This is a genomic window from Marinomonas sp. MED121 (assembly GCF_000153025.1).
GTDB lineage: Bacteria > Pseudomonadota > Gammaproteobacteria > Pseudomonadales > Marinomonadaceae > Marinomonas.
In genome coordinates this window covers 107,456-222,798 of the sequence record NZ_CH672433.1, presented here as the reverse complement: position 1 = coordinate 222,798, position 115,343 = coordinate 107,456, and the positions used below count along the sequence as shown (strand labels likewise).

Annotated in this window: 116 protein-coding genes and 1 riboswitch (1 of these 117 cut by a window edge); of the genes, 89 read left to right on the top strand and 27 right to left on the bottom strand. The window is 39.6% G+C overall.

The window, feature by feature from the left end:
- On the top strand, positions 1-1,111 hold the 3' portion of the coding sequence (locus MED121_RS19485) for a nucleotide sugar dehydrogenase (protein WP_009835490.1). 59 nt of this gene lie to the left of the window's left edge; only the last 1,111 of its 1,170 coding nucleotides appear in the window; the start codon falls outside the window, past its left edge; the stop codon is at positions 1,109-1,111.
- Positions 1,112-1,125: 14 nt separating this feature from the next.
- Positions 1,126-2,070: a glycosyl transferase family 90 gene (locus MED121_RS19480; RefSeq protein ID WP_009835489.1), complete on the top strand. Its 945-nt coding sequence runs from the start codon at positions 1,126-1,128 to the stop codon at positions 2,068-2,070.
- On the opposite strand, the gene MED121_RS19475 is transcribed toward MED121_RS19480, so the two are convergent.
- From MED121_RS19475 to MED121_RS19450, 6 genes are read right to left on the bottom strand one after another with little or no spacing between them, the layout of a single operon-like run.
- The gene (locus MED121_RS19475) at positions 2,060-3,094 is read right to left on the bottom strand and encodes a glycosyltransferase family 4 protein (RefSeq protein ID WP_036181258.1); all 1,035 of its coding nucleotides are present in this window, start codon (positions 3,092-3,094) and stop codon (positions 2,060-2,062) included. The genes MED121_RS19480 and MED121_RS19475 overlap by 11 nt on opposite strands.
- Entirely contained in the window at positions 3,066-4,091 is a 1,026-nt protein-coding gene (locus MED121_RS19470) for a glycosyltransferase family 9 protein (protein ID WP_131471008.1), read from the bottom strand. Before MED121_RS19470 ends, MED121_RS19475 begins: the two co-directional genes overlap by 29 nt.
- Entirely contained in the window at positions 4,054-4,839 is a 786-nt protein-coding gene (locus tag MED121_RS19465; RefSeq protein WP_009835486.1) for a glycosyltransferase family 2 protein, read from the bottom strand. The genes MED121_RS19470 and MED121_RS19465 overlap by 38 nt, the downstream gene beginning before the upstream one ends.
- A gap of 7 nt (positions 4,840-4,846) precedes the next feature.
- Complete coding sequence (gene waaF, locus MED121_RS19460) at positions 4,847-5,863, bottom strand: lipopolysaccharide heptosyltransferase II (protein ID WP_009835485.1); 1,017 nt, start codon at positions 5,861-5,863, stop codon at positions 4,847-4,849.
- A complete protein-coding gene (gene rfaD, locus MED121_RS19455) occupies positions 5,856-6,803 on the bottom strand; it encodes an ADP-glyceromanno-heptose 6-epimerase (RefSeq protein ID WP_009835484.1) in 948 nt (315 codons plus the stop codon). Before rfaD ends, waaF begins: the two co-directional genes overlap by 8 nt.
- Before the next feature lie 5 nt (positions 6,804-6,808).
- Complete coding sequence (locus MED121_RS19450) at positions 6,809-7,987, bottom strand: AGE family epimerase/isomerase (RefSeq protein ID WP_116371677.1); 1,179 nt, start codon at positions 7,985-7,987, stop codon at positions 6,809-6,811.
- Between the two features lie 104 nt (positions 7,988-8,091).
- On the opposite strand from MED121_RS19450, the gene hldE reads away from it, so the two are divergent.
- The 3 genes from hldE to MED121_RS19435 all read left to right on the top strand — a co-directional run bounded on the left by hldE (position 8,092) and on the right by MED121_RS19435 (position 12,606).
- A complete protein-coding gene (gene hldE, locus MED121_RS19445; protein WP_009835482.1) occupies positions 8,092-9,519 on the top strand; it encodes a bifunctional D-glycero-beta-D-manno-heptose-7-phosphate kinase/D-glycero-beta-D-manno-heptose 1-phosphate adenylyltransferase HldE in 1,428 nt (475 codons plus the stop codon).
- A 66-nt stretch (positions 9,520-9,585) separates the two neighbouring features.
- Entirely contained in the window at positions 9,586-11,370 is a 1,785-nt protein-coding gene (msbA, locus tag MED121_RS19440) for a lipid A export permease/ATP-binding protein MsbA (RefSeq protein WP_036181257.1), read from the top strand.
- A 3-nt stretch (positions 11,371-11,373) separates the two neighbouring features.
- Positions 11,374-12,606 carry a 3-deoxy-D-manno-octulosonic acid transferase gene (locus MED121_RS19435; protein ID WP_009835480.1) on the top strand — a complete coding sequence of 411 codons (1,233 nt, stop codon included), beginning with the start codon at positions 11,374-11,376 and terminating at the stop codon, positions 12,604-12,606.
- A gap of 153 nt (positions 12,607-12,759) precedes the next feature.
- Here MED121_RS19435 and MED121_RS19430 read toward each other — a convergent pair whose 3' ends face one another.
- The gene (locus MED121_RS19430) at positions 12,760-13,425 is read right to left on the bottom strand and encodes an HAD family phosphatase (protein WP_036181255.1); all 666 of its coding nucleotides are present in this window, start codon (positions 13,423-13,425) and stop codon (positions 12,760-12,762) included.
- A gap of 107 nt (positions 13,426-13,532) precedes the next feature.
- A riboswitch (TPP riboswitch) is annotated at positions 13,533-13,645 on the top strand.
- 82 nt (positions 13,646-13,727) lie between these two features.
- On the opposite strand from MED121_RS19430, the gene thiB reads away from it, so the two are divergent.
- Genes thiB through MED121_RS19410 form a run of 4 tightly spaced genes read left to right on the top strand, consistent with a single transcriptional unit; the run spans position 13,728 to position 17,958 of the window.
- Positions 13,728-14,741, top strand: a complete 1,014-nt coding sequence (gene thiB / locus MED121_RS19425) for a thiamine ABC transporter substrate binding subunit (protein ID WP_009835478.1) — start codon at positions 13,728-13,730, stop codon at positions 14,739-14,741.
- Positions 14,738-16,339: a thiamine/thiamine pyrophosphate ABC transporter permease gene (gene thiP / locus MED121_RS19420; RefSeq protein WP_009835477.1), complete on the top strand. Its 1,602-nt coding sequence runs from the start codon at positions 14,738-14,740 to the stop codon at positions 16,337-16,339. Before thiB ends, thiP begins: the two co-directional genes overlap by 4 nt.
- The gene (locus tag MED121_RS19415; protein ID WP_009835476.1) at positions 16,332-17,060 is read left to right on the top strand and encodes an ATP-binding cassette domain-containing protein; all 729 of its coding nucleotides are present in this window, start codon (positions 16,332-16,334) and stop codon (positions 17,058-17,060) included. Before thiP ends, MED121_RS19415 begins: the two co-directional genes overlap by 8 nt.
- Before the next feature lie 40 nt (positions 17,061-17,100).
- A complete protein-coding gene (locus MED121_RS19410) occupies positions 17,101-17,958 on the top strand; it encodes a DMT family transporter (RefSeq protein ID WP_009835475.1) in 858 nt (285 codons plus the stop codon).
- 14 nt (positions 17,959-17,972) lie between these two features.
- Here MED121_RS19410 and MED121_RS19405 read toward each other — a convergent pair whose 3' ends face one another.
- Positions 17,973-18,866: a DMT family transporter gene (locus MED121_RS19405; protein WP_009835474.1), complete on the bottom strand. Its 894-nt coding sequence runs from the start codon at positions 18,864-18,866 to the stop codon at positions 17,973-17,975.
- A gap of 42 nt (positions 18,867-18,908) precedes the next feature.
- On the bottom strand, positions 18,909-19,649 hold the full coding sequence (locus MED121_RS19400; RefSeq protein WP_009835473.1) for a MipA/OmpV family protein: 741 nt from the start codon (positions 19,647-19,649) through the stop codon (positions 18,909-18,911).
- A gap of 595 nt (positions 19,650-20,244) precedes the next feature.
- Between MED121_RS19400 and rpsF the strand changes: the two genes are divergently transcribed.
- The 6 genes from rpsF (at position 20,245) to MED121_RS19370 (ending at position 25,490) form a co-directional block, all read left to right on the top strand.
- Positions 20,245-20,652 carry a 30S ribosomal protein S6 gene (rpsF, locus tag MED121_RS19395; protein ID WP_009835472.1) on the top strand — a complete coding sequence of 136 codons (408 nt, stop codon included), beginning with the start codon at positions 20,245-20,247 and terminating at the stop codon, positions 20,650-20,652.
- Between the two features lie 22 nt (positions 20,653-20,674).
- Positions 20,675-20,905 carry a 30S ribosomal protein S18 gene (gene rpsR, locus MED121_RS19390; RefSeq protein ID WP_009835471.1) on the top strand — a complete coding sequence of 77 codons (231 nt, stop codon included), beginning with the start codon at positions 20,675-20,677 and terminating at the stop codon, positions 20,903-20,905.
- Positions 20,906-20,925: 20 nt separating this feature from the next.
- Positions 20,926-21,780: a hypothetical protein gene (locus MED121_RS19385; protein WP_009835470.1), complete on the top strand. Its 855-nt coding sequence runs from the start codon at positions 20,926-20,928 to the stop codon at positions 21,778-21,780.
- 28 nt (positions 21,781-21,808) lie between these two features.
- Complete coding sequence (rplI, locus tag MED121_RS19380) at positions 21,809-22,252, top strand: 50S ribosomal protein L9 (protein ID WP_036181253.1); 444 nt, start codon at positions 21,809-21,811, stop codon at positions 22,250-22,252.
- 152 nt (positions 22,253-22,404) lie between these two features.
- Positions 22,405-23,781 (top strand): replicative DNA helicase, encoded by a 1,377-nt coding sequence (dnaB, locus tag MED121_RS19375; protein ID WP_009835468.1) that lies wholly within the window; start codon positions 22,405-22,407, stop codon positions 23,779-23,781.
- Between the two features lie 146 nt (positions 23,782-23,927).
- A complete protein-coding gene (locus MED121_RS19370; protein ID WP_009835467.1) occupies positions 23,928-25,490 on the top strand; it encodes a PAS domain-containing methyl-accepting chemotaxis protein in 1,563 nt (520 codons plus the stop codon).
- A gap of 79 nt (positions 25,491-25,569) precedes the next feature.
- On the opposite strand, the gene bioA is transcribed toward MED121_RS19370, so the two are convergent.
- Complete coding sequence (gene bioA / locus MED121_RS19365) at positions 25,570-26,889, bottom strand: adenosylmethionine--8-amino-7-oxononanoate transaminase (RefSeq protein WP_083789428.1); 1,320 nt, start codon at positions 26,887-26,889, stop codon at positions 25,570-25,572.
- Between the two features lie 58 nt (positions 26,890-26,947).
- Positions 26,948-27,265: a ComF family protein gene (locus MED121_RS24355; RefSeq protein ID WP_131471007.1), complete on the bottom strand. Its 318-nt coding sequence runs from the start codon at positions 27,263-27,265 to the stop codon at positions 26,948-26,950.
- A gap of 477 nt (positions 27,266-27,742) precedes the next feature.
- Between MED121_RS24355 and bioB the strand changes: the two genes are divergently transcribed.
- From bioB to MED121_RS19145, 43 genes are all read left to right on the top strand, one after another.
- Complete coding sequence (gene bioB / locus MED121_RS19355; RefSeq protein WP_009835463.1) at positions 27,743-28,801, top strand: biotin synthase BioB; 1,059 nt, start codon at positions 27,743-27,745, stop codon at positions 28,799-28,801.
- A gap of 9 nt (positions 28,802-28,810) precedes the next feature.
- Positions 28,811-29,998 (top strand): 8-amino-7-oxononanoate synthase, encoded by a 1,188-nt coding sequence (gene bioF / locus MED121_RS19350; protein ID WP_009835462.1) that lies wholly within the window; start codon positions 28,811-28,813, stop codon positions 29,996-29,998.
- Positions 29,999-30,004: 6 nt separating this feature from the next.
- Positions 30,005-30,802 (top strand): alpha/beta fold hydrolase, encoded by a 798-nt coding sequence (locus MED121_RS19345; protein WP_009835461.1) that lies wholly within the window; start codon positions 30,005-30,007, stop codon positions 30,800-30,802.
- On the top strand, positions 30,792-31,583 hold the full coding sequence (gene bioC, locus MED121_RS19340) for a malonyl-ACP O-methyltransferase BioC (protein ID WP_009835460.1): 792 nt from the start codon (positions 30,792-30,794) through the stop codon (positions 31,581-31,583). Before MED121_RS19345 ends, bioC begins: the two co-directional genes overlap by 11 nt.
- A gap of 5 nt (positions 31,584-31,588) precedes the next feature.
- On the top strand, positions 31,589-32,269 hold the full coding sequence (bioD, locus tag MED121_RS19335; protein WP_009835459.1) for a dethiobiotin synthase: 681 nt from the start codon (positions 31,589-31,591) through the stop codon (positions 32,267-32,269).
- Positions 32,270-32,463: 194 nt separating this feature from the next.
- Entirely contained in the window at positions 32,464-35,196 is a 2,733-nt protein-coding gene (locus tag MED121_RS23905; protein WP_009835458.1) for a response regulator, read from the top strand.
- A 2-nt stretch (positions 35,197-35,198) separates the two neighbouring features.
- Positions 35,199-35,558 carry a response regulator gene (locus tag MED121_RS19325; protein ID WP_009835457.1) on the top strand — a complete coding sequence of 120 codons (360 nt, stop codon included), beginning with the start codon at positions 35,199-35,201 and terminating at the stop codon, positions 35,556-35,558.
- Positions 35,559-35,565: 7 nt separating this feature from the next.
- Positions 35,566-37,248 (top strand): EAL domain-containing protein, encoded by a 1,683-nt coding sequence (locus tag MED121_RS19320; protein WP_009835456.1) that lies wholly within the window; start codon positions 35,566-35,568, stop codon positions 37,246-37,248.
- A 19-nt stretch (positions 37,249-37,267) separates the two neighbouring features.
- Positions 37,268-37,738, top strand: coding sequence for a helix-turn-helix domain-containing protein (locus MED121_RS19315; protein ID WP_036181248.1), 471 nt, complete (start codon positions 37,268-37,270; stop codon positions 37,736-37,738).
- Positions 37,738-38,889, top strand: a complete 1,152-nt coding sequence (locus MED121_RS19310) for an ATP-binding protein (protein WP_009835454.1) — start codon at positions 37,738-37,740, stop codon at positions 38,887-38,889. The genes MED121_RS19315 and MED121_RS19310 overlap by 1 nt, the downstream gene beginning before the upstream one ends.
- Position 38,890: 1 nt before the next feature.
- Complete coding sequence (locus tag MED121_RS19305) at positions 38,891-40,237, top strand: sigma-54 dependent transcriptional regulator (protein ID WP_009835453.1); 1,347 nt, start codon at positions 38,891-38,893, stop codon at positions 40,235-40,237.
- A 68-nt stretch (positions 40,238-40,305) separates the two neighbouring features.
- Positions 40,306-40,665 (top strand): flagellar hook-basal body complex protein FliE, encoded by a 360-nt coding sequence (fliE, locus tag MED121_RS19300; RefSeq protein WP_036181245.1) that lies wholly within the window; start codon positions 40,306-40,308, stop codon positions 40,663-40,665.
- Between the two features lie 30 nt (positions 40,666-40,695).
- A complete protein-coding gene (fliF, locus tag MED121_RS19295; protein ID WP_009835451.1) occupies positions 40,696-42,351 on the top strand; it encodes a flagellar basal-body MS-ring/collar protein FliF in 1,656 nt (551 codons plus the stop codon).
- Positions 42,352-43,365 (top strand): flagellar motor switch protein FliG, encoded by a 1,014-nt coding sequence (gene fliG / locus MED121_RS19290; protein WP_009835450.1) that lies wholly within the window; start codon positions 42,352-42,354, stop codon positions 43,363-43,365.
- A gap of 3 nt (positions 43,366-43,368) precedes the next feature.
- Entirely contained in the window at positions 43,369-44,187 is an 819-nt protein-coding gene (locus MED121_RS19285) for a FliH/SctL family protein (protein WP_009835449.1), read from the top strand.
- On the top strand, positions 44,177-45,502 hold the full coding sequence (gene fliI / locus MED121_RS19280) for a flagellar protein export ATPase FliI (RefSeq protein WP_009835448.1): 1,326 nt from the start codon (positions 44,177-44,179) through the stop codon (positions 45,500-45,502). Before MED121_RS19285 ends, fliI begins: the two co-directional genes overlap by 11 nt.
- Before the next feature lie 55 nt (positions 45,503-45,557).
- Entirely contained in the window at positions 45,558-45,992 is a 435-nt protein-coding gene (gene fliJ / locus MED121_RS19275) for a flagellar export protein FliJ (RefSeq protein ID WP_009835447.1), read from the top strand.
- A gap of 32 nt (positions 45,993-46,024) precedes the next feature.
- Positions 46,025-47,932, top strand: coding sequence for a hypothetical protein (locus MED121_RS19270; RefSeq protein ID WP_131471006.1), 1,908 nt, complete (start codon positions 46,025-46,027; stop codon positions 47,930-47,932).
- Positions 47,933-47,995: 63 nt separating this feature from the next.
- Entirely contained in the window at positions 47,996-49,963 is a 1,968-nt protein-coding gene (locus MED121_RS19265; RefSeq protein WP_009835445.1) for a hypothetical protein, read from the top strand.
- Positions 49,964-50,151: 188 nt separating this feature from the next.
- Positions 50,152-50,454, top strand: a complete 303-nt coding sequence (locus MED121_RS19260) for an STAS domain-containing protein (protein WP_009835444.1) — start codon at positions 50,152-50,154, stop codon at positions 50,452-50,454.
- A 3-nt stretch (positions 50,455-50,457) separates the two neighbouring features.
- On the top strand, positions 50,458-52,158 hold the full coding sequence (locus MED121_RS19255) for a fused response regulator/phosphatase (protein WP_009835443.1): 1,701 nt from the start codon (positions 50,458-50,460) through the stop codon (positions 52,156-52,158).
- A gap of 56 nt (positions 52,159-52,214) precedes the next feature.
- The gene (locus MED121_RS19250) at positions 52,215-54,206 is read left to right on the top strand and encodes a flagellar hook-length control protein FliK (RefSeq protein ID WP_009835442.1); all 1,992 of its coding nucleotides are present in this window, start codon (positions 52,215-52,217) and stop codon (positions 54,204-54,206) included.
- 135 nt (positions 54,207-54,341) lie between these two features.
- On the top strand, positions 54,342-54,866 hold the full coding sequence (locus MED121_RS19245; RefSeq protein ID WP_009835441.1) for a flagellar basal body-associated FliL family protein: 525 nt from the start codon (positions 54,342-54,344) through the stop codon (positions 54,864-54,866).
- A gap of 6 nt (positions 54,867-54,872) precedes the next feature.
- A complete protein-coding gene (fliM, locus tag MED121_RS19240) occupies positions 54,873-55,841 on the top strand; it encodes a flagellar motor switch protein FliM (protein ID WP_009835440.1) in 969 nt (322 codons plus the stop codon).
- 13 nt (positions 55,842-55,854) lie between these two features.
- Positions 55,855-56,307: a flagellar motor switch protein FliN gene (gene fliN / locus MED121_RS19235; RefSeq protein ID WP_009835439.1), complete on the top strand. Its 453-nt coding sequence runs from the start codon at positions 55,855-55,857 to the stop codon at positions 56,305-56,307.
- Positions 56,304-56,711 carry a flagellar biosynthetic protein FliO gene (gene fliO, locus MED121_RS19230; protein WP_009835438.1) on the top strand — a complete coding sequence of 136 codons (408 nt, stop codon included), beginning with the start codon at positions 56,304-56,306 and terminating at the stop codon, positions 56,709-56,711. The genes fliN and fliO overlap by 4 nt, the downstream gene beginning before the upstream one ends.
- Complete coding sequence (gene fliP, locus MED121_RS19225) at positions 56,708-57,457, top strand: flagellar type III secretion system pore protein FliP (protein WP_009835437.1); 750 nt, start codon at positions 56,708-56,710, stop codon at positions 57,455-57,457. Before fliO ends, fliP begins: the two co-directional genes overlap by 4 nt.
- A gap of 1 nt (position 57,458) precedes the next feature.
- Positions 57,459-57,728, top strand: a complete 270-nt coding sequence (gene fliQ, locus MED121_RS19220) for a flagellar biosynthesis protein FliQ (protein WP_036181242.1) — start codon at positions 57,459-57,461, stop codon at positions 57,726-57,728.
- A complete protein-coding gene (fliR, locus tag MED121_RS19215; protein WP_009835435.1) occupies positions 57,728-58,510 on the top strand; it encodes a flagellar biosynthetic protein FliR in 783 nt (260 codons plus the stop codon). The genes fliQ and fliR overlap by 1 nt, the downstream gene beginning before the upstream one ends.
- A complete protein-coding gene (gene flhB / locus MED121_RS19210) occupies positions 58,503-59,645 on the top strand; it encodes a flagellar biosynthesis protein FlhB (protein ID WP_009835434.1) in 1,143 nt (380 codons plus the stop codon). Before fliR ends, flhB begins: the two co-directional genes overlap by 8 nt.
- 60 nt (positions 59,646-59,705) lie before the next feature.
- The gene (gene flhA / locus MED121_RS19205) at positions 59,706-61,823 is read left to right on the top strand and encodes a flagellar biosynthesis protein FlhA (protein ID WP_009835433.1); all 2,118 of its coding nucleotides are present in this window, start codon (positions 59,706-59,708) and stop codon (positions 61,821-61,823) included.
- Positions 61,824-61,922: 99 nt separating this feature from the next.
- Positions 61,923-63,236: a flagellar biosynthesis protein FlhF gene (gene flhF, locus MED121_RS19200; RefSeq protein WP_036181240.1), complete on the top strand. Its 1,314-nt coding sequence runs from the start codon at positions 61,923-61,925 to the stop codon at positions 63,234-63,236.
- Between the two features lie 100 nt (positions 63,237-63,336).
- Positions 63,337-64,071: an RNA polymerase sigma factor FliA gene (locus MED121_RS19195; protein ID WP_009835431.1), complete on the top strand. Its 735-nt coding sequence runs from the start codon at positions 63,337-63,339 to the stop codon at positions 64,069-64,071.
- Between the two features lie 42 nt (positions 64,072-64,113).
- Positions 64,114-64,506, top strand: coding sequence for a chemotaxis response regulator CheY (gene cheY, locus MED121_RS19190; protein ID WP_009835430.1), 393 nt, complete (start codon positions 64,114-64,116; stop codon positions 64,504-64,506).
- 9 nt (positions 64,507-64,515) lie between these two features.
- Complete coding sequence (locus MED121_RS19185; protein WP_009835429.1) at positions 64,516-65,298, top strand: protein phosphatase CheZ; 783 nt, start codon at positions 64,516-64,518, stop codon at positions 65,296-65,298.
- Between the two features lie 11 nt (positions 65,299-65,309).
- Positions 65,310-67,622, top strand: a complete 2,313-nt coding sequence (locus tag MED121_RS19180) for a chemotaxis protein CheA (protein WP_009835428.1) — start codon at positions 65,310-65,312, stop codon at positions 67,620-67,622.
- Between the two features lie 27 nt (positions 67,623-67,649).
- Entirely contained in the window at positions 67,650-68,714 is a 1,065-nt protein-coding gene (locus MED121_RS19175) for a chemotaxis response regulator protein-glutamate methylesterase (protein ID WP_009835427.1), read from the top strand.
- A complete protein-coding gene (locus MED121_RS19170; RefSeq protein WP_009835426.1) occupies positions 68,714-69,454 on the top strand; it encodes a flagellar motor protein in 741 nt (246 codons plus the stop codon). Before MED121_RS19175 ends, MED121_RS19170 begins: the two co-directional genes overlap by 1 nt.
- Positions 69,444-70,289 carry an OmpA family protein gene (locus MED121_RS19165; RefSeq protein WP_009835425.1) on the top strand — a complete coding sequence of 282 codons (846 nt, stop codon included), beginning with the start codon at positions 69,444-69,446 and terminating at the stop codon, positions 70,287-70,289. Before MED121_RS19170 ends, MED121_RS19165 begins: the two co-directional genes overlap by 11 nt.
- 74 nt (positions 70,290-70,363) lie before the next feature.
- Positions 70,364-71,137: a ParA family protein gene (locus MED121_RS19160; protein WP_009835424.1), complete on the top strand. Its 774-nt coding sequence runs from the start codon at positions 70,364-70,366 to the stop codon at positions 71,135-71,137.
- The gene (locus tag MED121_RS24135; RefSeq protein WP_009835423.1) at positions 71,138-72,211 is read left to right on the top strand and encodes a chemotaxis protein CheW; all 1,074 of its coding nucleotides are present in this window, start codon (positions 71,138-71,140) and stop codon (positions 72,209-72,211) included.
- Between the two features lie 40 nt (positions 72,212-72,251).
- Positions 72,252-72,734, top strand: a complete 483-nt coding sequence (locus MED121_RS19150; RefSeq protein WP_009835422.1) for a chemotaxis protein CheW — start codon at positions 72,252-72,254, stop codon at positions 72,732-72,734.
- A gap of 18 nt (positions 72,735-72,752) precedes the next feature.
- The gene (locus MED121_RS19145; RefSeq protein ID WP_009835421.1) at positions 72,753-73,163 is read left to right on the top strand and encodes a DUF2802 domain-containing protein; all 411 of its coding nucleotides are present in this window, start codon (positions 72,753-72,755) and stop codon (positions 73,161-73,163) included.
- A gap of 21 nt (positions 73,164-73,184) precedes the next feature.
- On the opposite strand, the gene MED121_RS19140 is transcribed toward MED121_RS19145, so the two are convergent.
- Both MED121_RS19140 and MED121_RS19135 read right to left on the bottom strand, forming a co-directional pair.
- Positions 73,185-73,427, bottom strand: coding sequence for an EscU/YscU/HrcU family type III secretion system export apparatus switch protein (locus MED121_RS19140; protein WP_009835420.1), 243 nt, complete (start codon positions 73,425-73,427; stop codon positions 73,185-73,187).
- On the bottom strand, positions 73,427-75,430 hold the full coding sequence (locus tag MED121_RS19135) for a flagellar hook-length control protein FliK (protein ID WP_009835419.1): 2,004 nt from the start codon (positions 75,428-75,430) through the stop codon (positions 73,427-73,429). Before MED121_RS19135 ends, MED121_RS19140 begins: the two co-directional genes overlap by 1 nt.
- A gap of 164 nt (positions 75,431-75,594) precedes the next feature.
- On the opposite strand from MED121_RS19135, the gene ccmA reads away from it, so the two are divergent.
- From ccmA to MED121_RS19080, 12 genes are all read left to right on the top strand, one after another.
- Positions 75,595-76,212 (top strand): cytochrome c biogenesis heme-transporting ATPase CcmA, encoded by a 618-nt coding sequence (gene ccmA / locus MED121_RS19130; protein WP_036181237.1) that lies wholly within the window; start codon positions 75,595-75,597, stop codon positions 76,210-76,212.
- Positions 76,209-76,871 (top strand): heme exporter protein CcmB, encoded by a 663-nt coding sequence (gene ccmB, locus MED121_RS19125; RefSeq protein WP_009835417.1) that lies wholly within the window; start codon positions 76,209-76,211, stop codon positions 76,869-76,871. The genes ccmA and ccmB overlap by 4 nt, the downstream gene beginning before the upstream one ends.
- Positions 76,871-77,617 carry a heme ABC transporter permease gene (locus MED121_RS19120; RefSeq protein WP_009835416.1) on the top strand — a complete coding sequence of 249 codons (747 nt, stop codon included), beginning with the start codon at positions 76,871-76,873 and terminating at the stop codon, positions 77,615-77,617. The genes ccmB and MED121_RS19120 overlap by 1 nt, the downstream gene beginning before the upstream one ends.
- A complete protein-coding gene (ccmD, locus tag MED121_RS24130) occupies positions 77,607-77,783 on the top strand; it encodes a heme exporter protein CcmD (RefSeq protein ID WP_009835415.1) in 177 nt (58 codons plus the stop codon). The genes MED121_RS19120 and ccmD overlap by 11 nt, the downstream gene beginning before the upstream one ends.
- Positions 77,783-78,226 (top strand): cytochrome c maturation protein CcmE, encoded by a 444-nt coding sequence (gene ccmE / locus MED121_RS19115; RefSeq protein ID WP_009835414.1) that lies wholly within the window; start codon positions 77,783-77,785, stop codon positions 78,224-78,226. The genes ccmD and ccmE overlap by 1 nt, the downstream gene beginning before the upstream one ends.
- A gap of 49 nt (positions 78,227-78,275) precedes the next feature.
- The gene (locus MED121_RS19110) at positions 78,276-80,219 is read left to right on the top strand and encodes a heme lyase CcmF/NrfE family subunit (RefSeq protein ID WP_009835413.1); all 1,944 of its coding nucleotides are present in this window, start codon (positions 78,276-78,278) and stop codon (positions 80,217-80,219) included.
- Positions 80,216-80,737: a DsbE family thiol:disulfide interchange protein gene (locus tag MED121_RS19105; RefSeq protein ID WP_009835412.1), complete on the top strand. Its 522-nt coding sequence runs from the start codon at positions 80,216-80,218 to the stop codon at positions 80,735-80,737. Before MED121_RS19110 ends, MED121_RS19105 begins: the two co-directional genes overlap by 4 nt.
- Positions 80,734-81,156 (top strand): cytochrome c-type biogenesis protein, encoded by a 423-nt coding sequence (locus tag MED121_RS19100; protein ID WP_116371672.1) that lies wholly within the window; start codon positions 80,734-80,736, stop codon positions 81,154-81,156. The genes MED121_RS19105 and MED121_RS19100 overlap by 4 nt, the downstream gene beginning before the upstream one ends.
- Positions 81,157-81,215: 59 nt before the next feature.
- Positions 81,216-82,337 carry a cytochrome c-type biogenesis protein gene (locus MED121_RS19095; protein WP_009835410.1) on the top strand — a complete coding sequence of 374 codons (1,122 nt, stop codon included), beginning with the start codon at positions 81,216-81,218 and terminating at the stop codon, positions 82,335-82,337.
- A gap of 64 nt (positions 82,338-82,401) precedes the next feature.
- The gene (zipA, locus tag MED121_RS19090; RefSeq protein ID WP_009835409.1) at positions 82,402-83,376 is read left to right on the top strand and encodes a cell division protein ZipA; all 975 of its coding nucleotides are present in this window, start codon (positions 82,402-82,404) and stop codon (positions 83,374-83,376) included.
- An 87-nt stretch (positions 83,377-83,463) separates the two neighbouring features.
- Positions 83,464-85,494, top strand: coding sequence for an NAD-dependent DNA ligase LigA (ligA, locus tag MED121_RS19085; RefSeq protein WP_009835408.1), 2,031 nt, complete (start codon positions 83,464-83,466; stop codon positions 85,492-85,494).
- Entirely contained in the window at positions 85,494-85,730 is a 237-nt protein-coding gene (locus MED121_RS19080) for a YheU family protein (RefSeq protein WP_009835407.1), read from the top strand. Before ligA ends, MED121_RS19080 begins: the two co-directional genes overlap by 1 nt.
- A gap of 46 nt (positions 85,731-85,776) precedes the next feature.
- On the opposite strand, the gene cysE is transcribed toward MED121_RS19080, so the two are convergent.
- A complete protein-coding gene (gene cysE, locus MED121_RS19075; protein ID WP_242603227.1) occupies positions 85,777-86,613 on the bottom strand; it encodes a serine O-acetyltransferase in 837 nt (278 codons plus the stop codon).
- Between the two features lie 110 nt (positions 86,614-86,723).
- On the opposite strand from cysE, the gene MED121_RS19070 reads away from it, so the two are divergent.
- A complete protein-coding gene (locus tag MED121_RS19070; RefSeq protein ID WP_009835405.1) occupies positions 86,724-87,062 on the top strand; it encodes a hypothetical protein in 339 nt (112 codons plus the stop codon).
- A gap of 61 nt (positions 87,063-87,123) precedes the next feature.
- Here MED121_RS19070 and mnmC read toward each other — a convergent pair whose 3' ends face one another.
- Complete coding sequence (gene mnmC, locus MED121_RS19065) at positions 87,124-89,112, bottom strand: bifunctional tRNA (5-methylaminomethyl-2-thiouridine)(34)-methyltransferase MnmD/FAD-dependent 5-carboxymethylaminomethyl-2-thiouridine(34) oxidoreductase MnmC (RefSeq protein ID WP_009835404.1); 1,989 nt, start codon at positions 89,110-89,112, stop codon at positions 87,124-87,126.
- Positions 89,113-89,133: 21 nt separating this feature from the next.
- Positions 89,134-89,676, bottom strand: coding sequence for a peptidylprolyl isomerase (locus MED121_RS19060; protein ID WP_036181234.1), 543 nt, complete (start codon positions 89,674-89,676; stop codon positions 89,134-89,136).
- Between the two features lie 114 nt (positions 89,677-89,790).
- On the opposite strand from MED121_RS19060, the gene MED121_RS19055 reads away from it, so the two are divergent.
- Complete coding sequence (locus tag MED121_RS19055; protein WP_009835402.1) at positions 89,791-90,084, top strand: SelT/SelW/SelH family protein; 294 nt, start codon at positions 89,791-89,793, stop codon at positions 90,082-90,084.
- A gap of 54 nt (positions 90,085-90,138) precedes the next feature.
- Here MED121_RS19055 and MED121_RS19050 read toward each other — a convergent pair whose 3' ends face one another.
- Together MED121_RS19050 and MED121_RS19045 are read right to left on the bottom strand one after the other, a co-directional pair.
- Positions 90,139-90,435, bottom strand: coding sequence for a YciI family protein (locus MED121_RS19050; protein WP_009835401.1), 297 nt, complete (start codon positions 90,433-90,435; stop codon positions 90,139-90,141).
- 2 nt (positions 90,436-90,437) lie between these two features.
- The gene (locus MED121_RS19045) at positions 90,438-90,974 is read right to left on the bottom strand and encodes a septation protein A (protein WP_009835400.1); all 537 of its coding nucleotides are present in this window, start codon (positions 90,972-90,974) and stop codon (positions 90,438-90,440) included.
- A 66-nt stretch (positions 90,975-91,040) separates the two neighbouring features.
- On the opposite strand from MED121_RS19045, the gene MED121_RS19040 reads away from it, so the two are divergent.
- The 6 genes from MED121_RS19040 to MED121_RS19015 all read left to right on the top strand — a co-directional run bounded on the left by MED121_RS19040 (position 91,041) and on the right by MED121_RS19015 (position 96,419).
- Complete coding sequence (locus MED121_RS19040) at positions 91,041-91,892, top strand: PHP domain-containing protein (RefSeq protein ID WP_036181232.1); 852 nt, start codon at positions 91,041-91,043, stop codon at positions 91,890-91,892.
- Between the two features lie 103 nt (positions 91,893-91,995).
- Positions 91,996-92,616, top strand: a complete 621-nt coding sequence (locus MED121_RS19035; protein ID WP_009835398.1) for an L-threonylcarbamoyladenylate synthase — start codon at positions 91,996-91,998, stop codon at positions 92,614-92,616.
- 132 nt (positions 92,617-92,748) lie between these two features.
- Positions 92,749-93,639, top strand: a complete 891-nt coding sequence (rluB, locus tag MED121_RS19030) for a 23S rRNA pseudouridine(2605) synthase RluB (protein WP_009835397.1) — start codon at positions 92,749-92,751, stop codon at positions 93,637-93,639.
- Positions 93,640-93,654: 15 nt separating this feature from the next.
- Positions 93,655-94,110 (top strand): DUF1499 domain-containing protein, encoded by a 456-nt coding sequence (locus MED121_RS19025; RefSeq protein WP_009835396.1) that lies wholly within the window; start codon positions 93,655-93,657, stop codon positions 94,108-94,110.
- Positions 94,111-94,177: 67 nt separating this feature from the next.
- The gene (locus MED121_RS19020; RefSeq protein WP_009835395.1) at positions 94,178-94,897 is read left to right on the top strand and encodes a response regulator transcription factor; all 720 of its coding nucleotides are present in this window, start codon (positions 94,178-94,180) and stop codon (positions 94,895-94,897) included.
- A 7-nt stretch (positions 94,898-94,904) separates the two neighbouring features.
- Positions 94,905-96,419 carry an ATP-binding protein gene (locus tag MED121_RS19015; RefSeq protein ID WP_009835394.1) on the top strand — a complete coding sequence of 505 codons (1,515 nt, stop codon included), beginning with the start codon at positions 94,905-94,907 and terminating at the stop codon, positions 96,417-96,419.
- A 59-nt stretch (positions 96,420-96,478) separates the two neighbouring features.
- Here MED121_RS19015 and MED121_RS19010 read toward each other — a convergent pair whose 3' ends face one another.
- A complete protein-coding gene (locus MED121_RS19010) occupies positions 96,479-97,405 on the bottom strand; it encodes a LysR family transcriptional regulator (RefSeq protein WP_009835393.1) in 927 nt (308 codons plus the stop codon).
- Between the two features lie 68 nt (positions 97,406-97,473).
- Entirely contained in the window at positions 97,474-98,379 is a 906-nt protein-coding gene (argF, locus tag MED121_RS19005) for an ornithine carbamoyltransferase (RefSeq protein WP_009835392.1), read from the bottom strand.
- A 214-nt stretch (positions 98,380-98,593) separates the two neighbouring features.
- Here argF and grxD point away from each other — a divergent pair, with 214 nt between their 5' ends.
- Together grxD and MED121_RS18995 are read left to right on the top strand one after the other, a co-directional pair.
- Entirely contained in the window at positions 98,594-98,932 is a 339-nt protein-coding gene (grxD, locus tag MED121_RS19000) for a Grx4 family monothiol glutaredoxin (RefSeq protein WP_036181230.1), read from the top strand.
- Positions 98,933-99,095: 163 nt separating this feature from the next.
- Positions 99,096-99,719, top strand: a complete 624-nt coding sequence (locus tag MED121_RS18995) for a peroxiredoxin (protein ID WP_009835390.1) — start codon at positions 99,096-99,098, stop codon at positions 99,717-99,719.
- Positions 99,720-99,809: 90 nt separating this feature from the next.
- Here MED121_RS18995 and MED121_RS18990 read toward each other — a convergent pair whose 3' ends face one another.
- Positions 99,810-100,763, bottom strand: coding sequence for a LysR family transcriptional regulator (locus MED121_RS18990; protein ID WP_009835389.1), 954 nt, complete (start codon positions 100,761-100,763; stop codon positions 99,810-99,812).
- 299 nt (positions 100,764-101,062) lie between these two features.
- Between MED121_RS18990 and MED121_RS18985 the strand changes: the two genes are divergently transcribed.
- Positions 101,063-101,455 carry a GFA family protein gene (locus tag MED121_RS18985; RefSeq protein WP_009835387.1) on the top strand — a complete coding sequence of 131 codons (393 nt, stop codon included), beginning with the start codon at positions 101,063-101,065 and terminating at the stop codon, positions 101,453-101,455.
- Here MED121_RS18985 and MED121_RS18980 read toward each other — a convergent pair.
- Both MED121_RS18980 and MED121_RS18975 read right to left on the bottom strand, forming a co-directional pair.
- Positions 101,452-102,339, bottom strand: a complete 888-nt coding sequence (locus MED121_RS18980; protein ID WP_009835386.1) for a LysR substrate-binding domain-containing protein — start codon at positions 102,337-102,339, stop codon at positions 101,452-101,454. The genes MED121_RS18985 and MED121_RS18980 overlap by 4 nt on opposite strands.
- Positions 102,340-102,383: 44 nt before the next feature.
- Positions 102,384-103,376 carry a 2-hydroxyacid dehydrogenase gene (locus MED121_RS18975; RefSeq protein WP_009835385.1) on the bottom strand — a complete coding sequence of 331 codons (993 nt, stop codon included), beginning with the start codon at positions 103,374-103,376 and terminating at the stop codon, positions 102,384-102,386.
- Between the two features lie 521 nt (positions 103,377-103,897).
- On the opposite strand from MED121_RS18975, the gene MED121_RS18970 reads away from it, so the two are divergent.
- Positions 103,898-104,107: a cold-shock protein gene (locus tag MED121_RS18970; protein WP_009835384.1), complete on the top strand. Its 210-nt coding sequence runs from the start codon at positions 103,898-103,900 to the stop codon at positions 104,105-104,107.
- A gap of 224 nt (positions 104,108-104,331) precedes the next feature.
- On the opposite strand, the gene MED121_RS18965 is transcribed toward MED121_RS18970, so the two are convergent.
- Positions 104,332-105,090, bottom strand: coding sequence for a sulfite exporter TauE/SafE family protein (locus tag MED121_RS18965; protein ID WP_009835383.1), 759 nt, complete (start codon positions 105,088-105,090; stop codon positions 104,332-104,334).
- A 114-nt stretch (positions 105,091-105,204) separates the two neighbouring features.
- Here MED121_RS18965 and MED121_RS18960 point away from each other — a divergent pair, with 114 nt between their 5' ends.
- A complete protein-coding gene (locus tag MED121_RS18960; protein WP_009835382.1) occupies positions 105,205-105,756 on the top strand; it encodes a DUF2058 domain-containing protein in 552 nt (183 codons plus the stop codon).
- A 382-nt stretch (positions 105,757-106,138) separates the two neighbouring features.
- Positions 106,139-107,044 (top strand): porin, encoded by a 906-nt coding sequence (locus tag MED121_RS18955; RefSeq protein WP_009835380.1) that lies wholly within the window; start codon positions 106,139-106,141, stop codon positions 107,042-107,044.
- 272 nt (positions 107,045-107,316) lie between these two features.
- On the opposite strand, the gene MED121_RS23895 is transcribed toward MED121_RS18955, so the two are convergent.
- Positions 107,317-110,205, bottom strand: coding sequence for an EAL domain-containing protein (locus tag MED121_RS23895; RefSeq protein WP_050764623.1), 2,889 nt, complete (start codon positions 110,203-110,205; stop codon positions 107,317-107,319).
- Between the two features lie 84 nt (positions 110,206-110,289).
- Here MED121_RS23895 and MED121_RS24480 point away from each other — a divergent pair, with 84 nt between their 5' ends.
- Positions 110,290-110,442 (top strand): hypothetical protein, encoded by a 153-nt coding sequence (locus MED121_RS24480; RefSeq protein WP_009835378.1) that lies wholly within the window; start codon positions 110,290-110,292, stop codon positions 110,440-110,442.
- Positions 110,443-110,522: 80 nt separating this feature from the next.
- Positions 110,523-111,167 (top strand): cupin domain-containing protein, encoded by a 645-nt coding sequence (locus MED121_RS18945; protein WP_009835377.1) that lies wholly within the window; start codon positions 110,523-110,525, stop codon positions 111,165-111,167.
- Between the two features lie 52 nt (positions 111,168-111,219).
- Here the strand turns inward: MED121_RS18945 and MED121_RS18940 are convergent, their stop codons facing one another.
- Positions 111,220-111,717, bottom strand: a complete 498-nt coding sequence (locus MED121_RS18940; RefSeq protein ID WP_009835376.1) for a tRNA-uridine aminocarboxypropyltransferase — start codon at positions 111,715-111,717, stop codon at positions 111,220-111,222.
- Between the two features lie 622 nt (positions 111,718-112,339).
- Between MED121_RS18940 and MED121_RS18935 the strand changes: the two genes are divergently transcribed.
- Positions 112,340-112,552, top strand: a complete 213-nt coding sequence (locus MED121_RS18935; protein WP_036181343.1) for a cold-shock protein — start codon at positions 112,340-112,342, stop codon at positions 112,550-112,552.
- 107 nt (positions 112,553-112,659) lie between these two features.
- On the top strand, positions 112,660-113,304 hold the full coding sequence (locus tag MED121_RS18930; protein WP_036181229.1) for a glutathione S-transferase: 645 nt from the start codon (positions 112,660-112,662) through the stop codon (positions 113,302-113,304).
- A gap of 67 nt (positions 113,305-113,371) precedes the next feature.
- On the opposite strand, the gene MED121_RS18925 is transcribed toward MED121_RS18930, so the two are convergent.
- Positions 113,372-114,214, bottom strand: coding sequence for an outer membrane protein assembly factor BamD (locus MED121_RS18925; protein WP_009835372.1), 843 nt, complete (start codon positions 114,212-114,214; stop codon positions 113,372-113,374).
- 164 nt (positions 114,215-114,378) lie between these two features.
- Between MED121_RS18925 and rluD the strand changes: the two genes are divergently transcribed.
- On the top strand, positions 114,379-115,343 hold a 965-nt coding region (gene rluD, locus MED121_RS24475), incomplete at its 3' end, for a 23S rRNA pseudouridine(1911/1915/1917) synthase RluD (protein ID WP_009835371.1).

The window sequence follows — 115,343 nt, the reverse complement described above, 5'->3', positions numbered from 1 at the left end:
TCAAAATAATGAGGTGGTAGCTTTAGACATTATTCCAGAAAAAGTGGACATGCTAAACAGCAAGATATCACCTATCTCAGATCAAGATATTGAGCGCTTTTTGAAAGAAGAAAAACTGAACTTTGTGGCGACATTAGATAAAAAGCAAGCCTTTCAAAATGCAGATTTTATCATTATTGCGACACCAACCGATTACGACCCTGATACCAATTACTTTAATACCTCACATGTTGAGTCAGTTATTCAAGATGTGTTGGAAATAAGCCCAGACGCTTGTATGGTAATTAAGTCAACCGTTCCAGTTGGTTTTACCTCTTCAATGAAAGAAAAATTTAATACCGACAATATTATCTTCTCTCCTGAATTTTTAAGGGAGGGTAAGGCCTTGCATGATAATTTGTATCCTTCTCGTATTATAGTTGGTGAGCAATCTAAAAGGGCACAGACTTTTGCAAATCTTTTAGCAGAAGGCGCAATTAAAGACAAGATCGATATTTTGGTTACTGACTCCACCGAAGCAGAAGCGATAAAGCTATTTGCCAATACCTATTTAGCCATGCGAGTTGCTTTCTTTAATGAACTGGACAGCTATGCTGAAGCACATGAATTGGATTCAAAGCAGATTATCGATGGTGTAGGTTTAGATCCAAGAATTGGCTCTCACTACAATAACCCTTCTTTTGGTTATGGTGGCTACTGTTTGCCAAAAGATACTAAACAGTTACTTGCTAACTATCAAAAGGTGCCTAATAACATTATTGGAGCCATTGTTGATGCAAACAGCACAAGAAAAGACTTTATTGCTAAGGCGATTCTAAAACGTCAACCCAAAGTGGTGGGTATTTATCGACTTGTGATGAAGGTTGATTCAGATAACTTTAGGGCGTCAGCGATTCAAGGTGTAATGAAACGTATTAAAGCGAAAGGGGTGGAAGTGATTATTTACGAACCTGCACTACCTGAAGATAGCTTTTTTAACTCTAAAGTCATAAATGATTTAAATGACTTTAAAAAAATGAGTGATGTAATCGTTGCGAATCGTGTTACTGATGATATTTCAGACGTAATTGATAAAGTTTATACTCGTGACCTGTTTGGCATTGATAGCTAAATCTAAGAGTGTTTATGAAAAATATTGCTTACCTTAAACAAAGGCTAAATAAGATACGTTATTATTTTAGTGAAACTATTAATATTAATTTACCTATTAGAAAGTTTAATGAATCTGATTATTCTGACTTTAAAAAAGATGCATGTATCTTAGATAGAGTTAATTATTATTGCAAAGATCAGAGCGATTTTTTTGTTTCTGAAAACTCAGTCAAAATAGCAGAGTTTAAAAAAACGAAAAGTTTTGCATACTATGCAGATACTAAAAAAGTCGTTCGTTATTTTTCAAAAGAATTTAAGTTTGACTTCTTGTTTGGTGATGTTATTCATGTTCCAAATTTTCCAAGCTTTTTAAAAAGTAGACCTATTTCAAGTAAGAATCAAAATTCTATCCTATTAAAGCTTAATTCAATTAGACACTATCAATTTGTTAACGATAAAACTAAATTTGAGCATAAAAAGGAGATGGCTGTTTGGCGAGGACATATTCATCAAGAGCATCGTATTATTTTGGTTGATAGATTTCATGCTAATAAACTGTGTGATATTGGGCATTGTGATGATAAAAAACCTTATGCGGAAAGCTATAAAGGTTTTTTATCAGTTGATGATCAACTTCAATATAAATATATAGTCAGTGTTGAAGGTAAAGATGTTGCCACAAATTTGAAATGGATAATGTCATCGAACTCAGTTTGTTTTATGCGTAAGCCAAGGTATGAAACTTGGTATATGGAAGGTAGGTTAAAAGCAGGAGTTCACTATGTTGAACTTAAAGATGACTTTAGTGATCTAGAAGAAAAGATTGAATTTTATAATAAGAACACAGACAAGGCCCTAGAAATTATTCAAAATGCTCAAGGCTATACTAAACAATTCTTAAATAAAAAAAGAGAGGAAGTAATAGGGATACTTGTTGCTGAAAAGTATTTTTCCCAGTCTAAGCAGCTTAGTAAATAAGCTGCTCATAGAGATCTAAGTATGAATTCGCCATCATATTAGGAGAGTATTGAACTAATTGGCTTTTAGCATTTAGTATGTACTCATTTTGCTTTTCTGGAGAATTGATCATTTCCAGTAAAGTGTTTTCCAGTGACTTAGCATTATTAACTTCAAATAAAAGCCCAGTTTTATTATTGATGACTATATCTGGAATTCCTCCAATGTTAGCAGCGACTACAGGTACTCCTGTATTCATAACATCTAAAAGGATTGAGCCTAAGCCTTCATTTCTTGATGGGAAGGCAAAAATATCAAGTGCAGCAATATAATCTGCAATATTTTCTTTAAACCCTGCCCATGTAATATTGTGTAAATCTTTAGACTCTTCTTTTAATATAGCTTCATCAGTACCGCGACCAAAAAAAATAAATTGTAAATGAGGATGAGAGTCTTTCAAGCTTCTTGCAACCTCAATTAATAACCTTTGACCTTTATGTTTATCTACAAGTGCTCCAGCATTTCCAATTAAGATTTTCCCATCAAATTCTGACTTAAAGTTTTTAGTTATTTCTTTGTTTACTTTAAAGTCTGCCATTACACTAGGAATTAGTCGAACATTCTTATTCCAATTTTTTTGATTAATGAGTGTTTGTATTAAACTTGATATAGCAACCACGCTAGCGGCACTTGAATAAGTTTTTTTATTAAACCATTTGTTTTTAATTATTTGGTCAACTCTTCGAGTGATAATATAAGGTGTGTTTGTAATAAGATTATGAAAGTATGCCCAATGGACTGCTTTTGCGTCGTGAGCATGCATGATGTCAAATTTAGCTGCTTTGAAATGACCGAGGATTTGATTATCTGCATCGATAAAGTCTAGGTTTTCAATTTTTAATAAATTTTGTCTTAAAGTTGAGTCTTTTCGGCAGGCTAAGGACTGCTTCACCTCTGGTTTTATTGCGAGAGCCCTAATTAGAATTTCTGTTTGCCTTTCTCCTCCACGAAAGCCTTTAGCCAAATTGATGTGTAATACTTTCAATATTTTTCTCTCTTTTTAATTTTAGAATTGCTAAGGCTGCTTCTGTCACATTAAGAATCGTTATTTCAGAAATATTCCCGTTTAAAGGTGTCAGGCAAGTGGAAAGGGAGTTTTTATAAAACCATTCCTTTTTTTCTTTGTCAAATATACCTAAAAAGCCATTTTGTACACATTGTGCAACATGACTGGGGCCACAATCATTCGCGATAGTTAAATCGCATAATATTGAGAGTCTTGATATATCAGAAATATTTATATTTTCATATATGTGAATTCTATCATTTGATTTTTTAGATTTTAACAGAGATTTTTTTTCTTTATCCTCATCTGGTCCAATAAGAGCGTGAATAATAACTCTTTGATTAAGAGTGTTTTCTATATTTTGACAAACTTTAATAAAGTTTTTAACTCCCCATTTTTTAAATTCTCCTGCACCTCCCCCAACCATGATGAAAATATTAATATAGTTTTTGTTAATATTTAATTTGGAGTGTTTTGATTCAAATAAAAATGGAGCTTTAAGGCTTTTTGATAGCTCACCTTTTGATAATTGGTTATCTGAAAGTTCAAGGTAATGTATCGCTCTATACTTACTATCACAAAACGTAACTTGTTTGTTAAGTAAAGGGGAAGAGTTGTTTTTATTGGTTTTGATAATGGCATCTTTGGGGCTAGCTCTTTTTATAAAAAAAGACAAACGCAAGCCAAAGCTATTTGGGCGAAGAGAAATGCAGTGTTCGCTTTTTCTAATATATTTAATATCTGTTAAAATGGAGTCTGATTGTACTTTATGGTCTATCCAACTAAACTGCCCATAAAAAAAATCTAAGTTCTCTTTATAAATAACTCTAATTTCATTGGAGGTTTTTTGATCTTTTAACGTAAATAAAAAAGGTAAACATGTAATTTGCGCACCAAAGTTACACCTATTTCTCAAAAAAATATTCTTCATATTTAAATTACCAAATGTTCTTAAAGTCATTTTGCTCTGTAACACTTTTATCTCTTTGGTACTCTAATAACTTAGCATACTTTAGGTAACTATTTACTGCTGAACTTAGAGCCACAGTCATTCCATCAACTCCACCTAAAAAACCTTTTTGAAAAATATATTTACGTATAAAGGCATTTAACCCATGTAAGAAGGGGGAAAAAGCGTTAGCTTTTTTTCCTTTTGCATACATTATTTTTGCCGCTCTTCCGCTAAAATTCCTACCTGGCTTAGCAAAAAGCTCTCCAATATTTTTAAATGAAAAGTGAATGATATCTGAGTTGAATTTTTTTAGTGAAGAAGCTGGAACACTTGAATGTTGCTTAACTTCTTTAAACTTTGTTTTATTATGGTTGTATAGACGTGTGCAATAATCTGGATACCAGCCACATTGTTTAATCCAACGAGAACCTATCATATTTTTACGACGAAAGGCGAATGCGTCAAATTTACTGTTTTTGAAGTCAATTGATTGAATATCTCTAACCATTTCATCGGTCAACCTTTCATCTGCATCTAAACTCAGTACCCACTCATTTTTTACTTCTTTAAGGGCGACGTTTTTTTGAAAGCCATCTCCAAGGTATGCTTGATGAATGACTCTTGCTTCTAAAGATTCCGCAATTTCAATGGTTCTATCTGTGCTACCAGAATCAACCACTATAACTTCATCACAAACTTTTTTAATACTTTTAATACAGTCTGCTATGTTGGCCTCTTCATTAAGAGTAATAATATTTCCAGAAATTTTCATAAAATAGCTACTTTAAATAATTGATCTGTTTGATAACGAGGTCAGGTGTTAGCTTGTTTTGACAATCTGTATGTCCTAAAGGGCATTGGCGCTTAAAGCAGGGCGAACACTCCAGATGTAAGTTGTGAATGGTCTTTTTATCTGTCAATGGCGGTGTGTATTGCTCACTAGTTGAACCATAAATACCATGGACATAAGTGCCAACAGCGGCGGCTACATGCATTAATCCAGAATCATTACTGATAGCAAATTCAGCTTTAGCCAGTAAATCGATTGCATCAACCAGTTTAGTTTCACCACATAAGTTGAAAGCATGCTCTCCTAATCCTTCAACAATTCCATCACCATCTTCCTTATCTCTAGGACCGCCAAGAACCCAAATTTGATAGCCTTTTTCTATAAAGTGCTTTGCTGTTTCATGAAAGTGGGGAATAGGCCATTGCTTTGATGGGCCAAACTCTGCGCCAGCCATGAGGCCGATCGCAGGTCTATTTGGGTGCAGACTAAGATCTTTAAATAGCTTTTCTTGGTTTTTCTCGTCAACCTCAAGCTTAGGATTAGGCATGTTCTCAGAGGTAGGTGGGTAGGCTTCAAGGTTATCTAACCCGAGCGATGTAAAGCGTTTTACTGTTTGATCCAAGCTAGCCTTATCAAGCTTTCTTCTCTCATTTAAAGTGAAGTACCTTTGCTCTCCATGAAAGCCAACTCTTTCGGGGATGTTGGCAAAAAAAGGAACTAAAGCAGACTTCCAAGACCTAGGAAGAACGATGGCTTTATCGTAATTTTCACTACGTAAAGAATGTCCAAGCTTTTTTCGTGTACTGATTCCCCATTCCCCATGAGCAGTGGGTAAGGTGATGGCGTTTCGTACTTCCGGCATACGAGCCAAGATAGGTGCAGACCAAGCTGGACCTATCACATCAATAATGGCATCAGGGTGATTTTGTCTGATCTGACGAAAGAGGCTATTTGCCATAACCATGTCGCCGACCCATGAAGGGCCGACTATTAAAAATTTAGCCATTAGCATCTAACCATGTCATATAGTCTTTCACACCGGTTGCTAAATCTCTAAAGTCACCTTGGTAACCAGCCTTTCTTAGTTTACTGATATCTGCTTGAGTAAAACTTTGGTAAGCGCCTTTTAGGTGATCGGGGAAATCTATATATTCAATTTCACCTTTTTCATAGTGAGAAATAACGGTTGTCGCTATGGTTTTAAAAGGTTCAGCTTGACCTGTTCCTAGATTATAAATACCTGATTGTTCTGGGTTATCTAAGAACCAAAGTTTGGTTTTTACTAAGTCTTCAACATAGATAAAGTCACGGCTTTGCCCGCCTGCTTCATAGCCATCATAAGCTCCGAATAGTTTCGGGTTCTCACCTGCAAGTACTTGATTACGAAGGTGGAAAGCGACGCTTGCCATACTACCTTTATGCTGCTCTCTTGGGCCATACACATTAAAGTATCTAAAGCCTACAATTTGAGATTCAGCACTAGGGAGGACATTACGAATATATTGATCGAATTGAAACTTAGAAAAAGCATACATGTTTAATGGTTTTTCATGGCTTCTTTCTTCTTTGAAAATAGGACCTGCGCCATAAACAGAAGCAGAAGAGGCGTAAGAAAATGGGACTTTGTGTTCTAGGCAATAATCAAGCACAGCTTTTGAGTATTGATAGTTTACATCCATCACATACTTGCCGTTCCATTCAGTGGTTGCTGAACAAGCACCCTCATGGAAAATAGCATCGACTTCTATAGAAAGCGTCTTGTTTTTTAATGCCTCTAAGAAATCATACATATCCATGTAATCAGCAATGTTCAGGTCTGCTAAGTTAATGCATTTTTTGCCGTCTGTAAGGTCGTCTACCAGAAGAATATCGCTAATACCACGATCATTTAAGGCTTTAATAATATTGCTGCCGATGAAGCCAGCGCCGCCTGTTACTATATACATACTCTTTATCCTATTCCCTTTATGGGGTTTCTTTGCATCCAGTTTATCACTTCAGTGAGCCCTAGAAAAATGTGATAACTGGTTGTTCCTGATAAATTAGCGTCGATTGGATTATTTTCACCATCTAAGTATTCGTTCCAGCGACCATCCACTTTTAGATAATGGTTAAAGGTAAAGTTCAGTCCTGTATGAATTGTTTGCGCTTGTTCTTGATTTGACTCAATTTGTACGCAGGCCGCTTTTAAAAACTCGGTGATAGGCCAGATGCGCTTTGATGAGTCTAAAGGCTCGCCTGATTCTGCTGTAATTTGATTATAAATACCGCCTTTAGGATCAAAGCCATATTGGCAGGCTTTCTCCCAAAGATTGGTTGCCATGGTGAGGTAAGACTCTTTAGGGTGTACCTTATAGGCTTGATGTAATAGCCAAACCCACTCAAAGTGATGTCCTGGTTCAGTAATCTGCCCATCGCTTTTGTCTGCTTGCCAATCTAACTCAAAAAACTCTAATAAACTTCGGCTTTTTTTATCATAAAAACGTGCTTCAGCCAGTTCCAATATGGAGATGATTTGCGTTTTGTAGCAAGTTTCGTTTGTTGCATTAAACGCAGCAATATAGCCCTCTAGTAAATGCATATGAGGGTTTTGACGTCTTTGTTGAGTTTGATCAATAGGATAGCTCTCATAAAATCCACCATTGTCAGCGCTCATATATTGAACGAGAAAGTTATCGGTTTTCTTCATGAGCTCTAACGCTGTTTTATCTTTTGTTGCATTAAAATAAAAGCTGAAAGAAAGCAGAACAAAAGCTAATGCATAGGCATCACTAGTATTATCAAGTGGCTTAAGATCGTCATCTAAAGAAAAGCGCCAGCGTTCAATATTATTTTCAGTAAATAAATAATGCTGAACGATAAACTTAAATAAAGGCTCTAAAACGGCGAACCACTTTGGCTCTTTTGTTTCTAAATAAGCATGGGAAAATGTATAGAGTTGCCGACACTGGCTGAGTAAACGAATACGTCCCATGGGTTTAATTTGCCAGTCTTGATCAAGGCATTCAGCACTCTTGCCATCAGCTTGATTAATCCCGTTTAGAGACCACTTTGTTAGTAAATTTTCATATAAATAAGAGTGACAAGGTGTAAGGAAATCTCGCTTACATTCTGAAATTGTGAGTGTCATTTTCATTGTCATTGAGGAATAAAACCTTATCTTTGTGACGATATCCAACTTGGGAGTTTCATATGATAAGATGGGCGTCCCAAAAAATCGATTATTATTACGTCATGGACTCTTCATATTTAAATTTTCAAGATAAACATATTCTAGTTGTTGGTGATGTCATGCTAGATAGATACTGGCATGGTGGCACTTCTCGAATCTCTCCTGAGGCACCTGTACAGGTTGTTAAGGTATCGCAAAATGAAGATAGGCCAGGAGGTGCTGCGAATGTTGCGCTAGGTCTTGCTCAATTGGGTATGACTGTCACTTTAATTGGTATCGTTGGAGATGATGAGAATGCAGATGCGTTAGAGGCTTGCTTGAATAATGCGGGAGTGAATTGTCATTTTGTCCGAACAGCAAGTGCGCCAACGATTACCAAGCTACGTTTAATGAGCCGTCACCAGCAGTTGATTCGTATGGATTTTGAAGAAAGTTTTGCTGCTGAAGAGTTGCAGCAAGCTTTAGCTGACGTGGTGAAAGCGCAAATAACAAATAAAGATGCGGTTATTTTTTCAGATTATGCTAAAGGTACCTTAGCGGGTGTGCCAGAGCTTATTCGCATTGCTAATCAAGCTAATGTGCCTTCTTTTGTTGATCCTAAAGGCAAAGATTTTTCAATCTATCAAGGTGCAACCTTAGTAAAGCCTAACTTATTAGAGTTTGAAATTATTGTTGGCACCTGTGAGTCAAATGATGAGGTATTAGAGCGCGGCGAAGCTTTAAGACAGAAATATGGCTGGAAAGCTTTATTGGTTACCCGTGGAGAAGATGGTCTGGTGTTATTTGAAGAAGGGCAACCTGCTTTCTCTTTAGCGACTGCTGCCAAAGAAGTCTTTGATGTGACTGGTGCTGGCGATACGGTTGTCTCTGTCTTAACGGCAGTCTTTGTGACAAGTAAACGTTTAACGGATGCTGTTGAATATGCCAACCAAGCAGCGGCTTATGTTATTAGTAAACTAGGCACAGCGTCTATTACCTCAAAGCAGCTTGATGCCATTATGTTTGCCAGAACCCGTACCACAAACTTTGGCGTACTTGCACCCTCAGAATTATTGGAGCAAATTCAACTTGCTCAAATGAATGGCGAAAAGATCGTTTTCACCAATGGGTGTTTTGATATTTTACATCCAGGCCATGTGACCTACATGAAACAAGCTAAAGCTTTGGGCGACAGGCTCATTGTTGCGGTGAATACAGATGCCTCTGTGAAGCGTTTGAAAGGTGAAAAACGCCCCATTAATCCTTTAGAGCATAGGATGGCTGTGTTAGAGGGGGTTGGTGCGATTGACTGGGTAACTAGCTTTGATGAAGATACCCCAAAAGAGATTATTGAAGCCCTATCGCCAGATGTTCTGGTAAAAGGTGGTGATTATAGTATTGAAACCATAGTGGGTGCTGATCATGTCCTTAACCAAGGCGGGGAGGTAAAAGTATTGACTTTTGTCGATGGTTATTCAACCACCTCAATTATTGAAAAAGCGAATCTGTAGTTTCTAGTCTGCCCAAGGGTTAGCTTAAGTATTTTCTCGCAATCTATATAAAACGGAAGAATTTAATTGGAAACACAAGTCAGCAAACCAGCATCAGACGTTACCATCTATTTACGTTTGCTTAATTATACAAAAAGCTCATGGCCCTATTTTGTATTAAGTTTTTTGGGGTATCTGTTATATGGAGCAATGGAGCCGACTTTAGCTTACCTGTTGCAATTAATTGTAGATACTTTAGGTAACCCCGAGGCAACAGAAGCTAGAGCTGATTTAACAGAGGATAGAATATTTATCCCTCTATTTATTTTGGGGATCTTTGTTATTCGTGGAATTGGTACTTTCTTTGGTAGTTATTTTATGGCTATTGTTGGTACCAAACTCGTTTTTGATCTTAGGGTCGATATGTTTAATAAATTGAGTGAATTACCCTCAAGTTATTTTCAAGGGGAATCTAGTGGCCGAATTTTATCAAAACTGACCTTTAATACAGAGCAGGTAATAGGTTCTGTTACGCAAGCGGTAAGGGTGCTGTTAAGAGAGGGCCTGACAGTTATTGGTTTGTTTGGTTTTATGCTTTATACCAATTGGCGCTTATCTCTCTTTTTTATTCTGATCATTCCTTTTATCGCCGTTATAGTCAGTTATGCTTCTAAGCGTTTCCGTAAGCTCAGTAAACGTATTCAAAATGCAATGGGGGGAATTACGGATGTTGCCTCAGAAGCGATTAAAGGTCAGGAAGTCGTAAAAATATTTGGTGGTAAAGAGTATGAAAAAGAGCGTTTCTATCAGGCTGCTTTTCATAACAAGCGATCTCAACTTAAAATGGAATTTACTAAATCGTTAAATGTTCCCATAGTGCAATTTATTGTTGCTGTGGCATTAGCCATGATTATTTGGCTAGCATTAGCGCCTGAAATTAGTGAAAACATGACCGCGGGCCATTTTGTTGCCTTTATCGGTGCGGCGGGTATGTTAAGTAAGCCCCTTCGCCAATTAACAGAAATTAATTCGATTTTGCAAAAAGGCTTAGCAGCGGCACAAAGTATTTTTGAGTTCTTGGATGAAGAAAGCGAAAAAGATACGGGTAAAACTCAGGTTGGAGAGCTTAAGGGCGAGCTTGAATTCAAGCAGGTTAGTTTTGCATATTCTAATACCGAGAAGACTATTTTAAATAACATTAATTTGGTTCTACCAGCAGGTAAAACCTTAGCCTTAGTGGGGCGCTCAGGCGGTGGTAAATCTACCGTAGCAAACTTGGTGCCTAGATTTTATGACATTAATGAAGGAGAACTTTTGGTCGATGGCCTTAATGTTAAAGAGTATACCTTAGATAATTTGCGTCGTAATGTGGCTTTAGTAAATCAGAAGATAGTGCTTTTTAATGGCAGTGTTCGTGAAAATATTGCTTATGGCCATCTTGCTGATGCCTCAGATGACGATATTATCGCTGCAGCAAAAGCCGCTAATGCTTGGGGGTTTATCGAGAAGTTAGAGCATGGTTTAGACACTCAAGTAGGTGAAGATGGGACGCTTTTTTCTGGTGGCCAAAGGCAGCGCATTGCCATTGCTAGGGCTATTTTGAAAGATGCCTCTATCTTAATTTTGGATGAAGCCACTTCGGCACTAGATTCAGAATCTGAACGAGCGATTCAGCAGGCGCTTAATTCCTTAATGAAAAATAGAACGACCATTGCAATTGCTCACCGTCTTTCAACGATAGAAAAAGCCGATATTATTGCAGTGATTGATCAAGGGCAAATTGTTGAGCAAGGTACGCACGAAGAATTACTTGCTAAAGAAGGGGCTTACGCCAAACTTCATGGTCAGCAGTTTAATGACGAAAAAGAGTAAACAATGCTGATTTATCGTATTTTAATCGGCTTGATTAGCCCTTTTATCTTACTGAAATTATTTAAATTAGGTCGTGGGTATCCTGATTATTCGGTAATAAAGGCTTTAGGCTTTAATCAAGCACCTGTACAGGCAGATATTTGGATTCACTGTGCGTCGGTTGGCGAAGTGCTTGCTGCTAGGCCTCTAGTTAAGTCTTGGCGCGAAAGGCACCCAAGCGCAAAAGTGTTGATTACCACAATGACGCCGACAGGGGCAGAGCAAGTTACAGCTAGCTTTGGTGAGGCCGTTATTCATAGATACATACCTGTGGACTGGGGTTGCTCTGTTAAGCGATTTTTAAAAGGGATAGATTGCCCAAGGCTTTTAATTATTGAAACAGAGTTATGGCCTAACTTGCTGAAACAAGTGAAAAAAAAAGGTATGGCGCTTTATGTTGTTAATGCCAGATTAAGTGACAGGTCATTTAAAAAATACGCTAAGTTTGCCCGCTTTTCTAAAGAATTGATGTCTCTGCCAGACTGTATTTATGCTCATCATAATGCTGATGCAAAACGATTTGAGGCATTAGGTGCAAAAGAGGTGTTAGTCACTGGTAATATTAAATTTGATTTAAAGGTTAACCCTCAAGTCATTCACGATAACTGGCAACAATATTTTGTAAATAATGAATTTGTTTGGATTGCAGCAAGCACCCATGAAGGTGAAGATATACCATTATTGGATGAGCATCTTGTACTAAAGGCTCAACATCCAAACGCCGTGCTTATTATTGTGCCAAGGCATCCACAAAGGTTTGAACAGGTTTATCAGCAAGCCAGCGCTAAGTTTGAAAATGTTGGTCTTCGCTCTGAAGCTCCTATGGAAGACTGGCATAAGCTCGACGTGTTAGTAGGTGATAGCATGGGGGAAATGATGAATTATTTCCAAGCATCTGACCTCGCCTTTGTAGGTGGCAGTTTAATTGAGCGAGGCGGTCATAATCCCATCGAACCAGCTCTGTTGTCTAAACCTGTTTTAGTGGGTAATCACACTTTTAATTTTCAAGAAATTACTGAAAATTTGGTTTTGTCTGGCGGTGGATTGCGCTGTAAGAATGCTGAGTTAGTCGGGAACTTACTGCTTGCCTTTGCAAAAGATAAAGCTTTAGTTGCAGAAACGGGTGCTGCTGCCTACGAGTATGCATTAAGTAATCAAGGGGCGGTTGAGAGAGTGTTAGACTCGATTCGCTCTTGATACGGCTTATGTCATTTTAGCCAGTTTCAATCTGTTTCAATTTTATATCGTTTGTTACAACTAATTTTGTACCTAGTTTCCTGTAAAGGGAAGGAGAGAGGTGTGCGATCGTGTTGCGACTCTATCTCTCCTAATGAAATCCCCTCAAGTCATCTAATCTAATAACTCATTAAAATCTGAAATACAGGTTTTAGCTATGCTCATATCATTCTTGATATTAAATTCATGCCTAATACCCATAACATCACAACCTGCTGCATTTGCTGAGCTCAGGCCCGCAAAAGAATCTTCAAATACTAAGGCGCCTTTTGCCTTGATATTAAGTTTTTTCAGTGCCGCAAGATAAGCTTCGGGGTGAGGTTTATGACGGTTAACATCCTCTTGGCTAATAATAAGGTCAAAAAAGTTTTCTAGCTTCTGTTGAGTGAGTACTTGCTCTATCATCCAACTTGCTGCGCTACTTACTAGGGCTATCTTACAATCTAGTCTGGATAGATGTTCAAGGTAGGGTTTGATATTCGGCGTTAGAGTTAGCTGCTCTTTTAACAGAATTTGATAATGCTGTCTGAAGTAGTGGTTAAACTCAGCAGTATCAGGCGCTATTTTAGCCGCCTTAAAAAAGTGCTGTGTCACGGTTGGCCAATCTTGTCCCATGACATCTTGATAGATGTGGTAATCTGTTTTGCTGCCGTAATCTTGGCAAGTTAATGCTAGCGCTTTGCCTTTTAATGGTTCTGAGTTGACCAAGGTACCATCCAGGTCAAACAAATAAGCTTGGTAAGTCTTGAGGGTTTTGGGTGAGGGGGTTGAGTGTAGCAATTCGTTTCCTTTTATTTTTACTCTGCCTTACATGGAATTTTTTAGGTTTCTGCTAAGAGGCTTAAACTGGCCAAAAGTTCAAAATATCGTTACAATCCGCTTCGATTTTTTATCTCATGGGGTGCGCTGCTATTTTTTGATGCAGGGCTGAGAGGCAAAAGCTAACCCAATGAACCTGATCCAGATTATGCTGGCGTAGGGATTGAGATTCTCTTATTTAATTGCTGATAAGCAAAATAGAGTGCCTTCAAGCCACGCCGCTCACAAAACCAGTTATCTGGTTTGTTTTTAGGAGCGACACAATGCGAAAACCTTTAATTACGTCTCTAGCGCTAGCAACACTAGCCAGCCTGTCTTTCTCTTCTGCTTTACAGGCAGAAGAAAACAAAACCTTAAATATTTATACCTATGATTCATTTGCCTCAGATTGGGGACCGGGTCCAAAAATCAAAGCAAATTTTGAAAAAGAGTGTGCTTGTACGCTAAATTACGTCACCTTAGATTCTTCTGTTGGTATTTTATCTCGTGTTCAACTTGAAGGAAGCGCTTCAAAAGCGGACGTTCTATTAGGCTTAGATTTGAACTTAATGCACGCTGCTAAAGCCAGTGGTTTGCTTGCAGAGCATAATGTGAATACCAATCAAGTTACAACGCCAGGTGGCTGGAGTGATAATTACTTTGTGCCTTTTGATCAAGGGTATTTCGCCTTTATTTATAATACTGAAACCTTGAAAGAAGTGCCTACATCCTTGAAAAACGTGGTAGAAAACCAAGACCTTTCAGTCATCTATCAAGATCCAAGAACCAGCACGCCTGGTTTAGGTTTAATGCTTTGGATGAAGTCGGTTTATGGTGATGATGCTGCTAAGGCTTGGCAGACATTAGCTAGCCATACTAAAACCGTCACCAAGGGGTGGTATGATGGCTATAGCATGTTTCTAAAAGGTGAGGCGGATCTTGTTTTAAGTTACACCACATCACCTGCCTATCATATGGTGGTTGAGGGTGAATCTAAATATAAAGCAGTACCTGCATCTGAAGGCTTTTATCCTCAGGTTGAAGTCGCCGCTCAATTAAAAAATGCCCCGAATAAAGCGCTAGCAGATCAATTTATGCAGTTTATCTTAACTCAAGGCTTCCAAGGTGAAGTAGCGACAGGTAATTGGATGTTTCCTGTTATTGAGCTAGGCGATAGTTTACCAAAAGCTTTTACGGGTCTTGAGCAGCCCACTAAGGTGTTAACTTTGCCTGCTGAGCAAATTGCTGCTAAGCGTAAGCAGTGGATTAATGAGTGGTTAGACTCTGTGACTCAATGAGACTCGTCTCTCTTGGCAGTAGACTTGATAGCAGTCTGCTGCCAGCTATCTTAATTGTTAGCGTTTTCTGTATTCTTGGTATTGCGAGTTTTTCTGCTTTGCTTGCTTTTCAAGATCTTTCAAATTGGCATCAGACACTTTCAAGTCGCTATATCTGGCGACTACTTGAATTCTCCCTTTGGCAGGCTTTATTAAGTAGTCTATTAAGTCTTGTTATTGCTATTCCTGTAACAAGTGCGCTTATGCATAGGCGCTTTATTGGGCGAGATTTTCTGTTACAACTTTTCTCTATTTCTTTAGTGGTTCCCACCATAGTTGCTATTTTAGGGATAGTCGTTGTTTATGGCCGTAGCGGTTGGATAACTGCTTTAGTCGGTGTCGAGCTTCCACTTTATGGGTTGTTTGGTATCTTGCTTGCTCATGTTTTTTTTAATATGCCCTTGGCTGTGCGTATCCTTATTCAAGCACATAATCTCATTCCTTCGGGTCAATGGCGCTTATCCTATCAGCTTGGTTTTACTCGATGGAATTTATTTCGATGGGTAGAGTGGCCTTATTTACGTAAAGCCTTACCCGGTGCCTTTTTACTTATTTTTATGCTTTGCTTTACCAGTTTTGCTGTTGTTTTAAGTTTAGGTGGTGGGCCTAAATCTAGCACTTTAGAGGTCGCGATTTATCAAGCACTTAAGTTTGAATTTGATATAGCTAAGGCAAGTGTCTTATCTTTATTGCAGGTCTTTGTTTGCACCTTAATTGCTGTCTTGGTTTATAAGTTTGCGAGTACTTACCAACAAGATTTTAGTCTGAAACAAATAAAAAGTTTTCCTGTAAAAGATAGTATTAAGGCTAAGTGTTTTGATTTGAGCTTTTTGGCCTTGGCTTTGCTGATTCTATTGCCTCCGTTTATTGCAATTTTATCTCCCGTTTTTACTTCTTTATTTATTGCGACCCTTTTGCAAGAAGCGACATGGTTCGCCGTTTGGATGTCTATCAAAATTGCTTTCCCAAGTGCCGCTTTAAGTTTGGGGTTAGCTTTGGGTTTTGTTGTATTGGCAAGGGCATCAATGGATAAAGTTGGTTGGTCTTGGCTGCCGAGTAAACTTGAGTATTTAGGTGGTATGATTTTAATTGTGCCAAGTTTAGTAATGGCGACGGGATTATTTTTACTATTACGTCACCTTGGAATTGCTGCGTTTGATAATGCTTATTGGGTTGTGGTATGGGTAAATGCGGTAATGGCTTTGCCTTTTGTGCTAAGAGTCGTGCTGCCGACCTTTTATCAGCAAGAAAAGCGTTACCGAAAACTGTACCAAAGTTTAGGGCTAAAGGGCCTTGCGAGGTTTAAGTTGGAGTGGCCTATAGTGCGGCAATCAGTTGCTCAAGCGACGGCTTATGCGTTGCTTTTAAGTTTAGGGGATATGAGTGTCATCGCGTTATTTGGCTCACAGGGACTCACTTCTTTACCGCTTTATCTTTTTCAATTAATCGGTTCATATCGTATCGATCAGGGGGCTTGTATCGCTGTGATTTTGGTCTTGTTATGCTTTGCTTTATTTTCACTTTGCACTCGTGTGATAGGAGGGAGGCAAAATGCTTAAACTAGATGTGCAATATCAATGGCGTAATCAAGATGGTGAAGACTTTAATGCAGATTACCAAGCAAATTTATCTAATGGTGTAACGACCCTGTTAGGTCGAAGTGGAGAAGGGAAAAGTACCTTGCTACACCTTATCGGTGGATTTTTAGATGCAAGCAGTGGTATCGACTATAAAGGGCAAGACCTCACTCTTTTAACGCCCGAACAAAGGCCAATTACAACCTTATTTCAAAGTGATAACCTATTTCCTCAATTAAGCGTATGGCAAAATGTTGGCATAGGGTTAGCTACCAACTTAAAGCTAAGCCCTATAGAAAAAGAGGCGACTATGTGGGCGCTTGAACGTACACAGCTTGAGGGGATGAAGTCTAAGCTTCCTGAAGCTTTATCAGGTGGCCAAGCCCAGCGAGTGGCTATTGCAAGAGCGGTTGCTCGGGCTATTGTCGCACAAGAGGAAAAAAAGAAATCTATTCTACTGCTTGATGAGCCCTTTAGTGCTTTAGATCCTAGCTTGCGAAGTCAGATGCTGATGTTAGTGGCAGATCTTACTCAGCAACTAGAACTTACCAGTTTGATCGTATCTCACTTACCGGAAGAAGCGCTTTTAGTAGGTGGTAAGCTTCTGTTAATAGAGAAGGGGAACGTTGTCTTGCATGATGAGGTGAGTGTTTTGAATAAGGTCGACAATAAACCTGAATTACGCCGCTATTTAAGCCACTAGTATTCGTAATCTGATTTTTAGCTTTTATTCGGAGTATCTTTTGAGAGACAAGCTGTTAGTTAAAGGGGTTTTGGCGACGCTTGCCTATGCTTTTATTATGTCGGTGACTAGCCTTGTTGCAAAGCTAGTGCAGGCGGAAGTCGCTGTGTCGGTATTGGTATTTTGGCAAAGCCTACTCTGCGTTGCTTTATTGTTACCTCAACAAAGGGGGCATTGGCGACGACATGATATGAAAGTGTGGAAAACGCACTTTTTGCGCAGCATATCAGGTTTTTTGGGTTTTTATTTTTTCTATCTAGCGATTAATCATATTCCTTTGGTCGAAGCGTCAATGCTAAGAGCCTGTGCACCCTTATGTGTTCCCTTAGTGGTTTTACTTGTGCATAAAATAAGAGTGCCTAGCTCTCGCTGGCTACCTTTGGTTTTAGGATTTTTTGGCGTTGCGCTGATAATAAAGCCGGCACCAAGTCAGTTTGATCCTTGGCATCTGGTTGGATTCTTATCTGCCATTGGCCTAGCGCTTTCTATGGTGACGACACGAATGCTCTCTAAAAACGTCAGGGCAAAAGAAACCATGACCATTTACTTTCTCATTTCGGCTGTTTTGTCTTTGTTTTTGTCTGTATATAGTCAAGCTTCTCTATTAGTGCCTGTTCACCTTGTTCCTCATATATTAGTAGTGGGATTAACCTTATATTTCGCTATGTACCTTTATACTTTGGCCTATGGATTTGCTCCCGCGAGTATCGTTTCGCCAGTGAGTTATATAGGTGTGGTGTTTAGTGGGCTTTGGGGGATGTTAATCTGGGGGTATATCCCAGATTTATTAGCAATAACAGGTATGCTACTAATTTTTGCTAGCGTGCTTCTAACCACTTATTTAAGTGGACATAAGTGAAAAATTTAGCGGTTTTATGATTTTGAACGCCGCAAATTCTGAATAGTTAAACCGATTAAAATACAGGCAAGACCCACTAGTGTTGAGCTTTGAATGCTTTCGCCAGCAAATTGCGAAAGCCAAAAAATAGATAGAAGCGGAGAAAGAAAGATGAAATTCGCGATTCGACTCGCCTTATCTGTCAACTTCAATGCTTGATTCCAAAGTACAAAGGTAATGCCCATTTCAAATAGTCCAATATAAAAGGCACTTAGTAAGCCTGTTAATGGCCAATTTGTTAGATTATCAGTTAGCCAACAGTAGATAAAAATCATAGGGATGGCAAAGGCGAAGTTGAGGGTGAGCCCTATTAAGCTTGGACGCTTGTCTTTGGTATTAAATAGCCAATAGAGCGCCCAAATAACGGTACTAAGAAGCGCCATTATAACGCCAGTTAGATTGCCAAACTCTAAGCTAAAAGGATGGCCATGAGTCGCAATAAAAAGCACGCCAAAATAACAGAAAAGCGCGGCTAAAATGTCCTTTTGAGTGAGTCTTTGTTTCATGATAGGCACAGCAAGAAGGCTTAGCATGATTGCCCAGGTGTAATTAATCGCCTGAGCTTCTTGTGCTGGCAGTAAATCATAAGCGGCCAGTAAGATTAGATAGTAAATGAACGGATTAATTGCGCCAAAGAAAAGTGAGCTTTTGTAGCTTTTTTTAGCCTCATGAATTAATTGGTTTGCTTGCTTTTTAATGATGACTAATGCCAGTAAAAAAAGAAAAGAGGTGATGCTCGCAATTAATAGAAGTTGCGCTGGCTCTAAGTGTTTTAAAGAAATGCTAAAGGCCGTTGCAACAGTTGACCAAAAGAAAACAGAAATTAGGCCGTATATTACGGCCTTTTGGTTGTTATTTTGTACAGACATAAGCTGAAAAAATTGAGCCGACTAAATGGTTGTAAAAAACAGTTAAAAACGAGCAAACGCACCTAAACTAACCGCATTACTTTTATCATCTTCGACGATTGGGCTATCAAGAATGTCATTGTAGCGACTATGGGTGTATTTAAAGTTAATAAACACGGTTGGTGTAACAGGGTAATTCATTGCCAGTGAGTAGCTGATCTTTTGTGTGCTCCCTGAATCGTATGCAGCGATGCTTCCACCCGTTCTATCAGATTCAGTTTGGCTTACACCATAAATATGATTGCTTAGCTTCTCATCAAGGTAGCGATATGAGATAGCAGGTGAAACACCAATGTCATTGACCTTGAGCCTTAATTTTGCAGTGATTTCACCAAAGAAACCATCATGCTCGCCCAACACATCTTGACCCGCTTTAAATGTAACAGGCCCAATGCGGTAAGCTGCTACTGTCATTAAGGTTAAGTCCCTATCGTCTAATGCGTTGGCATTTGTGTCGTCAGAATCGTCAGGGTCATAATTTTCATTTTCTAAACTTAAACCAAAACTTATGTTTTGAAATGATTGCAATGGTAGTAGGCGATAACCTAATTCTATGCCCTGAAAATACACATGCTCACCTTGATAGACGACAAGAGGCCATATCTCAGTTTCTTCATCTGTATCTAAATGGACAGAGGATTTAGTGGTGGCAATTGCACCTAATGTCAAAGGCGGGATGGTTTGCGCCATGATTGGAGATGATGAAACTAGGCTGATTAAGGCAAGTTTAGAAAGATAGTTCATGAAAGGTCCTTTTCTCCAATCTATTTAGATCACTTAATAGGTTACTTATTTGGTGAGAGAATACTCTCAAAAAAGCGATGAATAATATACGCTGAATTTGTCAAAAAATAAGCAATCCCTCGATTTAGGGAAACTGTGATTAAGTTACTCTTCTTAGTCTGCTCTTTTAAGGTGTATGGGAAAAGTGACAAACAAGGCGTTGTAGGTACCTTTCAAGAAGGGACAACACAGGATGACACTTTTTCCTGAAATGCCGTTTAGGTATTCTTCAACGACCCGAAGGGTGTGGCCTTAAAGCCTTAACTATAAGTTGAGAGTCTGATCAATAGAGTCACTATTAAGTTGCGACTCTCTCCATAAATCTAGTGGCTTTTATCCATACGCTGAGGCGGGAGGACTTATTCGTAGCTTCCTTAGCTTTATTGATGATGGTGTGTATTTTATTGCTTAATGAATAAGCTTGTTTTAACGCGTTTTGCGGCTATGTTTTTTGTTTTCAATGTTATATAATGCGCCACCCCGTAAATCATACACTCCTTGTCTCACAGCTTTTAACGGGGGAGCTTCGGAGACTAAGAACCCATAAGGAGCTTCAATGCGTCATTATGAAATCGTCTTTCTGGTTCATCCAGATCAAAGCGAACAAGTTCCAGCGATGGTTGAGCGTTACACTAACCTAATCACTGAAGATGGTGGTCAAGTACACCGTCTAGAAGATTGGGGTCGCCGCCAATTAGCTTACCCAATTAACAAAATTCATAAAGCTCACTATGTTCTTATGAACATTGAAGCTTCTGAAGCTGTTATGTCTGAATTAAACGACACTTTCCGCTACAACGATGCCATCATCCGTAACTTGGTGATCCGTCGTAAAGGTGCGGTAACTGAAGTTTCTCCAATTAAAGCTGCTGAAAGTCGTGAAGACCGTCGCGCTCCACGTGAAGAACGTCAAGAGCGTACAGAAGCTGCTGAAACACCTGCTGAAGAAACATCTGCAGAGTAATTAATTAATTTAGGAGATCCTCATGGCTCGTTTTTTCCGTCGTCGTAAGTTCTGCCGTTTCACTGCAGAAGGTACCGTTGAGATCGATTACAAAGATCTAGACACACTTAAAGGTTATGTAACTGAAACTGGTAAAATTGTACCTAGCCGTATTACTGGCACTAAGGCACGTTACCAGCGTCAGCTAGCGACCGCTATCAAGCGTGCTCGTTATATCGCTCTATTGCCATACACTGACAGCCACTTCAACTAAGAAGCGGATCTAAGTATCAAATGAGTAAATTAGCGCAATGGGTAATGACACGCCGCATGAACGCCATTATTGGTGTTGCAGCGTTCAGTGCCATTCCTTTACTTGTTTTTTTGGCTGGCGCGATTCAAGCGTTGGTGGTACTTAGAAAAGGTGTTGCAGAAGGCATATCTGTATTTGCGTGGGGAGGGCTAACAGCCTTATTGCTGTGGGTCTTTCAAGGTGATGCGACAACCATTTTAATATTGGTTCAAGCTGCCTTATTTAGTTATGTGTTAAGAACTACCGTGTCCTGGGGGGCATTGTTTATAGCGGCCGTTGTTATTGCTGTTGTGAACGTTTTTACGCTCCCTTTGTTGATGTCTGGTGTGCTCGACATCCTTCTTGAGATGATGAAAGAGCTGTTTTCCCAGATGGAAGTGACAGGAATGGATGATGAGCGCTTGTATAAAGAGCTTGTGGTCTCCATGTCAGTGGCTCAAATGTGTATATCAATTGCAGCTGTCTTCCTTGCGAGGAGTTGGCAGTCAAAGTTGTATAACCCAGGTGGTTTGGCAAAAGAGTTTTTGCAGTTAAAGTTGACCTTACCGGTTACGTTAACATTTGCAGTGATGGTTTTCTTGGGCGAAAGCTTAGGTGAATCATTTCAATTCCTTGCACACATAGTAATCCCGATTTTTGTCCTTGTAGGACTAGCGCTTGTTCATGGTGTGTTTGCGAAAAAGAATATTGGGAAAGTTGGGCTGATTGCTTTTTACTTGGTGGGATTGTTTATATTAACGCCTTATATCGTCAATATACTGATTGTATTAGTTATTGTTGATAGTTTTGTTGATATTCGCGGTCGTATATCAGGTGCAGCGCCCACTTCTGACTAAAGCTAATGATTATTTAGAGGTGATCGAGATGAATGTGATTCTACTCGACAAAGTAACTAAGCTAGGCGGTATCGGTGACCAAGTTGTCGTAAAACCAGGCTATGCTCGTAACTTTTTGATTCCGAACAAAAAAGCTGTAATGGCAACGAAAGCTAACATTGCAACTTTTGAAGAGCGTCGTGCTGAGCTTGAAGCTCAAGCTGCAGAGCGTACTGCTGCTGCACAAGCACGTGCTGAACAATTGAATGGTAAAACTTTCACTATCGAAGCTAACGCTGGTGATGAAGGTAAACTATTCGGTTCTATCGGTACTCGCGATATTGCTGACGTGATCTCTGCTGCTGCAGAAGTATCTAAGTCAGAAGTACGTCTACCAGAAGGCGCTATTCGCCACACTGGTTCTTTTGAAGTTAACGTTCAACTACACTCTGAAGTAGTTGCAACTGTTACTTTGGAAGTTGTTGCTCAGTAATCGTTGAGATTCTGAATAACAGACTGCAAAATAGGGCAGCTGGCGTTTCGTCAGTTGCCCTTTTTTATGGGTTTTTTATATGAATGGCAATTTGCTTTTACTATGAGTGAGTTGTTATGTGATTAAGCTAATTATTACTTGATGGTGTAGATTTGGAAAATTCAGATGTGAGTGCAATAAAGTTGCCGCCTTATTCGGTTGAGGCTGAGCGTTCTGTTGTGGGTGGCTTAATGCTTGACCCAAATGCATGGGATAAAGTGTCTGAATTGGTGATGGCGGATGATTTTTATCGGCCAGAGCATAAGCAAATTTTTGCCGTTATTGCTAAGTTAGCTGATGAGTCTGAGCCAATTGATGTGGTAACAATTGGTGAAAAGCTTGATAAACGTGGTGAGCTTGAAGATGTGGGTGGTATGACCTACCTCATTGAGATGGCTGAGGCGACGCCAAGTTCTGCCAATATTGCAAGTTATGCCGATATTGTGCGTGAGCGGTCTGTTTTGCGCCGTCTGATAACCACAACAAATGAAATTTCAACCCGAGCCTTTCACCCTGAAGGTTTAACTGCGGCAGAAGTGCTTGATGAAGCCGAACGTAAAATCTTCCAAATTGCCGAAGGTGGGGATAAGAAAGGTGGTCCGCGAATTGCCTCAGACATATTGAGTGCGACGGTCGATAAGATTGATGAGTTATACCATCAAGAAGGTGCCATTACAGGGTTAAGTACCGGCTTTACTGACCTTGATGATATGACTTCAGGATTGCAAAAATCCGATTTGGTCATAGTGGCAGGTCGTCCTTCTATGGGTAAAACGACTTTTGCCATGAACTTGGTTGAAAATGCCGCCATGATTACCGATATGCCGGTTATCGTATTTAGCTTGGAGATGCCCTCTGAGCAATTGATGATGCGTATGCTTTCTTCGTTAGGGCGAATTGATCAAACTAGAATGCGTTCTGGTCAGTTGCTGCAGGAAGACTGGGATAAACTAATGTCTGCAGTAAAAATGCTGAAAGACAGGAAGTTGTTTATCGATGATACAGCTGGTATTAGTCCAACTGAGATGCGTTCTAGGGTGAGACGAATAGCGCGTGAGCATGGTGACGGCAAAGTCGCTTTGATCATGATCGATTACCTGCAGTTGATGCAAATACCGGGTTATAGTGAAGGTCGAACCAACGAGATTTCGGAAATTTCCCGTTCTTTGAAGGCCATTGCGAAAGAAATGGAATGCCCTGTTATTGCTTTATCACAGCTAAACCGTAGTTTGGAGAACCGGCCCAACAAACGACCAGTAAACTCAGATTTGCGTGAATCTGGAGCGATCGAGCAGGATGCGGATATTATTTCCTTTGTTTACCGAGATGAGGTTTATAACGAAGATACGCCTTATAAAGGGGTGGCTGAGATCATTATTGGTAAGCAACGTAACGGTCCGATCGGTACCTGTCGCTTGTCATTTGTGGGTAAATTCACCCGCTTTGAAGATCTTTCTCCCGATGCATATCAAGACTTTGACGATGAATAAGGAAATAGATTGGCAATATACGTTTTTTTTAGTAACGCGATATTGATTTATCTAGCTTAGTTAATGGTTTAGAATTATTTTAATGTGAATAGTAAAGCGCCCTTTTAAGTCTGGGCGGTCATAATAAAATAATATCGAGATAACTTATGCGTAAGATGTCAGCAACAAATAAAGAAACGGCTTTCCCTGCTGATTATGTGCTTGTTTCTAGTACAGATATTAAGGGAAAAATTACTTTCGTAAATGATGAGTTTTGTGAAATAGCAGGCTATGCAAGGGAGGACCTACTAGGTCAGCCTCATAATCTTATTCGACACCCAGATGTGCCCCCTGCTGTTTTTGCTGATATGTGGACAAACTTAAAGCAAGGTAATAGCTGGCTCGGTATTGTTAAAAACCGCTCAGAAAATGGTGACCATTATTGGGTAAGTGCTCATGTGAGTCCCTTGATTGATGGTGGCAAGGTAATTGGTTATGAATCTGTTCGACGCAAAGCGACGTCAGATGAGGCTGTGCATGCACAAGCTTTGTATAATAGGGTTAATCAAGGGAAGTCTTTAATTCCTGCTTCAGTTAGGTTGGCTTCCTTCTTCCAAAGTAGTTTTCTTCCTGCCACTTTTGCTTTACTTGCTTTAACCCTAGTGAGTTTAGGATCGGGTGTGATTTGGGCGCAAGTGCTAGGGGCTATCTTTGGGTTGTTTGGCTTGGTTGGTGTGTTTCAGCAAAGGTCTGGGCTGGAGGCGACATTACACACTATTCCAGTAGAATCTCATAATGTGATTGGACAATACTTGTATTGTAAAAAAGTCGGTGCAAAAGCCGCGATTAGTTTTGCTCAGCTGCATCAGGAAGCGGCTAGAAGTACCTTCCGTCATAGGTTGATGGAAAGCTCAAAGAATCTCACAGTACGTGCCAGTACGGTTAAAAATGGTGTTTCAGTTAACCTTAAAGGTTTTGCCTTACAAAATAGTAAATTTGATGCTGTCGCAGCTGGTGGTGCGCAAATGCTCGCTAGTATTCAAGAGGTTGCGCAAAGTGTTAATGCAGCGGCTGAGGCGACTGAGTCTGTATGTGCTGAAACAAGAAGTAGTCAGGCATTAGCAGAAGAAACCGGCAGTACAATCAGGCGTGTTTATAGTGAAATTAACGATGCCAAGAAAGTAGTTGATGTATTGGCGAAAGAAAGTGACACCATTAATGAAGTGGTTAATTCCATTAGTGATATCGCCGAGCAAACCAACTTACTTGCTTTAAATGCTGCAATTGAAGCGGCACGTGCAGGTGAAGCTGGTCGTGGTTTTGCGGTAGTGGCAGATGAGGTGCGTGCGTTAGCAACACGAACTCAGCAAGCGACTCAAAATATCAATCAAATGACAGAAGAGCTTAAGCGCAATACAGAGGCTGTGCTTACCACGATTGATCAGGGTACTGATGTGGCGAAGCAGGGGGTGGATCGTATTGAACAGGTGGCCCTTAATATGACCTCGATTGAGGATGCAATCATGAAGATTGTTGATATGACCTCGCAGATTAATGTAGCAGCACATCAGCAAGAGCAAGTGGCTGAAAACTTGAATCAGCAAATGGGTGAAGTGACCGATCTTAATAAGAAGAGTATAGGTCGTGCTGAAAACTCAGTGGTTGCTATCACAGCGATTGAAGAGGAAGTGTACGAACAAGTGAATTTAGCAGAGCGTTTTAAAGGCTAACTTTACTTTTTATATCAGACCATATTGGTAAAAAGACCCGAATCAATAATCTTGGTTCGGGTCTTTTTGTATAGGAAAGTTAGTTGCTGAGTTTAGTGAGCACATTAAAGATTGCTAAGCCTAGCTTATCTAGGTCTGTTTTTTGAGCGATAAAAGGAGGCATAAGATAAACTAGCTTGCCAAAAGGTCTTACCCATACGCCTTCTTCTACTAGTAAGGGTTGAATGACTTTTTGCTCAACCGCTTCTTTTAATTCTACGACACCGATAGCGCCAAGGCAGCGAACGTCTACTACTGAGTTAAGTTTTCGACATGGTGCTAAGGCTGTCTCAAGGTTGCTTTGAATCTCCCCTATCATGCTTTCTAGCTCGTAGTTCATTAAGAGCTCAAGGCTAGCGTTAGCCGCACTGCAGGCAAGTGGGTTGCCCATAAAAGTGGGTCCATGCATAAATACGCCGTCGTTATCGCTGATACCAAGGGCAACTTTATCACTTGTTAGTGTGGCCGCTAGTGAGCAATTTCCACCTGTCAGGGCTTTACCAACGCACATGATGTCGGGCGTAACGTTAGCATGGTTGCAGGCAAACATTTTGCCTGTACGACCAAAACCTGTCGCTATCTCATCGAGGATAAAAAGGATATCAAACTCATCACACAGTGCTTTTAGTTCAGTTAGATAGGCTGGATTGTAAAAACGCATACCGCCAGCATTTTGAACAACGGGTTCCAAAATAAAGCCTGCGATTTCGCCACTAGATTGGGTAAAGAGTTCTCGAACTTCAGCTAAATAAGCCTGATCAATAGCTTTGTTAATGCCTGCGGGTGGGGGGCTCACAAAGAACTGAGAAGCTAATGCTTGATTGAATAGCCCATGCATGCCATTGACTGGATCGCACACAGACATGGCGGCAAAGGTGTCACCATGATAGCCGCTTCTTGGTGTGGCAAACTTTTGTTTGTTAGGTTTGCCTTGGGTATGCCAGTACTGAATTGCCATTTTAAGTGCCACTTCCACAGACACTGAGCCTGAATCACTAAAGAAGACGCGTTCAAGTCCAGCTGGACTCAACTTAATCAGTTTCTGTCCCAGTTCTATTGCGGGTTGGTGTGTTAAGCCACCGAACATGACATGAGAAAAGTCATCAATTTGATTCTTCATTGCTTGGCTGATGTGCGGGTGGTTGTAGCCATGAATGACGCTCCACCAAGAGGCTGTGCCATCAATAAGCTTTTGACCATTTGCTAGTTCTATTTGCATCCCCTTGGCACCTTTGACGAGGTAGTGTGCAATGGGGTTACTCATTGATGTATATGGATGCCATAGCAGCTGTTTATCTAGCTCAACTAATTCAGATTGGCTGAGTTTGCTAGGTGTGTGCAGAGGGAGTGTTATGGACATCTGATTTCTTCTTGATAATTGAATATGGGGCAATCTTAGCGAAAATGGTAGTGAATCATCAAGCTTGCTTCTCTATTGTTGTTTTAATAGGAGGGGTTCTTGTTAGGCTCCAGACATCTATCTCGATAGCGCCGGCCTCTTGGAGCTTTGTTATACAGGCGTCTAGGGTGGCGCCTGTTGTCACAACATCATCAAAAAGTGCGATGTGCTTGGGGACGGTGGATGGGCAACTAAAACTGTTGGCTTTTAGTTTGCTGCGCTGTTTTTTCGTTAGCTCGTGCTGAGGGGAGGTGTATTGGGTTTTTAGTAATAGGTCAAATTGAACGGGTATGTTAATGGGCAGATAATTGCTAAGGCATTTGCTTAACTTTTTCATATGGCAAAAACCTCTTTCGCGAATGCGCTCTATATGGCTTGGTACTGGAATGATGACATCTGGCCAATTGCTTGTGTCATCGTTTCCATAGTTTTCTATGAGCTCTTGGGCAAGAATCAAGCATAAGGGGTGGCAACTATGGAGTTGGTTGGAAAATTTTAAGCTCGTAATTAATGCTTTGGCTAAATCTTTATAAATTAATGGGGCGATTAATTGTTTGTATTGAGGAGGCTTTTGCTGACATTGACCGCATAGGTGAATGATTGTTTCGGTAGGAAGTTTGCATTTTTCGCAATGGCTTTTGTTAAAGCTAAAACCATTAAGGCAATTGTTGCAGATCAAAGTGTTATGTTTGATTTTACAAAAATAACATTGTGAATAAAAATTTTGATAGTAAACCTGTGATATTTTTTGGGTTGACAGAAAAGACCAGTTCATTAATATTGCTATCCTTGCAATTAATTCTATGGGGAAACCATGTCTGCCACTAACCTTTTCGAAGCGAAACATAATTGGACTCATGCTGAGGTCCAAGCTTTGTTTGATCTTCCATTTATGGATCTTTTATTTCAAGCGCAAACTGTGCACAGACAAAACTTTAAACCTAATGAAGTTCAGGTTAGTACCCTGTTGTCGATTAAAACAGGTGCGTGTCCAGAGGATTGTAAGTACTGTCCACAAAGTGGTCATTACAATACCGAGCTTGAAAAAGAAAAGTTAATGGAAGTAGAGAAGGTTTTGCAAGAAGCAAATTTAGCGAAGGATAAGGGGGCTACCCGTTTTTGTATGGGGGCTGCTTGGAAGCATCCTTCTGAAAAAGACTTTCCTTATGTATTGGAAATGATTAAAGGTGTTAAAGCCCTAGGACTTGAGTCTTGTGTGACTTTGGGAACTTTGAATGACAAGCAGGCGGCTATGTTGTCTGAAGTCGGTCTTGATTATTACAACCATAACTTAGATACCTCAGCAGAATTCTATAACAGCATAATTACAACCCGTTCTTATCAGGATCGCCTAGATACTTTGGATCGTGTGCGTGATTCGGGTATTAAATTATGTTGTGGCGGTATTATGGGAATGGGTGAAGAGCAAAACGACCGTATTAGCCTTTTGCGTCAGCTATCAGAAATGAAGCCACACCCAGAAAGCGTGCCGATCAATATGTTGGTTAAGGTGGAAGGCACACCTATGGAGAATGTAGAAGATTTAGATAGCTTTGAATTTATTCGTACCGTTGCAATTGCACGTATCATGATGCCTAAATCCCACGTGCGTTTATCTGCTGGGCGTGAAGGTATGAATGAGCAAATGCAGGCGCTTTGCTTTATGGCTGGTGCTAACTCAATCTTCTACGGTGAAAAGTTGCTTACCACACCAAACCCTGAAGCTCACAAAGATATGCAGTTATTTAGCAAGTTAGGGATAAATACAGAAACCCGTGAAGAGCATTCTGATGAAGAACAATCAGAGGCTATTATGGCTGATGTAAAAGCGCATCAGGAATCAAAAGTCTTTTATGATGCTGCTGCTAAGTAGAATTCGATCATGTCGACAAGTCCTGAGTGGGTGATTGCAGCTTTAGAAGAGCGAAAGCAAGCTTCTTTATTTCGGCAGACTGTGATCATGGAAGGTGCCCAAGTACCTGGAATTGAAATTGATAAAAAGGACTATATAGCCTTTTGTTCAAATGATTATCTAGGATTGGCGAATCACCCTAAATTGATACAGGCCATGCATGAATCTGCTCAAACTTATGGGGTAGGCAGTGGCGCGTCCCACCTTGTAAATGGCCATAACCGTGAACACCAAAACTTAGAAGAAGAATTAGCCCAGTGGTTAGGCTATGAAAGGGTTATTCTTTTCAGTACGGGTTATATGGCAAACCTTGGTGTCCTTGCTGCATTTGCGGGAAAAGATAATGGTGTTGTGCAAGATAAGCTCAATCATGCGTCACTGATTGATGGTGCTCAGCTTGCGGGTGCTAAAATGCGACGTTATCTTCATTCTGATCTGGACTCTGCTGAGAAGGTGTTAACCCGCTTTACTCAAAATCAAAGCAAATCAAGTATCCTTGCAACTGATGGTATTTTTAGTATGGATGGGGATATGGCGCCTTTGGCTGGGCTTGCTAGCTTGTGTAAAGAGAATGCCGCGCTATTGATGGTTGATGATGCCCATGGGTTAGCCTGTTGTGGCGATACGGGTAAAGGTTCGATGGAGTTAGAAGGCTTAACGGCCGAAGATGTTCCTTTGTTAATCGGTACTTTTGGCAAAGCTTTTGGTACTTCAGGCGCCTTTGTTGCTTGTTCTCATGACTTCGCAGACTATCTTACTCAATTCTCGCGACCTTACATCTATACAACAGCAATGTCCCCTGCGATAGTGGGAGCTACTAGGGCAAGTTTAGCCATTATTAAGAGTGAGGAAGGTCTACATTTAAGGCAAAAGCTTAGGGCTAATATTGCTTTTTTTAGGCGAGCGGTAAGTGAGCTGCCAATCACTTTGTGTGATTCAGAAACAGCTATTCAGCCTATATTAATTGGTGATAGCCAATTGGCCTTAGATGTAAGTAACAGATTAAAGCAAAAAGGTATTTGGTGTACGGCTATTCGGCCACCTACAGTACCAAAAGGCAGTGCTCGACTGCGTATTACACTTTCTGCTCAGCATGATTTTGAGCAAATTTCATATTTGGTTAATAGCTTGGCCACGGCATTAGCAACAAGGAAATAACAGAATATGCGCTATAAATTAGAACAGGTAAGCTTTGGTGATCCAGCTAATCAGGCTATTTTTCTTTTACCTGGTTGGGCGATGCCAAAAGAGTGTTTTTATGAGCTGGCTCACAAGCTCAGCCAACAATATTATGTTGTTTTGGTAAACTTGCCTGGCATATCAACAGACGTTGAACTGATTAAAGGGGCTAAGACTGGGCCTAACTATGATATTGATGCATTAACTGAGCAGCTGATATTAGCAGCCCCCAAAGATGCTTGGTGGCTTGGCTGGTCTTTAGGGGGCATGATTGCAAGTTATGTGGCAGCTCATAGGGCAAGTTGTGTTAAAGGCTTGATTACCATTGCTTCTAACCCTTCATTTGTTCGAAGCGAGGGTTGGCAATGGGGAATGTCTTTGGGTGATTTTGAAGCTTTCGAAGACTTAATTAAACATGACCCTGTGGTTGGTCTTAAGCGCTTTATTGCTTTGCAAAGTAAAGGAAGTCGTGCCGCAACAGAGGTGCGTAAGCAATTAAGTCATTGGGTGGAGCCTGATGCATGCTTGCCGCTTGCTTTAGAAGCTGGTTTGCATTTATTAAAAAATTTAGATGTAAGAAGAGAATTGGAAATTTTAGATATGCCGAGTTTACATCTGCTGGGTGAAAAGGATGTATTGGTTGATTCTAACTGGCCTAAAGCCATTATTAATAATTGTGTTCCGATTGAATATAAAGTTTTTGAAAACTGTGCGCATCAGCCTTTTATAGAAGATTTAGATCAGTTGTACCCTCATATAGAAAACTTTTTGAATGCCCAATAACGCTATTATTCCTTGTTATAAGCAAGAAGTTGCAAAATCTTTTAATCGCGCAGCTTCAACTTATGATGGTTTTTCACAGTTTCAAGCGAGTGTGTTGTCTCGTTTAATTCGAATGACTCCTGATATTAAGTCAGAACTTTGCCTAGATTTAGGCTGTGGTACTGGTAATGCCTCACAGTTTCTGACCTCCCTTTCGGCTCAATTAATTAATTTAGACCTATCTGAAAACATGCTGAGAAAAGCTCGGGAAAAATCTCAACAAAGTTTTTCTGTTTGCGGTGATGCTGAACTTTTACCCTTTCAGCAATCTATTTTTGATTTGATATTTTCGAGCTTATCGATTCAGTGGTGTGAAAATTTAGCTTCAATAGGCAGTGAAGTGAAAAGGGTTTTGAAGCATGACGGTGATTTTCTTGTCTCTACTCTTGCTCAAGATTCTATGCCTGAGATTGCGCATTGTTGGCGTCAAGTAGATGGTCATACTCATATAAATCATTACCCTTCTTATGAAGAATTAATATTTGATATTCAAAGCGCGGGTTTAATCTTAGAAAAGAGTGTTTGTGAGCCTATGACAAGGTGGTTTGATTCACCTAAGTCTGCCATAGATTCGCTCAAGAAAGTGGGGGCGAGTGTTTTGGTTGAAACAGAAGAGCGACAAGTTGTCACTCCTCTCATGTGGCGAAAATTCTTAACTGAGTATGAAAAACTGAGAACTGATAAAGGTATTCCTCTTACCTATCAATTGGTTTATTTGCATTTAAAGAAGACTAAAGGCTAGTTCTAATGGCAGTTAAAAAGCGTTTTTTTATTACGGGTACTGACACAGATGCTGGTAAAACTTTTGTTGCGGCAGGTTTGCTGGGTGCTGCCAAAAGAGCCAATTTAAGAACAATCGGGCTAAAACCCGTCGCGGCTGGTGCTGAATTGGTGGAAGGTAAATGGTGCAATGAGGATGCATTAGCCTTAATGGCTCAAACGAGTGTGAAACTGGTTTATGAGCAAATTAATCCGGTATTATTAAAAGAGCCTATTGCTCCTCATATTGCAGCTGAAAAAGAAGGTGTGACACTTTCAGTGAGCCGTTTAGAGGGTGTGATTAAAGGCTCTTTGTTAACGCCTCATGACTTTGCTTTAGTGGAAGGTGCTGGTGGCTGGCGTGTGCCTTTGAATTCTCGCGAAATGTTATCTGACTTGGCGAAATCGCTTGGGTATCCTGTCATTTTAGTGGTGAATATGAAGTTGGGTTGTATTAATCATGCAACATTAACGGCTGAGTCTATTGCCCGTGATGGATTAAATCTTGTGGGGTGGGTTGCAAATATGGGCCAAGATATGCCTTATTATGACGAGAATGTCGCTGCGATTAACTCCATAATTACTGCACCTTTACTTGCTAAATTAGGGCGTTATGAGAATCTTGACGACTCCCATCAAGAGTTTGATAACATCTTGTCTCAACTCTAATATAAGTGACTTTACTGAATATTTAGTCTTAACTTGTATAGATTAAAATACCTATCTTTTCGCAATGCAGAATGGCGTCATGATTTTATGATTATTTTGTTAATTGGCGCTTATTAAATATCTTTTAGATGAATCCTTATTGTGCGAAGTTAGGTGCTTGTAACCATAAAAGAGATTAATTAAAAGGTTAAATTATGACGGTAAAGCTTGCTCAAGAAAGTAAAAATTTATCGCGTGTTAAAATCCCCGTTCTAGTCCCCCTTGCCATTGCCCTAAGTGTTTTGTGTACTGCTTTTTATATGGTTGTTTTAAATCTTTCTGATCAACACCAAAGAGACAACCTTGTGAATTCAGTAACACGTTTTGATGAGCAAACTTATCAGGTTTCACAGCAGCAGGGTAAGTTGATGTTGCAACAACTTTTGTGGATTACTGACCGTTTTAAAGAGCTACGTGAAACCGATAGCCATCAAATTGACCAGCATCTACAGGAGTTATTTCGTACATCAAAGGACTCTATTGATATTAGCCGTATTATGTATCTATCCCCAGAGCTGAAAATTTTGGGTGAGGTGTGGGATGAGCAAATTATTTCGCAGGTTGAGAGCTCGGCTGTTGATATGGCTGTGTCTCAGCAGAAGCCGGCAGTTGATCTTGTGTTACTAGATAATGGCGAGCTAGTGTTACGAGCTGTGATGCCTGTTTTGCTTAAGTCTGGGTTAAATGGTTATTTAGTGATGGATAAACCTTTGGATCGCTTGGCTAAATCCTTGGCGCTTGGACAAAATATTTTCATGTCGATTCTTGTTAATAAAGATAGGTTGGATCCAAGCTTAGTTGAAAATAAGTTTAGAGTTTATCGAAAGGATTTGGTTTTTGATCAATTTAATCGGTTCTTGTCTGTTGGTAGTAATAATGAGCTTTTAGATCAGCAAGCTTTTGCAAAGACCCTTGATGCTTATCATGAAGCGGATGTGGGTAATGAGATTTTTTATACCACTGCGGTTTCTGTCAATAAGCGTTTTTTTGATGTGGGGATCATCCCAGTTTCTAATGCTAAAGGTGAGCTTTTTGCACATCTCTTAATTGCGAAAGATACAACTAAAATTAAGCAAGATTTAACCTTCACCTTGATACTGACAGGTGCCATGGTCAGTGTTGTTGCACTGATGTTGTTTGTATTTTTCTATGTTTTATTAGGACGAATTGAAAGCCAAATTAATCAAAGTGAAAATAAGTTACTGTTTGCGAATGATGAGGCAGAAAAACACCGACAGCAGGCCGAGCTTAAAAAAATTGAAGCAGAAGAGCTTAAGCAAATTGCGGAACAGAGCCGTGATGATGCTGAAGTGCATAGGGTAGAAGCGGAAAGAAGCCGAGATGACGCTGAGCTGGAAAGAAAAGAAGCTGAAAATGCCCGTGCTGAAGCGGTTAAAGCAAATGAAGTGAAATCCGAGTTCTTGGCCAAAATGAGTCATGAGCTAAGAACCCCATTGAATGCCATTATTGGTTTGACGGAAATGATGCATGAAGATGCAATCGAGTTTGATGATGAGGACTATGTAGAGCCTTTAGATCGAGTTTTGAGAGCGGGTAAGCATTTGCTAAACCTGATTAATGATATTTTAGATATATCTAAGATCGAAGCTGGCAAGATGGAGCTACATAGAGAGAATTTCAATTTGATTATGGCGCTTGAAGATGTCATTGCATCCATTAAACCATTATCAGATAAAAAATCGATTAAGCTTGAAGGTGACTTTGAGGTGTTAGGTGATCATTTTAATGATCAAACAAGATTGAAACAAATTTTATTAAACCTGATGAGTAATGCTGTTAAGTTTACTGATGAAGGGGTTGTCACATTATCTGCTCGTACTGAAAATGATCGTTTAAATATTGCTGTGACTGATTCAGGGATTGGTATGAATGAGGAACAGTGCGCAGGCTTGTTCCAAGACTTTGTTCAGGTTGATTCATCTAGCGTTAGAAAGCATCAAGGTACTGGGCTTGGTTTAGCGATAAGTCGTAAGTTCTCTCGAATGATGGGAGGGGATATTTTTGTTACCAGTGAGGTGGGTAAAGGCTCTACTTTCACCTTATCTATTCCTCTTAACCAAGAAGATGTGCCTGCAGACTTAGTGATTGAAGATGATGGCACGTTAGAAGTGGCGCAAGAGAGTTCTGAGGTTAAAGCGAAAATTTTAGTGGTTGATGATGATCCTGATATGCATACCTTACTTGCTCGTTACTTATCGGATGAAAGGTTTGAATTATCCTTTACCAAAGATGGTAAAGAGGCATTAGAGATGGCCAATGAATTAAAGCCTGACTTGATTACTCTTGATATTCTTATGCCGGGACTGGATGGTTGGGATACATTGTCTGCATTAAAAGCTGATGATAGTTTGAGTCATATTCCAGTGGTTATGATCTCTGTTGATGATGAAAGAAAGAAAGGTGTTGCTTTAGGTGCAGATGCTTATTTAGTGAAACCCATTAATGAGTCAGCATTTATTCAATTGGCTGATAAACTTAAGTTAAGCCTTAAAGATAAAGTAGCCAGTGTGATGTTGGTGAGTTCTCAGGATGAGGATACGGCTTCTTTAGTTGATGTGTTCCAGCAAGAAAGCTGGGAGGTGACACAGGTTGAAGATGCGCAACAAGCATTATTAGGCTTAGCATCACATGTGCCAGATTTAATTGTCATTGACCTAATGATGCCTCAAAGTGATGCTTTTGAGTTATTAAGCCAATTAGAGCAAGAGCCAAAATGGTCTGATGTGTTTGTGCTAGCAATAACCTCTCAAGAGCTTGATGACGATACGCAAATGCTATTGGATCAAAGAGTGGATCAATTAATGCTAAAAGATGAAATTTCAAAAGATGTGGTCATGAAAAAAATTCAGAGACTGTTAGGTAGCTAGGGATGTCAGAGCAGCAAATACTCTATGTAGAAGATAATGAAGATAATGTTTATATGCTTAAGAGAAGATTAGAGCGTAAAGGTTATCAAATGCACATTGCGTACACGGGTGAAGAAGGGGTTGAGCAAGCGTCTTCGATAAAGCCAGATCTTATTCTTATGGACTTGAGTTTGCCTGGGATAAGTGGTTTTGAGGCGATAGTTCAAATTCGTGCGAATGGTGTGGAAGTGCCGATTATTGTACTTTCTGCTCACGCAATGGATTCGTATATGGATGAAGCTGTTGCAGCTGGCGCTAATGATTTTGATACTAAGCCTGTTGATCTTAAACGTCTTGTTCAAAAAATTGAAAGCTTAATTTAGGTGCCTTATGTCTGTAAAAATTCTTATTGTTGATGATTATGAAGATAACCGATATACCTTAAAACGGCGTTTAAAGAGAGACGGTTATAAAGAGTGTGATGAAGCTGAGAATGGCCAAATTGCGCTGGAAATGATGTCGAAAAAACAATATGACTTGATTTTGTTAGATCTCATGATGCCTATTATGGATGGTTTTGAGGTTCTTGAGCACATGAAGTTAAAGGATGAGTTCCGACATTTACCTGTGATCATGATTTCGGCAGCGGATGACCTAGAGAAAATTGCTCAAGGTATTGCCTTAGGGGCTGAAGACTATCTACCTAAGCCTTTTAACCCAATAATCTTAAAAGCTAGGGTGAAATCAGCGTTAGAAAAGCGTTCTCGTTCTTTAGATCAGATTAACGCTTTGACGTTTAAAGATGCCTCAACAGGCTTGTTTAACGAAGCGTATTTACTGCAAGACAGCTTTAAAAATGAACTCGAAACTAAACTAGATTCAAAAGAGTTAGGTTTAGTTGAAATATTTTTTGAGAAATACTCTGTACTTACTTCTAGTTTGGGTAAAGCCAGTGCTGATCTTTATTTAAAAACGCAGTTAGAGCGTATCCAGGCTGAGTTTGCTGACTTAGGTGAATTGTATGTGATTTCTCCTGGGCGCTTTGTATTTCTTGCTTGTGAATATGAGTCTTTGGATGCTTTAGTTAATCGTTTACAGGATCTGATTAATCACACAAAAATAGGTGTGGAGATTAATAGTGTAAGCGTTATTGAAGAGCTTAAAGTTGGTGTCAGTATTGAGAAAAGCTTTGATAAGGGTTTGTCAGCAGCATTGCATCACGTCAATGTCGCTAGGTTGCAAGCAAATCAGTTTATGCCGTTATCTTTTTATGATGATGCTATGGCGTCGTCTGTTGTTGATAAATTAAAACTTGAAGCGGATTTGCGTAAAGCCATTTTGAATGATGAGCTTATTCTTCATTATCAACCACAAGTGCACGCTAAAACAGGAAAGGTATGTGCTGCTGAAGCTTTAGTACGCTGGGTGCATCCTGAAAAAGGAATGATTTCTCCTTTTCATTTTATTCCAATTGCTGAAGAAAGCGGCATGATTGTTGAGCTTGGCAAAAGTGTTATACGTAAAGCGACTCATCAAATTGAGCTCTGGCAAAATAGTTATGAAGGGGAGTGGTGCTTTCCTATTAGCGTAAATGTCTCTGCTCAGCATGTTGCCCAGCCTGAATTGGTTGGTTATATTGCTTCTTTATTAGAAAAGCATAATTTAAAGACATCTATGCTGAAAGTTGAATTAACTGAGTCTGCACTTGTCGAAGATGAAACTGGCACTCGAAATGTGCTCAACGCGATGCAGGAAACTGGGTTAAAAATCTCTCTTGATGACTTTGGTACAGGCTTCTCTTCCCTTTCATATTTATTAGAGTTGCCTCTGGATCAGCTAAAAATAGATAAAATGTTTGTTGATAATTTAGTGCATGATGAAAGGTCGCGGAGTGTTTTTAAGCATGTTGTTAATCTAGCCCATGATTTAAAGCTTGAAGTTGTGGTGGAAGGTGTTGAAGATGAAGAGCAGCTAAACTTAATTAATCAATCAAATGTTGACTTTATACAGGGTTATTACTTTTATAAGCCTTTGCCAGCAGATGATTTTTTCGATGTAATAGAGGGGCAATAGGCTTTCCTAAGGAGTTGATTTGAACTGTTGGTTGTATGGCTTAACCCTTGAAGAGGGGCTACAAGTAAGTGCGATTTTAAATTATTTAGGCATTGAGATTGATGAGCCTGAATTTGCTACACGTACGCCAGTCTTTATTGTTGTCGGGGAATTAGCCAATCCGTTTACCAATCAGGTGGATGTTCCAATTATTTCATTAAATCAATCATTTAACCTATATGAGGCTAGTCTTTATTGGTATAGTCCTTTGCCTTGGAAACAGGATGAGCTACAAAAAATCTTGAAACAAATCAATGAATCAAGAAAGTTGCCTAAACGTCATGCATTAGATTTGAATCTGCATGTAAGACATTTAGAATCCTTGTTAATTAGACAAGCTCTCGTTTCTTCACGTGGTGTTGTTTCAAAAGCTGCAGCGAGTTTACAGATTCAACGCACAACATTAATAGAAAAAATGCGTCGTTATAAAATAGATAAATCGGAGTTTTAGTGACAAAGGATGAAGAAATTAGAGCGTTAAAAGCGGCATTTGAAGAATTTTCGCAAACGTCTCAAATTTTAACTAACTCCTACCACGAATTACAAAATCAAGTTGCAGAGCTTGCGCAGAAGCTCGCTCAGTCAGAACAAGAAAAGCAAGACGAAGTTCGTAAAAATGAGATGTTGCTGGCGCAGTTTCAGCAACTGTTTCAATCTATGCCTGTTGGTGTCTTAATGCTTAACTCCAATGGCTTGGTCATTATGGCTAATAAAGTTGCGATTAAACTTTTTGATGTTGAGCTGGTTGGCCATGCTTGGGGAAAAATCGTTCCACAAAGTTTTGCGCCGCAAAAAGATGATGGTCATGAGGTGACCATGGTGTCCGGACGAAGAGTAAGGGTGGAAACCTCATCACTTGGCAACGTGCCAGGTCAACTGATTATTTTAATTGACCTTACCGAGACATTTAAACTTCAGCAACAGCTTTCTCACCATGAAAGGCTCTCTAATATGGGGAAAATGGTTGCTGCACTAGCCCATCAAATTAGAACGCCTCTAGCAAGTGCTACCTTGTACGCAGGGCACCTTCAAAATCAAGACCTTTCTCAGCCTATGAGGCAAAAGTTTGCAGATAAATTGATGGGACGTCTGGAAAATATTGAACGTCAAATCCGCGATATGCTTATATTTTCTAAAAGCGATATAAGGCTTGATCAGAAAGTGAGCGCTCAGGATTTCTTTATTGAGCTTTCAAGTTTGTCTCAGGATATATGCGAACAAAAAATAACTGAATTTGAAGCAGAAAACCTATTAGATAAAGATGTATTGATTCAATGTAATAAAGACACATTAATTGGTGCTTTATTAAATTTATTAAATAATGGTATTGATGCTCAGGATAAGAATCCAAGGATAAAATTAGAGGTGGCTCTTGAAAATGACCATGTGAGTATTACCTATGTTGATTTTGGTCCAGGAATGACTAATGATGAATTAGAGAAAGTGCATGAAGGTTTTGTTACCACTAAGCAGCATGGAACAGGTTTAGGCTTGATGGTTGTGAAGGCTGTAGCGAGAGCTCATCATGGGCTTTTAGAGATAAATAGTGTGAAAAATTATGGTACTAGAGCACAAGTACTTATACCAATAATTAAGGGTTAGTATGTCTGAAGTGAGTTTATTGATAGTAGAAGATGACAAAGAGCTTGCAGAGGCCCTCGAAGATACCCTAATGCTTGCAAATTATCATTGTGTATTAGCTTATAGCGCTGAAGATGCTGTGCTAGCACTGAGAGAACAAGCATTTGATATGGTTGTCTCTGATGTTAATTTACCTGGCATGGATGGCTATGGTCTTTTGTCACATGTTATCGAAAAATATCCAGATCTTCCCATTATGTTGATGACTGCCTTTGGGGATATTGCTCATGCTGTTGAAGCGATGCGAGAAGGTGCAGTTGATTATCTATTAAAACCTTTCCAAGCTGATGAGCTCCTTACGACGATAGCAAAGCATGCTCGTCATAACCCTGAGCAGGTAGGCCAAGGGCCTGTTGTCAAAGATAAAGCTAGCTTGGAGTTGTTGGAGTTAGCTAAACGTGTTGCTGTCACAGACTCAACTGTACTTATTAGTGGTGAAAGTGGAACCGGGAAAGAAGTTTTAGCGACTTATATCCACCAACATTCGGAGCGAAGCCAGGCTCCTTTTGTTGCAATTAACTGTGCTGCTATTCCTGAAAATATGCTGGAAGCGATTTTGTTTGGTTATGAGAAAGGGGCCTATACTGGCGCTGTTTCTTCTCAAGCGGGTAAGTTTGAGCAAGCAAATGGTGGTACTTTATTGCTTGATGAAATTTCAGAAATGGATGTCGGGCTTCAAGCAAAACTCTTACGAGTGATACAGGAGCAAGAGGTCGAAAGGCTTGGCGGTAAAAAGCCTATTGCTTTGGATGTTCGTATTATTGCTACGACTAACCGAGATCTTGCGGATTACGTGAGAAGTGGTGGTTTTAGAGAAGATTTATATTATCGTTTGAATGTTTTTCCTCTTAGGTGGTTACCTATTAGGGAGCGAAAAGGGGATATTATCCCAATAGCTCAGAGTTTGCTGGCAAAATATACGCAAAAAATGCGTTTGACAGGTACATCATTAACGCCTTCGGCGCAAAGTCAGTTAGAATCTCATCCTTGGCCAGGTAATATTCGAGAGCTTGAGAATGTTATTCAAAGAGCGCTTATATTAAGCCCTAATGGTGTAATACAGGATTCTCATATCGCTTTCGATATGATGTCTGCAGTTGTTGAGCCGAATGAAGAAGAGGAAGAGAGCGATAATGCTGCTTCAATTTTAGGGCAAGGTGTGCAACAGCATGAGTTCAGAATAATTGCGCAAGCTTTAATTGATGCTAATGGAAAGCGTAAAGATGTGGCTGAAAAATTAGGCATTAGTCCAAGAACGCTACGTTATAAAATTGCCAAAATGCGTGAGTGCGGTTTGGAAGTTGATTGATTTATCTATCTTGTTTTTCTTAGCATTATGCTAAGCTAGATTGAATAACGAATTCGTAGGTGATGAAAATGGTCAGTAATAGACCAGATATTAATCAAGTCTTATCTCAAATGAGAGATATGAAATCACAGGTTCAACAGCCAGGTGTCAATACACCTTCACTTTCTGATGCCCAAAAAGTAGAGGAGAGTGGCGATATTGAACGTGCTGACTTTGCTCAGATGTTGAAAGATGCTGTTGATAATGTGAATAGCTTGCAACAAGAAGCTAAAAGCTTGGCACAGGCTTACGAAAGAGGTGATGAAAATGTTGATTTACCTCAAGTTATGATAGGTTTGCAAAAGTCTAGTGTCTCTTTTGAGGCAATGACTCAGGTAAGAAACAAACTTGTTGATGCATATGAAAAAATTATGAATATGCCGATTTAGGTGAGATGTATAAAATTTTGGCGATCCTAAATGGATAATGTTCCAGTACAGCAATCTGATCAAAAACTCTATGTAGAGTTATTAACTGGCTTCAATAAACTGACTGTAATTAGACAGTTAGCCTTGATGGTCGGTTTGGCTGCATCTATAGCAATTGGGTTGGCTGCGATCTTATGGACAGATGGCCCTGAATATAAGCCTGTCCTGAGTAGTATTACCGATTATAATGCGGATCAAATTGTTGAAGTTTTAAGCATCAATAATATCCCTTTTAAACTTGATGAAAATACTGGCGCTTTGCTAGTTGAAGCTGATCAATACCATCAAGCTCGATTAAAACTTGCTGGTTCAGGTATTGTTAATGACACAATAGTTGGCATGGAAATAATGGACCAAGAGCAAGGTCTTGGCACCTCGCAGTTTGTTGAGGGAACGCGATACCGAAGAGGCTTAGAGGGCGAATTAAGCCGTACTATTTCAAGTTTACAAAGCATCAAATCTGCTAGAGTGCATCTAGCCATTCCTAAAGAATCCGTTTTTGTTAGAGATACCCGCAAACCTTCTGCTTCTGTTTTTCTTGAGATGTACCCTGGAAGACGACTTGATAGAAGCCAAGTTGATGCGATTGTAAATCTTGTTTCTTCTAGTATTTCTCAGTTGAGTGCTAAAAGCGTTACAGTCGTTGATCAAAGAGGCACCTTATTAAGCGAAAAAGAAACAAGCTCTGAGCTTTCGGTTGCAGGTAAGCAATTTGATTACACTCGAAAAGTAGAAGATGTACTTCTTAGTCGAGTAAATAGTATTTTAGGGCCAGTTGTTGGGGCTGACAGGTTTAAAGCGGAAGTTTCAACAGATGTTGATTTTACTTCTGTTGAACAAACGGATGAACAGTATAACCCTGACCTTTTGGCTTTACGTAGTGAGCAAACCTTAAACGAAAGTCGAAATGGCACAACGAATTCTGGCATACCTGGTTCATTGACGAACCAACCGCCTGGCGCGATTACTGCACCTGAGGTGGCCAATAGTGCAGGGGCTGCATCGGGCACTAATGGTGAATCTCGTCAAGAAACGACCAGAAACTTTGAGCTAGATCGAAGTATTAGTTACACCAGAAGGCAGCAAGGTACCATTCGACGTTTATCGGTTGCGGTAGTTGTTGATGATTTGGTGAGTATTGATCCTGAGACATCTGAACTTGTTAGAACACCTTGGAGTGATGATGAGCTAAGTCGTTTAACTTTATTGGTTAGAGATGCTGTGGGATACGACTCTGCTCGGGGTGATAGTGTTAGTGTTATCAACTCACCTTTTGCTGTGCCTGAGCCTCTCCCTACCCCAGAAGAACTTCCATTTTATCAACAAGAGTGGTTCCTAAGTTTAATTCAGCCTACCTTGGTTGGTTTTTTCGTCCTTATTCTATTGATGGTTGTGGTACGACCTATTCTTAAAACCTTGGGCGAACAGAATAAAATTGCCGTGGCAGAAGATGCAGAGGCTTCGATCTTTGCGGATGAAACTGATGAAATATCTGATGATCAGGTTTCTCTTGTTAGTGCTGAAGATATTATGGTACCTGGTTCACCAGAGAAAATTGAAAGACAGCTTAATGCAATTCGAGGCTTAATAGCGGAAGAGCCAGAACGAGTTGCACAGGTAGTTAAGCAGTGGGTAATGGATGGCTAAATGAGTGATACGGAACAGAATGACGATTTAAGTTCGTTACAAAAAGCCGCGGTTTTACTTATGTCTTTAGGTGAGTCAGATGCAGCTCAAATATTGAAGCATATGGGCCCTAAAGAGGTTCAGCGGATTGGTCAGTCTATGGCTCAACTCGCTAATGTTCAAAGGCACCAAGTTGAAAAGGTGCTAGATGATTTTCTTGTGCTTGTTGGCGATCAAACCGGTCTTGGTTTAGGTGCTGATGGCTATATTCGAAATATGCTTAAAGAAGCGCTGGGTGAAGAGAAAGCGGGTAGCTTAATTGATCGTATTTTATTAGGTGGCAATACAACAGGCCTTGATACACTTAAGTGGATGGAGCCAAGGGCGGTTGCAGATGTTATCCGTTATGAGCACCCTCAGATTCAAGCAATTGTTATTTCCTATTTAGATTCTGATCAAGCTGCTGATATTTTAGCAAACTTTGATGAACGCGTTCGTTTAGACATTGTATTGCGTGTAGCGTCTTTGGAGACGGTTCAACCCGCTGCATTACAAGAATTAAATGCCATACTCGAACGCCAGTTCTCTGGCAGTCAGGGGTCACAGTCAACATCTATTGGTGGCGTGAGAACCGCAGCGAATATAATGAACTTTATTGATAGTTCAGTTGAAGCTGACTTGATGGAATCTATTCGTGATGTAGATGAAGATCTTGCGAACACTATTCAGGATATGATGTTTGTCTTTGATAATCTGATTGATGTGGATGATCGAGGGATACAGGCAATTTTACGTGAAGTTGAGTCTGAGACCTTGATTCTAGCCTTAAAGGGCGCAGATCCAGATATGCAAGAAAAAATCTACAAGAATATGTCCTCGCGTGCTGCTGATATGCTTAAAGATGATCTTGAAGCCAAAGGCCCTGTGCGTGTTAGTGAAGTGGAAGTTGCACAAAAAGAAATTCTTGCTATTGCTAGACGTCTTGCCGATGCCGGTGAGATTATGTTGGGCGGTGGCGGTGAACAAATGGTTTAACCTATGTCTGATAGTGCAAAGAATAACGAGCGTAAGCTCACCGCTTATGAGCGCTGGGAGCTGCCTCATCTTGAAGACGTAGCGCCCAAAGAGGATAAAGGTAACTCATTACTAATACGTAGTAATGAGCCAGTAGAAGTTGAAGAAATAGATGAAGAGTCTTTAGTTTATGAGCCTCTGACCGCTTCACAGCTAGATGAAATTCAACTGGCGGCTTATGATGAAGGCTATGTTGAAGGGCTTGAAGAAGGTCATCAGGTAGGGCTTGATAAAGGTCAATCTGAAGGCTTTGAAGCTGGTCAGAAAGAAGGTTTAGAAACAGGCTATAAAGAAGGGTTTGAAAAAGGCTTTGCTCAATCTGTTGAAGAAGCACATGCGAAGCTTGAAGAAGTTGAAAAATTGCTAACACTTCTTACTCAAGAATTACAAAATCCTATCAAAGCTTGTAAAGATCAAGTTGAAACTATCTTATATCAAAGCATTGAAACCATGGTGCATAGTATTACCGCATCACAACTGACTGAGGTGTCAGAAGCCTTGCTCTCCTCCCAAGTTTCATTTTTAAGTCGAGAATTGGAAGAACTAGAACAGCCTCTTAGAATTAGATTGCATTCTGAAAGCGCAGACTTAATCAATACATTTTCTGTTTTCGAACGTATTAATATCAAAATTGAAAAAGATGATGCCTTGCTTCCAGGTGGTTTTGTCTTGGATTCTAAAGGGGCTTTTATTGATGCCTCAATTGAGCATAAGATTGAATTGATCTTAAAAGACCTCGCAAAATTAGCCCCACACTCGGAGCAAGATTCAGATGGAGTCTGACTTACTCTCCCGTCTTGAAAAGCTAAAACATTTCTCAGCATCTCCTTTACAACCTGTCTTAGAAGGTAAGGTCACTCGAATGGTCGGTCTTACAATGGAGGCTGTTGGCTGCAAAGTGGCATTAGGGGATCGATGTTCTGTCCAAGTTAGAAAAAATAAATGGGTTGAGTCGGAAGTGGTTGGCTTCACGGGGAATCTCACTTATTTGATGCCGACAGAGGCGATTAATGGTATTTCACCAGGCGCAAGGGTTAAGCCATTAATGGGTGAAGGTATGATGATGGTTGGCCCAGAGTTATTGGGGCGAGTTGTTAATGGCTTAGGTTACCCGCTGGATGGCAAAGGACCAATAAAGGCTAAAGAGAAGATAGGAATGCAAGGGGATATTATTAACCCTTTAAAGCGCAAGCCTATTACTGACACCTTAGATGTTGGCATTAAGTCTATCAATAGTTTATTAACAGTTGGTAAGGGCCAGAGGTTAGGGTTGTTTGCAGGCAGTGGTGTGGGCAAAAGCATGCTACTAGGTATGATGACTCGCTTTACTGAAGCTGATATTACGATTGTTGGCTTGATTGGGGAGCGGGGGCGAGAAGTAAAAGAGTTTATTGAGCAAATTCTTGGTTCAGAGGGGCTTGCTCGATCTGTCGTCATTGCTTCTCCTGCTGATGATTCTGCTTTAATGCGGTTGCGAGCGGCAACTTTGACTACTCGAATTGCGGAATATTATCGGGATCAAGGGAAAAATGTATTGCTGTTGATGGACTCCCTAACTCGCTATGCACAAGCTCAAAGGGAAATCGCTTTATCTGTTGGGGAGCCTCCTGCAACAAAGGGATATCCACCTTCTGTTTTCTCTAAAATTCCACAGCTAGTTGAAAGGGCTGGGAATGGTGCAGAAGGCAGCGGCTCTATTACAGCATTTTATACTGTTCTAACTGAGGGCGATGATCAGCAAGATCCTATTGCTGATGCTTCTAGGGCCATTTTAGATGGGCACTTTGTATTGTCTCGACGCCTTGCTGAAGAGGGGCATTATCCTGCGATTGATATCGAGGCTTCTATTTCAAGGGCAATGCCCCATATTGTGAGTGATGCTCATTTAAAAGGTGCGCTTAGGGTGAAACAGCTCTATTCTAAATATCAACAAAATCAAGATCTAATCGCAGTTGGAGCTTATGTTAAAGGTGCAGATCCTGATACAGACCAAGCCATTGCGCTGATGCCTGAGATCAAATCATTTCTTCAGCAAGGTTTGAGTGAACAGTTTAATATTGATGCTAGTCTAGAGGCGCTTGTAAAGGCGATGACCTAGACCAGAGAATATTAATTAGGCATCATGTATCTTCAGTTTAAAATTGGATAGCTTAATGAAACGATCTGAACGTATTCAAAAGTTAGTAGCATTGTCTCAAAAAAAGGAAGATAACGTTGCGCGTCTCTTAGCTCGACAAAAACAAAAAGTTGAACAGGAAAAACAAAAGTTAGAGCAACTTCAAGAATATGCATCACAGTATGAATCTGAGAGAAATCTACTTGGATTAAGTCCCTATTTAGTCACAAATTACCAGCATTTTGTTAGCCGTTTAGAGCAAGCTGTGCAACAGCAAAAAGGTGCTATATCTCAGTCAGAGCATCAAGCTGATCAGGCACAACTTCAATGGCTGCAAGCGAGAGCAAAAACGAAAAGTATGGATCTAGTTAAAGGCAAGCATGCTGAGCAAGAAAGGCGTTTAGAAGAGAAGCAAGAGCAGAAGCAATTTGACGAATTTGCTATGCTAAAATATATGAAATCAAGCAGTTAACCTAATTCATCTAAATTATCATGGATGTGCTATTGAGTAAGCTTAGCTATCGCCTTTATGAAATGGAGAGCCATTGTCTTTCTTATGATGCTTTTCCTGTTGATAGCCTAATTGATATTAGGGAAGGGCTCGTTTGGTTAAAGAGTGCGCTAAATAATTTTTCAGACTCTCCATCACTGTTAAACCTTTTTGGACAAATCGCTGGTGTTATCTTTCATCTCCAGCAGCAACACTCACCTTTTTTATCAAGTCATCGTGAGATTCTAATAGAGTTTATTGATCTAATGCGTCAGCTGGTATTAGAGCAAAGTTTTAATGGTCTAGCCGCAGTAAATCTTGTATCTAAGCAAGAGCGTATTGATCAGCTTGTTGCTAGAGTTGAGCAAGGCAAAGTCGCTTTAAACTCTCATTCTTCTTCACTCAACCTCTTTGAAGCTAAGCTTGAGCAAGATGAAGAGTCATGGTTGCTTATGCTATTAGATTTTATTGAGCACTTTTCTCGGATAGGTGAGTTCTCTGTAGAGGGTGGGCTTAGTTTTAAATTTGAAGATGGTCTAGAGAAAAACGCTGGTTTACATACTAGCTCTTTGGTAAATGTTCTTAAAATACACGTCAAGACTTCACAGTCTCTTGCTTGGATGAATCGTCATTATGGTCAGTTTAATTGGGAGCTAACGACTTTCACTTATGATAGTGCTGTTGACCTGTCACCTATTTTTAGAAGTATTCGAGTGGCAAGGTCACAAGCTAAGTTGCATTATCAAAAGGGGAGTGATTTAGCCCTTGCAAATACTTCTCTTGAGGCGATATATAAATCAACTCAGTTGATCACGCTAAAGGAATTATCACAAACTTTAGGTTGGCGCTTTGCGATTCCTTTTACTTGTTCGCCTTTGCAAGAAAAACACCTAGTTAATAGGTTAGGTCTGGATGATTTTTATAAAGAGGTTGGAAGGGCTGCTTCATCTTTAAACCTATCTGATACTCATAATATATTTTTACAACTTCAGGATGTTGCTGGAGCCTCTTATATTTATCTTTATGCTGGGAGAGGCTTATCAAATGATCCTATTGGCTCTGTTAGCTTAACTAAAAATTATGAGCCTTTTTTCGAGTCCTCTTTAGCCTTAAATTTAGCAGAGCAAAATCTAATACTTGCTTCTTTTGGGAGAGAGAGAATATGTGTGCCCCACTCAAAATTACATTCACTATTGCATTGGGGTGATGTTAACAGTTTTGAGCAGGAAGCTGATGGTCAATTAAACTGTTTAATCAATGGGATTGGGCAAATCTGTGTCTTTACAGATACTGAAGAGAATTTGAACTTGCACCATAATAAGCGAATTATCTTAGTGAATGATTTTGATACTTCATATGGTCTGTTAGTTGATGATATAAAACTAGATAGTCGAGGTTATAAAATTCAAAGCTTTGGTCTTCCTTCTAAAGCAGGTATGTTATGGCGAGCTAACAAATTAGATTATGCTGTAGAAATTAACCCTCTGCTTTTGAGTGGTGAAGCTATCAGTGACGGTTCGCAGCAGAGTGACGTTTCTATTGATCTTGAAGATGGCTGGTTAACAAAAATTGCTGAGAAGCACGTATTTATTCGATCAAATGTAGTGGCAAAGCATTTAGCAGCAAACCAGTTTGATACAATTGAGCTAAAGTGTATTGATGTAAGCTTAATTAATATCGAAGAGTGCTGTTACCCTTTTTTAAATTTTGCTACTTCACCTGCATTATCTTTCATTCTCTTAACTAACCAGAATGAGAGCTTCTGTTTATCAGTGAATTCAACTTATTACAAAAAGAGTTTAGATATTTCAAGTGTTAAAACGGATAATTCAAAAAGGCTGATGATGAGTGATTTTGCTAAAGAATTAACAACATCTAATGAAGAGTGTTTATATGTAATTGATGATCTGAGTTTTAGGTAGTTTTAATAACAGATTATGTATAATTAGGTGTTTTAAGTTTAACTCCTTGCTTTAGGATGCTAGATGACTGAAATTAATTTAAATGTGCGTCGAAATAATATCATAACCATTATAACCCGGGTTTTGGTTGTGTTGGTCCTATGGATTTGTCTGGTTGTATCTGGTTTGTTTTTCTTTATTACTCAAGAGAATGATAAGAAAATACTTGCGGATCAGAGAGTTGAACTAATGATGGAGCAATTGAATGAGCTTCAGGTAGAGGCGCTTGGGCTTTTTATTTATTCGACAAACATTGTACCTCATAGCGAGAGTAGTGTTATTGAACTGTCTGAAAAAGAGCAGGTTTTACAGGCTAGGTTATCAGCAGAATTGGATGAAATGGTTAATATTTATCAAGACATTGAAGGTTTTCCTACGATTGAACTTGATATAGATGCATTGCTTAATCTACAAGATGTAAGCGAAAAAGAACTTATTATTGATGTGTTTCAAGAAAAATTAGCGATCGCTAGAAATGTACTGCATGAATTTAAGTGGCTTAAAAACCAAGAATATTTAGTTAATTTTCAGAGTTTTCAAGAAGCGGTTATTGCATTAACCTTAATCACTCTCTTAGGTGTTATTTTTACATTCTTATTAATACGTAAAAGAGTCTCTCTTGGGCTGGATAATGTTCTAAATCTAGTAAGAAAATACAACCATAAGCAGTATGCGTTTATTCCAGATTGGCCTCATAATGATGAGTTTCGAGAAATTTTCTTTCATCTGCAACAACTAAAAGAATTTAGTTTAGTTAACAGCTCTGTTATTGAAAGAGATAAGCGATTACTTGAGCACTATTTTCAGAATATTCAAGAGCCTTGTTTAGCGCTTAATACAGATCGACGATATGTGTTCTGTAATAAGTTATTTGAAATCGTTTGGTCTGAATATCAAGTTGAGCTTGAATCTAGCTTATGTGATAACGATGAATTGTCACTTGATTTAGTCGATATTAAAATTGCCAGTCTAGAAGAAAACCCCAATTTACCGAGTCTCTTTAAATTTAACGGTTTAACTTACTCACTAAATGAAGAGACTATTCATGATAATGGCCAGTTAATGGGGTATTTGTTGAAATTTACACCTGTTTCTGATGAGTTGGAATATGAAGCAGTAACTAAAATAGTTGCTCTGATGTCGGCTGATGTTTGGAATGCACCTATTAGAGTTTTACGTGAAGAGTCACGAGTTGCTTCTCTTGCTAAACAGCTGGAAAAAATCAGACTTTCTGTTGTAAATCTTTTGAACTTGTTTGATGGCATGTCACTCAATGATGAGGCTCAGAAAGTTGAATCATTAAAAGATATTAGTGAATTAATTATCTTATTAAGTGAATCCCTTAACGATACAAAATTAACGCTTGAGTCAAAAGAGTCCGAGTTCAATCTGATAACTGAAAAGGCAGAAGATGAGATTTTACCTCCCTTAGATTTCACCTCAATACAGGATGTTGTGAAAACACTGAGAGAAAAAGTAGAGGCAAGTATTTTTGAAAGTTCGAAAGCAAACCTTGTAACAGCAGAAAACATGCAAGAGCTGGAAACAAATTTATTGCAAGGTTATGAGAATTTGAATCAAAGTTTGTCTATTGTTTATAAAGGGGTGGAATCAAGCGTATCTGCTATCGAGGAAAGCGCTAGTTGCATGTCAGAAGTAAAGGTGGCGCTTGCTAATGCTATTCTTGATAAAGAAGATGCCGCAAGTGATAACGATGAGTTGCAATCTGTAGCGATTGATTTGAGTCATGATATTGATACGGTAGCGCAATTACTGAGTGAGTCTTTACAACAGGAAAAAGCTTCTCTTGCTAAGTTAGATGATGATATTGAAAGTTGTCAGAATCGCACTACGCAAATTAAAGCAAAACTGGAAAATTATAGTCATAATGAAAAGGAGAATGGATTGGTCTCCCAGTGTGAAAGCATGATGCAGGATGTATTTAGCTTAGATAATGCTTTGGATGACCTAATAAAAAATAGTAAACCTTAGTTTGTAAATGTACTTAAATGTAATGGCGAGAGATTTTATCTGGTAACAGGGTAAATTTTGTTATTCAATTCTCTAAATTCCAATTTGCTTTAAGTGTCGACACCGTCAAGGAAGGCAAATTCTCTAGGTTAAAATTGAAATTGTTTATGTCATTGCTCCATGAAAAGACTTTATAGGATTTGATTAGTATGATCATGCAGACACAATACGATGAGAAAAAACATGTGTTGACCATTCAGATTGAAGGAAGGTTTGATTTTAGCTGCCATAAAGCATTTAAAGATGCTTATAGCTCGGTGGAAAGTAACTGTAAATTTGAGTTGGATATGACAAAAGTCACTTATGTGGATAGCTCCGCTTTAGGTATGCTGCTGCTTTTAAGGGACTATGCTGGTGGTGATCAAGGGGAAATAATCTTGAATAACTGTAATGATGCGGTAGAAAAGATCTTACGTATTGCTAATTTTGATAGGTTGTTTTCACTGCATTAATCCATGTCTTTAGTTTCGCTTAATATATTAATTGCTGATGATAATCCATCTGATAGGTTGCTTCTTAAAGCAATGCTGAGTGGCCTTGGCCATAATGTTGATGTGGCCGAAGATGGGTTAGAGGCAATTGAAAAGTTTGATCCTGAAATAACACAACTTGTTTGCCTTGATGTTGTTATGCCTGACTGTGATGGCTTAGAGGCAGCTATCAAAATTCAAGAAATGAGCCGTGGGCGATTTATCCCCATTGTCTTTTTATCTGGCTTGTCTGATACTTCATCTCTTGTTAACTGTCTAAAAGTAGGCGGTAGTGACTTTATTTCCAAGCCATATAACCTTGTTCTAATCGCGGCAAAACTTGATGCAATTATACGTATATTATCGTTGCAGAAAAAGCTTGAGGCCCAGCGAGATAAGCTCTCCTCATATAATGAACAACTTATTCATGAGCAAGAAGTTGCTAAAGTTGTTTATGAAAATATTACTCACTCCAACTGTTTATCAGATCCTTGCCTAAATACTTTTTTCTACGGTCATCATCTTTTTAATGGTGATGTTATCTTGGCTGCCTACAAGCCAAATGGTGGGATGCATTTATTAATAGGTGATTTTACAGGGCATGGTTTGTCTGCTGCCATTGGCGCTTTACCATTAGCTGATATCTTTTTTGAATGGACTCGTAAGGGCTTCCTTATGAGGCAGATAGTACCTGAACTAAATCGTAGGCTAAAGGCGATTTTACCTGCTGATATGTTCTGTAGTGCATTGTTTGTCGACCTTAATATTACAGATAAAACGTTAGAAGTGTGGAATGGTGGTTTACCTGATGCTTTTTTCTTTTCGCAAAGGCAAAAAAAGCCACAGCCATTAACCTCTCATAATTTGCCACTTGGTATAGTATCTGAATCTGAATTTACCTATTCGACTGAGATTGTCAGCTTTGAAAAAGGAGATTCTTTTCTTGCTTGGTCTGATGGTATTTATGAGGCAATTGATTCTAAAGGGATGATGTTTTGTGAGCATCAATTAACTCCTCTCGTTGAAGGAAGAGTTGATTCAGATAATCTGCTGCATTGGTTGCGAAGAAAGTTAGAGACGGAAGGGGTATTAGACTCTTCCCATGATGATATTTCTTGCTTGAAGATTGATCTTAGTGACGCAATTGGTGCTGAGCAGGAATCTAATACGTTAACCGTTGAAGAGCCTGATACGCCTTCGGACTTCTCTTTTGAATATACGTTAAATGCTGAATCATTAAAAAATACAGATCCATTGCCATATATATTGCAAATCATCATGACGGTGTCCGGCTTGAAACACTATTCTGGACAAGTCTTTATGATGCTGTCTGAACTGTATTCTAATGCTTTAGAGCATGGCGTTTTGCGTCTTAATTCGAGTTTAAAAGAAACCAATGACGGATTTGTCCTTTATTATATGGAGCGAGAAACTCGCTTAAGCACGCTTGAGTCGGGATATATTAGAATAAAAATCTCAATATCTTCCAATGAAGTTGGAGGTATTTTAAGTATCCAACTTGAGGATAGCGGGGATGGTTTTGACACCTCTCAGGTCAAACTAAAGCTTGAAGATTCTGATGAAATGTATAATCGCGGATTACCTTTGCTTGGGCAGCTTTGTAAATCGATTAATTTTTCAGAAAAAGGTAACCGTGTTGAAATTCAATATCAATGGGATAAGTAGCTAATATTTATATTGGCCTTTGATTTGCATTAGTCAATGTAGAATCGGAGGACTATATGTTAGCGAATGCCAATTTACCCATTTCTACACCCAAGACAAATGCCAGTATGTCTGGCTCTTCTAGTGGCTCTCAAATTGCTAGCAGCTCAGAGACAGGTGATTCTACTTCTGAAGAAAGTTCTTTCGATGCAGTTTTTCAAAAAGTAAATGAAGATCTTGTTGTTGAGTCTAAACCCTCCCAAAATGAAAAAACTTCTTCTGATGTACCTTTAAATGATAGCTCGATAGAAGATAGCTCGATAGATGATAAAGCTATAACTGCTGTCGGAGAAGTTTCTAGTGAGAAGGCGAACCTAGAGGCTAATGCTGACAAGGCATCAGATAATAGCCTTGACCTGCAAGTGATTGGCTCAATTGCTGAAGGGGAGGAAGTTGATGGTGCTGCTTTATCTGTCAATCAGATGGATGGCATCGATGAAAATGCAAAATTAGCGTCCTCTGCGATGAGTGAAGGCATGTCTAATCTTACTCAAGAAGGTGGTTTAGCTGAAGAAGATACAAACCTCGACAAAACTGTCTTGCCTGCTTCGGCTAGTGTTGTGGGTGCGGGTGCTGTTGTTGATTCTAAAGGGGGAACTCAAGGACAAACTGCCGCGCTTGAAGCTGCGGAGCCGGGTCAAAATCTAGGCGCTTTATCAGGTGTAAGTGGCAAAGTTTTGCATGAAGAGGGGGCGAAACTTGCCAGTGAAAATGAAGGTTCTTATTTGGATACTTCGCTTATATCAGGCGCAACTATAGCTTCTATTGTTGCTTCAAATGAAGCTAGTGCTGCAGAGGGTGAGGTTATAGGGCAGCAAATTTCGCAACAGAAGTTAGCTCAACTTAACACTGAAATTAAAACGAACCAAAGCCCTTTAAATTCAACCTCGACTCAAAATTCTAGTGTTGTTAGTTCTGGGTTAAGTAATGGTTCAGAGCCTTTAGTTGAAAATTTGAAGCATGCTGCGAATGGTGAATTAACTTCACCAGCTGACAAAACAGATGCGCTAGCTGTAACTGCTGGCTTGGCAATGATAGGTGCAGGGACTAATTTACAAACAAAGAGTAAAGCCACGACACCTTTGGTAGAGGTGCAAAACTTAAATAAAGAGGTGGCTCAGGCTGTCACACCTTTAGTGGAAAGTGTTGAAGAAAGTGCAGACCTTGATTGGATTATGCAGCAGATGGGCGACACTAAGTCGATCAATGAAAAAAGTCTGTTAGCGGATACGGTAAAGCCGCAGCTTAGTGCCTCTCAGAGTCAACCCTTGGCAGGACTCAATGTAGATCAAACTCTAAAACAAACTGCGCCGTTATCATTAGGTTTAGGTGTGGAGTCAGGCTTGCTCGCCTCTTCAGATGAGGCCGGAAAAAATGCCTCTTTATTAGAGGTAGATGGGAATGCATCTTTGAATACAAAACCAGATTTAGAAGTGCTGCGTCAATTAGATTCAAATACTGGTATTAGAACAGGGTTAGGAGATACTCAGTTAACTTCTGGGCAGCAGTCGGTGCAGTCAGTTGGAGCGAGTGATGTTAGATTAGGTGCTGCTGTTAATACCAATAACAATCAAACAAATTTAACGATGCAGGTACCGCCTAACCACCCGAATTGGTCGTCTGAAATGGGTGATAAACTCATATGGATGAATCGACAGGGACTTCAACAGGCTGAAATTCATTTAGATCCACCTGAGTTGGGGAGTTTGACCGTTAAAGTTTCGCTTGATTCTGATGTGGCGAGTGTCAGTTTTGTTGCTGCAAATACTCAGGTAAAGGATTTGCTAGAGGGTCAAGTGCAGAGGTTGCGTGAAATGATGGCGCAACAAGGAGTTGAGCTTGCTGAGGTTGATGTTAATGTCTCTCAGCAAGGCTCAGGTTCTCAGCAGTTTGATGAAGGTGCTGAAGGACAATTTGCTCAGCAAGATGAAGAATTAGAAGATATTGCAATGGAGCCACTTCCGAAAGAGGGAAGAGTATCTCAATCGAAAGTCGATTTTTATGCTTGATGTGCCAAGATTAACTAAAAGCTGTGGTACTAGTGTTAAAACCTAGTAGAATGGCGTTAGTTTTAATAAGCTTGTATTTATCTTTCTATCAAATTGAAAATACAAGATTTTTTGATGAAATTTTAAGGGTAAAGCATGGCTGATGATGATTTAGATGTAAGCGCTGAAGAAGGTGCGAAAGGTGGTAAGTCGAAACTGATTATTATCATAGTTGCTGCAGTGCTTGTGTTAGCTATCGGTGGCGGAGCTGCTTTCTTTTTGTTAAGCGGTGATGATAGTGAAACTGCTGATGCATCAGCCTCAGAAGAGGTGAGTCAGGAAGTAAGCGTTGCGACAACTGGGCCTGCTATCTATCTAAAACTGGACCCTGCTTTTGTTGTTGATTTTATTGTTGCTGGAAAACAAAGATATTTACAATTAAACCTGACAGTAAAGTCCCGTGATCAAGGGCAAGTGGATGCGATTAAAATCCATATGCCTTTGATTAGAAATAGTTTGGTTTTACTCTTTTCAAGTCAGGTTTTTAATGAACTTCAATCAACTGAAGGCAAAATGGCTTTAAAGGCTGCAGCAGTTGAATCTATCAATACTATCTTGAGTGAAGAAACAGGTGCTGGTGGTGTTGAAGATATTTTATTTACTAACTTTGTAATGCAGTAGAAGTATATGTCTGCTCAAGATTTATTATCACAAGACGAGATTGATGCCCTCTTACATGGCGCCGATGAAAAGCCAGAAGAGGACGATGATGTTGGTGAAGGTGGCGTTGCCTCCTATGACATCACCAGTCAGGAGCGTATTGTCCGTGGCCGGATGCCTACGCTCGAGATGATAAACGAAAGGTTTGCCCGTTATACCAGAATAAGCTTGTTTAATTTGTTGCGACGTACTGCAGATGTTTCATCTGGTGGCTTACAGATTATGAAGTTTGGTGAGTATGTTCATACGCTTTATGTTCCTACCAGTTTGAATTTAGTTAAATTTCGCCCTTTAAGAAGTACAGCTTTATTCATTTTAGATGCAAAGCTAGTTTTTAAACTAGTAGATAACTTTTTTGGTGGAGATGGCCGTCATGCTAAAATTGAGGGTCGTGAGTTTACACCTACTGAGATAAGAATTGTTCAATTGATGCTTGAACAGGTGTTTGTTGATTTGACTGAGGCATGGGCACCAGTATTAAGTGTGGAGCTGGATTACATTGGTTCAGAAGTAAACCCTGCAATGGCTAATATTGTTAGTCCAAGTGAAGTGGTTGTGGTATCGACTTTCCATATTGAGCTTGACGGTGGTGGCGGTGAATTACATATTACTTTACCTTATTCGATGATCGAACCTGTTCGAGAGTTGTTGGATGCGGGTGTACAAAGTGATGTAGATGAAAAGGACGATCGTTGGGGAAAATCCTTGCAGCAAGATGTTAAGGAGCTTAATGTTGAGTTATCAGCTGCTGTTGCCCACGTTGATGTGCCGCTTCAAGATGTACTCAAATTTAAAGCGGGTGATATTATTCCAGTAGACATTCCGGAATTTATCACAGTAAGAGCCAATGGTTTACCAACTATAAAAGGTAAATTAGGGGTAAGTAATGAGAAGTATTCGGTACAAGTTGTCGAAAATTATAAATTGCCAAAGTAACGAGATAAGATAGATGTCTGAAGAATCTCCAGATCAAGCCGGAATGGATGAAGGGCTAGCCGATGAATGGGCTGAAGCCATGGCAGAGGCCGGTGAAACCGGTGATGATGGTGTTGAGGATGAATGGGCTGCGGCCATGTCTGAGCAGGATGCCAAACCTGTAGAGTTAGAGGAATTGACACCTTCGCTTGGTGCGCCAGATGCCCCAGCTGGTATGGATTTAATCATGGATATCCCCGTGACTTTATCTATGGAGCTTGGTAGTACCTCTATTGCTATTCGTAATTTACTTCAACTAACTCAGGGTTCTGTTGTTGAGTTGGATCGTTATGCTGGTGAACCACTTGATGTGTTGGTTAACGGTACTTTGATTGCTCATGGTGAGGTTGTTGTTGTGAATGATAAATACGGAATTCGTTTGACGGATGTTGTGAGTCCGAGTGAACGAATTAAGCGTATTAAGTGAGTAAAATTTTTTTGCCTTTTCTGGCTCTCTTGTTTGTTTTGTCGAATCAAGCCTTAGCATCAGGTATTGACGATTTAATGTCTGCATCTTCAATTTGGAAGATGCTTCTCTCCCTTGCTTTTGTTATTGCGCTAATCCCCTTATCGCTTATGGCGATGAAAAAAATACAAAAAATGCAAAATAGGTTTGGTAATACACCTATTCAAATCGTCAATGTTCAGGCCCTTGGGGCAAAAGAAAAGTTAGTTGTTATTGAGGTTGAGCAGCAAAAGCTTTTGCTTGGAGTGACTGGGCAATCAATTTCATTAATAAAAACATTATCTGATAAACAAGTTGATTTTGCCGATTATATGGATAGTCAAAATTCCACTAAAGGTGATGAGTCTAAGGATAAGAGTAAATGACTAGTGTTTTAACTGGCTTGTTTGTACTTTTATCTCTATTTCTATCTAGTCAAGTGTCAGCTGAAGTCGGTTTGCCTGCTCTTACGGTAACGACCAATGATGATGGTACGCAAGATTATAGTGTGTCTTTGCAAATCCTTTTCATCATGACAGCGCTGACTCTGTTGCCTGCTGCTCTAACTATGATGACTGCTTTTACAAGGATAGTCGTTGTGCTTGCAATTTTAAGGCAGGCAATTGGTTTGCAGCAAACACCATCGAATCAAATTATGGTAGGGATGGCCCTGTTTCTTACCTTATTTATTATGACGCCGACCTTAGATAAAATTAATGCGGTTGCGTTACAGCCTTATTTAGAGGAAGAGATAACCTCAATTCAAGCGATTGAAAAGGCGTCGGTTCCAATTAGGGATTTTATGCTGGCACAAACAAGAGAGAGTGATATTGCCTTGTTTGTAAAGTTGGCTGGAAAAGAGGGGCAAATAGAGTCATTAGAAACCTTGCCTTTTACCATTTTAATGCCTGCTTTTGTTGCAAGTGAACTAAAAACAGCCTTTCAAATTGGGTTTATGATTTTTATCCCTTTTTTAGTTTTGGATATGGTTGTGGCAAGTGTCTTAATGGCAATGGGTATGATGATGCTCTCGCCAATTATTATTTCATTACCATTTAAAATTATGTTATTTGTGATGGTAGATGGCTGGGCTATGATAATGGGAACGCTTGCAGCAAGCTTTGGAGTCTGACGTGGATCCGCAGGTTGTATTAGATTTATTTGGACAAGCTTTTTTACTGATCGTTATTATGGTTGGCGCTGTCATGGTTCCGAGTCTTATTGTTGGTCTTATTGTGAGTGTATTTCAGGCTGCAACACAAATTAACGAACAAACTTTAACCTTTCTTCCTCGCCTAATTGTTACCATTCTCGTTATTATCTATTTAGGACCTTGGTTGCTACAAAAGCTGGTGGATTTTACCACTCAACTCCTTATTGATATTCCATTGATTATTGGCTGATGCTACAAATTTATCCGGATGAGCTTCTAGGGCTAACCGTTAGTTTCTTGTTGCCTTTTTTTCGGATTGGGGCTTTTTTATTGGCCTTGCCTTTATTTGGTACTCAACTAGTGAGTACGCGTATTCGAATTGCTTTTGCATTTGTTATTGCGATTATTGTCACCCCATCAGTGCCCGTTCCTAGCTATGATCCTGTTTCACCTTATTTTGTTTTGCTAATTGCTGAGCAGATAATTATAGGAATCGTGCTGGGATTTGTTGTCAGTGTTTTATTTCAAGTTTTTTCTTTGGCTGGCCAGTTAGCTGCGATGAAAGCAGGTTTAGGCTTTGCAATGTCAAATGATCCTGCTAATGGTATTTCTGTCGCAACATTGGGGCAATATTACTTAACTATGGTTGGGTTGGCTTTTTTATTAACTGATGGTCATCATGTTATGTTTGAGTATCTTGTGGAGAGCTTTGACTATTGGCCTATAGGGGAAGGATTTAATTCTGAATATTATTATGACATAGTCCTATTAGGTGGCTGGATGTTTGAGAAGGCATTGTTGATGGTCTTGCCTCTTGCAATCGCGGTGCTTGTTATGAACTTGTCCTTTGGGGTCGTCGCAAAGGCGTCGCCACAATTAAATATTTTTGCGCTTGGTTTTCCTGTAATAATGCTTTTTTCTTTGTTCTTTTTTTGGATAATGCTGGAAGACTTTTTAGATATTTATCGACTCTTCTTTACTGAGTTAACTGACTGGATGAAAGATAAGTGGGGGTTGCGGCTAGATGGCTGAGAACGAAGATGGCGCTGAAAAGACGGAGGACGCCAGTAGTAAGAAGCTGGACGAGGCCCGAAATAAAGGTAATTTACCTAGATCGAAAGACCTTAGTTCAGCGTTGCTCCTTCTGATAGCTGCTGCAAGCTTATATGCAACCGGCTCGCTCTTGGCACAAGATATGTCTAATGTTTTTCAGTTCAACTTTGTTTTGAGTAGAGCTGATATGTTTGACACCGCAAAAATGGTCATTCATTTATCTGACTCATCTATCTCTATGATGGATTCCTTGTTGGTCATGATGATAGTGCTTGCTATTGCAGGTATTGTTGGCAGTGTTGCGTTGGGTGGTTTTAACTTTTCTTGGGAACCTCTTATTCCTAAATTAAGTAAAATGAACCCCATTTCTGGTATTAAACGGATGTTCTCCGTTAATTCTCTTGTTGAGCTGCTTAAGTCAATTGCAAAAGTGTCTTTGGTTTTGGTTGTGGCTTTTTTTGTGCTGAAGATATATTTGCCTGAAATGCTATTAGTTCCTTTTCAGTCATTAGAGTTGGCGTTAGGGCATGCTATTAATGTTGTGATTTGGGCATTTATCTATGTTTCTTTGGCGGTATTGCTTATTGCTGCTGTGGATGTGCCGTACCAAGCGTGGTCGCACAAAGATAAATTGAAAATGACTAAGCAAGAAACAAAGGATGAATATAAAAATGCGGAAGGTGATCCGCAAATCAAAGCAAGAATAAGACAAGCTCAGCGCCAAGCATCTATGCGGCGTATGATGGAAGATGTGCCAAATGCCGATGTGATCATTACTAACCCGACCCACTTTTCTGTTGCTCTTAAATATGAGGCAGGTGTGAAAGGTGCGCCAAAGCTTTTAGCAAAGGGTAATGATTTCGTGGCTTTGAAAATACGTGAAATAGGGACTTTCCATAATATCCCTGTGGTACAATCACCAGCGCTTGCTCGTTCGATTTATCATTACACGGAAATAGGTGAAGAAATTCCGACAGGTTTATTTCAATCTGTGGCGCAAATTTTAGCTTATGTGTATCAATTAAAGCAGTCTCGCTTGTTTGGCGCTAAGGCACCAGATAAAATTCCTGATGTTGATATTCCCCAAGAGTATCATTGGGATGGTGAGTTTTAATCTGTTTGTTATTTTTTGTCGCTAAAATACCTTAAGGTATTATTTTTTTAGGATTTTATATTGAAGTTTGATCGTCAACAGGTATTTGGCCAAGCCAAGGGAATTGCTAGTGGAAATCTAGGGGTTCCTTTCCTGCTGTTATCCCTATTGGCGATGATGATATTGCCAATTCCTGCTTTTTTACTCGACGTTCTATTTACCTTTAATATTGCCTTGGCGATTGTTGTTCTCCTTGTTTCTATTTACTCGCTTCGTCCTTTAGATTTTGCTGTTTTCCCTACCGTTCTTTTGGTTGCTACTTTATTACGTTTAGCACTTAATGTTGCTTCAACTCGAGTTGTTCTTTTATATGGACATGAAGGGGGGGACGCCGCTGGTAAAGTGATCGAAGCATTTGGTGAAGTCGTAGTAGGCGGCAACTATGTTGTTGGTTTTGTTGTCTTCGCCATCTTAATGATTATTAACTTTGCTGTAATCACAAAAGGTGCTGGTCGAATATCTGAAGTAAGTGCTCGCTTTACATTAGACGCTATGCCAGGTAAGCAAATGGCGATAGATGCTGACTTAAATGCCGGTATGATTAATCCAGATGAGGCTAAGTCTAGACGAGCAGAAATCGCTTCAGAAGCTGAGTTTTATGGTTCTATGGATGGTGCTAGTAAATTTGTAAAAGGTGATGCTGTTGCTGGTTTAATGATTTTAGCTATTAATATCATTGGTGGCTTTACAATCGGTATGGCACAGCATGGTTTGACTTTTAATGATGCTATTACAAAATATTCGTTATTAACGATAGGTGATGGTTTGGTTGCTCAAATACCATCTCTGATGCTTTCAACCTCTGCTGCCATAATGGTTACTCGAGTTAATGAATCTGGTGATATGGGGAGCCAAGTTGTTCGCCAGATGTTCTCTAGCTCAAAGGCCTTGTATGTTGCAGCAGCTGTGATGGGAATCATGGGGATTGTGCCTGGTATGCCGCACTTTTCCTTCTTATCTCTTGCTGCTTTGATGGCTGGCTTAGCATACTTCTTTGAATATCGTGAAAAGCAGAAAAGCCAAGCGAAAACAAAGACGCGTTCAGCGACCTCTGATGATGCACCTCAAACGCCGGAAACTAAGGATCTCAGTTGGGATGACGTTGCGCCTGTAGATATTTTAGGGTTGGAAGTTGGCTATCGTTTGATTCCGTTGGTTGATAAATCTCAAGGCGGTGAGCTCCTTGCAAGAATTAAAGGAGTACGTCGCAAATTATCACAGGATTTAGGCTTTCTTGTGCCAAGTGTTCATATTCGAGATAACCTAGATCTTTTACCAAATGCTTATCGTGTTACTTTAATGGGGGTAAGCTTGGCTGATGCTGAGGTGCACTCTGATAAGGAGCTTGCGATAGATCCAGGTCAAGTGTTTGGTAAGCTTGATGGAATTCCTGATAAGGACCCTTCTTTTGGTTTAGATGCAGTATGGATAGATCCAAAAAAACGAGATCAAGCACAAACATATGGTTATACCGTTGTAGACGTAAGTACAGTGGTTGCTACGCATATTAACCAGATTATGCATAAACATGCTCATGAATTGATAGGGCATGATGAGGTTCAACAGCTATTAGAGTTATTGAAACAGCATAACCCTAAATTGGCTGAAGAATTAGTGCCAAATACAGTGCCAGTCAGTGTTTTGCTTAAAGTATTGCAAAACTTATTGGTCGAGGGTGTTCCTTTAAGAGATATGAGGACAATTGCTGAGGCTGTTATGGGGGTTGTGCCTAAGTCTCAAGACCCAATGGTGTTAACCGCAGCAGTTAGGGCTTCCTTGTCTCGTCTAATTGTCCAGACTCTGGCTGAAGGTGTGGATGAAATTCCTGTATTAACATTAGACCCAGAACTTGAGAAAATGTTAATGCAAACAGTGCAGCAAAGTCAGCAAGCCGGTGTGAAAAATGAAGAAGCTCTCATTCTAGAGCCTTCCATGGCGGAACAGTTACAAAACTCCTTACGTCAATCTTCAGAGCAACAAGAGAGTAATGGTAATACGCCAATTTTGATTGTTTCAGCCCCAATTAGACCAATGTTGGCTAGATTTATGCGATATGGTGGTATTAATATGGCTGTTTTATCCTATCAAGAGGTGCCAGATCACAAGCGAATTACCGTTGTTGGCGTTATTGGTCAGTAAAATTGCTGTACTTGCCCTAATATCATCCTATATTTATCAAATTCTTTCGGGTAAGCTATGGATTTGTAAGAGAAATTAACTTTAAAGGATAGGACTTTAATGCAAGTAAGGCGGTTTCGAGCACCAGATATGCGCCAAGCGATTCGCAAAGTACGCGACGCTGTAGGTCCTGATGCCGTAATTCTGTCAAATCAACGTCTTGCAAACGGTGAGATTGAAATCGTTGCCGCTTTAGATTATGACGGGAGTATGCCTTCTAATTATGCAACGCAACCTAAGCCTGAAGCACCTGTCGCTGCAAAAACTGCACCTCAGCAAAGTTATCAAGAGAGAATTGAGCAGGCTAAACAGCCTGAGCAAGTAAAGCCTACTCAATCTGATCTAGATCAGATGTCTCGTGTTCCCGCTAATAAATATGTATCCATTATGGATGAAGACCCCATTATTGAAGAGTCTTTGTCTATTAAACTGCCTGAAGATGTCTCTCTACCTACCGAAAATTTACAAATTAAAGAGAATTCTCAGCTAAAAGAAATGGAAGCTGAGTTACAAAAGGTTAAAGAGCTTCTTGAACAACAGCGTAAATTAAGCGATATCAAGAAAAATGATCTTGACCCTGCACAAGCTAAAGTAAAAGAGAGATTGACCTCTCTTGGATTATCATCAAGTATAGTTTCCGGTATTTTGGATGATGTTGATCTACAAGGAAGAGAGGATGACTGGAATCGTGTTTTGTCACATCTGGCTGAACATATTCCTGTTAAAAAGCAAGGGGCTGAAATGCATGGTTGTTATGCGTTTATGGGTCCAACAGGTGTCGGTAAAACAACAACCATTGGCAAAATAGCTGCTCAACATGTGCTTAAACACGGTTCTGATAGTGTTGTCCTGGTAACCACTGATACTTATAGGATTGCCGCCCATGAACAGCTGAGGACCTTTGGCCGTATTTTGAATGTGCCTGTGGTTGTGGTGAATGAATACTCTGATTTAAATGAAGTTCTGGATAAATATTCTAACTTCTCTTTGGTTTTAGTTGATACCGCGGGTATGAATCCAAGAGATAGAAACCTAGAACGTCAGCTATTAATGATGAAAAGAGCTCATTCAAGTTTAAAGAAACTTTTGGTTTTACCCTGCACAAGCCAAAGACAAGTGTTAAAAACAGTTGTTGATGTGTATGCTCAAGTGCAACTTGATGGATGTGTGTTAAGTAAACTTGATGAGTCGGCTTCTTTAGGTGAGGCGGTCAGTGTCGTTATAGAAGAGCGGTTACCTGTAGTGTATATAGCAGATGGCCAGCGAATCCCTGATGATATCCAACCCGCTAGAGCACACAATATTATCAGTCGTGCAGTCTATACTGCAGAGCAATACAGTCATATATACAGCTCATTGAAATACGGTAGTTAGTAACTTTATGTTATTTCAACCAGTAAGTTATAGAACAATATAGTACAGTTATTTCAAGAGTATTGGTTTAACAAATATAAGGTTATGTTCATCTTTGATTATGCAGTCCAGAACAGGTCTAAATGCCTATAATCAAAAACCAGCACCATCAGTAGATCAGATTATTGATGAATACGGTTTTTTGGTTAAAAAAATTGCCTATCATCTGCTTGCGAGGTTACCAAGCAGTGTTGAACTGGATGATTTGATTCAAGCTGGAATGATGGGGTTGATTGAAGCGTTTAAGCGTTTTGAGTCAACCAAAGGTGCTAGCTTCGAAACTTATGCCGGGATCAGAATTCGTGGTTCTATCATGGATGAAGTTCGAAAAAGTGATTGGGCTCCAAGATCGGTTAGACGTAATGGCCGAGCAATTGCTAGTGCAATTAAGGAATTGGAAGCTAAGCTTGGTCGTGAGGCAAGTGATTTAGAAATATCTCAAGCAATGGATATTAGTTTGAATGAATATCACGAGATGTTGCAATCGAGTATGTCTACTCAATTATTTAGCTTTGAAGAGTTACTAGACTCAGAAGGCTTAAATATTGAAACAGATAGTGAAGAGGATAGTGCGCCTTACTCTTTTGTTGAGGACTTAGGTTTTCAAACGCAATTGGCGCAAGAAATAGATTCTTTACCAGAACGTGAAAAGTTGGTTTTATCCTTGTATTACAATGATGAGCTCAATCTTAAAGAAATTGGTTCTGTGTTAGGTGTTAGTGAGTCGCGAGTGAGCCAGATACATAGTCAAGCGGCTATGCGTCTGAAAGCTAGATTAAGTGATTGGCGAGATTAAATATGAGCTTTGATAGACTACCTTTGGGGTATGGAGGTTGCATTGGATAAAAACATGAAGATCCTAATCGTTGATGATTTCTCAACAATGAGGCGTATCATCAAAAACTTACTAAGGGATTTGGGATTTACCAATACAGTTGAAGCTGATGATGGAACTACGGCATTACCTATATTGCAATCAGGAACCATCGACTTTTTGGTAACTGACTGGAATATGCCAGGTATGACAGGGATAGAGTTGCTTCGTTCTGTAAGGGCGGATGAAAAACTAAAGACAATACCTGTTTTGATGGTAACGGCTGAAGCTAAGCGAGATCAGATTATTTCTGCTGCTCAAGCTGGCGTTAACGGTTATGTTGTTAAGCCATTTACAGCAGTTGCGTTAAAGGAAAAAATCGAAAAGATTTTTGAACGAATTGATGCCGGAAAATAGGGGCTGAGAATGTCTGATAGTTCTAAGTTGCGGCTTGGTGAATTTGAGACTCAGGTGAAAGATGGTGCGGTAGATTTAATTAATCGTATTGAAACTGGCGATTTCGCTGGAGCGATTAAGATAATTCAAGATCTGAGTGAGGCTAGACATAACAACTTTTATAATGAAGTTGGTTATTTAACTCGTAGCCTGCATGATGCCATTCGCGACTTTAAAGTCGATTCAGTTGATCAAATTGTAGATCAAGTGGATGGTGCCTCAAAGATTACTGATGCTACAGATCGTTTGAATTATGTCATTGATATGACTAACCGTGCTGCAAATACCACCATGGATATGGTGGATTCTAGTGTACCTGTTGCAAGTCATTTACAAGACCAAGCAAGAGACTTACGAAAAGACTGGGGGAGGTTAATTCAACGCGATTTAACACCTGCAGAATTTCGAGAACTATACAAACGAATTGATGTCTTTTTACAAACGGCCGATGAAAGTGCAACAACTCTTCATTCAAATTTGAATGCAATTCTTTTGGAGCAAGGTTATCAGGATCTAACTGGACAAGTTATTACCCGTGTCACAGAGCTTATACGTGATGTCGAAGAAAAACTTGTTCATCTTGTTGCTGTTGCTGGACGTGTCGATGACATTTCTGGAATGGAGCATGAAAATAAAGAAACAGAAATTGATGACACCAAAGGTCATGGCCCCGCCATTAATAGCGATAACAACCCTGAAGTATTGAATAGCCAAGACGAAGTTGATGACTTGCTATCCAGTCTTGGTTTCTAGAGGAGCTGAGGATGAGTTTCGAAGTTGATGAAGAGATCCTACAGGATTTTTTAGTTGAAGCAGGTGAAATCCTTGAACAGCTATCCGAACAACTGGTTGATTTAGAACAAAACCCTAATGATATTGCTTTACTTAATGCGATTTTTAGGGGATTCCACACCGTAAAAGGTGGAGCAGGTTTTTTACAGTTAAATGCTTTAGTTAACTGCTGTCACTATGCAGAAAACGTGTTTGATATTTTAAGAAATGGTCAGCGTGAAGTTACTGCCGAGCTTATGGATGTTGTTTTACAGGCTCTTGATGCTGTAAATGAAATGTTTGAAGTTGTTCGTTCTGGGGGGGAGCCTGAACCCGCTGATCCTGAAATAATCACCGCATTAAGTAAGTATGCTTGTCCTGCTTCTGAAGACGAAGCGCAAAGCCAAGAAGAATTAGTAGAAGAAGCTAGTGAAGTCGAGGAAGAGCCTGAAGTAGAAGATCATATAGAAAGTGTTTCTGAACCAGAGGAACAAAATGTAGATATCTCTGATGATGAATTCGAATCTCTTTTGAATGCTTTGGGTGATGATGACACTCCTGTAAAAGAGACCGCTCCAGTAAATGCTGAAAGTGATGCTCCTACAAGTGATGATATTACTGAAAGCGAATTTGATGCGCTTTTAGATCAATTGCATGGTGATGGCGCACCTGGAATTTCTAAAGATACAGAATCTAAATCAGCAAGTTCTGACGAAAAGGCATCAGTACCTGATGCTCCAGCATCGGATGATATTACTGAAGATGAATTCGAAAAGTTATTAAATCAATTACATGGCAGCGGTGCACCTGGCCAAGAATCAGGGGAATCTTCTAAAGAAGATGAATCAAGTAAGAAGACTGATAAAAAAGAAACGCCTGAAGTCACAGCCCCAGATTCAGATTTAATAACAGAAGATGAATTTGAGTCTTTATTAGATACGCTTAGTGCTGAAAAGAAACAAGTTGAACCTACAGAAGAAAAAGCTAAACCTAAAGCTGATTCGAAGCCAAAAGAAGATGTTAAGCCTAAGGCGGCACCTAAGCCTAAAGCTGCGCCTAAACCTAAGAAAGCAGAGGTTGTTGCTAAGGAACCAGCTAAATCGGCACCTAAAGATGACAAGCCAAATGCCCCCGTTGTTCAAGAGACAACAGTGCGTGTGGATACCAAGCGTTTAGACGATATTATGAATATGGTTGGAGAGCTTGTTCTTGTTCGAAATCGTTTGGTTCGCTTAGGTTTACAAAGTGAAGATGAGTCAATGGGGAAAGCTGTTGCAAACTTAGATGTTGTAACGGGGGATCTTCAAAATGCCGTAATGAAGACTCGAATGCAGCCGATCAAAAAAGTATTTGGCCGCTTTCCTCGAGTTGTACGAGACTTGGCTCGTAGTTTAAAGAAAGAAGTTAACCTAGAGCTTAGAGGTGAAGAAACAGATTTAGATAAAAACCTAGTTGAAGCTCTTGCTGATCCGCTAGTCCACTTGGTGCGAAACTCGGTAGACCATGGTGTTGAGGCGCCGGATGTTCGTGAGGCTAATGGTAAGCCTCGTGGTGGTAAAGTAATTTTATCAGCAGAACAAGAAGGTGATCATATTTTGCTATCCATCGAAGATGATGGTGCAGGTATGGATGCTGATAAATTAAGAATGAAAGCTGTAGAAAAAGGTCTGATGGATACTGATGCTGCAGAGCGCTTATCTGATGATGAAGCTTTTAACTTAATATTTGCGCCAGGATTTTCTACTAAGGTTGAGATTACAGATGTGTCAGGCCGCGGTGTTGGCATGGATGTGGTAAAAACTAAAATATCTCAACTTAATGGTACATTGGATATTAAATCCGTATTAGGTAAAGGTTCTCGTTTTTCTATTAAAGTGCCTTTAACTCTTGCGATTATGCCTACCTTGATGGTGATGCTGGAGGATCAAGCTTTTGCTTTCCCTCTTGTGAGTGTGAATGAGATTTTTCATCTAAACCTTAAAAAGACTAATATCGTTGATGGTCAACAGGTTGTGGTTATTCGAGGCAAAACATTACCTATTTTCCATTTGAAACATTGGTTAGTTAAAGGTCAATCTGCTGATTTGAATCCTGAAGAAGCACATGTAGTTGTTGTCCAAGTTGGAATGAATGAAGTTGGATTCGTTGTAGATCAGTTAGTCGGTCAAGAAGAAGTCGTGATTAAACCGTTAGGTAAAATGCTACAGGGTACTTCTGGAATGGCTGGTGCAACAATTACTGGCGATGGACGAATTGCATTAATTTTAGATGTTCCTAGCATGCTTAAAAGTTATGCTTCTCGCTAGGTTAACTGGATTTTTAGGAGACGCTTTATGCCAGTAAAAGTGCTGGTGGTAGACGATTCTGGTTTTTTTCGAAGACGTCTAGTTGAGATTTTTGATGCAGATTCACGGTTAAAAGTAATAGGTACAGCTACGAATGGGCAAGAAGCCGTTGATAAGGTTCAGTCATTAAAACCTGATGTTGTAACAATGGATTATGAAATGCCTGTCTTAGACGGTATTGCTGCTGTTGCGAATATTATGAAGCTAAGACCGACGCCTGTTTTAATGTTTTCTTCATTAACGCATGAGGGTGCAAGAGTAACATTAGATGCTCTTGAGGCTGGTGCTGTTGATTTCATGCCTAAAAACTTTGAAGATATTTCTCGTGATTCTACTGTGGTTAAGAAGACTTTAATTGATCGAGTTTTAGCTGTTGCTCGAACACGTTTTATGGGGCAAACAAAGGTTGTTGCTCCTGCTGAGAAAAAAGCAGCGCCTGCTCCTATTGTTTTAGAGCAGGGAGTGATTATTCCTCGTAAACGTAAAAATGTAAGTCTTATTGCTATTGGTACCTCAACAGGTGGTCCAATGGCATTACAAACAGTTTTAACTAAGTTACCTAAAGGCCTATCTGCCCCTTTAGTACTTATTCAACATATGCCTGCTGCATTTACAGGGGCATTTGCTGAAAGGTTAAATCAAATATGTGAGATAACGGTTAAAGAGGCAAAAGACGGAGATAAGCTCCAAGCTGGAGTGGCTTTGCTCGCTCCAGGTGGTAAGCAAATGATGGTCGACCCTCGAAATGGTGGCTGTGTCAGAATTCTCGATGGTGATGAACGCTTAAATTATAAGCCATCAGTTGATGTGACTTTTGGCTCTGCATCTAAGTGTTACCCAGGGCGTGTTTTATCGGTTGTTATGACAGGTATGGGAGTAGATGGTAGAGAAGGTGCGAGAATGCTGAAAAATACAGGCTCGCGCGTTTGGTCACAAAGTGAAGAAACCTGTGTTATCTACGGTATGCCAATGGCAGTAGAAAAAGCTAATTTATCTGATGATGTGATTCATTTGGAACAAATAGGCGAGCGTATTGTAAAAGAGGTTGGTTAATGGATCTATTAACATTAGCCGGTCTTTTTTTAGCTTTTGCCTCAGTAGTATTATCAAACCTACTCGGTGGAGGGGAGATGATACTACTTTTCAATCTCCCTTCTGCAATTATTGTTATTTTCGGTAGTCTTGGCGCTGCACTTGTTCAAAGTAATATTCTCGAAGCGACCCGTTCTTTATCTTTATTGCGTTGGGCCCTATTCCCCCCTGTATTTGAATTTAGTAATGCTAGAGAGCTAATTTATAAGTTAGCAAATCAGGCGAGAAGACACTCTGTTGTAAGTCTAGAATCTGAGCTTAATTCGTTAAATGATAGCTTTTCAGAGCGAGCGTTGCAGATGGCGATTGATGGTGCTGACCCTGAAAGCTTTTCTGAATTATTACACGATGAAGTAATGAGATTTAGAGATAAGAGAATGGCCAGCGTAGATTTTTTAGAATCCATAGGTGGCTATGCTCCTACTTTAGGGATTATGGGCTCTGTGCTTGGTCTTATTCAGGCTATGGCTAACTTAGACAGCCCTGAGGCATTAGGTCATGGCATCGCTGTCGCTTTTGTCTCGACATTATATGGTCAAGGGTTTGCTAATCTGATTATTTTCCCAATTGCTAAAAAACTTACAAACTATGTTGATAAAGAAACGCTTTATTATCAGCTTGTAGTGGATGGCGTTTATGGTATTGCAACAGGGAAAAACCCACATCGACTTGATATTGAGCTGAGTGGATATGAGCAATGAGAAGGCGAGTTTAAGGCGTATTTCTAAGCGTCGACGTTTAGGGTTGCGTAACGATACGAACCAAAACAAACAGCGTTGGATCTTATCTTATGCTGACTTTATCACCTTGTTATTTGCTTTCTTTGTTGCGCTGTATTCTATTTCTTTGAAAAATCAGGGTGACTCTAAGTTATTAACCGAAACCTTAGAAGGTGTAATGCAAGCGGTACAGTTATCTGTACAGCCAATCAATATAGGTAAAGTGACAACGGGTAAGGCAGAGGATGAAGCTTTTCAAGAGTTAACGCCAGATAGGGGAAGCGACCCTAGTCCCAGTCCGCAACAGAATATACAAACAGTAGTAGATAAAAAGCTACAGGTCGTTCAAGAGTTAAATCAAATGATCCTGACTCACCTAGGTGAATATCAGCAAAATGGTTTGATTTCGATTAACGAAAGTGAGCTTTGGATAGAAATAGAATTAAAAGCAGGTCTCTTGTTTTCGTCTGGAGAGTTTGAATTAACGAACGAAGCGGTTGCTGTTCTGATGTCAATTTCTGAAGTATTAAAGCGCTACAGTTACCCTATTGTTGTGGAAGGGCATACTGATAACTTACCTGTTTCGAGTAATAAATATACTTCAAATTGGCAGCTTTCTAGTGCAAGGGCCTCTTCTGTTGTTGATGAGTTAGTAAACGGAGGAATTAACCCTCAGCTTATTGCAGTATTAGGGTTAAGTAGTGAAAAACCAAAAGTGAGAAATTCAAATGACTTTTCTCGAGCTCGAAATCGGCGAGTGACACTTAAAATTGGTAAGCAAGAAGCAGAAAAGCTATACAACTACTTATTTGAATAGTTATATACTTCAGCAATATAATCAGAGAAACTGTAATTAAAATAACGGTATAGGCATTAGGTAGGGGATGAAAGGTGCACATTTGGGCAGTAGCTAACCAAAAAGGTGGAGTAGGTAAAACAACGAGCGTAGTAACCTTGGCGGGTTTACTTGCCGACGCTGGTCATCGTGTATTAATGATAGACCTAGATCCACATGGTTCTTTAACAAGCTATTTCCGTTTTGATCCAGACTCTATCGAACATAGTGCTTATGATTTATTTTTAGGTAATGGCAAGATACAAGAATCATTACCAAAAGAATTAATTTTAGAAACTGGGCATCCAAACTTATCTTTGTTGCCTTCCTCTACTGCGTTAGCAACCCTTGAAAGGCATGCTCAAGCTCAAGGCGGGATGGGGTTAGTTATTTCTAAAACGCTCGCTATTCTTTGGGATGACTTTGATTATGTATTAATTGATAGTCCTCCGGTATTGGGTGTATTAATGATTAATGCACTTGCTGCGTGTCAGCAATTAATTATTCCGGTACAAACTGAATTTTTGGCGATCAAGGGGCTGGAGAGAATGGTGAGAACGTTAACCATGATCAACCGAGCTAGGAAAAGGCCTGTTCCTTATCTTATTGTACCCACTTTGTTTGATCGCAGAACACAAGCGTCTAATAAAAGTTTACGTAGTTTAAAAGAAGCTTATGATGAGGCTGTTTGGCACTCTGTTATTCCAATTGATACTAAACTAAGGGATGCAAGTACTGCAGGTATTGCTCCGTCTGCTTTGGATAATAATGCTCGAGGAGTTAAGGCTTATACTAGCCTTGTAACGACTTTACTGGAACCTATGAGTTAAATGAAAGAAGATAAACCATCAGCAGAGGTGTTAATTGCACCTCAGCTTGCTGTTCAACGCTACTTGGATGAGTTACTCCAAGATGCGACTTTGCAAGTTGATAATATTCCTGATTCTGAGGACGAACCGCCTCAGGAAGATCTTGTTGCCTTATTGAATGAGGATGATTCTGGTCAAGAATCGAAAGTTGAAGTACCTACCGAAGAGGCAGTGCAACATCAAAAGCAAGATGAGCTAGTCGCACAAGAGATTGAGAACGAAGAAGATATATTTGCTGCTTTTGAATTTGCTGTAGCGGCTTTAGAAAACGAATCAGAACAGCCGCTTAGTGAAGAAAGTGAGCTAGAAGTGAAATCTTCTGCTATACCTCAGGAAAACATGAATGAGGAAATGTCAGCACAAGGTGACGCTGAGTTAGATAGCGAGTTAAGCGATACTGTATCAGCTTTAAGCATTCAATCAGAGTCTAGAGAAGAAGGCGTTAGTCAAAATACGACTGATGCATCAGTCGCCCAGCCTGAGGTTTTGGTTAAGCCGGACTCAGTAAATAAAGAAGATACGGCTGAAGACGTTGAGCTTGTTGCTAAGCTAGATAAAACCAAACCCTTACCTTGGGCTCAAAGTCGTTTTGAATGTTTGTTATTTAACGTTGGTGGCCTGAAAATGGCTGTCCCTCTTGTGGAGTTAGGAGGGATTCAAAAAGCAGATTATGAAAAGGTGACTAAGATCTTTGGTCAGCCAGAGTGGTTTATTGGTGTTTCAAGTGTCAATGATTTACGTATAAGAACGGTTGATACTGCGCGTTGGGTTATGCCAAATCATTATAAAGGTGAATTGCATGATTCGTTTAAATTTGTGATTCAGCTAGATAGATCTAATTGGGGCTTAGCTTGTGAGGATGTTGCTGAGGCGATTTCATTAGAGCCATCAGAGGTGAAATGGCGCTCGGATAGAAGTAAGCGTCCTTGGCTTGCTGGCACTGTGATAAATCATATGTGTGCAATTTTAGATGTTCAAGGTTTTATTGAATTGTTAGATGACCCTGTTAATGGATTTAAGGCTCATCTGAAGTAAACAAATAAGAAATTCAGACTTTCCAATTTGGAGAAATAGTATGACGACAGGTAGAGCAGTACAGGAAGTGGATGATCCAGTTTTACAATGGGTAACCTTTCGATTAGATGACGAGATCTATGGCGTTAACGTCATGCAAGTGAAAGAGGTTCTTCGTTACTCAGAAATAGCACCAGTACCTGGCGCACCTTCTTTTGTCTTGGGTATTATTAATCTTAGAGGCAGTGTGGTTACTGTTATCGATACCTGTCAGCGGTTTGGTATTCAGACCGGTGAAATATCGGACTCTACTCGTATTATGATTTTAGAAGTAGACGGTCATGTTATCGGTATTTTAGTTGATGCGGTTTCTGAAGTGGTTTATCTTCGTCAGTCTGAAATTGAAGCATCGCCAAATGTTGGTAATGATGAATCGTCTAAATTTATACAAGGTGTCTGCAATAAAAATGATACTTTGTTAATTTTAGTGGACCTAGATCGACTACTTTCTGAAGAAGAATGGTCTGATATTTCTTCCATGTAAGTTGGGTATGAGTGTTAAATGGAATCACAATGGCTATTTAATCTGCTGTTAGTCTTGTCTTTTATTTTGGTTATCGCTTTATCGGTTTGGATATTTGTAATCTCTAAAAAATTAAAGCAGGCCTTAGCTTTCCAAGTGGAAAGTGAGAGTAATCAAAAAAAACAAGTGCAAGTATTGGCCTCTGGTTCGATTGGCATGGGAAGACGTTTAGTTGCAATTGAGAAAAAGCTGAATATTGCTGTTGAAAGGCAGTCCGAGATACTGTCTAAGGAAGGAGGTGTTTCCTACAACAGAGCGATGGAGCTTCTTGAGATGGGAGCTACAGTAGATGATCTGGTTGCAAAATGTGGTTTGATTCGAGCCGAGGCCGAATTGATCGACCTTTTGTTTAAAGAATCAAAGCGAAGCGCTAATCACAGATATGAATAAAAGAAGGGCCTTATGGCCCTTTTATTGTTTTAATGAGTGTGCAAATGCAATGATTTCTGCAACCGCAAGATAAAGTGCCTCTGGAATTTCATCCCCTAGCTCTAAGTGTCCCAGTACTTCAACTAACTCGGGGCTTTTGTGTAGAATGATGTTGTTTTCTTCCGCGACTTGCATAATCCTCTCTGCAATTAATCCCGACCCTTTTGCAGTGATAGTAGGGGCTCCATGAAAATCGTAGTTTAATGCAATCGCTTTTTTATTCATTAGGTTCTCACATCGATAAGGTTTGGTTGATTTGATAGCTGCTTGGCTTCTTTGATGGGTTTACAAAAACTATCAAGCTGTGTGATCTCTAATCCTTTATCTGTTAGTTGTTTTGCTAAAACATTGCTGTGCTTACGTATTTTATTTTCAGTAGCGCTGTTTTCTGCTGCAAAGATAACAGCCACTTTACTTTCTTCAACGCTGACTCTTGCTTCAAACTTCCCTGTTTGAGGGAAATCAAAGAGAAGCTTAGCTAACCATTTTCGTTTGTTTTTCGATGTTTCTTGATTATGTTGATCCTGATCTATTTCAAGCTGAAATATCGATGTTTCACCTTTGTCTTGAATAGGCACCTCAATGATAAGCGGTAAGTTCATACCCTCTATTTTATTTAATTCTAATAAGTTTCGAATTTGAGTTGAGGTGATTCTTTCTATGGCTTGTGAAATGGACTGTTTTGTATTTTGCTCAATCAAATCTAGTGAAGGCGTCGACTGATTTTTTTCATTTATTTGATTGTTTGCATTAGTTTGAAAGCTTAATAGGTTAGCTTTGATGTCCTGATTGAGGTTTGTTGGTGTGGTTGAAAGCTTATTCTCTAAAAATAAACCGCTATTCATGATGGCTTGCTTGATTGCAGCAGGTGTTTCTAGCTGCTGTAAATCTGGAATACTGTTTAATAACTGCTGAATAACCTTCTGTGTTCCTTTATCTAGCCCATTCACATTCTGCAGACTTGTTAAGCTTTGAATGAAATTGACTAGTTCTGGTTTGCTAAGCTGCTGAGGCAGGCTTTTTGCAAATTCTTGGCTTAAAATATTGCTCTTGGTTTGAGGCTGATTTGGTAGTAATTGCAACTTTCCTTCTAGGTCTCTAATTACTTGTATATTATCTCCGACCTTAAGTGGTTGCTTTGCGCTAATAATAAACTCACTTGTATCTATGCTGACTTTATACTCGCCGGCAATTGAGTTCTGTTTGAACTGAGTTTCAGGTGCAGTCTGCACTGTTAAAGGTGTGTTCACGGCCCTGTTTTGATAACTTGCTTGTGAATCTTGATGTTTGGTTGTGATATTAGCTTGCTGCGCTATAGCTTTGGGCTCTATGGCATTGTTAGTCTGAGAAACCCTTACTTGATCGGTATTTGTATTAAGCAGATTTTTATCTGATGCATCTTTAACACTGGAGGTCTGATAAAGACTTTTCTTGATTAGCGCTTGGGTGTTTGTATTGATTTCGTTTTCACTAGGTGAATTGCCAGCAGTATTTATTTGTGGGGTGATCATTTGATTAGGGCGGCTTTCTGACTTTGCAGATAAGTCGGCTTGATTGAGATTGCTCGTGAGAGGCTTTGCTTTAATGGAGCTCTCTTGTTGAATGATTGGTCCACTTAGTTTGGGCTCTATTGTCTGGTTGTTCGGTGTTAACGATGTAGGAGGCGTATTCGAAATTTTTGCAATGACAGTTAGGTTCTCAACTTTAGAGTTTAATTGTACTTGAGTTTCTATTCTATTCTGTTGAGCCTTGTTAATCCCATTTACACTCTGATTGGTCGATGTTGGGTTTGTCTGCTGGGTATAATGTTTATTAATAGTCGCTTGAGTTTGGTTATATTGCCCAGTGTTACTCGTGTTGAGGGCGTTTTTTGTGGGAGTGCTTGTGTTTAAAATGGATGCGGGAGCCTCTGAATAACTCAATTTGAATTGGTTGTTTTTACTGTCTACTTCTAAGCCAGTTTGTTTCATCGCATCAATCGATATGCCTTTGCTCTCCATAATGAGAGAAAATCCTTTGTTATTCTGAGTTCTCGCTTCAAGCAATTGTGCTGGTTTTTCATTAATAAATATATCGCGACTCGCTGTCAGCTTAATAGGTTGGAAGCCTTCCATTAATTTTATTTCACTGACAAGTTTGGCAATTTTTCCTACATCTTTGGTAGAAACTGAATTGCCATTTAATTGGGATAGTTTGTCATTTGTCATTGAGTTAATTAGGTTGGCCATTCGTATGTTCCAATAGAGTCGTTATTTACATTGCTTTCTTTTATAATAAGCCGCTTTTGGATTGTAGAATGACGAATTAAAGCGTTCAAAAATGTCATTTCAATCACTCAGTGTAAGACACTTTAGGTCTCACTTTTATAATATCGGCTGATTTAGGTAAAGCTTTGCATCCAAATCTAGAATTATCCATTTCTGGTTTATTTATTGAACGAGCTGATCGAGTTCTGTGTGACAACTTTTCATGTCAGGTGTCAGCTGGTGAGATAGCGCGAATTATGGGCGAAAATGGCGCTGGCAAAAGTACCTTGCTTAAAATTATTGCAGGAGTACTGCAACCTCTCGAAGGCAAAATTATGTTTGCTGGAGAAGATATCAGCTATCACAGAGATATCTTGCAAAAAGAGCTTCTTTATTTAGGGCATCATGCAGGTATCAAAGCTGTGTTTAGTGCGGCTGAAAACTTAAGTTGGTACTGCCCAACAAAAAGCAAAGATGCAATCGAAGAGGCTCTGACAGAGGTTGGGTTGGGTGGTTATCTAGATACGCCAGCTCATCAACTTTCAGCCGGTCAACAAAGACGAATTGCGCTCGCAAGATTATGGTTAACAGATAAAAAGGTCTGGTTATTAGACGAACCTTTTACTGCGCTTGATGTGAAAGGCGTTGCGGTATTAGAGCAAAGGTTAAAGCAGCATCTTGATAAGGGAGGGATGATAATTTTAACGACCCATCAATCCTTAGATGACAGCTTAAATATAAAGGAAATTAAGCTAACATCATGACTTATTCCTCATTTTTTTATTCAGAAATCTTAGCTGTTTTTAGGCGTAAACAAGACGTCGTCAATGCGCTCGTATTTTTTTTATTAGTGATTACATTATTTCCTTTAGGGGTGAGTCCTTCTAAAGAATTTCTTCAACCTGCTGCTGGTGGCATTATTTGGTGTGCTGTTGCATTAGCCGTATTGATGTCGGTTGAAGGTATGTTTAAAGAGGACTTTAATGATGGCTCTCTTGAGCAATTAGTGGTGAGTGGCTTATATCTGCCTATTCTAGTTTTGCTAAAACTGCTTGTTCAGTGGGTGTCAGTCATTATTCCACTCCTTGTTTTAACCCCAATACTGTCGCAAATGTTATTTATAAATTGGGAAATATTGTGGGTTTTAGTACTAACGCTGCTGATTGGTAGTCCGGCATTATTTTTAATAGGTACAATAGGGGCAGCATTAACGGTTTCTTTAAGGCGGGGTGCTGTTCTAATGTTGTTGATTATTTTACCTTTTTATTTGCCAGTAATTATTTTCTCAACGGGTGCTATTGCAGCAGCACAAGTTGGTCAGCCCTATAATGGACAACTAGCCATTTTAGCGGCCATCTCTTTAATAACTTTGACCTTGTCTCCGATTATGGCGGCCGTCTCTATAAAAGCGAGTGTAAATTAATGAATTGGATATGGTTTCATAAGCTGGGATCACCCAAATGGTTTTTTCAATGGGCAAATAAATGGAGCAAATTTGCTTTTTTTATAGGTGTTTTGTTACTGACTATTGGGGTTGTGTGGGGATTAGGGTTCGCCCCTGCTGATTACCAACAAGGAAATAGTTTTCGAATTATTTATATTCATGTTCCCACTGCAATCTTGGCCCAATCCTGCTATTTAGGATTAGGCGTTGCAGGCATTGTCTCACTTGTGTGGCGGATGAAAATGGCCCCTGTTTTTATTAAGGCGGTTGCTCCTTTAGGGGCCGTAATGGCATTAATAGCTTTGATATCGGGTGCTATTTGGGGGAAACCAACCTGGGGTGCTTGGTGGGTTTGGGATGCGAGATTAACCTCAGTTTTAATTTTATTTTTGCTCTATATGGGTGTTATTGCGATTCAAAATAGCTTAGATGATATGCAATTGGCAGATAAAGCCGTTGCAGTTATCAGTGTGGTAGGCTTAATTAATTTACCTATCATCAAATATTCTGTTGAGTGGTGGAATACACTTCACCAGCCAGCCACCTTTACGATTACAGCAAAGCCTGCAATGCCAATGGAAATGTGGCTACCCTTGCTGCTATCTACATTAGGTATGTACGGCTTTATTGCTGGAGTGGCTATGTGGCGAATGCAAGCTGAGGTTTTAGTGAGAGAGCACAGAGCGAATTGGGTTAAGAAGGAAGTTTTAGATAATGGCATTTGAATCATTAAATGAGTTTCTATCTATGGGAACTCATGGACCCTTTGTGTGGTCTGTATATGGCATTTCTCTGGTTTTACTTTTTGGGTGTTACTTCTCCAGCATGAAAGCGAAAAAAGATCAGATTAAACGACTTAAACAAAGATACTTAAGGGAGCAGAAAAGTTAATGCATCCAGTTCGAAAAAAGCGCCTTATTACGATCAGCGCCATCTTAGTTATAATCGGCGCAGCAGTGGGTTTAATGTTGTATGCCTTACAGCAGAATATTAATTTATTTTACTCTCCAAGCCAGATAGCAGAAGGCGAAGCGCCAGACAATGTTATGTTGCGCGTCGGTGGTATGGTCGTTGAAAATAGCGTAAAGCGTGACTCTCAGACGCTTGCTGTGCAGTTTGAAGTGACTGATTTTGCCCATAAAGTCACCATTCAATATAAAGGCATTTTACCCGACCTCTTTAGAGAAGGTCAGGGGATCGTTGCTCAAGGAAAATTGAATCAAGATAATGTCTTAATTGCGCAAGAAGTATTAGCAAAGCATGATGAAAAATATATGCCGCCTGAGATTGCTGAGGCTTTAGATAAAGCGAAACAGAAAACAGAATCAAATTAGTTAGATCTGATTGATAACGAATTTTAATTTATAGTGAGTAGAAACATACATGTTGCCTGAAATTGGTCACTTTTCATTAATTTTGTCGCTGTTTTTTGCAGCTGCTTTATCCATAGTTCCTATTTTAGGCTATGTGAAAAAGCATAAGGTCTTAATGGCCTATTCCGTTCCATTAACTCATGTGACAAGTATATTGGTGTTATTAAGCTTTATTGTCCTTGCTTATAGCTTTGTCACAGATGACTTTTCGATTCTTTATGTGAGTCAGCATTCCAACAGTTTATTACCGACCCCATTTAAGTTTAGTGCGGTTTGGGGTGGGCATGAAGGCTCTTTATTGCTCTGGGTGCTTATTTTATGTGGCTGGGCGTCTTCTGTTGCTTATAAAGGAAAAACCTTACCTCAGGATATCAGAGCATTAGTGCTTGCAACCTTAGGTCTCGTCACAACCGGCTTTTTATCTTTCTTACTTTTTACTTCTTCGCCTTTTATTCGTTTATTACCTGATACTCCTGTTGAAGGTGCAGACTTAAACCCATTGTTGCAAGATATTGGCCTTATTATTCATCCACCTATGCTTTATATGGGGTATGTTGGCTTTTCAGTGGCTTTTGCTTTTGCTATCGCTGCATTGATTTCAGGCAACTTAAACTCTTCTTGGGCGAGATGGGCAAGGCCATGGACATCTGTTTCTTGGGCTTTTTTAACCTTAGGTATTGGGCTTGGTAGCTGGTGGGCATATTACGAGCTTGGCTGGGGAGGCTGGTGGTTCTGGGACCCGGTTGAAAACGCATCCTTTATGCCCTGGCTTGCAGGAACAGCGTTAATTCACTCTCTTGCTGTGACAGAAAAGCGTGGCGTTTTTAAAAGCTGGACAGTATTACTGGCTATTTTTACTTTTAGCTTAAGCTTACTTGGCACCTTTTTAGTTAGGTCTGGCGTTTTAACGTCAGTGCATGCTTTTGCGGCTGACCCTACTCGGGGCGTATTTATTCTCGCTTTGCTCTTCTTGTTTGTTGGTGGGAGTCTGATTTTGTATGCCATGCGGGCTGCTGATGTGAAGTCTGAAGTCTCATTTGGTGTGACTGGTAGGGAAGCTGGGCTGCTATTAAATAATATTGTTTTAGTTACATTAGCCTTAACTGTATTAATTGGTACTTTATCACCTCTGATTTATAAGGCTTTAGATATTGCGACTATTTCTGTTGGAGCACCATACTTTAATTTTGTATTTTCGCTTATTGGTTTGCCGTTAATGATAATTATGGCTGTTGGGCCTTTGCTAAGATGGAATCGTACTAAGCTGGATACCTTAATTAAGCAACTGTTATTACCTTTAGTTTTAGCTGCTGTACTGACTGGTATTACCTTAATTTGGCAGAAATTTGAATGGATTACGCTGGTTAGCTTGTTTGTTGCTTATTGGGTGCTCTTATTAACTCTGATTGACTGGATGGCAAAGCTGGGAAGTTCGAGTTCTGAGTGGTGGGCAAAAGCACGCAAGTTACCACGTAATTATTATGGCATGTTAATCGCCCACCTTGGTATGGCTGTGTCCCTGGTTGGTATTTTGTTTGTTAGTGTTCAGAGCCAAGAAGAAATGGTGCGTATGAGCCAAAATGATAGCGTTACTTTATCTGGCTATGAGTTTGTATTTAAAGGCGTATCTAAGGTACAAGGACCTAATTATGTGTCTGATATGGCGACTATTTCTATATTTGAAGAGGGTCGTCAAATAGCCACACTTTACCCAGAAAAACGTATATATAAAGCACGAACTCAAATGATGACTGAAGCGTCTATCGATGCTGGCCTGTTTCGAGATTTATACATTTCATTAGGCGAACAATTAGAGGGTGATACTTGGGGGCTAAGAGTACATGTTAAGCCATTTGTTCGTTGGATTTGGCTAGGTGGTATTTTAATGACTTTCGGTGGATTATTATCTGCTTTGGATAAGCGATATAGAAAAGTAGCAGGAGCTAGAATATGAGTAAAAAAATGCGAAAAGTTGCGCTTTTCTTACCTTTTTTGACCTTCGCCTTATTGGCTGGCGTGTTTTTTTCTCAGTTAGGGAAAGATACTCAATATATGCCGTCTGCATTAATCGGACAGCCTGTACCTGATTTTTCATTGGTGAGCTTAAAAAGTAATGAGTTGGTTTCTAAAGAGGCTTTGGGTAATGAAGGCTATCTCATTAATTTTTGGGGCACCTGGTGTCCTGCCTGTAGTTTTGAACATGATTACCTTATGAAGCTTGCCTCTGATGGTATAAATATTGTTGGTATTGATTATAAGGATGAAACGCAAGAAGCCATAAAATGGTTGCAAGAAAAGGGCGATCCTTATTCGGTTGTATTGTTAGATGAACTGGGTAACTTTGGTGTTGATATGGGCGTAACGGGTGCCCCTGAGACCTTTGTTGTTAATGCAATGGGGGTAATTACCTATCGACATCAAGGTATTGTAAATGAAGAAGTATGGCAGACAATGAAGGGGTATTTAAAATGATAGTGATACGCTTTTTTAGCTTTGCATTACTCGCTTTTTTCAGTCTTTCACTGAGTGCTGAGACAGAAAAGGTATTGAACTTTAGAACCTCTGTTGACGAAATTAGATATCACGATTTGATAAGTGAACTTCGTTGCCCTAAATGCCAAAATCAAAACCTGGCTGATTCTAATGCGCAAATTGCCATTGATTTGAGAACTCATGTTTATGACATGGTAAACGATGGCACCAGTGATACAGAAATTTTGGCTTATATGGTGGCAAGATACGGTCAGTTTGTTTTATACAGTCCGCAAAAAAAGGGCGTTAACTTTATTCTCTGGTATGGACCTTTTGTTATTTTAGGGGTTGGCTTAATTGGGTTTATTTTGGTCATTCGTAGAAATGCTAAACGAAGAAAACAGAGGGCGAAAAGCTAATGCTTAGTATGATTTTAATGGGGCAATTTTAGTTTTGTCTTAACTTATGTGGCTATTATGTGAAACGTACTTTAGCGCAAAATGCGGAGGCTGATCTTACTAATTTCTCCAATGTCAGAGCATCAGAAATTGATGAAGAATATCAATCTGGACGAATAAGTCATTTAGAAGCCACTGTTTTAAAAGCGGATTTAGTGACTGAGGTTGAGATTGCACAATCTCCCAAGACCAAAAAAGCTTCTTTTGTTTACGCCTCTGCCAAACTACCGAGTCAAGTGTTTGCATTGATTTTAGTATTGGCAACTTTGGGTTCAGTGGCTTTATATCAACATCTTGGTTTTTCTCGTGAGGTTTTTTTTACTGATCAAATGAGACAAGGGGCCATTACGCAATCAGATATGAGTGAGTTTCTAGTCTATCGAGCGAATAAGAATCAAAGAACACAAGATTGGTACTTTGTTGGTCAAGATAAAATTGCTCAAAAAGACTATCTGGGGGCACAACTTGCTTTTGAAAAAGCATTAGTGAATCCACCAGAAGATCCGCAAGATGTTATGGTTATTTTGACCGAGTATGCGCAAAGCGTTTTTTTCGCGAATGAACGCCAAGTAGTGCCTGAGCTAGAAGGCATTGTTGATCAAATTCTAGCGATAGATGCAAGCAATTCAACGGCGTTAGGGTTACAGGGGATCATTGAATTTGACCGTGGTGCTTATAAAGAAGCGATTATAGTTTGGCAAAAAGCCATTCAATCTGGTGCGAGTATTGCTGAGCGAGAGGGGTTGTTACAAGGTATTCAACAGGCTCGTGAAATCGGTGCTGTTGGGGTAGATCAAGTTGCCAGTCTAATTAGTCACAAGGTAAAGCTAAATATCGCTATCTCAAATCCTGAAAAATTAACCGATAATGCCGTTTTTCTTGTGTACGCAAAGCTACCATTGAGACCTATGCCAATTGCTATCAAGCGACTAACTCATCAGGACTTAATGGCTGATATTGAGCTAACAAACATTGATAACCTCATGCCTGGTGTGACGCTTGCTCAAGCGAAGAAGGTTGATTTGGTTATAAAATTAGCAAGTTCAACTGACCAAGACCTCACAAAAGGTGTTGAGATTGGTAAATTAACGAATGTTTTAGTTAATCAGAACAAAGTTTTTCATATCTCCATCGACTTGTAATTGCAACTGATGGGACTTAGCTTGATAATATCATTAACTTTATTGATGTAAGTCGGAATAAATAATGGAATTTAGCTTACGCGAATGGCTAATCTTAATTGGTGTTATCATCATAGTGGTGATTTTGGTTGATGGATTTCGTCGATATAAAAAATCGCAAAAGTTTGATGAAGCAGACGATGAAGAATATGTTGATCAGGATATGCTTCTAAAAGAGGCTATGTTAAGGCGTGAACTCCCCAATGGGGGAGCAAGAAGCTCGTCTGACCCTGTAAAAAATGCATTTCAAAATGCCAAAAAAACGGTTAATGCGCCATTAACAGATCTACCGCACAAAGTGGATGCTGGCCCAGAAATAGACAAAGCAGATGATTTGCAGCTGGATGAATTAGCTTCCCTTGTACCTGAACGGTTTGATATGGATGCTAAAGCAGATGGCCAAAAAGATTATGCTGATTCGCCGATCGAATCAGATCCATTTGCCAGTGATGATGAGTATCCAGAAGAGAACTTTGAACGTGAATACTCTAATGTGGATGTGAGTCAGGTCACACCTCATGGCACGACAGAGTCTTTAGAAGATGAAGATTTTGATGCAGAGATAGAAGAAGTGATAGTGATTAATGTCTTTGCTGCTGAAGATAAACCTTTTATTGGCATGGAGCTTTTACAACTAGTGCTTAATTGTGGCATGCGCTATGGGGATATGGATATTTTTCATCGTCATGAAGATGGCTTTGATCAAGGTAAAGTGCAATTCAGCATGGCCAATGCGGTTGAGCCTGGTACCTTTAATCTAGATACTATGGGCGACAATACTTCTCCTGGTGTTAGCTTTTTCATGGGGTTACCTGGTCCAAAAAATAGCATGAGAGCATTTGACTTTATGTTAGAAACTGCTCAAACCTTGGTGCGAAATCTCGATGGCGAATTGCGTGATGAAAGACGTACTTTGATGAGTGAGCAAAGTATTGAACATTGCCGTCAGCGCATTCGTGATTTTGAACGTCGCCGCTTAATGCGAGTTAAAAGTAACTAGTATAATTGATGGTCCTTAACCTTTATTAAGGGCCATAATTACCTTTCAGAACACTCTCTTATTATCTTATCTAAAGAGTCACCCACGATGTCAGATTCAATTACAGCTCAAATTAGCGAGCTGGTAAACCGCTTAAATGACTATAGCTATGCATATCATGTCAAAGATGAACCTAAGGTGTCTGATGCCGAGTATGACCTTGATTATCGTACTCTGATCGCCTTAGAAAAGCAGGCTCCAGATTTGATACAAGCAGACTCTCCAACACAAAGAGTGGGAGAGAAGCCTGATAGCGGCTTTCAAACGGTTGCCCACACTGTGCCTATGCTGTCATTGGATAATGCTTTTAGCGATGAACAACTTGAAGAGTTTGAGCAAAGACTTTTCAAGTTAATCGGTGCTCAAGCTCTGAGTTATTGTTGTGAACCCAAGCTTGATGGGTTGGCTATCAGCCTTAGGTATGAAGATGGCATCTTAGTGAGAGGTTTAACAAGGGGGGATGGTGTTGCTGGCGAAGATATAACGTCAAACATTAAAACCATCGGCTCTATTCCACTTAAACTTAGAACCCAGACCCCACCGCCTGTGTTAGAAGTTCGTGGTGAAATCTACATGCCTAAAGCAGGCTTTGAAGCCTTGAATAAACAGGCAGAAGAGAAGGGAGAGAAGGCTTTTGTAAACCCTAGAAATGCGGCAGCAGGGAGTTTGCGTCAGCTTGATCCAAGTATTACAGCCTCTCGTCCGTTAGTCTTGTGTGCATATTCAATTGGCCATACCGAAGGTTGGATTCAACCAGATAGTCATTATGATTCATTAACTTTAATGTCGCAGTGGGGCTTTAAAACGAACCCATTGATGGAAAAAGTTTCTAGCATTAAAGGTTGCGTTGACTATTATCAGCGCCTTACTGAGCTTCGTCCTGACCTTACCTATGATATCGATGGCATAGTTTATAAAGTTGACTCATTGGCTTTACAGCAAGAGCTTGGTTTTATTGCCAGAGCTCCCCGCTGGGCAATTGCACGTAAATTTCCTGCAGAAGAGGCCATTACTCAAATACTTGATGTTGATTTTCAGGTTGGCCGTACTGGGGCTATTACTCCTGTCGCTCGCTTGGATCCTGTATTTGTTGGTGGCGTTACTGTATCGAATGCCACCTTACATAACAAAGACGAGATTAACCGCCTTGGTGTTAGAGTAAAGGATTTTGTGAGTATTAGACGGGCAGGGGATGTGATCCCGCAAGTGGTCAAAGTTATTCATGATAAAAGGGGTGAAGATTCAGCTGAGGTTATTTTCCCTGAAGTATGTCCTATTTGTCAGTCTGAGCTCGAACAAGTCACAGGTGAAGCCGTGATTCGCTGTAGCGGTGGTTTAGTGTGTGGCGCTCAAAGAAAAGAAGCGTTGAAGCATTTTGTTTCACGTAAAGCAATGGATATTGATGGGTTAGGTGATAAATTAGTCGAGCAACTCGTTGATCTAGAATTTATTAAAACGCCCGTTGATATTTATCACCTTTTCAAGAAGAAACAAGCGTTACTTGAACTTGAGCGGATGGGTGAGAAATCTGTAGAGAAACTGTTAACCTCTATCGAAGCATCAAAGCAGACAGAGTTTCATCGATTTATCTATGCTTTGGGTATTCGTGAAGTGGGTGAAGCGACAGCACGTACCCTGACTAGGCACTTTAAAACCTTAGATAAAATTATAGAGGCGAATACTGAAAGCCTAGTAAAAGTTGATGATGTTGGTCCCATTGTTGCTCAACACTTAAGACGTTTCTTCTTTAAAGATTCAAATAAAGAGATGGTGATGGCATTGCTCGATGCTGGACTTTATTGGCAAGAGAAGGAGGCTGCCTCAGGAGAGACTGCTCAGCCTTTGTTAGGGCTTACTTATGTTGTCACAGGTACCTTAACGGCACTTAAGAGAGACGAAGTTAAAGATAAGCTTATTTCCTTGGGTGCTAAAGTGAGTGGCTCAGTGTCAGCTAAAACCCATTGTTTAATTGCAGGTGAAAAAGCAGGTTCTAAATTAACAAAAGCTCAAGACCTAGGTATTCAGATTCTTGATGAAGCCGGTATGCTAGCCCTTTTAGAAGAGCATGGAGTCGCTTAATGGATACCTTGATACCATTTGACTCGCTTGAGTCTGAAACCTTGCATAATATCTTAGTTGAAGTAGTGACAAGAGAGGGGACAGATTATGGCAACTATGATCTGTCTTTAGAGCAAAAGTGCCAGCAAGCTCAATTGATGCTAAAAAGTCAGCAAGCATTTTTAGTGTTTGATACGGAAAGTGAAACTATCAAGTTAATTAGCCGTGATCAAATGTCACAGTATGAAAGAGATTGAAGGCAGGGGGTTGTGAATGCTCACTAACTCCTGCCTTTAACGTTATTTATTTGCAGTCGCCATTTTGCGTGCGGACACAGTGATTGATGTTGTGATCCATCCCTAATGCGGGTTCAGCTTCGGTATTGCGTCCCACTTCTTTAGCCGGCACACCTGCCACCGTGGTGTGGGCTCTAACGGCTTCAAGTACAACACTACCTGCGCCAATTTTAGCGCCTTCACCCACTTCGATATTACCTAAAATTTTAGCCCCCGCGCCAATTAATACACCGCTTCGAATTTTAGGGTGGCGATCACCATGTTGCTTGCCGGTACCGCCTAGAGTGACGGATTGTAAAATAGAAACATTGTCTTCAATGACACAGGTTTCACCAACGACCAGTCCGCTTGCGTGATCTAACATAATGCCTGAACCAATTTTAGCTGCCGGGTGTATATCAACACTAAAGGCAATAGACATTTGCCCCTGTAAATAAAGTGCTAAACTTTCTCTGCCGTTGTTCCAAAGCCAATGGGCAACACGATAGGTTTGTAGCGCATGAAAGCCTTTAAAGAATAGCAAAGGCGTTGTCAGAGATTCGCATGCGGCGTCTCTTTCACGAATTGCTAATATATCGTTTTCAATATCTGTTACTATGCCAGAGTTCGGGTCTGACATGGATTCTTGAATGACTTCACGCAATACCAGTGCAGGAACTGAAATACTGTCTAACTTACTAGCTAATAAAAAACTCAACGCGCAACTTAATGAATCATGACGAAGTATGGTAGTGTTGAATAAGCTCGTTAGGATAGGTTCACCCTGAGCTAAATGTTTGGCTTCATCTTGTAAAGATGACCATAAATTGCTTGATGTCACAGAGGACGTTGTTGAATGGCTCAAGATCTGTCTACCTATTTGAATTTGACGCTAGAATAAAGCTTAATATGGGTAGAATGTAACAAAACAAGGGGGAGTGCAATGATTGCCGCTTCACCTAAGCTGGAGAGAATATGACTATCAAGACTGTTGCAGATGCATTGCATGTGTTTTATGAATTAAACAGTGAATTTTCTAATGCTTATTGGGAAATAAATGAGATCAATGATAAGGATATGTTTTTTGCAATGAAGTGTATGTTGCAAGACGAACTTGATGAGTTACACAAACTCAGTATGCAAGATCATGAATACCCTTATGAGCCGATTAACCCTGTTGTACTAAATTTAAGTGGAAAGCTGAGAAAGCTATTACCTAAATTAGATACGATGATTTTTAGAACGGAAACCTTGAATAACCTAGAAAGGCTTATTCCTTTTGCTTGTGAGTTATTTGAAAGCAAAGTTAACTAAAGATGTTTTTATAGAAAAAGGCTTATCTATGGATAAGCCTTTTTTTTGCTAACAAAAAAATTTAATTTAACGCATCACCTTTTTTTAATTTACGCACAAGAAATCTTGCTGGGTGAATGCAATTCTCAATACTTCTTTCATAGACTGAGGTCTCTTGAAGAATCAGATTGGCAATATATTCACCAGATAAAGGTGTAGAGATAAGGCCCCTAGAGGCATGACCTAGATTCATATAAAGCCCAGGGTGGTTCTCAATTAACTCTTGGCACTTCCATTTCGCATTTTTACTTAATTGGCTATAAGCCTCTATGAACGCCTTTTGTTTCGGCACTGGGCCGACGATTGGCGCATAATCTGAGACAGTACAGCGAAATGAAACTCTTCCACTGCATTCTTTGTCTCTTTTAAGCCAATCTTGATTTGGGATCAGCTCAGTTAATTTTTTTAAGTTGCTTTGATGGTCTTCTATACGAACTTGAGTATCCAGATCATTAAGGCCATAAGAAGAACCAAAATTTAAAACGCCATCGATAGCGGGTGAGACATATCCTGTCTGGCATAGGACTCTATTCAGTGCTAAAGGTGCTTCTTGGGGAAGAGCGGATACCTGTCCACGAATCGCTTTCGTTGGCAAATGAATAAAGGTGTCAGTGATTTCTTTATGATTCGCGGTACAAAGCACGACATGGCTGTAACTCAGGGTTTTGTTTTCTTGTTCTTGGTTAAATGTCGCACTAGCTAGCCATTGCGTGTCACGGTATTCCAGTCCGATCAATTTATGGCCTGGGTAAAAATGAATCTTCTCGTGCTTAATGAGAGACTGGCACCATTTTTTAGGGCATGCCCAACCCGATAGCGGTAAGAAGATGGCTTGGTTATCTGCTTTTTCTACTATCTCTTCTGGATATAATCCCTGATTTAGCAGTTTTGAAAATTTGTCGGCTTCACTCTCACTAGTCGGTCTTTGCTCTAAACCTGTTTGCTGCCAAATAGCATTATCGTTAACCTGAGTTAATTGTCTTGAAGCATACAAGTAGGCACTTAAATAAAAACGGTTGATAGCGGTATCTTGGCTTGCAAGTTTGGGATAAAGCATGCCTTGAGCATTGCCAGAGGCTTCACCAGCAATATCACTATTAGTATCCCACACATCAACACTTAAGCCTTTGTTAGCAAGTGCTCTGGCTGTGTGACAACCTGCCAGCCCCGCACCTATCACTAACACGCGTTCTGCTTTTATCTTCTTTACTGAACGATTATTAAACCAAGCAAGGCCTTGTGTTTGTCTTTGTGGATAATTAAGGCTTTGTTGCTTCATGACGCCAACAGCCATTTCGCGTTTATGGCCAAAGCCTTTGATTTTTTTAACTTCAAACCCTGCAGACTGTAAACCTCGACGCACAATGCCTGCCGCGGTAAAGGTAGAAAAACTAGTGCCTGCTTTGCTTAGTCTATTAATCTGCTTGAATAATTCGTCATTCCACATTTCTGGGTTTTTACTGGGAGCAAAACCATCTAAAAACCAGGCATCCACATTGGCATTAAAAGCCGCAAACCCTTCACTCGCATCACCAAAAAATAACGTCAACTGTATTCGGCCCTGATCAAGTTCTATACGGTGTAAACCTTGGCATAAGGTTGGGTAATTGCTGATGAGTTCATCAGATAGATGGCTAAGAGAGGGCCAGATGTCTAATGCATTCTTTAGCATTGCTTTCGTTAACGGGTACTTTTCAACAGAGATAAAATGAAGGCGAGTATTTTCAAGGGTAGAGGGGCTTTCTAAGTTTACTTTTTGCCATAGGTCCCAAGCACATAAGAAGTTTAAACCAGTACCAAAGCCCGTCTCGGCAATGGTAAAACTGGTCTCATTCTTTTCATTGGCTAATGTATGCCACCGATCTTCTAATTGATTATTTTCAAGAAAAACATAGTGGGTTTCATCTAGCCCTGATTTTTGATCAAAATAGATATCATCGAACTGATTGGAGCGAGGTACACCGTCAGCACCCCAAGAAAGTTGAGGTGCTTCAATTTTATAGCTTTTCAAGCCGAGTTAACCTTTTGTCTGTTAGTTGCGAGTAATGCTTTGGATGATGACAGGTGTTTGTGGCACATTCTGGTAAGGGCCGACATTTCCGGTTCGTTGGGCAGCGATTTTATCAACGACTTCCATCCCAGAAAGCACTTTACCAAATACGGTATAGCCATAGCCACGAGAACTGTGATTTAAAAATTGATTATCAACATGGTTGATGAAAAATTGAGAGGTTGCACTGTTTGGGTTCGAGGTTCTTGCCATTGCTAAGGTGCCTCTATCATTGTAGAGGCCGTTTTGTCCTTCATAGGCGATAGGTGCTTTACTGTTTTTTTGCACCAAATCTTTGGTAAAACCGCCACCTTGAACCATAAAGCCTGGCATAACACGATGGAAGATAGTGCCTGAGTAATAACCTTGATCAACATAGCCTAAGAAGTTTTTAACGGTAATCGGCGCGGCCTTGTCATTTAATTCCACTTGGATAACACCCAGATTCGTTTCTATGGTTACCTGAGTTGCAAAGGCAGAGAAACTCGATAGTGTCAGTAGCATTAAGCAAATAAGTTGTTTCATCGTTAGGGTCATCCTTATAAAATTTGCTTTATAGTAGTGATTCCATCCTCTTGAGCCAAGAGCTTGGTTTTAATTTGGATTAAATATTAATAACTTTATAAGAAGTAATGATGTATGCGTGATGTGGATGTTGAGATTGAATACTGTACCTTGTGTCGTTGGATGCTAAGAGCGGCTTGGTTAGCGCAAGAATTATTATCAACATTCGATGAGGATATTAAGAGCGTTAAACTGATTCCTGTTCAGGGAGGCATATTTAAAGTGAGAGCGAATGGCAGTGAAATTTGGTGTCGAAAACAAGAGGAAGGCTTTCCTGATGCAAAAACCTTAAAGCAAAGGTTGAGGGATCAGATTGATCCAGAAAGAGATCTGGGGCATTTAGATAAACATAAAAAACCTAGCCAGTAAACTGGCTAGGTTCTAATTGATCCCCTTTAAACGATTTAACTAAACCATTTAAATTTAGAAAACCTGTTTAAATGGTTTAATCGTTACAGACTCATAAACGCCTGCTGGGATATAAGGGTCTTGATCAGCCCAAGCTTGTGCATCTTGTAAGCAGGCAAACTCTGCGACTATTAAGCTGCCTGTAAAGCCCGCATCACCAGGGTCGCTGCTGTCAATTGCTGGGTTTGGCCCAGCTAATACCAAGCGGCCTTCATTTCTTAACGCTTGTAAGCGCTCTAAATGTGCCGGTCTAGCTGATTTTCGTCCTGCTAAGCTGTTTTCAACATCTTGGCAAACAATCGCGTAAAGCATGCCTAGTCCTTATTTTGAATATGTTGTGATAAATAAATGCCTTGAGCTATAACGAATACAAATGTCATTCCTAGTAAGCCAAATAATTTAAAGTTTACCCAAATTTCTTCGCTGAACTGAAAGGCGACATATAAGTTTACAGCACCAGATACAATGAAGAAGCCAACCCAGGCTAGGTTAAGCGTGCGCCAAACTTTAAAAGGTAGCTGAACCTTATCGCCCATCATGCGCTGCATGATGTTTTTTTGTCCGATGAATTGACTACCGAAGAAAGCAACCGCAAATAACCAGTTAACTATGGTGGGCTTCCATTTAATGAAATCGCCATCACCGAGTAAAATAGTCGCACCACCTAATAAAATAACAAGGGCAAGTGAAACTAGATGCATTTTCTCAACTGTTTTATTTTTAATCCAGTTGTAGGCAACTTGTATGATGGTTGCAGGTATAAGTACTGCGGTGGCTATGATCAAATCTCCCGTGTATTTGTATACGCCGAAGAAGATGATGATGGGTAAGAAATCCAATAATATTTTCATATAAAAACCAAATTATGTATGCTGGGAGCATAATACCTATCTATCGACCTAAAGAACAAGCGAGACATGCAAGAGTCTTTATTACACCGACGTATTGATTTACACACCCATTCAAATTGTTCGGACGGAATGTTAACACCGACTGAGCTTTTAACTAAAGCAAAAGAGCAAGAAGTTGAGCTGTTTTCCTTAACTGATCATGACACTTTAACTGGCTTAGAAGAGGCCGCTATTGCTGCTAAGGCCCTTGGAATCATGTTAGTGCCTGGGGTTGAGCTATCTGTTCAATGGGCAGGCATCCCATTGCATATGGTGGTGCTTGGCTTTGATCAGAGCAATGATGTCTTGGCTTCTATTGTTGAGAGCAATCAAAAAACTCGCTTAGAACGAGCAAAACGTATTGCTCAACTACTTGTTAAACAAGGTTTGCCAGATCTCTATGAGAAAGCGGTCATTGAAGCAGGTCCAAGTCAAATAGGGCGTCCTCATTTTGCGCGAGTCATGGTGAGAGAAGGGCTGGTGAAAGATGATAATAAAGCTTTTGATCAATATTTGGGAAATAAGCGTTTAGGCAAGCTAAGAGATGTTTGGCCAAATCTTGAAGACATAGTGCCAGATCTTGCTGTAACAGGCTGTGATCTAGTGATGGCTCATCCCAAACGATATCCATTAACCTTAACTAAGTTGAAGCGTTTGATGACACACTTCTCTCAATTGGGGGGAAATGCGATGGAAGTTTCCTCTGGTAATGAGAATCCGCAAAGTGTGAGGATGTTAGAAACCATTGCCCGAGATTTGGGGCTGGGTGTTTCGGCTGGCAGTGATTTTCATGGTCCATATGGACCTTGGTGTCAGGTTGGAAAATTTACCCCAATTCAAGAAGCCAGTTTAAATCCGATATGGCACAAATGGTTGTAAATTTAATAATACTAATTTAATTCGGATTTTACCTGTTAATAAGCTAGTATCTAATTGATGTTTAAAATATTTTCTCAAGGAATGAGATGGGAGCGACTAAATAATGAGTCAATTTTTTCAGATTCACCCTGAGAATCCACAAGCAAGATTAATTCGTCAAGCAACGGATATTATTCGTAATGGCGGAGTGATTGTATATCCAACGGATTGTGGTTATTCACTTGGCTGTCATATTGGGGATAAAAGCGCGTTAGATCGTATTCGCCAAATTAGACGGCTTGATGATAAGCATAATTTCACCCTTGTTTGTAAAGACTTATCCGAAATTTCCACCTATGCTCGCTTTGATAACCGTCTCTATCGCTTATTAAAACATCACACTCCAGGGCCCTATACCTTTATCTTTGGTGCCACCTCTGAAGTGCCTAGACGACTATTACATCCCAAACGTAAAACTATTGGTATTCGAATTCCTGAAAATAAAATTGTGCAAGCCCTATTGGATGAGTTAGGTGAGCCGATAATGAGTTCATCATTAATATTACCTAATGAAACGCTGCCTATGATGGACCCCTATGATATTCGCGACACATTGCAGCATCAGTTAGATCTTGTGATTGATGGTGGCTATTGCGGTATGGAACCGACAACTGTGATAAAAATGGACCTGGATGACATGGCTATTTTGCGACAAGGGGCGGGGGATGCTTCGGCTTTTATTTAATTACGTTACTTCACTTGGTATTAAAGTAAACGCCGCTTATAATGCGCACAATTGCAATGTTTTTGCATGACATATAGAGATTGAATTATTTGTATTTAAGGTTGCTGAGAAGCATTCCAAAAAGAGGTCGTAATGGACGAGAAGTTACAAAAAGTATTAGCACGTGCAGGGCAAGGCTCACGCCGTGAAATGGAAAATAGAATTCGTGAAGGACGCGTTTTAGTCAATGGGGACGTTGCGACTCTAGGTGATAGAGTTAAAGTAACTGACACCATTAAACTTGATGGCTATGAAGTTAAAGTGACAGAAGCGGGCGCAAGTCGCCGTGTGATCATTTATAACAAACCTGAAGGTGAAGTGTGTACACGTAAAGATCCTGAAGGCAGACCGACAGTATTTGATAAGTTACCGAAATTAAGAGGTGAGCGCTGGATTGCAGTTGGTCGTCTTGATATTAATACTTCAGGGCTTTTGTTGTTTACAACAGATGGCGAACTGGCAAATAAATTAATGCATCCATCGACAGAAATTGATCGTGAATATTTAGTTCGGGTCATGGGCGAAATTAATGATGACCATATTGAAACCCTGAAAAAAGGGGTCCTTCTTGATGACGGTATGGCCAACTTTACTGATATTGTCGATGGTGGTGGTGAAGGTATTAACCGCTGGTTCTACGTTTGTGTTATGGAAGGCCGTAATCGTGAAGTAAGACGGTTATGGGAATCACAAGGGGTTAAAGTTAACCGCCTTAAACGGGTTCGATTTGGTCCTGTATTTTTACCTTCAAAGGCAAAAATGGGCCGCAGTGTTGAAATGGATGAAGCTGAAGTAAATGGACTGTGTGATTTAGTGGGTCTTACTCACGCTAAGTCAGCACCAAAGACACAGCAACAGAAATCTGATGCTAAGCGTCAAAAAGGTAAGTCAATGGGAGCTCGAAAACCAAAGGGCTTTGATTGGCAGTCTTCTGATAAGCCTGAGTTTAAACCTAAAAAGCCAGGTAAGCGTACTTTTAGATAATGGAATGGGAAGTTTATGATGCGTTGGTTGTTTATATTATTAATTAGTTTATTGGGTGCAGCTTTTGTCTATATCGTGATTAATAATGATACTCCTGATAATTTAGGTTTGATTGATGGTCAGCTTATGGCTTGCCCTGAATCTCCTAATTGCGTATCAAGTCAGTCTGATGTGACTGATGAAGCACATTTTATCAAGGCGATTAGTTACAAAATGAGTCGCCCTAAAATGCAATTAGCACTAGAGAAATATTTACTTTCGACGGCTAATTACAGGATTATAAAGAGTGAATTGGGTTATCTACATACGGAAGTTAAAAGTGATTTAATTGGCTTTGTAGACGATGTTGAATTTTATCTACCTAAAGATGATAAAGTGATACATATTCGTTCTGCATCCCGTGTCGGTTATTCGGACTTTGATGTTAATCGAAACCGAGTTAGACAAATCACTGCGGCTCTTGTAAAGTAATTTAGTATGTTAAACATGGACTTAACTTAGGTTTGAGTCATTAAAATATAGTGGATGAGGGCTGGCAATGAGCGCCGAAGAAAGTCAATCAATTCTAATCGTAGAAGATGATGAGAGATTAGCGTTACTCACCAAGGAATATTTACAGAAAAATGGTTATCAAGTGGAAGTGGAAGCAGACGGTAGTCGTGCTATCACTCGTATTATTGAAACCCAGCCTTCCTTAGTGATTCTAGATTTAATGCTACCTGGTGCAGACGGCTTTACTGTTTGTAGAAGTGTTCGCGAAGGATATAAAGCACCTATTTTGATGTTAACCGCACGCAGTGACGATGTTGATCAAATATTAGGTCTAGAGATTGGTGCAGATGATTACGTCTCTAAACCCGTGAAACCTCGCGTACTTCTCGCTCGTGTTCAATCTTTATTGCGCCGCAGCATCATGGATGTGGGTAAGCAAACGGGTGGCAATCAAGGTGAACAAAATCTTACTTTTGGTCCTTTGGTGATTGATAATACCCGTCGCGAAGCTTGGGTTCATGGTGAAGAAATTGAGTTAACCAGTGCTGAATTTGACTTGTTATGGTTACTCGCAAGTAATGCAGGTCGAATTTTAAGTCGAGAAGAAATTTTCGGTGAGTTACGTGGTATTGAATATGACGGTCAAGATAGATCTGTCGATGTTAGAATTTCACGTATCCGTTCGAAAATTGGTGATGACCCAGTTCATCCAAGAAGGATTAAAACAATACGTAGCAAAGGCTACCTATTTGTAAAAGAAGTCTAAAATCGCGATGCGACCAGAATTTTGGCGTTTATACCGCCATCTTATTTTTGGAAGTATACTGGTTATCTTAACCAGTATACTTTTTTTGATTTTTTCCAGTGTACAAAGAACCGCATTATTATCACAAAGTAATATATGTGCAGATGCTGAGTTAAGCCTAGCCCTTAACTTACATTCTATTCCCCTTGAAAAAGCCCATTATTCCCAATTTGATTGGTCTAACTTAGATACCAGTGAAGCCTTTTCTGAAGCAGACATAAATTCTATTTTTAAAGATAAAAGCTTAGTGACATCATCCTTAGGTGTGACGCGATTAGTCTTACCCGAAAGTGCGAATAACCAAGAGTTAGTCAGTGAACAAGGCGATAAAATTTTGCCTATCGTTAGTTTATTTCGTCAATTTCTAACCACAACTAGGTTAAGTGATGAAGACAAAATACGCTTAATGAACTTGATGAGCTGCGTCACTTTTGCTGAATTTGATAATGCAGGGAAAGATTTACCGTCAAAATTTCTTCATGCATTTATTCAAGGTGAAGGTTTTGCTTTTTTATGGCAGCGTGATGATGGCCAGATTTCCAAAGTATCAATTGCCTATAAAAGGTATTATCAGACTGCGATTATTATCACCATAGTGACTATTGCTATGTTGATTATGCTGGTGTTTGTTTGGAAAGAGTTTTCCTCCTTAGAAAATCGTCGGCGTACCTTCGAAAACTTTACGCGAAAAATTGCTCAAGGAAATGGCCGTATTCCAGATGAAATTCCCGATGGAAGTGGTGCTTTAAAAGAGTTGGCATACTCTTTTGATTCTATGTCATCTCATATTCAGCGTTTACTTAAGGTCCAAAGAGAAATGATTAACGCAATTTCTCATGAGCTTAGAACGCCAATAGCAAGGCTGCGCTTTGGACTTGAGGTTATTAAGGATGAAATGGAACAAGATGACTTAATGACAATTGAGGCGCTTGAAGGTGATGTGGAGGAGCTTAATACACTCGTAGATGAGGTGTTAACTTACGGCAAATTGGAGCAGGGTTCTTTAAATCTTCATTTTGAAACCACTAATGTGCGTCAGCTGGTGGATGGAATACTTCAGCATAACTCATTGTTATTGTCTCACCTTAAGGTTGAACTCAATTTTAGCGAGGAGAATTCCGTCGTTCTAGCAGATGCCCATCATATGCATAGAGCATTACAAAACTTAATTCTTAATGCTGCTAAATACGCTAATACCACCATTAGTGTTATTTTTCATCAGGATGAAGAGCGTTGGCAAGTAGATATCGAAGATGATGGTTCTGGTATTCCGCTTGAAGATAGGGATAAAGTTTTCATTCCTTTTCAGCGTTTAGATAATAGTCGAACCCGAGCTTCTGGTGGCTATGGCCTTGGCTTAGCGATTGTTCAGAGAATTGCATTTTGGCACGGAGGGGCTGTTCTGGTCGATGAGTCTAATCTAGGTGGTGCTAAATTCAGCTTTATCTGGTCACGAAATCAGCATCAAAATACGGTGTCATAAGTGTATTTCGATTATAAAAAAAACCGCCATCTGGCGGTTTTTTTATGGCTAAATATAGCTCAAAGGTCTGCTGATAGGATCCCTTTTAGGTTTTTGAAGCAGGTGTTGCGAGCTGTATTAATGAGGTCTTCCATATAGGCGTTATGTCTTTGATCCTTTCGTACAGCAAGATAAAGCTTACACCAGACACCTTCTTCTCCCAGCGACTTTGTAATAACGTATTGTCGGTTGGTATATTCAGTTAATGCCCAGTTGGGCAAACAACAAATGCCTCTGCCGCTGGCGATAAGTTGCATCATCATCAGAGTCAGTTCGCTATGGCGTACTTTTTTAGGTGATAGGCCAGCAGGAGCTAAAAAGTGTTTAAATACATCCAGTCTTTCTGTTTCAACGGGATAACTTATTAGTGTCTCATCAATAAAATCTTCTGGCTCAAAAAACTCTTTTTTGGCAAGCGGGTGATGACGAGATAAGGCCACCTGAGATTCATATTGAAATAGGGGGATATAATCAATATTAGGTAGATCGGTAGGGTCGGATGTGACGACTAGATCTAAATCGCCGCGGGCTAATGCTGGTAATGGCATAAAACTAAAGGCATTAGATAGGTCCAACTCAACATCAGGCCAGTGCTCACGAAAATGATCTATGGTGGGCATGAGCCATTCGTAGCAGGAGTGACATTCAATCGCGATATGAAGACGTCCACTTTCTCCTTCTGCGAAACGCTGAATATCTCTTTGCGCTGCCCGAAAAGACAGCAACACATCGTCAGCAAGCTGAAGCAAACGTAAGCCTGAGCTCGTAAAACGAACCGGTTTGGTTTTACGAATGAAAAGTGGGCAGCCAAGCTTTTCTTCGAGATCTTTTAATTGGTGGGAGAGGGCGGACTGAGTTAAATGAACTCGTTCTGCAGCTTCAACTAAACTACCCGTTTCTCTTAAGGCGGTTAGGGTTTTTAGGTGGCGAACTTCAATGATACTCATGTTTGAACTAGGTCTTGCTCAAAAGGTGATGGTAAGGGCTGAGTTAATGTTACAGCCCTTATCATGTGTTAGCTACATAATAAGAACTCAAGTAGCGCTTTTTGTGCGTGTAGGCGGTTTTCAGCTTCATCCCAAACAACCGAGTCTGGCGCATCGATCACTTCGGCTGTGACTTCTTCGCCCCTGTGTGCGGGTAAGCAATGCATGAATAAAGCGTCTTCATTGGCCAGTGCCATGAGTGCTTCGTTGACTTGGAAGCCATCAAAATCTTTGAGGCGAGTATCTTGCTCATCCTCTTGGCCCATAGAAGCGAACACATCAGTAACGATGAGGTCTGCATCTGTTGCCGCTACTTGAACATCCTGAGTGATAGTAATGCGATCGGCATATTTTGCTGTTAATTCAGCATTTGGCTCATAGCCTTTAGGACAAGCAACAACTAGTTGGAAGTCTAAAAGATGGGCTGCATTCATATAGGAATGGCACATATTATTGCCATCACCGATCCAAACTACTTTTTTGCCTTGAATAGAGCCTCTATGCTCTTGATAGGTTTGCATATCGGCCAGTAGTTGGCATGGGTGAAAGTCATCCGTTAGAGCATTAATAACAGGCACAGAAGAATGTTTTGCAAACAGCGCAATTTTCTCATGTTCAAAGGTACGTATCATCACCGCATCAACCATACTGGAAATGACGCGAGCGCTATCTTCAATGGGTTCTCCACGGCCAAGTTGAGTGTCTCTTGGTGAAAGAAAGAGTGCGTGACCACCAAATTGGGCCATGCCGGCTTCAAACGAGACGCGAGTTCGTGTAGATGATTTCTCAAAAATCATTGCCATGACGCGATTCTTAAGCGGCTGATATTGTGTTCCATCACGGTGCAATTTTTTTAGCTCAGTTGCGCGTGTTAATACCTGCTTTAGCTCGTCAGAAGTAAGGTCTGTAAGCGTAAGAAAATGTCTTGGCGACACGATAGTCTCCTTGGATTTTAAAAAGTGGATCGGCGAATGTAATACAGTCAAAACCGCGAGTAAAGTAGGTTTTGTTGATACTAATGAAAAATTAACCTTGTAATCACAAAAAGGCCCCCCATAATCTGCTATCAATCGCCTTTAATTTTGTTATTTTAGAAAAACAAATTTAGCTAGGGCTAATCAGGTAAATTAGATTTTTGAATGAGGTTTTATTGTGAGCACGTTAGATACTATTAAAGAACAAATCGAAAACAACACAGTCCTTCTCTATATGAAAGGAACGCCTCGTATGCCTCAATGTGGCTTTTCTGCTCAAACAGTGCAAGCTTTGATGTCATGTGGTGAGCGTTTTGCTTTCGTTAATATCCTAGAGAATCCAGAGATTCGTGCTGAATTACCAAAATATGCTAATTGGCCAACTTTCCCACAACTATGGGTAAATGGTGAATTGATTGGTGGATGTGACATCGTTGTTGAGATGGCTAATACAGGCGAGTTAGCGCCTATTATTAAGGCTGCAACGGGTGAGTCTGACGACGCTTCAGAATAAGCTATTGCGACTTGATAATAGCCTTTTTTAATCGGGCTGATAAATTGTTTCTATCAGCGTGATAGGGATAAATGAGTATAATGCAAAGCATAATGAGCACCTTTGTTTGATGTGCTTATAAATAGGTAAGTTTCCTTAATTTAATAAATGGAGAAATATTAAGATGTCTATCTTAGTTGGTAAAAAAGCACCTGATTTCACAACTCCAGCAGTACTTGCTGATGGTTCTATCGTAGATTCTTTCAACCTAGCTGAAACAATCAAAGGTAAATACGCAGTCGTATTCTTTTACCCTCTTGACTTCACTTTTGTTTGTCCTTCAGAAATCATTGCTATGTCTAACCGCATGGAAGAATTTCGTAAAATGGGCGTAGAAGTTGTGGGTATCTCTATCGATTCACACTTCACTCATAATGCTTGGAGAAATACACCTGTAAACGAAGGTGGTATTGGCCAGGTTGAATACACACTTGCAGCTGATATGGATCACTCTATCGCTCAAGCATATGGTATCGAATCTGAAGGCGGTGACTCTTATTACCCACCTGGAGTTGCTATGCGTGCCTCTTTTGTTATTGATCAGAAAGGTTTTGTTCGTTCTCAAATCGTCAATGACGAGCCAATTGGCCGTAACATGGATGAACTCGTTCGTGTTGTTGATGCGCTTCAGTTCTTCGAAGAGAATGGTCAAGTTTGTCCTGCTGGTTGGAACAAAGGTGACAAGGGTATGGTAAATACACCAGAAGGTGTTGCATCTTACCTAGCTGAGAGCAGCGAAGGCCTATAATTGACCTTGCTCTAGCCTTTAAAAAGCCGACTATCTAGTCGGCTTTTTTATTGCTTGTCATAGTTAATAGTAATCAGTAGATATTGATAATTACCGTTTAGATTGAGCCTGAAGTTCATTGGCTAATGCAATCACTTGCTTTCGGAACCAATTATGACTTGCGTCATGATGTAATAACGGGCTCCAAATCATTTTTAACTCAATAGGTGGAATGGTAAAGGGCGGTTCTAGAATGACCACATCAGGGTTGTTTTTATTAATCATGGCAACTTTTCGTGGCAAGGTTGCGATTAAATCTTGCTCGTGCGCTAAGTGCATGGCCGTATGATAACTTCGTGTGAAAACGCGAATACTGCGTTTTCGTCCGATTGTCTGTAAGGCCTCATCTACCCAACCTAGCTTTTGTACATCATTTGGGTCCATACCAACACCGACACCAAATCCTGTTTTACTTACCCAGATATGCTGCGCTTCAAGATAGGCATCAAGGTTGAAATTATTTTTAAGTGGGTTGTCAGAACTCATCATGCAGACAAAGGTATCATGCCACACACTTTTTTCATGAAAAGACTGAGGTAACTCTTCAAAGCGGTTAATCGCCATATCGATTTTACCTGCCTCCACATCATGGAAGGTCACATCACTTGGCGTCATTATATCAAGGGTAATGCCAGGGGCATTTTCTCTTAAACGGTTTAATAAACCTGGGATGACGGTTGAGGCTGCATAGTCGCTTGCCATGATTCTAAACACACGAGTACTGGTTTTTTCATTAAAGTCAGCTTCTGGTTGCAGTGCTTCTTCTAACTCTAATAATACTTTGCGAACGATGGGTTGAAGTCTTAATGCTTTTTCAGTTGGCTTCATACCTTCGCTGGTTCTAACAAGTAAAGGATCTCCCAAAAGGTCTCTTAATCTTTTAAGGCCATTACTCATAGCAGGTTGGGTGATATTTAACTTGTTTGCTGAACGAGTCACATTGCATTCACGCAGAAGCACGTCGAGATAAATAAGCAGATTAAGGTCAATTTTATTTATATTCATTATCGTTATGCAGTTGATATCCAAAAATGTAATGAAGGGCGAATTCGCTATTTTGCATCTAATGTGATTATTCGCATAATGCCTTTTATTTAAAAGCGACTTCTATTGTAAACGACAGACACGCTTTCGTTAAAATATTTTATTAAGTAGATCATACTTTTAGGAAAATGGCTTACTAAAAGTTTTATACAGATATCATTAAGATGATTTGGTCAATATGTCAGGCTCTGGCATAATGCCGTCTTTAAGTTTTTGGCGCTTAATAAAGTCGATTAAATCGACACTAGCAGAGGCTGAGTATGTACGCATCATGTTTGTGTGGTCAGGTTAAGCTTGTAATTAAAACAGCTTTCATTAGTTCAAGTATTTGTCATTGCCAGCAATGCCAAAAATCCCATGGAGCGGCAAGTGCTGCTTATGGTGTCGCGCTCAAGTCAGAAGTTGAATGGCTTTCAGGTAAGAAAAGGGTGAGAAAGTTTGCCTCATCAGAACGAGTGAGAAGGGGCTTTTGCAAAGATTGTGGTACAAATATTTATTTTTATCATAAAGATCACCCAAATCATTTAGATATTCCATTAGCAATATTAGATACCAAACCTAACTTAACGCCTCAATGTCATATTTTTGTTGATTCTAAAGTGGGCTGGGACCCTATTTTGGATGACCTTCCCCAACATGCTCAAAGTTGTTAAGGCAATTTGGTTTCCTTTAGATTGCGACACTGATCGACAAAGCATTGGGCGTTTTGGGTGAGAGCAGAGCCTTTAGGTGTCACTATTAATAGGTTCCGATTAAGTTTTAATGGGGTTTTATAAAGGCGAATATGACCCGCTTCTAATTCTTGCGATAATGCCATTTTAGATAGGCAGCCTAAGCCCATTTGATGGATGACTGCCTGCTTAACCGCTTCCATATGAGTTAAAGATAAGGCAACTTTTAATTGTGTTAGCTGTTCTGAGATAGCTTGTTCTAGAATAGTTCGTGTACCTGATCCTCCTTCACGCATCACCCAATTTGATTGTGCGAGTTCTTCCCAACTCAGTTCATTGTTTCTTTCTTCTTTGGCAGATCCAAAAACAACCAACTCATCTTGAATCCATGACTCAATACTTAGCTCGGCGTGCTGGCAGTGCCCTTCTATAAAGCCCACTTCCGCTTTGCCGGTTAATAGTTGTTGAATAACACTTTGGGTATTGCCTATATCCAAATTAAACCGTATTTGAGGGTGTTGCTGAGTAAAGCTCGCCATCTGTTTAGGCAGTAAATAGTTTCCAATACTGACGCTTGCGGCTAAATGAAGTGAGCCGCTTAGCTCATCAGAGTTTCCCATGCTTTCAATTTGGTCTATTTGAGATAAGACTGCTCTTGCTTGAGGTAATAGGTTTCGTGCCTGGGGGGTGATTTGTAACCTTTTTCCATGGCGACGAAATAAGGGGCGACCCAATAATGCTTCGAGTTCACGTAATGCCTGGCTCGCTGCAGGTTGGCTAATTGCAACTAAGTCCGCTGCCGCCGTAACAGAGCCTGTATGAACAACGGCTTCAAAAATTTGTAATTGGCGTAAAGTGATTTTCATGGTGGCCTTAAAAAAGATGAAGAATGCTTTGATTCTACACGCTTTTAAGGCCTGAGTTGTCGATTATTTGTCTCTCCATTTAACGCGCTTTCTAAGTTTTCTATGGTTGTTTGTGCAATATGGCTTAAAGCGATATCGGTGAAGTAGCCCTGATGGCCCGTTACCATGACATTTGGGAAAGTCAGCAATAACTGAAAAACACTGTCCTGAATGATTGTCTCTGACATGTCTTCAAAAAAGAGTGCGCCTTCTTGTTCATAAACATCTAAGCCTAGATAACCAATTTTACCTTGATAAAGTGCGTCGACAGCATTTTGAACGTTAACGAGTCCACCCCTACTAGTGTTGATAATCATGACGCCATCTTTCATTTTTGCCAAACTGCTGTGATTAATCAGGTGTTGAGTTTCACTTGTCAAGGGGCAGTGTAAGCTAATGATATCGGCCTCTTGATATATAGTATCAAGGGGTAAATATTGAATCCCTTGTTTGATGAGGGATTGCTCTGGGTGAGGGTCGTGGCAAATGACGTGACAACCAAAACCTTGCATGATTTTGATAAAAGCTAAGCCGATACGCCCAGTACCAATACAGGCGACAGTTTTGCCTGCTAAGTTAAATCCTAATAGTCCTTCTAGGGCAAAATTCCCCTCTTTTACTCTTTGGTACGCTTTATGTGTTTTTCTATTGAGGCTTAATATGAGAGCTACTGCATGTTCTGCAACAGATGTGGGGCTATAGTCGGGTACATGGTATACCTTGATGTCGAGTTTTTGTGCAGTATCAAGGTCGATGTTGTTATAGCCTGCGCATCTTAAAGCAATGCAATTGATATGATAAGAGGCGAGCGTAGAGAGTACATTTTCGTTGATCTGATCATTAACAAAGCAAGATACAGCGTCGAATCCTTTCGCTAAGCTTACCGTCTCTTCGCTTAATCGGCTTTCAAAGAACTGAAGCTGGATGTGAGAATTTTTATTTGCTTCATTGAGTGTTCTTTTATCGTAAGGCTTGCATGAAAAAACAGCGATTTTCATAGGTTTTCTTCTCCTGACCATAACGCGCTTATAAAAGGTTAATATGCAGTATGAATTATATGTCAGAGATTATTTTTTCTAATTAAGAAAAGTCATGAAAAGGCTCAGTTTTATTGACCTAAGTATTAAAAATATGGTGAAAATGATTGAATTTTAAGGAAAAACGCTTTTTAAAAGTTCTGCTTTTTATGACTTACAAGCTCATTTGATAAATAAAACCCCAAAATTTTGGAATAACTAGGCTAATTAGACTGAAATCTTTGATTTTCGATTACACTTTGACCAATCGTTTATAAAAAATAAGCGTGACATTTCATTGACCCATGATTTTTAGGGGGATACAATGACCGCGTTAGAAAAGAGTTGGCAATGTATTTATGTCCAGAGTTACGATGTTACTTCAAAGTAATTTCGCGTCCTGTTCGTCATAAGTAATTCCGAGTTTTTCAGCAATCTCTTATTTACGCATAATCTATTTTGGATATGTGGATGAGTTAATTTATTTAATACAGGATAACGTTATGTCTGAAGTAGTAACAGGTACAGTAAAATTCTTTAACGAAACTAAAGGTTTCGGTTTCATCACTCAGGACAAAGGTCCAGACGTTTTTGTTCATTTCTCTGCAATCAACTCTAGCGGTTTCAAAACACTTGCTGAAGGCCAAAAGGTTGAGTTTCAAGTAGCAGACGGCAAAAAAGGTCCAGAAGCACAAAACGTAACTCCTTTATAAGATCTCTTTTTTGAGACAAAGGAAGTAACGTTCGAGATTATCTCGAGTGTAGACTTTTAAAAAAGACGACTTAGGTCGTCTTTTTTTATGGAAGAGATTTATATGTATGACTGACCTTGCTGCATCTTAAATGAATGAGCAGAAGATCAGTCTTGTTAGGCGTTAGGAGCTATCTTATGTGCTTCTCGAATGGGTTTGTATATAAAGATTTAAGCTTCTTTGAGTTAAGAGAGTAAGGCTGCGATACTGCCGCAGACTGTCATAACGAATAAAAACCATTTAAGGGTTTTGGGGTTAGCTTTTAGGGCAAACTTAACGGCTAAGTGAGACCCAACCATTGTGCCAATTGAAAGCAGTAAGCCTGGTATCCATAGAATCTGATCATTCCAAATAAAGACAGCTAAAGATACGATGGTAAAAGCAATAGTACATAGCATCTTAAGAGCATTGGTTCTGATCAAATCATATCTAAGAGTGCCTGCAAGCGCAGCAATAAGAATAAAGCCCACACCAGCCTGTACAAAACCACCATAAACACCGGCAATAAATAGCGCTATCCAAGCACTTGGCTTTTCCCTTATTTTATGTGGAATAGTGCCCTCTGGTGGAGAGATAACCCCAGGCTTGATTAGCATGATTAATGTCATACTAATCATAGAAACGAGTAATAAAGGTTTAAGGTATTCCGTAGGGGAGTAGGAGGCTAATAAACTACCTACAAGTCCACCTACCAAGGTAGGAATTAAAACCGGTGTTATATCTGAGGTCTCTAGCTTCTTTGCTTTTTTAAACCCGAGGACGCCAACAATAGACTGCATGATAACCCCGACTCTGTTGGTCGCATTTGCAATGTCTGCAGGCATCCCCATTACCATTAAAGCTGGGAGTGTTAAATTAGAGCCACCACCTGCCAAAGTGTTTATAATACCGGCAATGAAACCTGTCCCTATTAATAGGCTTACAGTAAAAAAGCTAATGTCCATTAAAGCTCATCCTTTATGAAAGAGGTGATATATTAGGGCAGATGAAAACTATCATAAATTTTATGCCGCAATATTCTTTTTTGATGGGCGTGAGAATAACATAAAGGAGCATTTATGGCCGTAAAATCTCTACAAGATCAACTACTAAAAACAGGCTTAGTTGATAAGAAGAAAGCGAATAAACTAAAAGCTGAAAAACTTCAGAAAAAGCAAAAAATAAAAACGGGTAAGGCTGTCGTTGAAGATGATAGTGCTCATCAAGAAGCGTTAAAGAAGCAGCGTGAAGCGAAGCTTGAAAAAGATAAAGCATTAAACAAAGCCAAGCAGGATGCCATGCAACTTAAAGCAGTACAGGCTCAGATTCGTCAAATGATTGAAATGAATAGGCTGACACATAAAGAGGGTGATGTGGCTTATAATTTTAAGGATGAGAAGAAAGTAAAAAAAATCTATGTGAATGAAGACATACATAAAGACTTATCAGTAGGGCGATTAGCGATTGTTAAGTTAGAGCAAGCTTATGAAATTGTTCCAGAGCAAGTTGCGGCTAAAATAGCGCAAAGGGATGAGTCATTTATTTTAGTATGCAATGACAGGAAGGAAGAAGAGTTAGATGAGGATGACCCTTATGCTGACTTTAAAATACCAGATGATCTAATGTGGTAAAGATTAAGCTTATAAAAGCGGTCTAAATCAGACCGCTTTTTTTTGACCTAAATTTCTAGGTAAGACAAAGAGTGATGTTTAAGGAATTGTATCGTGGTTCAAATGAGCAAAAAATAAGTACTTGTTTTTGAAGGGTTTTATTGGTTTTTTCTTTTTAATGTTTTGTTTTTACTGAAGAAAATATAAAAACCTTTCCTTATATTAAGATCCTTATTTCGTGCTAAATTTCAATTAGTTAGCAAGTATCTGTGAAGAAGAATGAAACCATGCATTGGCTTGTTGAGTTAATTCTCTCTGAGGTTAAATTGGTCTTGTTTTCTGTTTCCGCGAAAGAACAGGGAAAGCAAATAATGATTGAAATAATCCAAACGGGGATCTTGAAATGAAAAAAACTTTAGTTGCAGTTGCTGTTACTACTGCTGCCTTTACAGCTGTTACTGCACAAGCTGCAGATGTTGACACTTACGGTAACATTCAATTGGTTTACGCTGACGGAGAAGATACAGCTGAACTAACTGATAATGGCTCTACTTTTGGTTTCAAAGGTGAGAAAGAACTTAAACACGGTCTTACAGGTTTTTTCAAGTATGAGCTAGAAGCCGATGCTGATGAAAAAACCAATGATGTTGATGTTAACCTTGACCAAGCTTATGTTGGTTTGAAAGGTGATTTTGGTAAAGTACAGATCGGTACTTACGACAGCATCTATAACAACGCTATCCAAGACGGTATAAATTCATTCGAATATGCTGACTTGACTGAGTTAACAACAACAGATGAAGGCGATACCATTGCTTACTTCTCACCTGAAGTGAATGGTTTTGAAGTACAAGTATCTGCTCAAGTAAAAGGTGATGCAGAAGATGAAGTTGCTGATGACTCAGTAGAAGAAGGCACTGCATTAACTGCTGTTGTTAAATATTCTGCTGGTGATCTAGAGATTGCTGCTGGTTATGATTCTTTAAACAACGAACTTGATGCTGAAGAAACAATTGGTTTTTCTGCTGCCTACAACCTAGGTGTTGCTAATGTAATGGCGAAATACGAAGACAACTCTGATGAAGGTACAAACATCGGTTTTGGCTTCAACGCTGATTATACAGATGGCCTAGTATACGGATCTATTCAAGCTGTTGAAGTAGAATCAGGTTCTGACTATGACGAATACGCAGTTGGCGTAACTTATAACCTAGACCTTGATGGCGACGTATATGTTTATGTTGAAGCTGGTCAGCAAGGTACTGCAGAAGATTCTTTCTCTGCCCTAGGTGCTGTTTACGCTTTCTAAGTGTAACTTGATAGCCTTTTGATAAACACGGCGTGATTATCTGACGTTATCATTGGGCTCTTGCTTGCAAGAGTCCAAGCATAACTTTAGCTAACAAAGCTAAGTACCTATCATTCAAGGTTCCTTTTTGTCTTTTAGGCTTAATGGAACATTTGCGTCTAAGTCGTCAGGCTTAGGCGCTTTTTTTATTTTAAGGCCTAATCGCTATAGCTAGGGTTAAGAATTAGTTAGAATGTTTGTATCTTAATAATAGGCATAGCATTCGTTTGCGCTTATACAAGATCGTAATGATGAATCAATGATGGCTTACCATGTTGGCCATGCCTCAGTCTTTGGGCCATAGCATAGGCTGTTAGAGGCTTGTCGTAAAAGTAGCCCTGGCCCTGAGTACAATTAAGGGCTTCAAGTAAGGCTTCTTGATCTGTGTTTTCGATCCCTTCTGCAATGGTTGTTAGTTGGAAGTGTTTTGCGACGGCAAGAACTGAAGCGATAATGGCGCCATCATCCGTATTGTTAGGTAAGTCTTTGACGAAAGCTCTATCAATTTTAAGTTTATCTAGTGGAAAGCGTTTTAAATAGGATAGGCTAGAAAAGCCTGTTCCAAAGTCATCTAAGGCGACTTTAATGCTTGATTGTCGAAGCTGAGTCAGCGTATGAATGACCTGTTCAGGATCTTGTACTAATATGCTTTCAGTAATTTCTAGTGTGAGGCAATGACTAGGAAGTTGGCTTTGGTTTAACGCTTTAAGTACAGTGCTTACTAGAGTGTCATCAAACTGCCTGGCGGATAAATTAATTGCGATATCAATCTCTCGGCCATACTCATTACACCAGTTAGCTGCTTGCTGGCATGCTTCAAATAAAATCCATTCACCAATTTCATTAATTATCCCGGTTTCTTCTGCAATAGGAATAAACTCAATAGGTGAGACAAAGCCTTTAGTTGGATGGTGCCAGCGGATTAAGGCTTCACATCCTATGACTTGTTTTGTGTTTAGGTTGACTTGAGGTTGGTAGTAAATCTCAAATTGATTTCTATTTAAAGCTCGTCTTAAATCGTTCTCTAGAGAAAGTCTTTTTAGTGCATCTCGATTGAGGTTAGCGGTGAAAAACTGAACGTTGTTACGTCCATTCTCTTTAGCGCGATAAAGTGCGGCATCTGCATTTTTTAATAGAATATTCGTTCGGTTTCCATCTTTTGGATAAAGGGTCGCTCCAATGCTTGGCGTCACAATAAGAGAGCGTCCAAGAATATTCATTGGTTTTTCAATATTTTGCATTAGCTCGAAACAGAATTGTTTGACGGCTTTTTCAGAGGCGATGTCTTGTAATACGATGACAAACTCATCGCCCCCTAAACGGCTGATAATGGTATTTTTGTCTTTATGCTCAAGTAAACGAGATGCAATAATTTTTAGTACCTTATCGCCTGCGCTATGCCCTAAGCTATCGTTGATGAATTTGAAGTAATCTAGATCTAAAAATAGCAATGCAAACTTATTAATGGGCTCTGTTGGCTTTCTTTGTTTATCAATCTCAATAATGTGATCAACTTGTTCTTTAAAAAATCTACGATTAGGCAGGTCTGTTAAAGAGTCATAGTCAGCCAGATGCTGCAGTGTATTTTCTGCTTGTTTACGTTTACTAATATCAACAATAGTGCCAATGTAATTTATCGCTTTACCTTGTTTGTCCTTATAAACGTTAATGGATAGCCATTCAGGAAAAAGATGTCCTTGTTTGTGTTGATTAATCACTTCACCTTGCCAGAGCCCTTTCGTTGTCAAAGCGTGCCACATATCGCTGTAAATATCTGGATCAGTTAACCCAGAGGCAAAGGTGTTTGGCGTCAGGCCAATAATCTCTTCTTTGCTATACCCTGTAATGCGACAAAAAGAGGAGTTACAGGTGATGATTTGATTGAATTCATCTGTAATCATTATGCCCTCTGACGTGCTGTCAAATACCCGAGCAGAAAGTTCTAACTCGGTTTTATTCTGCAATAAAAGCTCATGTTGCTTTTGGCTATGGGTGTGGTAACTCATGAAGGCTTTTCTTAACCAGAGGGCAACGCCAAAAGTGATAATGAGTGACAAGCAGGACAATAATGAAAACTCAATTAAAAGGTGTTGCATGCTTTTTTGCTGGTTGAGCTTGAGCATATTTAATTGAGATTGGGCATCAAATAATATGTCGCTATTATTATAGCCACCCAACACTGTCCATCCCCATTTATCTACTTGATTGACAAAGGAGAAAGTGTGGCTGGCTTGCTCTAGAGTTTTATTCGTATTGGGGGTTTGGTTTCTAAGTTTTATTTGGCTGATGAGTTTTTTGACTGAGCTTGGCTCTTTAAGTGTCTCGATCAATTCATTTGAAAGCCCTTGGGCTTGGTAAATAAACTGATTATCTTGGTTGAAAATAATAAAAAAGCTATTTTTATTAATTTTTAAAGAGGAGAGCTGGTTGATCGCGTTTTGTTGAAAATCTCCCTCAACTCTTTGGATATAATCACCTGTGCCTATGATCCAATTATAAGGTTCAAATTGGCGCATAAAGCTAACTTTATCTTGCATTTCTTGCGTGTTGTTTGGCTCATACCATCGATACTGATAGAAACCTTGTTTACTTTTATTCTGCGTAGCTTGAATGATATTTTGGATATGAACTTTGCCCTGATCATCTAATTGGTTGAAAAGGGAGCTGCCTTCTAGGTGGGGCTGTGGTGGCAGTAATACTGATGTGCCGTCTAATTCGTCGATAAATAAGTAGCCACGACCTTCAAAAAAACGTATCTGCCTTAAGCTTTCTTTAATGGCTGACTTGATCTCTTTGTCAGCTAGCAGGGGGGTTAAACTTTGGTATAGAGAAAGCGCGATTGAGTGGGCTTTATCGACTTGATGTTTTGCTTCTTGTTTAAGATAAGGTATTGTCTGCAAACTGGTGTTGTTTAAATTTTCGACAATTTTGGTGCCGTCATTTTGGATTTGTTGTTCTTGAAGATGAATTAAATCGTTGATTAATGCATTACTTTGTTCAACGCTAATATTCCCTTCGCGGATAATAAGGTATCCCATGATACAAGACATCGAGCTTATGACGACAAAAAGCATTGCGAATGTTTGCTTCAGTGGAATTTGAGAAGGGGGAAGTAGCGTCATGCTTCACTCTTTTATTATTGTTAAAAGTTAATGGGGTGCAAACAGGCCAACCCGACTTAGTATGAAAACCTATAGGGGACTATCATGGTTTCTAAGCAGGACTATTTCGGTGGATTATTTGAACCCTATAAGCCAAGGGTTTTTGGTGTAGACATAACAGTACCTTATCTTTGCTCGTTTGTTATTCGCATTTATGGCTTTGTTGATTTAAGTCATAAAGCGGCTGATAAAGATTAAAAATAATATGAGGCTGATGCTTAAGTTCTAATTCATTATGGGTGAATAGGCTAAAGTCGTCGCAGGTCGGAGATGTGATAATGTTAAATATGGACTTTCTTCAAGAGGTCTTTATCAAGACGGATAAAGAACCGTGGCAAGCAAGCCCTATGGCAGGAGTTTGGCGTAAACCACTGGCTCGTGAAGAAGCAGAAAGAGGGCATGCGACCAGTGTTGTAAAGTATGATGCAGGTTCTTTTTTTAGGTCACATCCACACCCTGGAGGGGAAGAGATTTTTGTGATTAAAGGCGTGTTTTCCGATGAGAGCGGAGATTATCCCGCAGGATCATATTTTCGTAATCCACCAGGGACATCCCATGCTCCCCATAGTAAAGACGGGTGCGAGCTTTTTGTGAAATTACACCAGTTTAGTGTGACAGACAGGAAGCAAATCAATATTGATACCAATGACTTTTTAAAGAGTGGGAAGAGCTTCCATTTGCTTCATGAACACCAAAATGAAAAAGTCTTTTGGATAAGGTTAAATTTATCGAGTGATTTAACCTTATTGAAGCAATTAGAGATAAATAATAATGCTGTTGAATTGTTAGTGATTAAGGGTGAATTAGAGTATAAAGAAAAAAGCTTAAATCAATATGCTTGGTTGAGAGTACCTTGTTTTAATCTAGATTGTTTTACCTTTAAAACAGAGCTGACAGCCTTGATTAAGCTTGGACATTTCTGATGATCTTAATAATCTTAGTATTTTAATAATACTGCCTTTTTCTCTAATTGGGTCACTCTTTCCTTGTTTGTCTTTTGCTTTGATTGAGTGCTTGGAAAGATTCATTTAATCCTTGAGCCATATGGAGCTGATTTTTTTTCATCATGAGTTCTATTGCTACTTCAGCTGTACATAATCCCATCTCTTTTTGGTTTCGTCTGAGTTGATATTTCGAGCTGTAATCTACCTTTAATTCATAATGCATTAACTTGTGTAAATAGGGGCTACGGTTATATATTTTTTTTGCCTCTTGCCAAGTGCCATCAATAATAATAAAGGTTGAAAACTGAGAAAGGGAGCCATTATGAAAATAAGCATTCTCATTAGCATTTTCTACAGGGTATATTAATAAGCTTGTATTAATGTCTAAGGTTTTGGTGAGTCTTTGGTCTGGGTTAATACGAGACCACTCAATAATATCGCATTGTTCAGGATACAGTTGGTGGATGAGTTGGCCTGTTCCACTGAGCTTTGCCAGCTCTCTAGAGTGAGTTAAGAGAATAAAGTGCATATACCTAATGATTACCTATTTTTAAGTCATCTATGATAACAGCTATAGTGAACCTAGCAGGCTCACTTTCTAGATTAATTTTCCATTTAATAAAAGTGTAATCTTAAACAAGCGTCTGGTTTTTCAAACTGTGGAATGAAAATTAATAATTTAGTTTAAAATTCAGATTCCTTAATTTGAATGAGACTCAATATAAAGGCCTATATAAAGTAAGCTTAGCGTTAGAAATTTCGTAAATCTCTAAATAAAAAAACACTTATTAAGATGGCTCTAAGTTACTAAAACATAAGTGCTTTGTTGGGGAGAAAGGTTTTCTGTTTTTATTAAATGATATTTAGTAAAGATAAGTCTAATTAATATTATGCTGATTTAGTTTTATATTAGTTTTTCTGTTTTCATAACTTTACATTTTTTGAATTATTAATTACATAATTTAACCAACTTTGCCATTTGAGCCTTCCTATTTTATTTTTATCGTCTTATTATCGAGTTAGTTGAGTATTTTGATTTGGACCACCTTCTCATAAGTAGCTCAACAATTATGGATATTATTGAAAGAAAGTTTCTCTCAATGCTAATACTAAACTGTATTAATACAGTCGATAGAAAAGATGAGGTTTGTATGTCAGGTCAATTAGTTTCCGGTATCGTTAAGTGGTTTAACGACGAAAAAGGATTTGGTTTCATCGAGCGCGAAGGCGGTCCAGATGTTTTTGTTCACTTCCGTGCAATTAACGGCACAGGTCGTCGTACACTACAAGAAGGCCAAAAAGTAACTTTCGAAGTTACTCAAGGTCAAAAAGGTCCTCAAGCAGAAAACGTATCTATCGTTTAACCTGTTGGATCTTTATTAAAAACCGCCTTAAGGGCGGTTTTTTTATGGCTTGCATTTTGTATTTAATCACGTCTAAATACGCTTTTATTTGATTTAGAGATGCCCAAGTGCTTCCCATTTTATATTCTTTTAGACGTTGTCCCTATGCCATTCGAGCTAGATATACTCTATTGCTTCTTAATATCAAAGTTGAAATAAGAGAAGTTGTTTTAAAAAACAAACCTGAGGCCTTGTTGGCATTAGGTGGCCGTTCTAGTGTGCCTCAGCTGATTGATGCAGATGGTAAACGTTTTCCCGAAAGTATGGATATTATTCGATGGGCCATGTCACAAAATCAGCATAATATTATATCGAGTCACTATACACTTGCAGAGCAAAGAGATATCGAAGCGTGGCTTTTTCAAACTGATTTTAGGTTCAAGGTTTGGCTGGATAAATATAAATATGCAGATCGACATCCAGAAAATTCTGAGGCCTTTTATCGATCGCAAGGCGAGCGTTTTTTGCGTCGCTTAGAATCTCGTCTAAGTCAAAATGACTTCCTACTTGGTAATAGAATGACCATTGCTGATGTACTGGTTTTTCCTTTTATAAGGCAGTTTAGAGGGGTAGATATGGATTGGTTTGATCAATCTAACTATGTCAATCTAAAGCAATGGCTCACGCATATTCTAGAAGGAGAGAGCTTTAGCAAGGTGATGGTTAAGCTTGCGGCTTGGCAAGAAGGTGATGAACCAAGGTTCTTTCCTTAGTAGACCATGATAAAGATATAAAAAAGCCGACATGAAAGTCGGCTTTTTGAGCTTAGTCTATTTACCCTTAGTCCATCCATCCTAAGGTAACCCAATACCAAAAGTCAGGATCAGCGTCTTTTGGCAAAGGGGGTATAATGAGCTGGCCATTAGCATCTAGGTGTTTTGATGCTGGATAATTATTGGTAAGTATCGCCAAATTTTGATCTGCTAACTCAAATTGCTCTAACTCAATATAGGCTTGTATATTTATTGCAAGAGCATCTTCCACTGAATCAGAACTCGGATATTTATTGAGCACAGTTTGGCTTCTGTGTAAGGCAGCAAGCGGCGCATTTCGTTTGAAATAATACTTAGCCACTTGTAACTCATGCCTCGCAATTGTGTTTCTAAGATAAATCATGCGTGCTTTAGCATCGCTTGCATAAGAACTTTCAGGAAAGCGTTTGAGTAAATCTGCAAATTCACGGAAGGCTTTGATAAATTCAGAGCTATCTCGTTGGCTTGGGTCCTGATTTAGATAGCGGGTGCTGAGTGTTTCTCCGCCCTTAAAAGTTGAAAGGGCTCTGTAGTAATAGACATAATCAATGGTTTCAAACTCAGGATACTTCTTGATAAAGCGTTCTGCATTTGCATGGGCTGAAATATAATCACTGGCTAAAAAATAAGCATAAATAATTTCAAGTTCAGCTCTTTGAGTAAACTCACCAAACGGGTAGCGGCTATCCAGATCTTTTAAATTTTGTACTGCAACTAAAGGTCTGCCTTGGTCAAAGGCTTCTTGTGCATTTTGATAATATTCGCTTTCAGGTAGGTCTGGTTCTTGAACTGGTGCATTGGAACAAGCCCCAAGTAGTAAAGAAATTCCAACGAAACCAGATAATTGCAGCAATGACTTGCGTAATCCCATGTATAATCAAACCTTGAATTGTTAAATGTAGTGCCGTTTTGATGGACTCTAAAAAATCTATAAAGTTTCCGACGCCGGCAAGATACACCTTTTTTCTTTGTAACTTGATCGATATTACGTAAAATTTACGCAAATTAAGATCAACTCGAATTTAAGTACATTGTATGGCAGAGCGCATAGTAAAAGAAGCCCAAGTTCCATTTGAATTAAATGGGCAAAGGTTTGATTTAATCGCAACCGAACTTTTCAGTGATTATTCAAGATCACGAATCCAAGCTTGGATTAAAGAAGGTGTTTTATTGGTTGACGGTAAAAAGTCAAAAGCAAAAGAAAAGCTGTTTGTAGGTGAGGTGATTAGCCTAGAGACCTTAGTTGAAGATATTGACGATCATCAGCCTGAAGATATACCCCTTGATATTGTTTATGAGGATGAGGATATTTTAGTTGTAAATAAACCATCAGGTTTGGTTGTTCATCCTGCTGTAGGGCATAGAAGTGGCACCTTGATGAATGCCATATTATTTCATTGTCCTGAATCTGCTCATGTGCCTCGTGCGGGCATTGTTCATCGTCTTGATAAAGAGACGACGGGTTTGATGGTAGTTGCCAAAACATTGGCTGCCCAAACTGAACTTGTATCTCAGCTTCAAGATAGAAGTATGGGGCGTGAATATGAAGCCGTTGCAATTGGCATCATGACTGGAGGTGGAACTGTTAATGAACCAATCGGTCGTCATCCTCAAAACCGTCAAAAAATGGCTGTAGAGCCGCTTAATGGAAAGGATGCAGTAACCCATTATCGTTTATTGCAACGCTTCAAAAACCACACACATATTCGACTTAAGCTTGAGACTGGGCGAACCCACCAGATTCGCGTTCATATGTCCCATATTCAATTTCCTTTATTAGGTGACCCTCAATATGCGGGTCGAATGAAGATGCCTAAAGCCTGTATTCCTGAGCTTAGAGACGAACTGCAGAACTTTAGACGTCAGGCGTTGCATGCTAAACGCTTGGAGCTTTCTCATCCTATTACTGGTGAGTTTATGGAGTGGGAAGTCGACTTACCTGATGACATGAAACATTTAATTGAATTGTTGAGTCAGGACCTTGCAGAAACCGAAGGCGT

Excerpts from the sequence above, each read along its gene's own strand:
- MED121_RS19480 (WP_009835489.1), top strand. The coding sequence starts at position 1,126 with ATGAAAAATATTGCTTACCTTAAACAAAGGCTAAATAAGATACGTTAT.
- MED121_RS19465 (WP_009835486.1), bottom strand. The coding sequence starts at position 4,839 with ATGAAAATTTCTGGAAATATTATTACTCTTAATGAAGAGGCCAACATA.
- waaF (WP_009835485.1), bottom strand. The coding sequence starts at position 5,863 with ATGGCTAAATTTTTAATAGTCGGCCCTTCATGGGTCGGCGACATGGTT.
- rfaD (WP_009835484.1), bottom strand. The coding sequence starts at position 6,803 with ATGTATATAGTAACAGGCGGCGCTGGCTTCATCGGCAGCAATATTATT.
- MED121_RS19450 (WP_116371677.1), bottom strand. The coding sequence starts at position 7,987 with ATGACACTCACAATTTCAGAATGTAAGCGAGATTTCCTTACACCTTGT.
- hldE (WP_009835482.1), top strand. The coding sequence starts at position 8,092 with ATGGACTCTTCATATTTAAATTTTCAAGATAAACATATTCTAGTTGTT.
- MED121_RS19435 (WP_009835480.1), top strand. The coding sequence starts at position 11,374 with ATGCTGATTTATCGTATTTTAATCGGCTTGATTAGCCCTTTTATCTTA.
- thiB (WP_009835478.1), top strand. The coding sequence starts at position 13,728 with ATGCGAAAACCTTTAATTACGTCTCTAGCGCTAGCAACACTAGCCAGC.
- thiP (WP_009835477.1), top strand. The coding sequence starts at position 14,738 with ATGAGACTCGTCTCTCTTGGCAGTAGACTTGATAGCAGTCTGCTGCCA.
- MED121_RS19415 (WP_009835476.1), top strand. The coding sequence starts at position 16,332 with ATGCTTAAACTAGATGTGCAATATCAATGGCGTAATCAAGATGGTGAA.
- MED121_RS19405 (WP_009835474.1), bottom strand. The coding sequence starts at position 18,866 with ATGTCTGTACAAAATAACAACCAAAAGGCCGTAATATACGGCCTAATT.
- MED121_RS19400 (WP_009835473.1), bottom strand. The coding sequence starts at position 19,649 with ATGAACTATCTTTCTAAACTTGCCTTAATCAGCCTAGTTTCATCATCT.
- rpsF (WP_009835472.1), top strand. The coding sequence starts at position 20,245 with ATGCGTCATTATGAAATCGTCTTTCTGGTTCATCCAGATCAAAGCGAA.
- rpsR (WP_009835471.1), top strand. The coding sequence starts at position 20,675 with ATGGCTCGTTTTTTCCGTCGTCGTAAGTTCTGCCGTTTCACTGCAGAA.
- MED121_RS19385 (WP_009835470.1), top strand. The coding sequence starts at position 20,926 with ATGAGTAAATTAGCGCAATGGGTAATGACACGCCGCATGAACGCCATT.
- rplI (WP_036181253.1), top strand. The coding sequence starts at position 21,809 with ATGAATGTGATTCTACTCGACAAAGTAACTAAGCTAGGCGGTATCGGT.
- MED121_RS19370 (WP_009835467.1), top strand. The coding sequence starts at position 23,928 with ATGCGTAAGATGTCAGCAACAAATAAAGAAACGGCTTTCCCTGCTGAT.
- bioA (WP_083789428.1), bottom strand. The coding sequence starts at position 26,889 with ATGTCCATAACACTCCCTCTGCACACACCTAGCAAACTCAGCCAATCT.
- MED121_RS24355 (WP_131471007.1), bottom strand. The coding sequence starts at position 27,265 with ATGAAAAAGTTAAGCAAATGCCTTAGCAATTATCTGCCCATTAACATA.
- bioB (WP_009835463.1), top strand. The coding sequence starts at position 27,743 with ATGTCTGCCACTAACCTTTTCGAAGCGAAACATAATTGGACTCATGCT.
- bioF (WP_009835462.1), top strand. The coding sequence starts at position 28,811 with ATGTCGACAAGTCCTGAGTGGGTGATTGCAGCTTTAGAAGAGCGAAAG.
- MED121_RS19345 (WP_009835461.1), top strand. The coding sequence starts at position 30,005 with ATGCGCTATAAATTAGAACAGGTAAGCTTTGGTGATCCAGCTAATCAG.
- bioC (WP_009835460.1), top strand. The coding sequence starts at position 30,792 with ATGCCCAATAACGCTATTATTCCTTGTTATAAGCAAGAAGTTGCAAAA.
- bioD (WP_009835459.1), top strand. The coding sequence starts at position 31,589 with ATGGCAGTTAAAAAGCGTTTTTTTATTACGGGTACTGACACAGATGCT.
- MED121_RS23905 (WP_009835458.1), top strand. The coding sequence starts at position 32,464 with ATGACGGTAAAGCTTGCTCAAGAAAGTAAAAATTTATCGCGTGTTAAA.
- MED121_RS19325 (WP_009835457.1), top strand. The coding sequence starts at position 35,199 with ATGTCAGAGCAGCAAATACTCTATGTAGAAGATAATGAAGATAATGTT.
- MED121_RS19320 (WP_009835456.1), top strand. The coding sequence starts at position 35,566 with ATGTCTGTAAAAATTCTTATTGTTGATGATTATGAAGATAACCGATAT.
- MED121_RS19305 (WP_009835453.1), top strand. The coding sequence starts at position 38,891 with ATGTCTGAAGTGAGTTTATTGATAGTAGAAGATGACAAAGAGCTTGCA.
- fliE (WP_036181245.1), top strand. The coding sequence starts at position 40,306 with ATGGTCAGTAATAGACCAGATATTAATCAAGTCTTATCTCAAATGAGA.
- fliF (WP_009835451.1), top strand. The coding sequence starts at position 40,696 with ATGGATAATGTTCCAGTACAGCAATCTGATCAAAAACTCTATGTAGAG.
- fliG (WP_009835450.1), top strand. The coding sequence starts at position 42,352 with ATGAGTGATACGGAACAGAATGACGATTTAAGTTCGTTACAAAAAGCC.
- MED121_RS19285 (WP_009835449.1), top strand. The coding sequence starts at position 43,369 with ATGTCTGATAGTGCAAAGAATAACGAGCGTAAGCTCACCGCTTATGAG.
- fliI (WP_009835448.1), top strand. The coding sequence starts at position 44,177 with ATGGAGTCTGACTTACTCTCCCGTCTTGAAAAGCTAAAACATTTCTCA.
- fliJ (WP_009835447.1), top strand. The coding sequence starts at position 45,558 with ATGAAACGATCTGAACGTATTCAAAAGTTAGTAGCATTGTCTCAAAAA.
- MED121_RS19265 (WP_009835445.1), top strand. The coding sequence starts at position 47,996 with ATGACTGAAATTAATTTAAATGTGCGTCGAAATAATATCATAACCATT.
- MED121_RS19260 (WP_009835444.1), top strand. The coding sequence starts at position 50,152 with ATGATCATGCAGACACAATACGATGAGAAAAAACATGTGTTGACCATT.
- MED121_RS19255 (WP_009835443.1), top strand. The coding sequence starts at position 50,458 with ATGTCTTTAGTTTCGCTTAATATATTAATTGCTGATGATAATCCATCT.
- MED121_RS19250 (WP_009835442.1), top strand. The coding sequence starts at position 52,215 with ATGTTAGCGAATGCCAATTTACCCATTTCTACACCCAAGACAAATGCC.
- MED121_RS19245 (WP_009835441.1), top strand. The coding sequence starts at position 54,342 with ATGGCTGATGATGATTTAGATGTAAGCGCTGAAGAAGGTGCGAAAGGT.
- fliM (WP_009835440.1), top strand. The coding sequence starts at position 54,873 with ATGTCTGCTCAAGATTTATTATCACAAGACGAGATTGATGCCCTCTTA.
- fliN (WP_009835439.1), top strand. The coding sequence starts at position 55,855 with ATGTCTGAAGAATCTCCAGATCAAGCCGGAATGGATGAAGGGCTAGCC.
- fliP (WP_009835437.1), top strand. The coding sequence starts at position 56,708 with ATGACTAGTGTTTTAACTGGCTTGTTTGTACTTTTATCTCTATTTCTA.
- fliR (WP_009835435.1), top strand. The coding sequence starts at position 57,728 with ATGCTACAAATTTATCCGGATGAGCTTCTAGGGCTAACCGTTAGTTTC.
- flhB (WP_009835434.1), top strand. The coding sequence starts at position 58,503 with ATGGCTGAGAACGAAGATGGCGCTGAAAAGACGGAGGACGCCAGTAGT.
- flhF (WP_036181240.1), top strand. The coding sequence starts at position 61,923 with ATGCAAGTAAGGCGGTTTCGAGCACCAGATATGCGCCAAGCGATTCGC.
- MED121_RS19195 (WP_009835431.1), top strand. The coding sequence starts at position 63,337 with ATGCAGTCCAGAACAGGTCTAAATGCCTATAATCAAAAACCAGCACCA.
- MED121_RS19185 (WP_009835429.1), top strand. The coding sequence starts at position 64,516 with ATGTCTGATAGTTCTAAGTTGCGGCTTGGTGAATTTGAGACTCAGGTG.
- MED121_RS19180 (WP_009835428.1), top strand. The coding sequence starts at position 65,310 with ATGAGTTTCGAAGTTGATGAAGAGATCCTACAGGATTTTTTAGTTGAA.
- MED121_RS19175 (WP_009835427.1), top strand. The coding sequence starts at position 67,650 with ATGCCAGTAAAAGTGCTGGTGGTAGACGATTCTGGTTTTTTTCGAAGA.
- MED121_RS19170 (WP_009835426.1), top strand. The coding sequence starts at position 68,714 with ATGGATCTATTAACATTAGCCGGTCTTTTTTTAGCTTTTGCCTCAGTA.
- MED121_RS19165 (WP_009835425.1), top strand. The coding sequence starts at position 69,444 with ATGAGCAATGAGAAGGCGAGTTTAAGGCGTATTTCTAAGCGTCGACGT.
- MED121_RS24135 (WP_009835423.1), top strand. The coding sequence starts at position 71,138 with ATGAAAGAAGATAAACCATCAGCAGAGGTGTTAATTGCACCTCAGCTT.
- MED121_RS19150 (WP_009835422.1), top strand. The coding sequence starts at position 72,252 with ATGACGACAGGTAGAGCAGTACAGGAAGTGGATGATCCAGTTTTACAA.
- MED121_RS19145 (WP_009835421.1), top strand. The coding sequence starts at position 72,753 with ATGGAATCACAATGGCTATTTAATCTGCTGTTAGTCTTGTCTTTTATT.
- MED121_RS19140 (WP_009835420.1), bottom strand. The coding sequence starts at position 73,427 with ATGAATAAAAAAGCGATTGCATTAAACTACGATTTTCATGGAGCCCCT.
- MED121_RS19135 (WP_009835419.1), bottom strand. The coding sequence starts at position 75,430 with ATGGCCAACCTAATTAACTCAATGACAAATGACAAACTATCCCAATTA.
- ccmB (WP_009835417.1), top strand. The coding sequence starts at position 76,209 with ATGACTTATTCCTCATTTTTTTATTCAGAAATCTTAGCTGTTTTTAGG.
- MED121_RS19120 (WP_009835416.1), top strand. The coding sequence starts at position 76,871 with ATGAATTGGATATGGTTTCATAAGCTGGGATCACCCAAATGGTTTTTT.
- ccmD (WP_009835415.1), top strand. The coding sequence starts at position 77,607 with ATGGCATTTGAATCATTAAATGAGTTTCTATCTATGGGAACTCATGGA.
- ccmE (WP_009835414.1), top strand. The coding sequence starts at position 77,783 with ATGCATCCAGTTCGAAAAAAGCGCCTTATTACGATCAGCGCCATCTTA.
- MED121_RS19110 (WP_009835413.1), top strand. The coding sequence starts at position 78,276 with ATGTTGCCTGAAATTGGTCACTTTTCATTAATTTTGTCGCTGTTTTTT.
- MED121_RS19105 (WP_009835412.1), top strand. The coding sequence starts at position 80,216 with ATGAGTAAAAAAATGCGAAAAGTTGCGCTTTTCTTACCTTTTTTGACC.
- MED121_RS19100 (WP_116371672.1), top strand. The coding sequence starts at position 80,734 with ATGATAGTGATACGCTTTTTTAGCTTTGCATTACTCGCTTTTTTCAGT.
- zipA (WP_009835409.1), top strand. The coding sequence starts at position 82,402 with ATGGAATTTAGCTTACGCGAATGGCTAATCTTAATTGGTGTTATCATC.
- ligA (WP_009835408.1), top strand. The coding sequence starts at position 83,464 with ATGTCAGATTCAATTACAGCTCAAATTAGCGAGCTGGTAAACCGCTTA.
- MED121_RS19080 (WP_009835407.1), top strand. The coding sequence starts at position 85,494 with ATGGATACCTTGATACCATTTGACTCGCTTGAGTCTGAAACCTTGCAT.
- MED121_RS19070 (WP_009835405.1), top strand. The coding sequence starts at position 86,724 with ATGACTATCAAGACTGTTGCAGATGCATTGCATGTGTTTTATGAATTA.
- MED121_RS19060 (WP_036181234.1), bottom strand. The coding sequence starts at position 89,676 with ATGAAACAACTTATTTGCTTAATGCTACTGACACTATCGAGTTTCTCT.
- MED121_RS19055 (WP_009835402.1), top strand. The coding sequence starts at position 89,791 with ATGCGTGATGTGGATGTTGAGATTGAATACTGTACCTTGTGTCGTTGG.
- MED121_RS19050 (WP_009835401.1), bottom strand. The coding sequence starts at position 90,435 with ATGCTTTACGCGATTGTTTGCCAAGATGTTGAAAACAGCTTAGCAGGA.
- MED121_RS19045 (WP_009835400.1), bottom strand. The coding sequence starts at position 90,974 with ATGAAAATATTATTGGATTTCTTACCCATCATCATCTTCTTCGGCGTA.
- MED121_RS19040 (WP_036181232.1), top strand. The coding sequence starts at position 91,041 with ATGCAAGAGTCTTTATTACACCGACGTATTGATTTACACACCCATTCA.
- MED121_RS19035 (WP_009835398.1), top strand. The coding sequence starts at position 91,996 with ATGAGTCAATTTTTTCAGATTCACCCTGAGAATCCACAAGCAAGATTA.
- rluB (WP_009835397.1), top strand. The coding sequence starts at position 92,749 with ATGGACGAGAAGTTACAAAAAGTATTAGCACGTGCAGGGCAAGGCTCA.
- MED121_RS19025 (WP_009835396.1), top strand. The coding sequence starts at position 93,655 with ATGATGCGTTGGTTGTTTATATTATTAATTAGTTTATTGGGTGCAGCT.
- MED121_RS19020 (WP_009835395.1), top strand. The coding sequence starts at position 94,178 with ATGAGCGCCGAAGAAAGTCAATCAATTCTAATCGTAGAAGATGATGAG.
- MED121_RS19015 (WP_009835394.1), top strand. The coding sequence starts at position 94,905 with ATGCGACCAGAATTTTGGCGTTTATACCGCCATCTTATTTTTGGAAGT.
- MED121_RS19010 (WP_009835393.1), bottom strand. The coding sequence starts at position 97,405 with ATGAGTATCATTGAAGTTCGCCACCTAAAAACCCTAACCGCCTTAAGA.
- MED121_RS18995 (WP_009835390.1), top strand. The coding sequence starts at position 99,096 with ATGTCTATCTTAGTTGGTAAAAAAGCACCTGATTTCACAACTCCAGCA.
- MED121_RS18990 (WP_009835389.1), bottom strand. The coding sequence starts at position 100,763 with ATGAATATAAATAAAATTGACCTTAATCTGCTTATTTATCTCGACGTG.
- MED121_RS18985 (WP_009835387.1), top strand. The coding sequence starts at position 101,063 with ATGTACGCATCATGTTTGTGTGGTCAGGTTAAGCTTGTAATTAAAACA.
- MED121_RS18980 (WP_009835386.1), bottom strand. The coding sequence starts at position 102,339 with ATGAAAATCACTTTACGCCAATTACAAATTTTTGAAGCCGTTGTTCAT.
- MED121_RS18975 (WP_009835385.1), bottom strand. The coding sequence starts at position 103,376 with ATGAAAATCGCTGTTTTTTCATGCAAGCCTTACGATAAAAGAACACTC.
- MED121_RS18970 (WP_009835384.1), top strand. The coding sequence starts at position 103,898 with ATGTCTGAAGTAGTAACAGGTACAGTAAAATTCTTTAACGAAACTAAA.
- MED121_RS18965 (WP_009835383.1), bottom strand. The coding sequence starts at position 105,090 with ATGGACATTAGCTTTTTTACTGTAAGCCTATTAATAGGGACAGGTTTC.
- MED121_RS18960 (WP_009835382.1), top strand. The coding sequence starts at position 105,205 with ATGGCCGTAAAATCTCTACAAGATCAACTACTAAAAACAGGCTTAGTT.
- MED121_RS18955 (WP_009835380.1), top strand. The coding sequence starts at position 106,139 with ATGAAAAAAACTTTAGTTGCAGTTGCTGTTACTACTGCTGCCTTTACA.
- MED121_RS23895 (WP_050764623.1), bottom strand. The coding sequence starts at position 110,205 with ATGACGCTACTTCCCCCTTCTCAAATTCCACTGAAGCAAACATTCGCA.
- MED121_RS24480 (WP_009835378.1), top strand. The coding sequence starts at position 110,290 with ATGGTTTCTAAGCAGGACTATTTCGGTGGATTATTTGAACCCTATAAG.
- MED121_RS18945 (WP_009835377.1), top strand. The coding sequence starts at position 110,523 with ATGTTAAATATGGACTTTCTTCAAGAGGTCTTTATCAAGACGGATAAA.
- MED121_RS18940 (WP_009835376.1), bottom strand. The coding sequence starts at position 111,717 with ATGCACTTTATTCTCTTAACTCACTCTAGAGAGCTGGCAAAGCTCAGT.
- MED121_RS18935 (WP_036181343.1), top strand. The coding sequence starts at position 112,340 with ATGTCAGGTCAATTAGTTTCCGGTATCGTTAAGTGGTTTAACGACGAA.
- MED121_RS18925 (WP_009835372.1), bottom strand. The coding sequence starts at position 114,214 with ATGGGATTACGCAAGTCATTGCTGCAATTATCTGGTTTCGTTGGAATT.